Origin of the sequence: Stenotrophomonas sp. TWI819 (genome assembly GCF_039673075.1) — a bacterium.
GTDB classification, from domain to species: Bacteria; Pseudomonadota; Gammaproteobacteria; order Xanthomonadales; family Xanthomonadaceae; genus Stenotrophomonas; species Stenotrophomonas rhizophila_B.
Map to the genome: position 1 here is coordinate 56,557 of NZ_JBDJKY010000002.1, position 114,837 is coordinate 171,393.

Annotated in this window: 99 protein-coding genes (2 of these 99 cut by a window edge); 53 read left to right on the forward strand and 46 right to left on the reverse strand. The window is 64.5% G+C overall.

The features are described 5' to 3' along the window. Window positions 1-390: the start of an acetyl-CoA hydrolase/transferase family protein gene (locus ABE463_RS02930; RefSeq protein WP_346467197.1), read on the reverse strand. The gene continues 1,125 nt to the left of window position 1, outside the view; 390 of the gene's 1,515 nt are visible here — the first part of the coding sequence; it begins with the start codon at window positions 388-390; its stop codon lies off the left edge, out of view. 380 nt (window positions 391-770) lie between these two features. On the opposite strand from ABE463_RS02930, the gene glnE reads away from it, so the two are divergent. Next, complete coding sequence (gene glnE / locus ABE463_RS02935; protein ID WP_346467198.1) at window positions 771-3,611, forward strand: bifunctional [glutamate--ammonia ligase]-adenylyl-L-tyrosine phosphorylase/[glutamate--ammonia-ligase] adenylyltransferase; 2,841 nt, start codon at window positions 771-773, stop codon at window positions 3,609-3,611. 151 nt (window positions 3,612-3,762) lie between these two features. Here the strand turns inward: glnE and ABE463_RS02940 are convergent, their stop codons facing one another. The 5 genes from ABE463_RS02940 to ABE463_RS02960 form a co-directional block, all read right to left on the reverse strand. After that, a complete protein-coding gene (locus ABE463_RS02940) occupies window positions 3,763-4,317 on the reverse strand; it encodes a queuosine precursor transporter (RefSeq protein WP_259261656.1) in 555 nt (184 codons plus the stop codon). Window positions 4,318-4,393: 76 nt separating this feature from the next. Next, on the reverse strand, window positions 4,394-4,921 hold the full coding sequence (locus ABE463_RS02945; RefSeq protein ID WP_121042318.1) for a hypothetical protein: 528 nt from the start codon (window positions 4,919-4,921) through the stop codon (window positions 4,394-4,396). 34 nt (window positions 4,922-4,955) lie between these two features. Then, entirely contained in the window at window positions 4,956-5,477 is a 522-nt protein-coding gene (locus tag ABE463_RS02950) for a hypothetical protein (RefSeq protein ID WP_346467199.1), read from the reverse strand. Between the two features lie 67 nt (window positions 5,478-5,544). Next, the gene (locus tag ABE463_RS02955; protein WP_346467200.1) at window positions 5,545-6,408 is read right to left on the reverse strand and encodes a DUF2145 domain-containing protein; all 864 of its coding nucleotides are present in this window, start codon (window positions 6,406-6,408) and stop codon (window positions 5,545-5,547) included. A gap of 57 nt (window positions 6,409-6,465) precedes the next feature. Further along, window positions 6,466-7,437, reverse strand: coding sequence for a mitochondrial fission ELM1 family protein (locus ABE463_RS02960; RefSeq protein WP_346467201.1), 972 nt, complete (start codon window positions 7,435-7,437; stop codon window positions 6,466-6,468). Window positions 7,438-7,567: 130 nt separating this feature from the next. On the opposite strand from ABE463_RS02960, the gene ABE463_RS02965 reads away from it, so the two are divergent. After that, a complete protein-coding gene (locus tag ABE463_RS02965) occupies window positions 7,568-8,158 on the forward strand; it encodes a malonic semialdehyde reductase (protein WP_319624238.1) in 591 nt (196 codons plus the stop codon). An 85-nt stretch (window positions 8,159-8,243) separates the two neighbouring features. Then, a complete protein-coding gene (locus tag ABE463_RS02970) occupies window positions 8,244-8,945 on the forward strand; it encodes a YceI family protein (protein ID WP_259261660.1) in 702 nt (233 codons plus the stop codon). A 97-nt stretch (window positions 8,946-9,042) separates the two neighbouring features. Here the strand turns inward: ABE463_RS02970 and ABE463_RS02975 are convergent, their stop codons facing one another. The 3 genes from ABE463_RS02975 to ABE463_RS02985 all read right to left on the reverse strand — a co-directional run bounded on the left by ABE463_RS02975 (window position 9,043) and on the right by ABE463_RS02985 (window position 10,929). Beyond that, window positions 9,043-9,480: a hypothetical protein gene (locus ABE463_RS02975; protein WP_282260239.1), complete on the reverse strand. Its 438-nt coding sequence runs from the start codon at window positions 9,478-9,480 to the stop codon at window positions 9,043-9,045. Window positions 9,481-9,537: 57 nt separating this feature from the next. After that, the gene (locus ABE463_RS02980) at window positions 9,538-10,335 is read right to left on the reverse strand and encodes a siderophore-interacting protein (RefSeq protein WP_346464068.1); all 798 of its coding nucleotides are present in this window, start codon (window positions 10,333-10,335) and stop codon (window positions 9,538-9,540) included. Window positions 10,336-10,425: 90 nt separating this feature from the next. Beyond that, complete coding sequence (locus ABE463_RS02985) at window positions 10,426-10,929, reverse strand: PadR family transcriptional regulator (protein WP_346467202.1); 504 nt, start codon at window positions 10,927-10,929, stop codon at window positions 10,426-10,428. Window positions 10,930-11,398: 469 nt separating this feature from the next. On the opposite strand from ABE463_RS02985, the gene aceE reads away from it, so the two are divergent. The 4 genes from aceE to ABE463_RS03005 all read left to right on the forward strand — a co-directional run bounded on the left by aceE (window position 11,399) and on the right by ABE463_RS03005 (window position 18,514). Continuing rightward, window positions 11,399-14,086, forward strand: a complete 2,688-nt coding sequence (gene aceE / locus ABE463_RS02990; RefSeq protein WP_346467203.1) for a pyruvate dehydrogenase (acetyl-transferring), homodimeric type — start codon at window positions 11,399-11,401, stop codon at window positions 14,084-14,086. A 72-nt stretch (window positions 14,087-14,158) separates the two neighbouring features. Next, window positions 14,159-17,035, forward strand: a complete 2,877-nt coding sequence (locus ABE463_RS02995) for an NACHT domain-containing protein (protein WP_346467204.1) — start codon at window positions 14,159-14,161, stop codon at window positions 17,033-17,035. Window positions 17,036-17,380: 345 nt separating this feature from the next. Further along, the gene (locus tag ABE463_RS03000; RefSeq protein ID WP_346467205.1) at window positions 17,381-18,367 is read left to right on the forward strand and encodes an IS3 family transposase; all 987 of its coding nucleotides are present in this window, start codon (window positions 17,381-17,383) and stop codon (window positions 18,365-18,367) included. Between the two features lie 3 nt (window positions 18,368-18,370). Beyond that, the gene (locus ABE463_RS03005; protein WP_346467206.1) at window positions 18,371-18,514 is read left to right on the forward strand and encodes an integrase core domain-containing protein; all 144 of its coding nucleotides are present in this window, start codon (window positions 18,371-18,373) and stop codon (window positions 18,512-18,514) included. A 285-nt stretch (window positions 18,515-18,799) separates the two neighbouring features. On the opposite strand, the gene ABE463_RS03010 is transcribed toward ABE463_RS03005, so the two are convergent. From ABE463_RS03010 to ABE463_RS03060, 11 genes are all read right to left on the reverse strand, one after another. Beyond that, a complete protein-coding gene (locus ABE463_RS03010; RefSeq protein WP_346467207.1) occupies window positions 18,800-20,560 on the reverse strand; it encodes a hypothetical protein in 1,761 nt (586 codons plus the stop codon). A gap of 247 nt (window positions 20,561-20,807) precedes the next feature. Further along, window positions 20,808-22,910 (reverse strand): AIPR family protein, encoded by a 2,103-nt coding sequence (locus ABE463_RS03015; RefSeq protein WP_346467208.1) that lies wholly within the window; start codon window positions 22,908-22,910, stop codon window positions 20,808-20,810. After that, window positions 22,903-23,877 (reverse strand): PD-(D/E)XK motif protein, encoded by a 975-nt coding sequence (locus ABE463_RS03020; protein WP_346467209.1) that lies wholly within the window; start codon window positions 23,875-23,877, stop codon window positions 22,903-22,905. Before ABE463_RS03020 ends, ABE463_RS03015 begins: the two co-directional genes overlap by 8 nt. Further along, complete coding sequence (locus ABE463_RS03025; RefSeq protein ID WP_346467210.1) at window positions 23,870-26,569, reverse strand: Z1 domain-containing protein; 2,700 nt, start codon at window positions 26,567-26,569, stop codon at window positions 23,870-23,872. The genes ABE463_RS03020 and ABE463_RS03025 overlap by 8 nt, the downstream gene beginning before the upstream one ends. Continuing rightward, window positions 26,562-28,016, reverse strand: coding sequence for an ATP-binding protein (locus tag ABE463_RS03030; RefSeq protein ID WP_346467211.1), 1,455 nt, complete (start codon window positions 28,014-28,016; stop codon window positions 26,562-26,564). The genes ABE463_RS03025 and ABE463_RS03030 overlap by 8 nt, the downstream gene beginning before the upstream one ends. Window positions 28,017-28,069: 53 nt before the next feature. Then, a complete protein-coding gene (locus tag ABE463_RS03035; protein WP_346467212.1) occupies window positions 28,070-29,314 on the reverse strand; it encodes a type II restriction endonuclease in 1,245 nt (414 codons plus the stop codon). A 23-nt stretch (window positions 29,315-29,337) separates the two neighbouring features. Continuing rightward, the gene (locus ABE463_RS03040) at window positions 29,338-29,769 is read right to left on the reverse strand and encodes a very short patch repair endonuclease (RefSeq protein ID WP_346467213.1); all 432 of its coding nucleotides are present in this window, start codon (window positions 29,767-29,769) and stop codon (window positions 29,338-29,340) included. 2 nt (window positions 29,770-29,771) lie between these two features. Continuing rightward, window positions 29,772-31,022, reverse strand: coding sequence for a DNA (cytosine-5-)-methyltransferase (gene dcm / locus ABE463_RS03045; RefSeq protein WP_346467214.1), 1,251 nt, complete (start codon window positions 31,020-31,022; stop codon window positions 29,772-29,774). Between the two features lie 829 nt (window positions 31,023-31,851). Continuing rightward, window positions 31,852-32,766, reverse strand: coding sequence for a hypothetical protein (locus ABE463_RS03050; protein ID WP_346467215.1), 915 nt, complete (start codon window positions 32,764-32,766; stop codon window positions 31,852-31,854). A gap of 146 nt (window positions 32,767-32,912) precedes the next feature. Continuing rightward, window positions 32,913-33,047 carry a hypothetical protein gene (locus tag ABE463_RS03055; protein WP_346467216.1) on the reverse strand — a complete coding sequence of 45 codons (135 nt, stop codon included), beginning with the start codon at window positions 33,045-33,047 and terminating at the stop codon, window positions 32,913-32,915. Window positions 33,048-33,218: 171 nt separating this feature from the next. After that, window positions 33,219-33,866 carry a hypothetical protein gene (locus tag ABE463_RS03060; RefSeq protein ID WP_346467217.1) on the reverse strand — a complete coding sequence of 216 codons (648 nt, stop codon included), beginning with the start codon at window positions 33,864-33,866 and terminating at the stop codon, window positions 33,219-33,221. Window positions 33,867-34,675: 809 nt separating this feature from the next. Between ABE463_RS03060 and ABE463_RS03065 the strand changes: the two genes are divergently transcribed. The 11 genes from ABE463_RS03065 to ABE463_RS03115 all read left to right on the forward strand — a co-directional run bounded on the left by ABE463_RS03065 (window position 34,676) and on the right by ABE463_RS03115 (window position 52,040). Beyond that, window positions 34,676-35,680 (forward strand): WYL domain-containing protein, encoded by a 1,005-nt coding sequence (locus ABE463_RS03065; RefSeq protein ID WP_346467218.1) that lies wholly within the window; start codon window positions 34,676-34,678, stop codon window positions 35,678-35,680. Between the two features lie 88 nt (window positions 35,681-35,768). Then, window positions 35,769-37,532, forward strand: coding sequence for a dynamin family protein (locus ABE463_RS03070; protein ID WP_346467219.1), 1,764 nt, complete (start codon window positions 35,769-35,771; stop codon window positions 37,530-37,532). Then, the gene (locus ABE463_RS03075) at window positions 37,529-39,748 is read left to right on the forward strand and encodes a dynamin family protein (RefSeq protein ID WP_346467220.1); all 2,220 of its coding nucleotides are present in this window, start codon (window positions 37,529-37,531) and stop codon (window positions 39,746-39,748) included. Before ABE463_RS03070 ends, ABE463_RS03075 begins: the two co-directional genes overlap by 4 nt. Then, on the forward strand, window positions 39,745-41,610 hold the full coding sequence (locus ABE463_RS03080; protein ID WP_346467221.1) for a dynamin family protein: 1,866 nt from the start codon (window positions 39,745-39,747) through the stop codon (window positions 41,608-41,610). The genes ABE463_RS03075 and ABE463_RS03080 overlap by 4 nt, the downstream gene beginning before the upstream one ends. Window positions 41,611-42,180: 570 nt before the next feature. Next, a complete protein-coding gene (locus ABE463_RS03085; protein WP_346467222.1) occupies window positions 42,181-43,371 on the forward strand; it encodes a DUF6361 family protein in 1,191 nt (396 codons plus the stop codon). Beyond that, complete coding sequence (locus tag ABE463_RS03090) at window positions 43,368-45,206, forward strand: phospholipase D family protein (protein WP_346467223.1); 1,839 nt, start codon at window positions 43,368-43,370, stop codon at window positions 45,204-45,206. The genes ABE463_RS03085 and ABE463_RS03090 overlap by 4 nt, the downstream gene beginning before the upstream one ends. After that, the gene (locus ABE463_RS03095) at window positions 45,206-48,418 is read left to right on the forward strand and encodes a helicase-related protein (RefSeq protein ID WP_346467224.1); all 3,213 of its coding nucleotides are present in this window, start codon (window positions 45,206-45,208) and stop codon (window positions 48,416-48,418) included. The genes ABE463_RS03090 and ABE463_RS03095 overlap by 1 nt, the downstream gene beginning before the upstream one ends. A gap of 369 nt (window positions 48,419-48,787) precedes the next feature. After that, window positions 48,788-49,927 (forward strand): YncE family protein, encoded by a 1,140-nt coding sequence (locus tag ABE463_RS03100; RefSeq protein ID WP_346467225.1) that lies wholly within the window; start codon window positions 48,788-48,790, stop codon window positions 49,925-49,927. 287 nt (window positions 49,928-50,214) lie between these two features. Next, window positions 50,215-50,430: a hypothetical protein gene (locus ABE463_RS03105; protein WP_346467226.1), complete on the forward strand. Its 216-nt coding sequence runs from the start codon at window positions 50,215-50,217 to the stop codon at window positions 50,428-50,430. A 506-nt stretch (window positions 50,431-50,936) separates the two neighbouring features. After that, window positions 50,937-51,749 carry an alpha/beta hydrolase gene (locus ABE463_RS03110; RefSeq protein WP_346467227.1) on the forward strand — a complete coding sequence of 271 codons (813 nt, stop codon included), beginning with the start codon at window positions 50,937-50,939 and terminating at the stop codon, window positions 51,747-51,749. A 114-nt stretch (window positions 51,750-51,863) separates the two neighbouring features. Then, window positions 51,864-52,040 (forward strand): hypothetical protein, encoded by a 177-nt coding sequence (locus ABE463_RS03115; RefSeq protein ID WP_183073794.1) that lies wholly within the window; start codon window positions 51,864-51,866, stop codon window positions 52,038-52,040. Between the two features lie 963 nt (window positions 52,041-53,003). Here ABE463_RS03115 and ABE463_RS03120 read toward each other — a convergent pair. Further along, entirely contained in the window at window positions 53,004-53,846 is an 843-nt protein-coding gene (locus ABE463_RS03120) for an MnmC family methyltransferase (protein ID WP_346467228.1), read from the reverse strand. A 193-nt stretch (window positions 53,847-54,039) separates the two neighbouring features. Here ABE463_RS03120 and ABE463_RS03125 point away from each other — a divergent pair, with 193 nt between their 5' ends. Next, window positions 54,040-54,525 carry a transposase gene (locus ABE463_RS03125; protein ID WP_123731328.1) on the forward strand — a complete coding sequence of 162 codons (486 nt, stop codon included), beginning with the start codon at window positions 54,040-54,042 and terminating at the stop codon, window positions 54,523-54,525. Window positions 54,526-54,671: 146 nt separating this feature from the next. Here ABE463_RS03125 and ABE463_RS03130 read toward each other — a convergent pair whose 3' ends face one another. Beyond that, window positions 54,672-55,103, reverse strand: coding sequence for a hypothetical protein (locus ABE463_RS03130; protein WP_346467229.1), 432 nt, complete (start codon window positions 55,101-55,103; stop codon window positions 54,672-54,674). 113 nt (window positions 55,104-55,216) lie between these two features. Here ABE463_RS03130 and ABE463_RS03135 point away from each other — a divergent pair, with 113 nt between their 5' ends. Then, window positions 55,217-55,549 (forward strand): hypothetical protein, encoded by a 333-nt coding sequence (locus ABE463_RS03135; RefSeq protein WP_346467230.1) that lies wholly within the window; start codon window positions 55,217-55,219, stop codon window positions 55,547-55,549. 15 nt (window positions 55,550-55,564) lie between these two features. Here the strand turns inward: ABE463_RS03135 and ABE463_RS03140 are convergent, their stop codons facing one another. After that, on the reverse strand, window positions 55,565-55,936 hold the full coding sequence (locus tag ABE463_RS03140) for a MerC domain-containing protein (protein ID WP_121042376.1): 372 nt from the start codon (window positions 55,934-55,936) through the stop codon (window positions 55,565-55,567). Between the two features lie 70 nt (window positions 55,937-56,006). On the opposite strand from ABE463_RS03140, the gene ABE463_RS03145 reads away from it, so the two are divergent. Beyond that, complete coding sequence (locus ABE463_RS03145) at window positions 56,007-57,338, forward strand: GTP-binding protein (protein WP_346467231.1); 1,332 nt, start codon at window positions 56,007-56,009, stop codon at window positions 57,336-57,338. 18 nt (window positions 57,339-57,356) lie between these two features. Here ABE463_RS03145 and ABE463_RS03150 read toward each other — a convergent pair whose 3' ends face one another. From ABE463_RS03150 to ABE463_RS03165, 4 genes are all read right to left on the reverse strand, one after another. After that, window positions 57,357-58,727 (reverse strand): HipA domain-containing protein, encoded by a 1,371-nt coding sequence (locus ABE463_RS03150; protein WP_346467232.1) that lies wholly within the window; start codon window positions 58,725-58,727, stop codon window positions 57,357-57,359. Continuing rightward, complete coding sequence (locus ABE463_RS03155; protein ID WP_123731323.1) at window positions 58,724-58,993, reverse strand: helix-turn-helix domain-containing protein; 270 nt, start codon at window positions 58,991-58,993, stop codon at window positions 58,724-58,726. The genes ABE463_RS03150 and ABE463_RS03155 overlap by 4 nt, the downstream gene beginning before the upstream one ends. 115 nt (window positions 58,994-59,108) lie before the next feature. Further along, complete coding sequence (locus ABE463_RS03160; protein ID WP_346467233.1) at window positions 59,109-60,731, reverse strand: ABC-F family ATP-binding cassette domain-containing protein; 1,623 nt, start codon at window positions 60,729-60,731, stop codon at window positions 59,109-59,111. Window positions 60,732-60,906: 175 nt separating this feature from the next. After that, complete coding sequence (locus ABE463_RS03165; RefSeq protein WP_346467234.1) at window positions 60,907-61,809, reverse strand: LysR family transcriptional regulator; 903 nt, start codon at window positions 61,807-61,809, stop codon at window positions 60,907-60,909. Between the two features lie 307 nt (window positions 61,810-62,116). Between ABE463_RS03165 and ABE463_RS03170 the strand changes: the two genes are divergently transcribed. Then, window positions 62,117-63,319, forward strand: a complete 1,203-nt coding sequence (locus ABE463_RS03170) for an MFS transporter (RefSeq protein WP_346467235.1) — start codon at window positions 62,117-62,119, stop codon at window positions 63,317-63,319. A gap of 79 nt (window positions 63,320-63,398) precedes the next feature. Then, window positions 63,399-64,373 (forward strand): polysaccharide deacetylase family protein, encoded by a 975-nt coding sequence (locus ABE463_RS03175; protein WP_346467236.1) that lies wholly within the window; start codon window positions 63,399-63,401, stop codon window positions 64,371-64,373. A 9-nt stretch (window positions 64,374-64,382) separates the two neighbouring features. On the opposite strand, the gene ABE463_RS03180 is transcribed toward ABE463_RS03175, so the two are convergent. After that, window positions 64,383-65,987 (reverse strand): EAL domain-containing protein, encoded by a 1,605-nt coding sequence (locus tag ABE463_RS03180; protein ID WP_346467237.1) that lies wholly within the window; start codon window positions 65,985-65,987, stop codon window positions 64,383-64,385. A 298-nt stretch (window positions 65,988-66,285) separates the two neighbouring features. On the opposite strand from ABE463_RS03180, the gene ABE463_RS03185 reads away from it, so the two are divergent. Then, entirely contained in the window at window positions 66,286-67,059 is a 774-nt protein-coding gene (locus ABE463_RS03185; protein ID WP_259261692.1) for a lytic transglycosylase domain-containing protein, read from the forward strand. Between the two features lie 200 nt (window positions 67,060-67,259). Further along, a complete protein-coding gene (locus ABE463_RS03190; RefSeq protein WP_346467409.1) occupies window positions 67,260-69,299 on the forward strand; it encodes a gluconolaconase in 2,040 nt (679 codons plus the stop codon). Window positions 69,300-69,305: 6 nt separating this feature from the next. Here the strand turns inward: ABE463_RS03190 and ABE463_RS03195 are convergent, their stop codons facing one another. Continuing rightward, window positions 69,306-69,680, reverse strand: a complete 375-nt coding sequence (locus ABE463_RS03195; RefSeq protein WP_346467238.1) for a YciI family protein — start codon at window positions 69,678-69,680, stop codon at window positions 69,306-69,308. Window positions 69,681-69,869: 189 nt separating this feature from the next. Between ABE463_RS03195 and ABE463_RS03200 the strand changes: the two genes are divergently transcribed. The 11 genes from ABE463_RS03200 to ABE463_RS03250 all read left to right on the forward strand — a co-directional run bounded on the left by ABE463_RS03200 (window position 69,870) and on the right by ABE463_RS03250 (window position 81,270). Beyond that, on the forward strand, window positions 69,870-70,289 hold the full coding sequence (locus tag ABE463_RS03200) for a YciI family protein (protein ID WP_346467239.1): 420 nt from the start codon (window positions 69,870-69,872) through the stop codon (window positions 70,287-70,289). Between the two features lie 27 nt (window positions 70,290-70,316). Continuing rightward, window positions 70,317-70,739: a VOC family protein gene (locus ABE463_RS03205; protein ID WP_259261695.1), complete on the forward strand. Its 423-nt coding sequence runs from the start codon at window positions 70,317-70,319 to the stop codon at window positions 70,737-70,739. Window positions 70,740-70,810: 71 nt separating this feature from the next. After that, entirely contained in the window at window positions 70,811-72,073 is a 1,263-nt protein-coding gene (locus ABE463_RS03210) for a sigma-70 family RNA polymerase sigma factor (RefSeq protein ID WP_346467240.1), read from the forward strand. Between the two features lie 133 nt (window positions 72,074-72,206). Then, entirely contained in the window at window positions 72,207-73,364 is a 1,158-nt protein-coding gene (locus tag ABE463_RS03215; RefSeq protein ID WP_346467410.1) for a hypothetical protein, read from the forward strand. Then, complete coding sequence (locus ABE463_RS03220) at window positions 73,355-74,455, forward strand: hypothetical protein (RefSeq protein WP_121042405.1); 1,101 nt, start codon at window positions 73,355-73,357, stop codon at window positions 74,453-74,455. The genes ABE463_RS03215 and ABE463_RS03220 overlap by 10 nt, the downstream gene beginning before the upstream one ends. 103 nt (window positions 74,456-74,558) lie before the next feature. Continuing rightward, window positions 74,559-75,227 (forward strand): hypothetical protein, encoded by a 669-nt coding sequence (locus tag ABE463_RS03225; protein WP_259261699.1) that lies wholly within the window; start codon window positions 74,559-74,561, stop codon window positions 75,225-75,227. 16 nt (window positions 75,228-75,243) lie between these two features. Beyond that, window positions 75,244-76,887, forward strand: coding sequence for a CsgG/HfaB family protein (locus ABE463_RS03230; RefSeq protein WP_346467241.1), 1,644 nt, complete (start codon window positions 75,244-75,246; stop codon window positions 76,885-76,887). Between the two features lie 90 nt (window positions 76,888-76,977). Beyond that, a complete protein-coding gene (locus ABE463_RS03235) occupies window positions 76,978-78,627 on the forward strand; it encodes a M28 family metallopeptidase (RefSeq protein WP_152153011.1) in 1,650 nt (549 codons plus the stop codon). Between the two features lie 246 nt (window positions 78,628-78,873). Beyond that, on the forward strand, window positions 78,874-80,133 hold the full coding sequence (locus ABE463_RS03240; RefSeq protein ID WP_259261701.1) for a histidine kinase: 1,260 nt from the start codon (window positions 78,874-78,876) through the stop codon (window positions 80,131-80,133). After that, window positions 80,123-80,896, forward strand: a complete 774-nt coding sequence (locus ABE463_RS03245) for a LytTR family DNA-binding domain-containing protein (protein WP_121042416.1) — start codon at window positions 80,123-80,125, stop codon at window positions 80,894-80,896. The genes ABE463_RS03240 and ABE463_RS03245 overlap by 11 nt, the downstream gene beginning before the upstream one ends. A gap of 29 nt (window positions 80,897-80,925) precedes the next feature. Next, on the forward strand, window positions 80,926-81,270 hold the full coding sequence (locus ABE463_RS03250) for a hypothetical protein (RefSeq protein ID WP_259261702.1): 345 nt from the start codon (window positions 80,926-80,928) through the stop codon (window positions 81,268-81,270). Window positions 81,271-81,309: 39 nt separating this feature from the next. Here ABE463_RS03250 and ABE463_RS03255 read toward each other — a convergent pair whose 3' ends face one another. Further along, window positions 81,310-81,924, reverse strand: a complete 615-nt coding sequence (locus tag ABE463_RS03255) for a hypothetical protein (protein ID WP_026070179.1) — start codon at window positions 81,922-81,924, stop codon at window positions 81,310-81,312. 318 nt (window positions 81,925-82,242) lie between these two features. On the opposite strand from ABE463_RS03255, the gene ABE463_RS03260 reads away from it, so the two are divergent. Beyond that, window positions 82,243-83,160 (forward strand): oxygenase MpaB family protein, encoded by a 918-nt coding sequence (locus tag ABE463_RS03260; RefSeq protein ID WP_346467242.1) that lies wholly within the window; start codon window positions 82,243-82,245, stop codon window positions 83,158-83,160. Between the two features lie 883 nt (window positions 83,161-84,043). On the opposite strand, the gene ABE463_RS03265 is transcribed toward ABE463_RS03260, so the two are convergent. After that, window positions 84,044-86,161: a M13 family metallopeptidase gene (locus tag ABE463_RS03265; RefSeq protein WP_346467243.1), complete on the reverse strand. Its 2,118-nt coding sequence runs from the start codon at window positions 86,159-86,161 to the stop codon at window positions 84,044-84,046. A 325-nt stretch (window positions 86,162-86,486) separates the two neighbouring features. Here ABE463_RS03265 and ABE463_RS03270 point away from each other — a divergent pair, with 325 nt between their 5' ends. Continuing rightward, window positions 86,487-89,411 (forward strand): EAL domain-containing protein, encoded by a 2,925-nt coding sequence (locus tag ABE463_RS03270; protein ID WP_346467244.1) that lies wholly within the window; start codon window positions 86,487-86,489, stop codon window positions 89,409-89,411. 30 nt (window positions 89,412-89,441) lie between these two features. Here ABE463_RS03270 and ABE463_RS03275 read toward each other — a convergent pair whose 3' ends face one another. Beyond that, window positions 89,442-90,326: a LysR family transcriptional regulator gene (locus tag ABE463_RS03275; protein ID WP_346467245.1), complete on the reverse strand. Its 885-nt coding sequence runs from the start codon at window positions 90,324-90,326 to the stop codon at window positions 89,442-89,444. A gap of 99 nt (window positions 90,327-90,425) precedes the next feature. On the opposite strand from ABE463_RS03275, the gene ABE463_RS03280 reads away from it, so the two are divergent. Further along, complete coding sequence (locus tag ABE463_RS03280) at window positions 90,426-91,235, forward strand: class III extradiol ring-cleavage dioxygenase (protein ID WP_346467246.1); 810 nt, start codon at window positions 90,426-90,428, stop codon at window positions 91,233-91,235. Window positions 91,236-91,366: 131 nt separating this feature from the next. Next, a complete protein-coding gene (locus tag ABE463_RS03285; protein WP_259261708.1) occupies window positions 91,367-93,010 on the forward strand; it encodes a Na+/H+ antiporter in 1,644 nt (547 codons plus the stop codon). A gap of 144 nt (window positions 93,011-93,154) precedes the next feature. On the opposite strand, the gene ABE463_RS03290 is transcribed toward ABE463_RS03285, so the two are convergent. Then, on the reverse strand, window positions 93,155-93,406 hold the full coding sequence (locus ABE463_RS03290) for a DUF3297 family protein (RefSeq protein ID WP_259261709.1): 252 nt from the start codon (window positions 93,404-93,406) through the stop codon (window positions 93,155-93,157). 136 nt (window positions 93,407-93,542) lie between these two features. Here ABE463_RS03290 and ABE463_RS03295 point away from each other — a divergent pair, with 136 nt between their 5' ends. After that, the gene (locus ABE463_RS03295; protein WP_259261710.1) at window positions 93,543-94,085 is read left to right on the forward strand and encodes a hypothetical protein; all 543 of its coding nucleotides are present in this window, start codon (window positions 93,543-93,545) and stop codon (window positions 94,083-94,085) included. A 48-nt stretch (window positions 94,086-94,133) separates the two neighbouring features. On the opposite strand, the gene ABE463_RS03300 is transcribed toward ABE463_RS03295, so the two are convergent. The 5 genes from ABE463_RS03300 to msrB all read right to left on the reverse strand — a co-directional run bounded on the left by ABE463_RS03300 (window position 94,134) and on the right by msrB (window position 97,392). Next, on the reverse strand, window positions 94,134-94,409 hold the full coding sequence (locus ABE463_RS03300; protein ID WP_259261711.1) for a DUF4031 domain-containing protein: 276 nt from the start codon (window positions 94,407-94,409) through the stop codon (window positions 94,134-94,136). Window positions 94,410-94,423: 14 nt separating this feature from the next. Beyond that, a complete protein-coding gene (locus ABE463_RS03305; RefSeq protein WP_259261712.1) occupies window positions 94,424-94,921 on the reverse strand; it encodes a hypothetical protein in 498 nt (165 codons plus the stop codon). 103 nt (window positions 94,922-95,024) lie between these two features. Then, a complete protein-coding gene (motB, locus tag ABE463_RS03310) occupies window positions 95,025-95,969 on the reverse strand; it encodes a flagellar motor protein MotB (RefSeq protein WP_123731296.1) in 945 nt (314 codons plus the stop codon). A 9-nt stretch (window positions 95,970-95,978) separates the two neighbouring features. Beyond that, entirely contained in the window at window positions 95,979-96,833 is an 855-nt protein-coding gene (gene motA, locus ABE463_RS03315; RefSeq protein WP_123731295.1) for a flagellar motor stator protein MotA, read from the reverse strand. Window positions 96,834-96,924: 91 nt separating this feature from the next. Further along, on the reverse strand, window positions 96,925-97,392 hold the full coding sequence (msrB, locus tag ABE463_RS03320) for a peptide-methionine (R)-S-oxide reductase MsrB (RefSeq protein WP_259261713.1): 468 nt from the start codon (window positions 97,390-97,392) through the stop codon (window positions 96,925-96,927). 128 nt (window positions 97,393-97,520) lie between these two features. Here msrB and ABE463_RS03325 point away from each other — a divergent pair, with 128 nt between their 5' ends. Together ABE463_RS03325 and ABE463_RS03330 are read left to right on the forward strand one after the other, a co-directional pair. Next, window positions 97,521-97,940: a classical arabinogalactan protein 4 gene (locus ABE463_RS03325; protein WP_346467247.1), complete on the forward strand. Its 420-nt coding sequence runs from the start codon at window positions 97,521-97,523 to the stop codon at window positions 97,938-97,940. A gap of 171 nt (window positions 97,941-98,111) precedes the next feature. Beyond that, the gene (locus ABE463_RS03330) at window positions 98,112-98,282 is read left to right on the forward strand and encodes a hypothetical protein (RefSeq protein ID WP_346467248.1); all 171 of its coding nucleotides are present in this window, start codon (window positions 98,112-98,114) and stop codon (window positions 98,280-98,282) included. A gap of 87 nt (window positions 98,283-98,369) precedes the next feature. On the opposite strand, the gene ABE463_RS03335 is transcribed toward ABE463_RS03330, so the two are convergent. Continuing rightward, the gene (locus tag ABE463_RS03335) at window positions 98,370-98,849 is read right to left on the reverse strand and encodes an Lrp/AsnC ligand binding domain-containing protein (protein ID WP_346467249.1); all 480 of its coding nucleotides are present in this window, start codon (window positions 98,847-98,849) and stop codon (window positions 98,370-98,372) included. A gap of 148 nt (window positions 98,850-98,997) precedes the next feature. On the opposite strand from ABE463_RS03335, the gene ABE463_RS03340 reads away from it, so the two are divergent. Together ABE463_RS03340 and alr are read left to right on the forward strand one after the other, a co-directional pair. Next, window positions 98,998-100,308: a D-amino acid dehydrogenase gene (locus ABE463_RS03340; protein ID WP_346467250.1), complete on the forward strand. Its 1,311-nt coding sequence runs from the start codon at window positions 98,998-99,000 to the stop codon at window positions 100,306-100,308. Next, window positions 100,287-101,360, forward strand: a complete 1,074-nt coding sequence (gene alr / locus ABE463_RS03345; protein ID WP_346467251.1) for an alanine racemase — start codon at window positions 100,287-100,289, stop codon at window positions 101,358-101,360. Before ABE463_RS03340 ends, alr begins: the two co-directional genes overlap by 22 nt. An 8-nt stretch (window positions 101,361-101,368) precedes the next feature. Here alr and ABE463_RS03350 read toward each other — a convergent pair whose 3' ends face one another. Next, complete coding sequence (locus ABE463_RS03350; protein ID WP_346467252.1) at window positions 101,369-101,935, reverse strand: DUF3016 domain-containing protein; 567 nt, start codon at window positions 101,933-101,935, stop codon at window positions 101,369-101,371. A gap of 237 nt (window positions 101,936-102,172) precedes the next feature. Between ABE463_RS03350 and ABE463_RS03355 the strand changes: the two genes are divergently transcribed. After that, window positions 102,173-104,161: an ATP-binding protein gene (locus ABE463_RS03355; protein WP_259261718.1), complete on the forward strand. Its 1,989-nt coding sequence runs from the start codon at window positions 102,173-102,175 to the stop codon at window positions 104,159-104,161. 66 nt (window positions 104,162-104,227) lie between these two features. Further along, window positions 104,228-104,518 (forward strand): DUF3247 family protein, encoded by a 291-nt coding sequence (locus tag ABE463_RS03360; protein ID WP_346467253.1) that lies wholly within the window; start codon window positions 104,228-104,230, stop codon window positions 104,516-104,518. Window positions 104,519-104,548: 30 nt separating this feature from the next. On the opposite strand, the gene ABE463_RS03365 is transcribed toward ABE463_RS03360, so the two are convergent. Further along, window positions 104,549-104,812 (reverse strand): hypothetical protein, encoded by a 264-nt coding sequence (locus tag ABE463_RS03365; RefSeq protein ID WP_259261720.1) that lies wholly within the window; start codon window positions 104,810-104,812, stop codon window positions 104,549-104,551. 143 nt (window positions 104,813-104,955) lie between these two features. Between ABE463_RS03365 and ABE463_RS03370 the strand changes: the two genes are divergently transcribed. Genes ABE463_RS03370 through ABE463_RS03380 form a run of 3 tightly spaced genes read left to right on the forward strand, consistent with a single transcriptional unit; the run spans window position 104,956 to window position 107,467 of the window. After that, entirely contained in the window at window positions 104,956-106,077 is a 1,122-nt protein-coding gene (locus ABE463_RS03370) for a class I SAM-dependent methyltransferase (protein ID WP_346467254.1), read from the forward strand. Beyond that, the gene (locus tag ABE463_RS03375) at window positions 106,074-106,778 is read left to right on the forward strand and encodes a pseudouridine synthase (protein ID WP_123731283.1); all 705 of its coding nucleotides are present in this window, start codon (window positions 106,074-106,076) and stop codon (window positions 106,776-106,778) included. The genes ABE463_RS03370 and ABE463_RS03375 overlap by 4 nt, the downstream gene beginning before the upstream one ends. Further along, complete coding sequence (locus ABE463_RS03380) at window positions 106,775-107,467, forward strand: HAD family phosphatase (RefSeq protein ID WP_259261722.1); 693 nt, start codon at window positions 106,775-106,777, stop codon at window positions 107,465-107,467. Before ABE463_RS03375 ends, ABE463_RS03380 begins: the two co-directional genes overlap by 4 nt. A gap of 98 nt (window positions 107,468-107,565) precedes the next feature. Here the strand turns inward: ABE463_RS03380 and fabB are convergent, their stop codons facing one another. Next, window positions 107,566-108,774 (reverse strand): beta-ketoacyl-ACP synthase I, encoded by a 1,209-nt coding sequence (fabB, locus tag ABE463_RS03385; protein WP_259261723.1) that lies wholly within the window; start codon window positions 108,772-108,774, stop codon window positions 107,566-107,568. After that, window positions 108,774-109,289 carry a 3-hydroxyacyl-[acyl-carrier-protein] dehydratase FabA gene (fabA, locus tag ABE463_RS03390; RefSeq protein WP_070471641.1) on the reverse strand — a complete coding sequence of 172 codons (516 nt, stop codon included), beginning with the start codon at window positions 109,287-109,289 and terminating at the stop codon, window positions 108,774-108,776. Before fabA ends, fabB begins: the two co-directional genes overlap by 1 nt. A 231-nt stretch (window positions 109,290-109,520) precedes the next feature. On the opposite strand from fabA, the gene dinB reads away from it, so the two are divergent. Continuing rightward, on the forward strand, window positions 109,521-110,603 hold the full coding sequence (gene dinB / locus ABE463_RS03395; protein WP_123731280.1) for a DNA polymerase IV: 1,083 nt from the start codon (window positions 109,521-109,523) through the stop codon (window positions 110,601-110,603). A 301-nt stretch (window positions 110,604-110,904) separates the two neighbouring features. On the opposite strand, the gene ABE463_RS03400 is transcribed toward dinB, so the two are convergent. Further along, window positions 110,905-111,828 (reverse strand): MBL fold metallo-hydrolase, encoded by a 924-nt coding sequence (locus ABE463_RS03400; protein ID WP_346467255.1) that lies wholly within the window; start codon window positions 111,826-111,828, stop codon window positions 110,905-110,907. Window positions 111,829-111,879: 51 nt separating this feature from the next. Next, window positions 111,880-112,518, reverse strand: coding sequence for an NAD(P)H-binding protein (locus tag ABE463_RS03405; protein WP_346467256.1), 639 nt, complete (start codon window positions 112,516-112,518; stop codon window positions 111,880-111,882). A gap of 96 nt (window positions 112,519-112,614) precedes the next feature. Between ABE463_RS03405 and ABE463_RS03410 the strand changes: the two genes are divergently transcribed. Both ABE463_RS03410 and gph read left to right on the forward strand, forming a co-directional pair. Continuing rightward, window positions 112,615-113,517 carry a LysR family transcriptional regulator gene (locus ABE463_RS03410; protein ID WP_121042474.1) on the forward strand — a complete coding sequence of 301 codons (903 nt, stop codon included), beginning with the start codon at window positions 112,615-112,617 and terminating at the stop codon, window positions 113,515-113,517. Between the two features lie 85 nt (window positions 113,518-113,602). Beyond that, window positions 113,603-114,259, forward strand: coding sequence for a phosphoglycolate phosphatase (gph, locus tag ABE463_RS03415; RefSeq protein WP_346467257.1), 657 nt, complete (start codon window positions 113,603-113,605; stop codon window positions 114,257-114,259). Between the two features lie 76 nt (window positions 114,260-114,335). On the opposite strand, the gene btuB is transcribed toward gph, so the two are convergent. Next, window positions 114,336-114,837, reverse strand: partial view of a TonB-dependent vitamin B12 receptor gene (btuB, locus tag ABE463_RS03420; RefSeq protein WP_346467258.1) — the 3' portion only. It continues 1,340 nt past the right edge of the window; 502 of the gene's 1,842 nt are visible here — the last part of the coding sequence; its start codon lies off the right edge, out of view — the gene reads right to left on this strand; the stop codon is at window positions 114,336-114,338.

A 114,837-nucleotide genomic window follows, 5' to 3' on the forward strand; every position in this document is an offset into this window, starting at 1 on the left:
GATATCGCCATAGAAGCCGAACCATACGTGCTGGGCGACATGGCTGAGGTGGATATCGATGTAATCCAGCTTGCCCTCGTTGATGCGGTTGCGCGCATCCGGGTCGCTCTGGAAGGGCATGCGCATCGCGATGCCATCGGCCTTGGCCAGCGCGCCATCCAGCTCCGGCGCGGTCGAGGCGCCGGTCATCAGGCTGATCTGGAAGGGCAGGCCCTGGGCGTGCACCGCTTCGATGCGCTGCGCCAGCGCGACCGGCACCGCCTTGGGGTAGCCTGAACCGGTAAAGCCGCTCATGGCGACGGTTTCACCCGGCTGGATCAGGGCGGCGGCGGCTTCAGCGGAGACAACGCGGTCACGCAGACGCGCGTTTGCAATGCGATCGACAGACATGACGACAACGTTTTTGGGGGGATCGCCATTATCGGCGATCCATGCAGCGGGAGGGGTTCTACCTTGGTGGGATGGCGTTTTCACATCGGCGCCTCCCTGTTCAGGTTTGCCGCCTACTTCTGTACCCGCAAGTATTGTTTTGCAGTGCAGCGTGCAAGTTCGTCGCCGACCCTAGAAGATCGACCTGCATCCCGACGTGGGGGAGGGAGCAGAGCCCGCTGGCAGTTCGCTGCAAGCGGGCTTTTTTATGCTCGCCGTTCGGGCAAAGGCACGCCGCTCCGCTCCGCCCGATGCCTCGCTACGCGTCCGTTGGTTCCCGCGCGTCACCGGCATGGCGCCTGGCCGGGAAACACCACGCCGCGATGCCACATAATCCCCTCATGCCGATTTCCGACCTCGCCGCGCCCGCGCGCGTCCCCGACGCCCTTGTTCCCCTGGTTGATCGCGCCCTGGCGCGTCTGGCCCTGTCGCTGACCGATGGCGGCCACTGGCCGCCTCCGGCACCCGTACTGGCGACCCTGCACGCGCTGGCCGTCACCAGCGATTTCGCCATCGACACCTTGTGCCGCCAGCCGGCGCTGTTGTCCCATCTCACCCAGGAGGGCTGCCCACCGCTGCCCCTGCCGGAACTGGATCCACTCCAGCCCAGCGAATGGCAGCAGCGCCTGCGCCGCTACCGCACCGCCGCCTCCACGCGCCTGATCTGGCGCGACCTGACCGGGCAGGATGACGTGCCTGCCACGCTTGCCGGTGCCACCCGCTTGGCGGAGGAGTGCCTGCAGCTGGCGCTGTCCGCGCTGGAGCAGGAATTCACCGGCCGCCATGGCGTGGTCCGTGCGGCGGACGGCAGCGCGCAGCAGCTGGTCGTGTTCGGGCTGGGCAAGTTGGGTGGTGGTGAACTCAATTTCAGCTCGGACGTGGACCTGGTCTACGCCTACCCGCAGGGCGGCGAATCCGATGGCGCGCGCCCGCTCGCCGCCGAGGAATACTTCGCACGCCTTGGCCAGCGCCTCGCGCGGTTGCTCGATGACACCACCGTGGATGGCTTCAGCCACCGCGTCGATCTGCGCCTGCGCCCCTTCGGCAATGCCGGGCGCGTGGCGCTGTCGTTCGCCGGCATGGACCAGTACTTCCAGCGCGAAGGCCGCGACTGGGAGCGCTATGCCTGGCTGAAGGCGCGTGCCGTCGCCGGTGATATCGCCGCGGGCGAAGCGTGGCTGCAGACCCTGCGCCCGTTCGTCTACCGCCGCTATCTGGATTTCACTGCGCTCGATGGCCTGCGCGAAATGAAGGCCGCGATCACCGCCGAGGTCTCGCGCCGCGAGATGCACGACGACATCAAGCGCGGCCCCGGCGGCATCCGTGAGATCGAGTTCCTCGCGCAGGCCCTGCAGTTGATCCGCGGGGGCCGCGAAGCGCCACTGCGCGAGCGTCGTCTACTGCACGCGCTGCCGGCGCTGGTCGCCTCCGGCCAGATGGCCGAGCAGGACGGCGCCGACCTGCTGCATGCTTACGGGTTCCTGCGTCGCCTGGAAAACCGCCTGCAGATGCTGCGCGATGCACAGACGCATGCGCTGCCCACCGACACCACCGACCGCCTGCGCATCGCCAGCGGACTCGGTTACGACGACTGGGACGCGCTGGTTGCCGCGCTGGATGTGCAGCGCGAGCGCGTCAGCACCGAGTTCGCCGCGCTGCTCGCACCGCGCCGTGGCCAGGCCGCGCCGGATGCACTGGCCAGCTACTGGCGCGGCCTGCCCGACAACGGCAGCGCCGAGGTGCTGGCCGAAGCCGGCTTCTTCGATGCCGGCAGCGCCGATCAATCGCTGCGCGACTTCGCGCAGAGCTCCGGGGTGAAGTCGTTGTCCGATGCCGCGCGTGCGCGCCTGGACCGCGTGCTGCCGGCGCTGCTGCACGCCGCCACGCGCTCACCGCAGCCGGATGCCGCGCTCAAGCGCGTACTCGGCCTGCTGCAGGCGATCCTGCGCCGGACCAGCTATCTCGCCCTGCTCGACGAACAGCCCAGCGCATTGGCACGCCTGGTCGACGTGCTTGCGCGCAGCGCACTGCTGGCTGAGCGTCTGGCGGCGTATCCGCTGCTGCTCGATGAACTGCTGGACGTGCGCGTCTCCGGTCCGATGCCGGACGCCGCGGGCATGCAGGCCGAGTGCGCTGTTGCGCTGACCATCGATGATCCCGAAGCCGCGCTGCGCCTGCTCAACGAGACCCGGCTGGCGCTGAGCTTCCGCATGGCGATGGCCACGCTGGACGGTCGCCAGCGTGCCGTCGACACCACCCGGCAACTGGCCGAACTCGCCCAAGCTGTCGTCGTCACCGTGCTCGCGCTGGTGCAGGCCGACATGCAGCGCCAGCACGGCGGCATTCCCGGCGGGCGTTTCGCGATCATCGGCTACGGCAGCCTGGGCGGACTGGAGCTGGGCTTCGGCTCGGATCTGGATCTGGTCTTCCTGCACGACCACCCGGCCGATCAGGACAGCAGCGACGGCCCGCGTCCACTGGATCCCGGCCGCTGGTACGCGCGCCTGGCACAGAAGGTGATGGCAATGCTCGGCGCGGTCACCGCCGCCGGCCGCCTGTACGACATCGATGTGCGTCTGCGCCCGGACGGTGGCAAGGGCGCCTTGGTTTCCTCACTGGCCAGCTACACCGAATACCAGCGCGAACGCGCCTGGACCTGGGAGCACCAGGCACTGGTGCGTGCCCGCGCCATCGCCGGCGATGACTCGCTATTGGCCGACTTCGAACGGGTGCGCGCGCAGACGCTGGCGCGCCCGCGCGACAACGCCGTGCTCTACACCGACGTGCTGAAGATGCGGGCGCGCATGCGTGCCGAACTGGACCGCAGCGATGCCGCACGGCTCGATCTCAAGCAGGGCGCAGGTGGCATTGTCGATCTCGAATTCCTGCTGCAGACCGGCGTACTCGACAGCGCCGTTACGCACCCCCAGGTGGTGCAACCGCGCGATACCCCCAGCCTGATCGACGTGCTGGCCGACATCGCCTGGCTGCCCGGCGGCACCCGCGATGGCCTGCACGAGGCGCATGCGGCGCTGCTGGATGTGGGCTTGGCCTGCACGCTGGACCGCCGCCCGCGCCTGGCGCCACCGACACCTGCATTGGAAGCGGCACGCGCGATGATCACCGCGGCAAGCGATGCGGCGGGGTTGCCGTTCCAACAACGGATCGATGTCGTCAGCTGACGGCGGTTTGCACCGTCATCGACCTCGCACCGCTCTGGCACCGGTAGTGCCGGCCGCTGGCCGGCTCCCATGAACTCTGCGGAGCCGGCCAGCGGCCGGCACTACCGATTACCCGACCGCCAGCGCTACACCGGGCGATCGGCGCCCGATGTCACACCGCGCGCGGTGCCATCTTCCACAGCAAAGCGCGGAACGGCGCCAGCAGGAACACGCCGATCGTCAGCTTCACCGCCAGATCGCCCAGCGCCCAGCTCACCCACGGCAGGCTGGAACCGGCGAAGGCGATGCTCCAGAAAATCGTCGTATCCAGCGTCGCGCTGCAGGTCGTTGCGACCATCGGCGCGCGCCACCAGTGCCCGCGGCGCAGCCGGTCGAATACGGTGATGTCCAACAGCTGCGCAGCGATGAAGGCCAGGCACGACGCCACCGCGATCCGCGGGGTGGCGATCCAGATCGACAGCAGCACCGCCAACGCGAACCCGGCCCAGGCCACCCGCCGCGCGGCCTCTGGCCCAAAGCGGCGGTTGATCAGGTTGCTGACCAGGAACGCCACCGGGTAGCTGAAGGCACCCCAGGTCAGCCAGTCGTTGATCGGGTACTGCACCAGCACGTTCGAGCCCAGCACCACTGCGCCCATGGCCAGCACCGCCAGCAGCAGCGAGCGCGGGGTCAACGGGGCAAAGGCAATGGCAGGACGCGCGGACATGGCGAGCCGGGGAAGTCGGGGGAAGCGGCGGATTATCCGGGCTTGGCCGGCCCAGGGCCAGCCCGGACCGGTTCAGTCAGAAGCGTTCGCTCATGCTGGTGGCCGCCGCATCCTGGGTCGGCAGGAACGCCAGCGCGGCGCCTTTGGCATCGGCCACCATCCAGCCCGCGCCGGCCGGGGTCGGCGTGAACGCCAGCACATCGCCCACCTTCACCCCTGCCGCCGGGTTGTCGGCACGCGCCGGCCAGGCCACCACGGCCGGGGCATCCGGGGCCTGCGGGTTCTTCAGCGCCACCTGGTAGCTGCCGTCGGGCTGGTGCGCCACGCGCTCCACGGTGAGCGGCGGTAGCGGGCCGGCCTTCTGCCGCTTCGCGGCCCGGGCGGTCAGGTTGTGCGGCATGGAGGCGTCATGCAGCTCGCTGACCCCCAACGCACTGAGCCAGACCGGTGCGGTGATCACCGCCAGGCTCACCACCGAGGTGGTGAGGACGCTGCTGGTGACCGGCGAGGCATTGCTGAGGTTCTGGGCGCTGACCGGCAGGCTGGTCGCGAGCAAGGCCAGCGCCAGCAGTGGCGCAACGGCAGGACGGGATATCCGGTTCATTCAATAGCTCCGCGAGACGGTGGACAGCAAGGGGTTACCAACGTGCACTCGGCTGCGCCGCCGCCGCATCGATGGGCAGGAAGGCCAAGGCCGTGCCCTCGGCCGTGGTCACGGTCCAGCCGGCGCCGCCCTGGGTGGGCGTCAGCGCCAGTACGTCGCCCACCGCCACCGCGGCTGCCGGGTTGTCCTCGCGCGCAGGCCAGGCAATCACGGCCGGCTCGTCCGGTGCCTGCGGGTTCTGCAGGGCCATTTCGATGCCGCCTTCGGGCGTGCGTTCCACCTTCTCCACGGTGAGCGGCGGCAGCGGACCGGCTTTGCCACGTGCGTCCTTGGCCGCGCGGCTGCGTCGGGCCGAAGCATCGCTGGCCTTGCTCAGGCCGGCCGAAACCAGCCACACCGGTGCGGTCACCACCACCACGCTCACCACCGAGGTGACGATGACGCTGCTGGTCACCGGGTGATTGATGCCCACCACCTGCGCGGGCGCGGGCAGGCTGGCCGCGCATACGGCAATGGCCAGCAGCGGTGAAACGACGCTGCGCGAAACTCGTGTCATCGAAGATCCTTCTGATGGCTCAACATAGGTCCGCAGTATGCGCGCTGGCGTGCTGCCCGCCGCTGACTCACGGTTTGGGGGCGGTAATGCCTTTCACCGGTACATGCGGTACGGCCAGCTCCTGCTGCAGGCTGCTGCGCAGTTGCAGGAAATCAAAGATCGACTCCACCGTCACCACCGAGTAATTGCCGGAAATGCGCTCGCTGGCCGGGTGGTCGGTAACGGCGGCATTGGGCACGAAGAAGCGCGCGCCGAGCCGCTTGGCCACGCCGATGTGCAGCGTGCTGGGCGTATACATGTGCCGCTGCAGCCATTGCTGTGCCTGGGTACGGTTGACGATCAGGGTGCGCTCTTCCACCTGCGCCATCGCCGCGCCCAGTACTTCCAGGATCCACTGGTTGGAATTCTGGTACTCGGTGCGGAACGGATACGCCACCACGCTGTAGCGCGCTTCATGCAGCGCCTTTGCCTGGATCGCCGGCTGGGTGAGCATCGCCTTGAGTGCATCGCGCAGCGCAGGTGTCGGCACGCCGATGCGCAGGTCGGTATGGCTGGAGGTCTCGCCGATGAAGGTGGCGACACCTTCGCGGAACAGGTGCGACTCGGCGGTCTTGCACGGATTGAGCAGGTGCACCGCGCGCCACTGCCCATCGTCTTCGCGCAGCAGGAAGGCCAGATGGCTGTGGCGCAGGCCGTACTTGCTCAGGTCCTGGCCACCGCGGGCGATCAGCACCACGTCCACGCCATCGAGTGCGTCCAACGCGTCGGTGGTGGCCAGGGCCACATCGAACATGGAGGCCAACGCAGCCGGCGTGGGATAGCGTTCGGTGCACTGCGGTTCGGCCTGCGCAGTCAGCACGGCGCCCAGCAATACGCCACACAGCAGAACGGGGTGCAGGCGCTTGATCAGTGCAGCGAAGGATACGTCCATGTCACACAGTCTCCGGCGGCACCGGCCGCGGCCGCATCATAACGCTGTGCGATGCCGTCAGGCCTGAATCCCCAACCGCGCACGTACTTCATCAGCAACGCGCGTGGTCTCGCGCAGCGGCTCGATGCGGCCCTGCGTCTGCCAGTCCAGCCAGCGCGCCTGCAAGCGGCCACGTTCGCGCAGCGCGTGCTGGAAGTGCGCGAGTCGCCCTTGCGCCTGGTCGGCCAGGGCCACGGCGACCGGCATGCGCGTGGCACACGCTTCAGAGAGCAGGTTCACCGAATCCGGCGAGACCACCACGCGGTTGGCCCACCCGAGCAGCCCGGCATACGGGTTCACGCCATCGCCGCCATCGCCCCAGATCACATTCGGCACCTCGGCAAACGCACTGCGCAGCGCCCCGACCAGGGCCGGCGGGGTACGCCGCGAGGTCGTGGCGAGCAGGCTGCCGCCTTCCTCGCGCAGCTGGGAAGCGAGCTGCTGGAACACCTGCACCATGTCCGGCTCATGCCACGGCGCGTGCGGGGTCGGCCCGCCGACCAGCAGCGCGGTGCGTGGGCCGGGCAGGGCGCTGAACGCTGCGAACGCGGCACGGCCACAGGCCAGCCAGTCATCGTTGACCGGGTTGAGGCTGCCGAGCAGGGTGAGCACGTTGCTGCCGCGCAGCCGGTCATGCTCAGGCACCACCAGCAGGTCCCAGTGGCGCGGGCTGAGGCGAGGGTCGAGGATCTGGACGACCTTGGTGCCACGGCGGCGCAGTTCGCGCAGCGCGCCGGCGGCCTGGCGGCCACAGCCGACGGCCAGCTCAGGGGCGTCGGCGGCCAGGGCTGCGAAGGCGTCACCGTAGCCCTTGGCGGCACCCGGCAACCAGCGCGGGGCCAGCCAACGCCAGGGCGCGCGCGGGGTGAGCACCAGCGGACGATGCGCCCCCAGCTTCAATGCCGTGGCCAGGGCCACCGCCTGCCGCACATTGCCGGCACGGCCGTCAGTGATCGTCCAGGGCGGACTCCATCGTTTCACGTATGGCATTAATTCGTTTCAGTCAGGCTGGGTGTTGCAACTGTCGCGACACTCTACACTGCCAGCCTTCGCCGATCGCGCTGTCGCCCTGCCACGGTAGCCGATGCGCGAACGATTCCCCCTTATTTCCGGAGGCTTCATGTCCCACGTCCTTGACGATGCTGCGCTCGATCAGTTGTTCCGTACCGCCCGCACCCAGAACGCCTTCCTTGATAAGCCGGTCGAGGACAGCCAGCTGCAGGCGCTGTACGAGCTGCTGAAGTGGGGCCCGACCGCCGCCAACGGCAGCCCGGCGCGCTTCGTGTTCGTGAAATCCCCGGAAGCCAAGGCCAAGCTCGCCCCGGCCCTGTCCGAAGGCAACCACGACAAGACCCTGGCCGCCCCGGTCACGGTGATCGTCGCCTTCGACGAAGACTTCCACGAGAAGCTGCCGTTCCTGTTCCCGCACACCGATGCCAAGGCGTGGTTCGATGGCCCGCGTGAAGGCCGTACCGAGGGCGCGTTCCGCAACGGCAGTCTGCAGGGCGCCTACCTGATCCTGGCCGCACGCGCGCTGGGTCTGGATGCCGGCCCGATGTCCGGCTTCGACAACGCCAAGGTCGACGAAGCCTTCTTCAAGGGCACCGCGATCAAGTCGAATTTCCTCGTCAACCTGGGGTACGGTGACGCCTCGGGCCTGTTCCCGCGGCTGCCTCGCCTGTCCTTCGACGAAGCCGCCCGCATCGCATAAGCGTTACCGCCGGATCGTGGCCCGTCCGTGCGGATGGGCTGCGTGACCTTTGCTTTTTTTTCCTTCGATTCGAGAGAGACCTGCCATGACCATGACCCGCAAACTGCTGCTGCCGCTCGCCCTGACCCTGGCCATCGCCGCCTGCTCCAAGCCGGCCGACGAAGCCGCTGCTCCGGCCGCTGACGCGCCGGCCGCCACCGAAACCGCCGCCCCGGCTGCGGACGCCGCTGCTGCCGCCCCGGCCGCCGAGGCCATCCAGATCGCCTCGGGCACCTACAAGCTCGACCCGACCCACACCGACGTGCTGGTCCAGTGGAGCCACTTCGGCTTCTCGCACCCGACCGCGCATTTCGGCAGCGCCGAAGGCACCCTGGTGTATGACGCCGCTGACGTGAGCAAGTCCACCGTGGAAGTGAAGCTGCCGCTGACCGGCCTGAACAGCTTCACCGCCAAGTTCGACGAGCACCTGAAGAGCGCCGATTTCTTCGACGCCGCCAAGTTCCCGGCCGCCACCTTCAAGAGCACCAAGGTGGAAGCCAACGGCACCAACAAGCTGACCGTGACCGGCGATCTGACCATCAAGGACATCACCAAGCCGGTGACCTTGGATGTCACCATCAACGGCGGCGGCGAGCATCCGATGGCCAAGGTGCCGGCGGCGGGCTTCGATGCCACCACCACCATCAAGCGCAGCGATTTCGGCGTCGGCGCGTATGCCCCGAACGTCAGCGATGAAGTGAACATCCGCATCACCACCGAGGCCACTGGCGAAAAGCCGGCTGCCTGAGTTTCTCCTCACTCGTCGTGAGAAGGCAGAAAGCCCGCCAATTGGCGGGCTTTCTTTATAGGGCGAGCCGGCCAGCGGCAGGCACTACCGTACCTGATCAACCCGCCGCCACCTGCGCGCTCACCTTGCCCAGCCACAGCGTGGTGAAATCGGTCGGCGTGCGCCGTGCCGGCGCGGTCAAGCCGCTCTCACGCAGGAACGCATGGGTGGCCTGCGCGAACGCCTGCCGGGCCAGCAGCGCGGCCTGCTTCACCGAGGCCTGCTGCTTGCGCAACTGCACGATCTGCAGGCTCGGCTTACCGGGCATCGCGTACTTCTGGTAACGGCGCAGCTCATCGGCGACCAGGTCGATATCGATGTTCGCCTGCACCAGCGCCGCCTGCGCACGGGCCAATGGCACCAGGGCGGTGCGCAGCGGGGCGATGTGCTCGCCCACGGAAGGCGCCAGCGCCGCCAGGGCGGCATCCAGCGCGGGATCGGCACGCTCGGCGCGGTCGATCAGATCGGTCAGTGCCGAAAGAGGAGAGGCTTGCATGAAAGGCACCGGCACAAAACGCGATTGTCGCATTCGCGGCCGGTGCCCGTCGCGGGCTCAGTCGTCGTGGTGCTCGCTGCCGTGCGCCTTCCAGTAGCCGGTGGAGCGGATCCAGTCCTTCGGCACACCCAGATGACCCTCGATGTACTTGCGCATCATCCGGGCCCGGCGCGATTCGGCGGCGATCCAGTAGAAGGTATCGCCGTCCGGTTCCTCGAAATCGGTCAGCACGTCTTCCAGCAGGGTGCTGCTGGCCGCGTCGAAGCCGTTGCGCTCCAGCCACGAGATGCGGATGCGGTCGTCCTCCGGCAGCTCCTGGCGGTCGCCGGATTCGGGGATCTCGATGTAGACATCGGCGTTGGCGCCGTCCGGCAGGGTCTCCAGCCAGCGGCCGATCGCCGGCAGCGCGGTCTCATCGCCGATCAGCACGTAGGTATCGAAGTCATCGGCGGTCATGTGCGAGCCACGCGGGCCGCCCACGGCGATCGCATCGCCCGGCTGCGCGTTGGCGGCCCAGGTCGAGGCCAGGCCGTCGCCGTGCATGACGAAGTCGAGCGCCAGCTCGTTGGTCTCCAGATCCCACCAGCGCGGGGTGTAGTCGCGCGAGGGGGAGGGCGTCTGGCCGTCCGGGTAGCGCGGGCCTTCCGGGGTCATCGTCGGGACCACGAACTGGCCCTCGGCGTTGGGGAAGAACAACTTGACGTGGTCATCCGGCGAGGGCGAATCGAAGCCTTCCAGCGCCTCGCCACCAACGATCACCCGGCGCATGCACGGGCTGATCTCTTCGGTGCGCAGCACCTGCAGCGGGCGGAACTTCACGGTATGACGGAGCAGTCGGTTTTCATGCAGAGCCATGGGAATACCTGGATCAGTGCCGCAGCGCGGCGTTGAGAAAGAAGGACCTGGCGGGCGGTGGCTGGCTGGGTCTGAAAGGAAGAAGGGAGGTCAGCGGCCCTGCGCACGGATCCGCGCGGCGGCCTCGCGCAGCGCCTCGGCGACGGCCGCGGCGTTGTCGTCCTGCCAGCGGCCGTGGCACAGGCCCAGCGCGTGCTTGAGCTCGCGCAGCGCATCGCGCACGGACGGCGGCAGGTTGGCCTTGGTGATCGTGCGCGCGCTGTCGCGCACCCGGTGCACCGCTGCATCGACCTCGTCGCGCTGTGCCTCCAATTCGGCCAGGCCCAGTGCGCTGAGTGCGTACCGCTTGCGCCCACCGTCCTCGACCGCGCCAACCCAGCCGGCGGCCTCGAACTGCGCCAGCACCGGGTAGATCGAGCCGGCGCTGGGCGTATAGACCCGCACGAACATGTCGCTGATCAGCTGGATCAGCTCATAGCCGTGGCGCGGCTGGTCGGCGAGCAGGGACAGCACCAGCAGGCGCAGGTCGCCACGGCTGAGCGGCCGGGCGGTCAGCGGGCGGGCAGGGCGGTCGAGGTCGCGCGGAGAGGTCATTTCGATATATCGAATGCAGTGGCGGAACGATATATCGAAAACTCCGTTTCGGCCAGCACTGGCGCACGCACGGCAGGAATGCGTTCAGGTCGATTCCTCCTGTGACGGTGCGTGCTTGTGGTGGAACACTGCAGCCGGTTGCCGCCTCCCAACGGCACCGATGATCCACGCCGAAGCGCGCTCGAACGCCGTCGCTTCGCGCACGTTCCGCGCCAATCGCCTGCGCCGCAGCGGCTGCGCTGTCCATCGGTGTCCTGCTGACGCGCCGGTGTCATCGCCACCGGGCAGGCTGAAATGCAGCGTGGAACCTTCCGGCGCGGCCCTCGCGCTGTCGCCTGCTGTCCTTCCGGACACGCCTGGATGGTTCCATACGCAACCGTAGCGAAGTAAGCAAACCCCTTGGTGCGCTACACTTTGCGGCTAGAAATCTAAAACAGTCGCGCGCGTGCGTGCGGTCATGGGAGCGCAAATGAACTGGTTGAACGAGGTGCTGAACAACGACCCGAATCCTGTGGAAACCCAGGAATGGATCGAGTCGCTGAAGGCCGTAATTGATGTCGAGGGCCCCGAGCGCGCGCATCAGCTGTTGGAAGGCATGGTGGAACTGACCCGTCGTTCGGGTGCTTACCTGCCGTTCTCTCCCACCACCGAGTACGTGAACACCATCGCGCCGACCCTGGAGGCCAAGAGCCCGGGCAACGCCGAACTGGAATGGCGCATTCGTTCCATCATCCGCTGGAACGCGATGGCGACCGTCGTGCGCGCCAACCGCAAGCCGGGCGACCTGGGCGGCCACATCGCCTCCTTCGCCTCCGGCGCCACGCTGTATGACGTGGGCTTCAACCACTTCTGGCGCGCCCCGAGCGAAGACCACCCGGGCGACCTGCTCTTCATCCAGGGCCACAGCGCCCCGGGCATCTATGCGCGTTCCTTCCTGGAAGGCCGCATCGACGAAGCCCAGCTGGACAAGTTCCGCATGGAAGTCGACGGCGGTGGCCTCTCCAGCTACCCGCATCCGTGGCTGATGCCCGATTACTGGCAGACCCCGACCGTGTCGATGGGCCTGGGCCCGCTCGCCGCGATCTACCAGGCGCAGTTCCTGCGTTACCTGGAAAACCGTGGCCTGATCGAGAAGTCCGACCGCAAGGTGTGGTGCTTCATCGGCGACGGCGAGAGCGATGAGCCGGAAACCCTCGGCGCGATCGCGCTGGCCGGCCGCGAAGGCCTGGACAACCTGATCTTCGTGGTCAACTGCAACCTGCAGCGCCTCGACGGCCCGGTGCGTGGCAACGGCAAGATCATCCAGGAACTGGAAGGCGTCTTCCGTGGTGGCGGCTGGAATGTCATCAAGCTGCTGTGGGGCGGTTACTGGGATGCCCTGCTGGCCAAGGACACCAATGGCGTCCTGCGCAAGCTGATGATGGAAACCGTCGACGGCGAATACCAGAACTGCAAGGCCTTCGGCGGCGCGTATACCCGTGAGCATTTCTTCGGCAAGTACCCGGAAACCGCAGCGATGGTCGCCGGCCTGTCCGACGACGATATCTGGCGCCTCAACCGTGGTGGCCACGATCCGCACAAGGTGTACGCCGCCTACCACCAGGCCGTGAACACCAAGGGCATGCCGACCGTGATCCTGGCCAAGACGGTCAAGGGCTACGGCATGGGCAGCGCGGGTGAAGCACTGAACCCGACCCACCAGACCAAGAAGCTGGACGACGACGCCGTCCGCCACTTCCGCGACCGCTTCAACATCCCGGTGACCGATGCGCAGCTGGCCGACGGCCAAGTGCCGTTCTACCACCCGGGCCCGGATTCGCCGGAAGTGAAGTACCTGCAGGAACGCCGTGCCGCCCTGGGTGGTTACCTGCCGCAGCGCCGCCGCAAGGCGACCAAGAGCTTCAACGCACCGAAGCTGGACAGCTACGAGCGTCTGCTCAAGAGCAGCGGCGAGCGCAGCTACTCCACCACCATGGCCTTCGTGCAGAGCCTGAACATCACCCTGCGCGACAAGGAACTGGGCCCGCACATCGTGCCGATCGTGGCCGACGAAGCCCGTACCTTCGGTATGGAAGGCCTGTTCCGCCAGATCGGCATCTACGCCCCGTTCGGCCAGAAGTACAAGCCGGTCGATGCGGACCAGCTGATGTTCTACCGCGAAGACCAGAGCGGCCAGGTGCTGCAGCAGGGTATCAGCGAGCCGGGCGCGATCAGCTCCTGGATGGCTGCCGGTACCAGCTACTCGGTCAGCAACGTGCCGATGCTGCCGTTCTACATCTACTACTCGATGTTCGGCTTCCAGCGCGTGGGCGACATCGCCTGGCAGGCCGCGGACATGCGCACCCGTGGCTTCCTGCTCGGCGGCACCGCCGGCCGCACCACGCTGAACGGTGAAGGCTTGCAGCACGAAGATGGCTTCAGCCACATCGTCGCCGGTGGCATCCCGAACGTGCGCAGCTATGACCCGACCTTCGGCTTCGAAGTGACGGTGATCCTGCAGCACGGCACCAAGGCCATGATGGAAGATCAGATTGATGAGTACTACTACATCACCCTGATGAACGAAAACTACACCCACCCGGAAATGCCGGAAGGCGCGGCCGATGGCATCGTCAAGGGCATGTACCTGCTCACCGACGCCGGCAAGCCGAAGAAGGGCGAGCTGCGCGTGCAGCTGCTGGGTTCGGGCACCATCCTGCGCGAAGCCATTGCTGCTGCCGAGCTGCTGGACAAGGACTTCGGCGTCACCGCCGATATCTGGAGCTGCCCGAGCATCAACGAACTGCGCCGCGATGGTTTCGATGCCGAGCGCTATAACCGCTTCCACCCGGAAGCCGAACCGCGCAAGGCCTACGTGACCGAGCTGCTGGAAGGCCGCCAGGGCCCGGCGATTGCCGCGACCGACTATGTGCGTGCGTACGCGGACCAGATCCGTGCATTCGTGCCGATGTCGTACACGGTGCTGGGTACGGATGGCTTTGGTCGTTCGGATACCCGTGCGAACCTGCGTCGCTTCTTCGAGGTTGACCGGTACTACATCGCGCATGCCGCGATTGCGGCGCTGGCGAAGGAAGGGAAGATGACGGGTAAGGATGTTGCTCGGGCGATCAAGCAGTACAAGATTGATCCTGAGAAGGCTAATCCTGTTGGGGTTTGAATCTAAATAGTACTAAAAGGTGGGCGGCTTAAAGTCGCCCACTTTTTTGTCCGGCAAATCTCAGGGGGAGAGATGGATCTCGAAGGCTCAGTGAAGTTAGTCTCTCAGTTCAGAGAGGCAATCGCAGATGATCCCGTCATCGCGATACTTCTGTTCATGGTGCTTTTGTTTCTGATACTTAATACATTCATTGAGTTCTGCAAACTGCTAGCACGAGCCGTCTCGGCGCTCAAGAATGGGCTGAAGACATCCATCGAAGCAATCCGGGGAGGTGCTCAATATAGGGAGCACATTCAGAGGCGCAGACAGTTCTTGTCGGTGCTGAGCTCTGACCTCGCTGCGATCGGGAAGGCGGAGGCATGGAATGACCAGAACTTCACTGATCTCGAGGCAGAGGTTCAAGTAGATGGCGGATATTTCGCCTCGGTCTTTGATCGATTGCGCAACCATCGATCGTTTGGGCAGCGCCGCGAAAAGTCATTAATTGGCGCGATTGATGGAAGCGCAGAGCGTTGCCTTTTGCTGACGGGAGACCCCGGCGCAGGTAAGAGTGTTGCCCTACGACATCTGGCCATGCAGATGATAGATCGTGCACGGACCTCAAAGACGAAGTATGCGGCAATCCCTCTATATGTGAACTTGCGGGAGCTATCCGTCGAAGGTGAAATTGGATCAGCGCAGATAAAGAACTTTGTCATCGACAACGTTCGCAGAGGCGATGCTGACACGGCGGAATACCTCAATCGAAATTGGGCCGATTTTAACCAGAAAGGTGGTTGGTTCTTCCTGTTTGACTCATTTGATGAAATTCCTCAAGTTCTGCACGCGGCGAATGAGGATGTTAAGATTGAGAGATACGGAAAGGCAATTCAGCAGTTTATGGATGGCCTCGGTGGGTGTAGAGGCGTGCTTGCCTCGAGAGAGTTTAAGAGTCCAAAGGCATTGGCCTGGCCGAGGCTGAAGATTCTCCCTCTAAATGAGCCGCTTCAAGAAGAGCTCGTCGACAATACATTTCTGACTAAGGCGCAAAAGCAAGTTGCGCTTAGGGCCCTATCGACATCAAGAAGCGCGACTTACAGAAATCCTCTGTTTCTTACCTTGCTGTGCCGCTACGTAAGAGAGAAAGAGGTTTCCCCGAAGAACGAGCACGAGCTGCTCTATCAACACGTAAATTCGCTCTGTGAGCGTGACGAGGAATACGTTGGTTCTAGGTGGGGCTTGAACCGCGAAGCAATGAAGCTGGGTGCTGCAGAGCTATCAAAGATATTTGCGCTTGCTCCAGAGGTAGGGCTTGCACCCTCTGTGGAAGAAATCTCCGGTCTTGCTGCTAACTCTGAATTTCTGCGCGACAAGGTTGAGAGGGTTGTCGAGGCTCTCACTTATGTGAAGGTTGGTCGGATGGACGTGGCGACCGCTTCCAAGAGAGAGCGTCGATTCGCTTTCTCACACCGCAGGTATCAAGAAGCAATCTTTGCAAAGTACCTTTCAGAGAACCATGGGTTCATCGAACCGGCCGAACTTCTATGTAACCCCCGGTGGCGCGAGTATGTTGTTGCCATGCTCCAGACCACCTCACTGGACAAAGGTCACGCGCTGGTTGAACACGCCACTAAGTTGATCCGTGCACGGTGTTCTACTGGCCGAGTCTCTGAGGGTAAGGACCGCGCCGGCGCTGTCCGAGCCTTCCCGTGGACGGACGAAGTTCTCACGCACCTCCTCAAGCTCATGGTCGATGTTAAGACCTTTAACCCTTCCCCTGCTTGGGCTGAATCGGAGTTGGACGTGGAGCGATTCTTCGCTCCGCTATGGGTACATGGCGACCTCTTTGACCGAGCGATGATTATCAGGCACGGCGGGGCGGGAAGCGCCATCGCTCACTCTCGGCGGCTGGAGTACGCGAGGGAATCAGGGATCACCTCTTTGCAAGAAGAAGCAGTGTCGTCCTGTCAGTTTGCTACGACACCGAGTGTAGAGGTTGCCAACTGGATCCGGGAGCGAGTGGCGCGGAAGATTGTACTTTCAAGCAAAAACATGGATGCGCTCAAATGGGAGTCACTTGCAGCTCAACTGCCCTCTGCTTACGAGGCGACCTTCTGTGTAACGCGGGCCAAAGCCCTTCGCAACCAACATCGATATGCACGGCTGCTGATTCTGCCCCTCTACTATCTTGAGCGTCTAAGGAGGTCGTCTGTCGGCGGAAGGTCATCCGAGTCTGTCACATACAGGAAGTTTAGATTCGCGATGCTTTTTGTGAACATGGTCCCAATATTTGTCATAGCGGGGGCTGGATTTCCGACAGGTAAGATCGATGCGCCTGAAACTGTCAAAGCCGCTCTTGTTGGCCTGATGCTAGTGTGCTTGCTAAGCTTGGCGATAACTCATGTGAGATTGGAGAATCTTTCCCTTCCACGGAGGTTAAGGCTCTGGGATGCAATCCGATCATTCACTGTTGACTACAAGCTTTTTCTGACAGCTTCTTTCGCATCGGTGATTGCTTCAATCGTAGCCATAATGCCAGGCCTCGCGCTGGTCTGGGCGTCGAGACATTGGAGTTTCCTCTCCAGTTGGAAAGATCCGGAGTTAATATTAATGGGTTCCACTTTACTGTGGGCGGGCGTTGTTGCTGGGATCCTGCTGTTCTCGCGACGATCTGAAGCGAGAGGCAGGCTAGATGCAATTCGTACCCTAGCTACCCGAAAATCGCTGAGATCTGCTGTTGCTGAAGCTGTGGACACCGGGCACGTTGCAGAGGTGTGCAGGGTGGCAATAAACGACCCAGCAACGTCAAATGCGGATGTCAGGCGTACTATTACGCTTATCTCGGGCTGGGTAATTCCTCGACGCGGTGGGGAGCGGAAAGTAGAATTGGGAGATAGGGCGGGTGCCGTAGAGGGTTCTTCGATCTTGCTGGCTGAGTATCTGAGGCGTCATGCCGCAGCTCCGCTCTGATCGTCGATTATCGGCACTTCCCAATCACGGAGGCTTGCAACGTAGTCACCCACTGAAAGCCCGCTTGGATGATTCATTCCCGGACACGAGATCCCATGAATGACGTCATGGAAGAGGGTATTGGACGCTGCACTGCAGTGCCCGGCGGAGCTCAGCGAGGCGTATTGAGCCATCTGGGAAGAGCGAAGGCTGCCCCAGTACACCAGGTCGATGTAGATCGAACGCCCGTCTGCGCTGATTGGCTCATCATGCTAATGACCCTTCCACGCGTCGACTTGAATGCAGTGAGCTGTAATGACCCACTGATTTCCTGCTCAGGTGTTACTTTCCCCGAAGGAGACACCGATGAGCGAAGTGATGGAAGAAGAGATCAAGCGTTGGACGGCCCGTCGCAAGTCGGCACTGGTCCTTGAGATCATCCAGGGCAAGACCACCGTGGCTGCGGCCAGTCGCCAGTTCGACCTGACGCCGGCGGAGATCGAGAGCTGGGTGGACGATGGCAAGCGCGGCATGGAGAACGCGCTGCGGGCCAAGCCGGAGGACGTGCGCGTACGAGCGCCAGCTCAAAGACCTGCAGGAAGCCTACGGCGAGGCCATGCTGGAGATCCGCGCCCGAAAAAAGCTGGCGTCCCTGTTGGGAAAGGACGAGAGCTGATGCTCTCGGTCCAGCAGGGGCTGAAGGACGAAGGTGTAGCGATACCGATGACCAACCTGTGCCAGTGGTTCGGCGTGGCGCGGCGGACGACGTACTACAAGCCGACCCGTTCGCCTGCAAAGGTCAAAGCGGAGCTTGCCGAGCCGATCAAGGAGATGATCGAGGCGGAGCCGTCGTTCGGCTACCGCACGGTGGCTGCATTGCTGGGCATGAACAAGAACACCGTCCAGCGGATCTTCCAGCTCAAGGGCTGGCAGGTGCGCAAGCGCGCACTTGGGCAACGGCCCAGGATCCAGGCAAAGGTCTCTCGTGCCGAACGACCCGACCAGCGATGGGCCACGGACCTGTGCCGTGTATGGGACGGCAAGGACGGCTGGCTGAGTCTGGCGCTGGTGATCGACTGCAGCACGCGGCAGCTGCTGTGCTGGCACCTGTCACGCACCGGCAAGGCGAGCACTGCCTCAGCCGCTCTGGAGCAGGCCTTGATCACCCGCTTTGGCACGCTGGGACGTGTGCCGGAGCCTTTCCTGCTGCGCTCGGATAACGGTCTGGTCTTCACCAGCCGTGACTACACGCGCCTGGTGCGCAGCTACGGCCTGAAACAGGAATTCATCACGCCGCACTGCCCGCAGCAGAACGGGATGGCGGAGCGCGTAATCCGGACACTCAAGGAGTAGTGCGTGCATCGCCACCGCTTTGAGAGCCAAGTCCATGCCCTGCGGATCATTGGCGACTGGATTGGCTTCTACAACCAACAGCGCCCACATCAGGCGCTGAAGATGATGACCCCGGACGCGGCTTATGCCGCTACATTAACCGCATGACCTGAGCAGAAACCGGTGGGTCATTACAAACACGGACTCTCCGCTTCCCCATCCGCCGTTAGCCAAGACGACGAAAGAGTGGAGCGGGTGATTCGGGTGTCGAAGAGGCAAGGCGCGCATCGGCAACGCTTCGAAAGCCACGCGCACGCCACGTTGATAATTGCTGACTGGATCGCCTTCTGCAATTAGAAGCGCGCTCTGAAGATGATGACCTCGGACGCGCCCTATGCAGCTATATTGACCGCATGACCTGAGCGGCAACCGGTGATTCATTGGACTAACTGCCTATCGGATCGTCAGCAAGAAGTTCTGATGACCTTCGAGACGATCAATTCCTAAAGTATCGATAAACCGATACCCAGCCTCAAGTGCCTCTGACTCCCGCCGTTCAAAGTCCCCGTTTGTTAAGTAAGCGTGCTCATCAATCTGGAATGTACTCTCGAAGCGGCGGGCGCTGTAGCGGATCGTGGTTCCACCTACCTCAATTGAATCCCACGACTTTGAGTAACTCGATGCGATCAAGCGTCTCATGCCCCAGAGGTGCGCGAGTATAAAGTTAACGTCTCCGTCGCACCTCTCCACAATCTGATTCAACGAGGCGACGCTGACTATTGCGGTCGAGCGCTCGGGGAAGAATAGACCCGTATTCTGAGACGTCACAACCAAGAAATCCGCTGTAATGCAGTACCCTGTTGGGAATATCTCGTCAAACGGAAGTGTCGGAAACCCAGCCTCGATCTTGCGTACCAAAAGGTCGCGACCTTGCTCGCTGGCCAAGAATGCTTTCAGCTTGTCGACCTGCTTCAGTGCCTTAGTAACCGCCCCGCTCTTTCCTGTTGCCCTTAAATATTCCTTCGCCCATGTCGCCGGAAGAATATTCTTCACCTCACAAGCAAAAACATGAAAGCCTAGCGATGGCTCGTACGAAACTGCAAAGACGTCAATGTCGGGCAGTGAGCTGTCGAACTGTTGAAGAAGTAAATCCGTCTCAACGGTGAAATTGCAGTACCGGGTAAACATTTGTGCAACTTCTGTCACAAGCGCATCGCCCATGTCCCGGGCAAATCCTGCAGAGAACCCGTCGCTGTCGCGGGCTGCATAACTCTTGAGCGCCGCCGCAACGCCATCCTTCAAGGAAAAGCTGAACGGCAGAAGTAGGTACTTCCTTGCATGATCTATGTAATTGAATGTTCCCCTCGAGCTTGCGGCGATGTCACGAAGCACTGAATTGCAAACTGCTCGTGGGACACCTGCTAGATTGCTAAACTCAGGAACAGCTTCATCCTCCGTCAGTGTTATCACGCACCCCAAGCCGCGAGCTGCTGCATATTTACGCTCGTACAGTGAGTATAGGAGCATGCTCTCGTAAACCGCATAGAACTGACGGAATGTGTAGCCTCCCATAGAGGCTTCACTATCCCTTGGGACATACGAAAAAAACACGGTGAGCTTGTGCGCAGTCTCGAGCTCGATATGCTCAATCAGCGTGGCAAATCGCGGGTCGGTTTGATCCCACCTTTCAACCGAACGCATAAGGTCCATCATCTCTTCGTTGGAGATCCTAGAGCTCGCCCCCATAGCTCGCGACCTTAGCTTGAACATGTTGTGTTCAAGCACCAGTTGCTTATCAAAGTCGTTGTTCCTAAGATCAACCTGGATAGATGATCCGTCTTGGGACCAGCTGACCGAGGACGCGTCGTTGAAAGAGAGATATATTAGATCTCTTAATTCGTAATATGCGGCGGCGAACTTAAATGCTCGAATTAGTTCGTTAACTCCGAGCGGCGGCGCAGATGAACCCGCATTCAACTCGGAAATCATGCATCCAACATACACGTCCAAGCTCGTGCGTAGAGCCTCGCCCAAGTCGAAGTTTCCACGGCTGTACTGACCCTCAACTGCCTCTAGAATGGCGACCAGGTTCTCTTCAGTGGGGCCGAGCGTGGAAATTATGGAGGCAAGCTCTGATTCGATAAGCTCGTCGACAATCTTCCTGATCTGGGTGTCTTGATGGGAATCCAGTCTGATTTGTGAAATCTCGGTCATCTTGGAAGGCCTCTGAACTTAGACAGTTGACTGTAGCGCTACTAGAGACATTGGTGCCTGTTCAACCAGGTAGCCGCCCGCCGTTCTCTGCTAGGTCACGCGGAGAGACAGCGGAAATGACGGATCCGGGGTCATGATGTTCTCTGCCGGGTAAGGGCGATGCTGGTAGTAGATGGCGGTCCAGTCAGCCATCCCCATGCGTCGCGGAGAGCTGCAACTCAATTTCGCGCAGGTGTACGTGCAGCTCCTATTCGTGGCGAAAGCCCTCCGCCTCGCAGATGCTTCCAATAGCGCGTAACCGCCTCCAATCCCTGTCAGCACCTATAGAGGTCACAGTCTTAAGCGATCCGGCCCTCGCGAGGAGGGTGAGATCCTGGCCAAACACCAAGTGCTTTATCGGCTCCCACTGATACAGCGCGGCCCAGTATCCACTCTCTGCACGCTGAAACACCTCTTGCTGAAGGGAGATGCCGTCATCCAGAGCCCCGTCGGAACGCTCGCTACTTCTCCGTTGCTTATCCGTCTCACGATCGACTGTCCATTCCGCGACGCCATCGCCTAACGCGAAACGTGAGTTCGAGAGTCGAGTCCAGCAAGCTTCCTTCTTTGCCCACTCGCCCACATTCGAGGAGCCCATCGGAAGATCCTTCAGCGCAGACTGAGCCAGCACTGCAGCTCGCGTGAACACCTGCATCAGCTTAGCGTCCGGCTGCTGCCTCTCCCACAGCTTGGAGAAGTTGATCTCTCTTCCAGACGCTCGCACTGCGTGCAAGACCAAAGACCACGCGTACGAAACAATCTGAAGTCTGTAGTCGCCTTCGTACCAGCTACCCCTCGCGGAAGAGACAGTCGACTCACCCGCTTTCCACATCAGAGCGAGGGCCGATATCCGCTGATAATAGCCGTCTGCAAAGCGTGGGCTGATCTCCTCCCAGTGTTCGCCCTCCGTCCTGTCCCGCTTGGCAGAGAACTTCGCCGCAAACTTCATGAAGTTCTTCTGTGCACCGAGTGAGACCCAGAATGGCTTCTCATCTAAGACACTATCGTACTTGGCGAGGTCGGTCTTGTTGATTACTTGGCTGGAAGGGAACTGCAGATCGAAGGCGGCCTTTCCGGCCTTCGTCAAATACATGCGCTCATTCTGATACTGGCCGCGAGCGCGCTCGTAGAACCATTTGCTCTGAACACGCTCATCGGCGCGGGCGGGGACCATGAGCCGACGGGAGATCCCCTCCATCTTGCGGTGAAATGGATGATTCGCAAAGAAGTCAGCAATCGCAATCTTGTTTTGAGTGTTGGCAAATTCCGCAATCTTTGGAACCAGGTCGCTCGCGTCCGTAACATTGACAATTGTTAGCTTCATTGGAACAGAGACTCCTTGCAATGAGAGCTTGTCCTGCTTTCTTGCTCGAAGAATGCTGGCAGTCGTCTGCCCCCCATTCACGATCTGGAGATCGGAAAGAGAGGTGATGACTGTGCCGGTCGGGCCACTTTCAATTACGGCTGACGCGGCCGTAGCGGCAATCCCGTTGTTGTACGCAAAGAAGAGACCGGGCTTATCCTGGATGGTGGCCTTGATGCCCTTGTTGACGCCACCCTTCATGCCAAGAAACGATCTCACATTACCCTCAAGCAAGCGGCTGCCAAACCTCTCGAAAAGATCCGCCAAGACGTCGCCGTCAACAACGCAAAGATAGGAGCTCAGATTTTGAGCTTGCGAAGCTTTGATGCACGGAATTCCATAGGAACCGAATTCAGAAAGATCAATTTCAATGGATTCTCTCTCTCTGCCTGATTCATACATGGCCCTGATGCGGTCGAGATCCCACAGATGAAGCTCGGTTACAACCCCAGAAACGGTCGAGCGGGACTCGCGTTTATAGGCTTTCGTTACAATGCGATTCGAGATGATGTGAAGCCTGATACAGCTGATGCTGTCCTTGTTCCTGCGAAGTGTGCTTGCCAACTCGTAGGCTGGACTCGATTCGGTGATCTCATCATCCAGAGATCCTTCGAAGGAAGCTTTCGCAAAGTTCTCGAGCCATGTCCTCATCTGATCGATATCGGCCGTGTACAGTGGAGCGGGCTCGGAGTCGTCGTTCCATCTTCCAACCACCATGGAAAGAGAGCCGTCTGCATCGTCCATCGAAGTGAATCCATGCAGCTTTGCTTCCCGCCCTCTGCCGACATCTCGCGTGTCATCTGCGAGAATCATCTCGCCAAACGCAGGATCCTCTTGAAGTCGATCGGCAATCTCGGAGACAAAAGCCAGAGTGTCAACCAGATGCTCTGCGGAACCTCTCCGCATTACGATCTGATGGAGTTCATGGCCGAACTCTGAGTTATCCATGAGTGGACCTCTGAAGCTGGCGAATCCAATGCAATGACAACGTATAAGTTGCGTTGCCTACACCGGGTGGAACGTCAGTCTCTGTTATTCGGGGGAAGTCCCCAGAGACAGAGAATGTTTCCTCGTCAATTGGTTCGAAGGCGATCGTGTCATAGGTCGAGCTATGGACATAGCCTGCGGAAAGAAGACGCTCCCGGAATGCCGCCAGCGCAGAGGGTGCGGCGTGAAGAAATCGCTCAATACGCAGAACTAGCCCATTCAGCGTGCATGCTGCTGACTCAGTTGGTGCTGCCTGTCTTAAGGTCCAGATGCTCAAAGAGAGCGGACGGTCTGATTGAAGCTGTTGGAGAGAACTGATCGAAACCAGCTCGGAACTCGGTCCGACAGCCTTGACTTCGACCGACTCCGCTGAAAAGACGAAATCCTGATCGCACCCACTCGGACCAAGCCAGGCATTCACTATCTCCTCGGCCTCCCGAGACCCCGACTCCAGGTGCCGGAGAATGTAAAGGAGTTCCGCGGTCAGACCCTTGATCTCGTGCGGTGCGAGAATGCCGCCCGGTCTAAGCTCGAAGAGCTGTTGCCACAATCGGATGCGAGAGACGACCGCTGTTGTCACTTCCTGATCATTGGAAGCGTAAGTCAGAGAGTGAATAAGGTCGTGGCACAATCTAGCGAAAACATCTCGCAATTCGCGTCTTTTCAGTCGGAGGAAGAGCAGCCATGAGCCGAGCTCCGCACGTTCTTGGCGGAAGTAGTCAATAGCATCGGACCTAAGGTCAAGATAGGGCGGTGTTTGAGTGGTCTCCACTGCAAAAAGAAGAGAGCCTTCAGGATCGACACCTGCGAAAGTTCCGATCCGCGAAGCCTTGTCAGTTCGGAACACGTAGTGCCCGCCCGCCGAAGCGGGTGCTTGGCTCTGGCGGGATATAGCGGAGTCCCATGCCTCGTGCAGTCCATCACTCATCGGCCTCATCCTCTTCATCGGAAAGCCCAATGTTGTCGAGATAGACCTTGTTCACCCGGTACGTGACTGACGTAGCTTCGGTATCTATGTACGATGGGAACGATAGGCTGATGGCAACTTTGATCTCTGATCCAACATCACTGATGGGGGCCGTCTTCTTCTTAATATCATCACCATCGAACTTTGCTTGGATCAGATGGATCACAAGGAGTGGGCTGACTCTGCGCTCTCTAAAAGCAGCGCCAGAGATAGCCTTGCCGCCATCCTCTCTGTTTTTCCATTCGGCTTCGATGTCTGAGACTATCTCCGGGCCTAAACCGACCCGCTCGTCACCCGCCTCTCCGAGGCGATGCTTGTTGATGCGGGCACTTGTAGCCGCCCTCGATCGAAGCTTCTCAAACGAGCGCTCCCTGGCGGTAGGCTGGCGGATCCTGCCATCGGAGGTAAGAATATCAATGCCATCGACACTACGTCCGTTACCTTGTACCACGCAGACATCCCAGTTTCGGAGCTGCGGAACGCCCCCTTCCTTGATGAACTCGATCAGCGGGATTTCGCCAGTCTTAGCGTCAGGGAGGAAACTCTGATTGATCGGCGATACAGAGAGAGTTGACAGATAGCGAGCGACACTGGTTGCGTGGACGCCTTTCCATATGTAGCGGTTTGCTGCCTCACTCGGCTGACCAAGGAGTCGTACGAATTCCGCGGTTGCTTCGAGATTGCCCTCGTTCAATTTTGGATCACGGAACAGCGCCGTCGTCTCCACAAGCGTGCTGCTGAACGAGACGCTCAGATCAACTTCCGAAGAGTTGCGCATCTTGTTCTTGGCTGTTACCAGAAGAAGCTTCGGATGCGACCGGACGCGAATGCCGAATCGGCTTGGCGGAAGGCGATTCACATACATGTGTCGAAGGTCCGCTCTAAGCTCGGCAACCGCTTCGGCTATGTCTTCAAACCACGACGTCGCTTCTTCGTGCATCCATACGCGGCAGATATCGTCATAGCCTGTCCGATAGCCAAACCATCGCGCCATTTGAAGCAGTGTGTCGTACGCCTTCGAGTGCCTGTAGAAGTAGCTCACGGAAAGACCCTCAAGAGTCAGTCCGCGGGACAACGTCAAGCCGCCAACGGCGATGACTCTCCGCCCCTTCTCGGTATTCTTGTACTTTCTGTAGTTCAGCTTGTTCTCTGCTTCGGTCCTCTGATTGATGGTCAGAACCTTGACAGATGCGACGGAATCATAGAGCTGGCGACGCACGATGTCCCACGGGAACTCGGTCGCTGAGTATTGGGTGTCGAAGACCACCTTAAGCTCGACCAACGCTGGATGGCGGTCCCAGATATCGTCGGATGACAGGTACTGTCTAATCTCTGACATGAGGCCATAGAGATGAGACTCAAGGATTTCCGAGAGTCGGCTCTGAACGTCGGTAAAGCGGGAGACGTTGACAAGCATCGATCTATGTTTGAGCGGCTCCTCTCTAAGGTCGCGTATGGCGCATGACAGAAGAAAGGTTGCAACGGCATTCTTCAGCGATGGGGGAAGCTCATCCACCTGTAGGTCGCGGTTATGACGCGCTGGGAAGAAGTCCTCAGCATCGTCCAGATCAACCAGCTGATGGCCTTGCGACCCTTCGCTCGTGAACATTGCACTGGCACCAACATAATTGGTTGGTGCCTTAAGGCTGTAGATGAAGTTGTTAGGGAAGAGGTCGTTGCGCTGCGAGTCCGGATTTATGAAGACGTTGGCAAATGGCGTTGCGGTATATCCAACATAGGACGAGCGCTTGAACAGGCCAACAAGGTCACGGATCAACAGGTTGATCTTTGCTGGATCCTCATCCTTCTTGGCGTTGACGGAGGCGTTGTCGGCCTCATCGTCGATGAGCAGGAGAGGTTGATCGATCTGCCCGGTGCTTTGCGCTCCGCGCTGAGACTTAATGAACTCTATGAGACGCTTGAGAGGGGTCATGTTCTTCTTCATCACGAGAAGAACAGGCTGAGAGAGGTTTTGTAGCGGAATCCCCTTCAACGATCTCTGGTTGGCGGTGAGGAAATCGGAGCTGACCGACGTAAGTACGTTCGGAATCGTGTTCTCTCGGAACCTGCCCGCGCCGAAGACCTTGGTGCGGATACCGTCCATCAGATCATTGCTGTCCTCGCCGACGAACCCCTCGTCCATGCGCTCCTGGGATTGCGAGCGCAGCTCTTCGATGGTTCCGGTCAGCAAAACGATGACCTTGTAGCCAGCATCCGCCGCTTTGTTGATAAGTCCGCAATAGTTGCCTGTCTTGCCCGATTGGACGTCGCCCATCACCAAGCCTTGAATCCTCCATTGTTCAGGATTGGCGGGGTTACCGCATTCTGTAAGGATGTTGTCTGTGTCCTCGTCGATGGCGCGGATGATCGAGCCGGTAAGCCCTTGAGTATTCAGCTGTTTGACGTACGCTTCCCAGTATGTCCATTTGATTGAGGCCTTCGCGTCGGCAATCCATGGTTCCTGATCGCCACTTGTGAGACCTTCGCCCGGGCTCATTGCCAATCCAATCCTGTTCTCCAAAATCCTTCTGGTTGGTTCAAGATTGTCGTTGGGGAACACCAGCGAAAGCTTGGTCATGATCTCGGCCAGAATCTCGTCAGTGAGATCCCGATCGCCGAGAATACCCATGGCAGTAACAGAGAAATCAGACATTCTCAACTCTCTCCTTGAGAAGATGGTGCAGGTGCGGGTAGCGGGCCAGCGGGTCTATCTGGAGTACCGCATCAATGTCCCTGCCGGTCACGTCGATGAGTGCAAAGGCGACTCGCACGAGTTCTTCGAGCTCTTCGGCAGGCAATGGACTTCTTCTGTCGCTGCACATGTCCGCGTAGATTGCTTCATAGGGAAGTCCGACGGACAGAGATTTCAGCAGCAACAGGACTTCTCGTGAAAGATCCGAGTTCTCTGTGAGTAGCGTTTCCACCAGTGGGTGACTGGCGTTGACCTGATAGGAGTAGTGGCCGTGTGATGGCTCAACCCTCTGCCATAGAGGAGTGATACCCAGGCCCGGCCTCTTCCTTCCAGCGTACTGGATCGCCTTTTTGCTCTTCTCGGCGAAGTGAGGAATCAGCTGCTTGAGCCTGTCCCTGATCACATCCGGCGGATAGGCTGCGGACTTCTTGATATCAAGAGCCCACAGCTCATCGAATGAATTTGGTATGTCAACTTGGACACGGGTCAGCTTATAGAATTCCTGTTTCGGAACCAGTCGAAACCACGTCCCCCAGATGACCAATCGTCGGCCGCGATAAACGTAGAAACCCTGGGTTCCCCTGAGGCCCTCACCTCCACCGGCCATGTCAATCTCCTCCGGCGTCAGGCTGCTGACTGGCGGCAGGATGAAGGGGGAGACAATTACGGTTCCTTTGGGATGCGATATGGTCTGTCCCTCTAGCGCCTGCCTATGTGAGTTAGCCCCAAGAAATGGGTCTCTCGCCGGAAGGCGAAGCCCGTTGAGTGAGATGGCAACAGCTGGGTGCCCACCCTCAGGTTTGGAGAAGCGGTGAAACACCAAGGCAAGATGCTCGTAGAGCGGCGCCATTCGCGTAGTCATCTCCTTTCCCGCATCTGTGGCACCAGCGGTAAGTCGGTCGAGCTCCTGCCAGATGACAAGCGTCCCTGACGCCTGTTCAAGGAGATTCCGGTACATCGGAAGCGTGGACAATTCGCTTTCATTTGGCACCACAACGCGCCACGCTGACAGCTCCCTGACTACGTCCAAGTCCCATCTTCGCGCGCTTAGTACCCCATTCTTCTTGCTGACAACGGTTAGCTTGCGTGCTTGCGACAGTGAGGCAGTCTTTAGCCCGAGGCCGAATCTCCCGAGGTCGCTTGATCTGCGCGCATCGGTGGGATTGGTGCTGCCGTGTCGCATTGCATCAGTAAGCTCGGATGCTTCCATGCCCAGTCCATCGTCAAGAACTGCAACATAAGGGCTGCTAGTAGCGTCGTATTGCACATCAATCCGGCGCGCATCTGCCGACAAGCTGTTGTCGACTATGTCCGCGATCGCCGATTCCACTGAATACCCAACAGCTCTCATCGACTCCATCAAAGAGACAGGGTCTGGGACCACCAGAAGCGTTTCAACGTCCATCATTTCATCATCCATGTAAGTGCGTGCGCCGCGTTTCGTTCTGTGTGGCGTGCGGGCTACATGACTGCTTGGCGTGCCCTCGCCACCGCGATGAATTCGGACAATGACATCAGCTGCGAACGCTGCGCCTCACTGAAGCGAAGCTGCAGCGGTTCGGGTATGACCAACGTCAGCGATTTGACCTTCATCTCATCGGTCTGATGTTTGGAGATAGGGGATTCCAACGTGAGGAGATGCTTATGCTGGATGCGATCCGCTTCAGCAAGTACCTGTCTCCACCTGTCTTTGCAGGTCGATTTGACGCCGAGCATGAGTAGTCGGCTCGCGTCGAAGCCTGGGTCCTGATAGCAGCTCTGGCTTGGGAAGAGGAAGTCCGGTTTGGAGTGATTCTCGGTCCGACCTGTCCTGGAGTATTTGATATCGCTTAACTGGAATATGTGTTCCAGGTGATTCTCGAGCGTTAGGCCGACGCGGCTCTTTCTCCGGTTCTGCACGGAAAGTGAGTAGGACACGAACGCGTCAACATCTGCAGCGCCGGAAGGCGAGGTGAATCCGGCGGTGAGACGCTGGGCAACTATGTGTCTCTCCAGCGTGCGGAAGAGCTGCTCTTCCCTCTCCATCCAGCTGATGAGGGCAACGTCCGGGTCACTGCGAGGGTCGACCCAAGCACACTTTGATCTGCTGAAGGCGGAGAACTGAAGCGTCGTTGGAAAATTGCCCTCGAACTTGGCGAGGATCTCGTCAAGGTGACTGTCGTCCAGCCACCCGATGTCGATGCCAAGACTCTCAAGAATGAATCGGGATGCGAATCCGAGCTGCTGGTTATCGAAGTCCTGCTCAGACTTGATGTCATACTTCCCTGTGCCGGTGCGAACACCAAAGAGCCATTGAATCTGCTCGTCAATGCTTGACCCGCACTTTGCAACAATGACCAGCAGTGACCCGTCCTGACAAAGGGCTATCACCAGAAGATCGCCTGCCGCGTAGTTCGCAGAGACGGTGGTGCTTGGGAAATAGAGGCGGTACTCATCGCGCATGACGCCACGTTCTTCCCTAGCCTTCTGTCGAGCATCGTACCAAGTGAGGATAGCGTCTTCCACGACCGGCTCAACCTGCACGTCGTCGAGGTACATCATCTTTGATGAGTATGGAACTCGAGCGCTCGGCTCTCCGAGCATCGCACGGAGTGCTTTTACTCCATTGAACTCGTGCTGATTGGAGCGGAGAACATTGGCCTCAACTTCGGTCAGTCTCTTGGCTGCAACGCCTTGAAAATACTCCGATAAACGTCCTTGTTTCATGTCGCCCCCCTGTCGGCGTCAATTCACTTATGAGCGCTGAGAATATCACTTGTGAGTTGGTCGAACACCGATTCCTGTGCAGCTCGGGGTTTGCCCCTGATTGAGCATTCCCACACCTCCAGAACGCGCCAGTTCATTGACGCCAGCCGAGCGGATACCAGATTATCGCGGACTTTATTGGAGTCAACCTTGGCCTTCCAGAACTCCGGTCTTGTCTTAGGCAGCCGATAAAGAGGGCAGCTATGACCATGCCAGAAGCAGCCATGGACAAAGACGACTGTACGGTACTTGGGCAGAACAATATCTGGTCGCCCAGGCAACCCAGCCCCACCTAACCGATAGCGGAATCCCCTGGCATGAAGGGCCTTGCGGACGAGGACCTCCAGCTTGGTGTTCGTCCCGCGAATGCGGGACATCTGCGCGGATCGTTGCTCTGGAGTGAGGCTGTCGACCAATGTCAGGCCTTCGCCTTCTTCTTTGCCGGCTTCGCCGGCTCAGCCGCCGCACTGTCAACCAGGTAAGGCGCCATGATGCGGGCCACCTCACTGATGACGGGAACGACAACCGAGTTGCCGAACTGCTTATAAGCGCGGGTGTCGGATACGGGAATCCGGAAGTTGTCATCGAACCCCATCAGGCGCGCACACTCGCGCGGCGTGAGGCGGCGGGGATTCTTCTTGGCACCTTGCGAGATAAGGATTTCCGACCCGTCCTTGTAGTAGCGGGCAGAAAGTGTGCGGCAGGTGCTTTCGCTGTTCACGAGCCCGAAGCCGAAGCCGTTCCCCTTGTCGCGATGCTTCGTAGCGTAGTTCTGCAGGTACTCCCAAAGCTTGTCCGACAGGGTGTACTTCTCAAGAACCTTGCCCTTTGCGCCGTCAATGTAAGGGGAGTCAGTAGCTTCCGTTCCATCTTGGCTGTGTAGAACGGAGCCCATCTTCGGAGCATCCTCGAAGCTCGGTAGCTCAACTTTGTTGATGTCGAAGTCGTTTGGCTCACGGAAGCCCACAATGATGATGCGTTCACGGTGCTGAGGACCGAAGTGCTTGCCGTTGATGACCTTGTGCTTGACCTGGTAGCCCAGCTCGTTCTGCAGCACATCAATGATGGTGGAGAACGTGCGGCCCTTGTCGTGGCTCATCAGGTTCTTCACGTTCTCAAGCAGGAACGCACGCGGCTTCTTCTCGGCGATGATGCGGGCCACGTCAAAGAACAGGGTTCCTTGGGTCTTGTCGGAGAAGCCGTGCGGGCGGCCAAGCGCGTTCTTCTTGGAAACGCCTGCAATGGAGAAGGGCTGACAGGGGAAGCCCGCCAACAGCACATCATGGTCCGGCACATCGGCTTCATGGACCTTGGTGATGTCTTCGGCAAAGGTATGACCCGGGCCATCATGGAAGTTGGCCTTGTAAGTCTTTACTGCATAGGGGTCCCATTCGCTGGTGAACACACAGCGGCCACCCTGCTTCTCAAAGGCCGTGCGGATACCACCGATCCCCGCGAACAGGTCGATGAAGCGGAACTCTCCTTCACCAGTCGGCGGATCGCCGAACGGAAGCAGGCGCTGGCGGATGGCGTCCGCAATGTAGGGCTTGGGCTCGGTCTCGCGGACCTGCCAGCGCTTCACGGTCTTCGGATCAACTCCAAGGGCTTGGGCGACTTCCTTCGTTGAAAAGCGCTGGAGGGAAAGGTCGATAAGCTCGTACGTATTCATGGATGCTCCGGGAATCTTGCGGACAGTATGTCCAATTTCGTCCCGTGGGTGAAGGGGGGGTATCGCTGTAGGGAGCACTGAGGGGTCAGGGAAGCCCGGCTGGGACGTTGACACTGGGCTGTCTCAAAGACTGCGATCGCCACTGGCGCAGTCCACGGAGCTTTGCCGATCAAGAGAAACAAATGATTTCCGACGCTCTTCACTATCTCGAATGATGTTCTCCGAGCGTAGAACCTCGTGTGGCACACGCCGCCCTTGCCATCCTGGCAAGGGCAAGCCCTGCAGGAGGTCCAACATGTTGACGCCGTGGGAAGTCGAACCCGATGACATGCGCCCCACGCGCAAGCCCTACGCCCGCCCGGCACGGAGCTACCGCGTAGGCGTGCGGACGTAACCGGACTGCGGGGAATACGGTCCCACCGAGATTGTTCCCTACCTCAAGCTGCGCGGCCGCTGGCTGGACAAGCTCGGCTTCGACGTAGGCGCCCGCCTGAAGGTGGAGGCCACGCACGGCAGCATCACCCTTGCGGTGGTGGAGCGTCCCGTGCCGGTAGTCAAGAAGATTCCCCGCAAGTTGCAGCGCCGCACCGGCTGAGCGCCCGCGCCCAACGACGTGTATCCGTTGCATGCCGGGTTCTCTCAGGGCCCGCCCGTGTTCGCGTTTGAAGCTAGATTTGGGTTGTGCGTGGTGCCGTTTGATCTGGAGCAGGGGAAACTGGTGACGCCAGAGGGTTGGTAGACACGTGCCTTGGGTCGGGAGGCGTTGCTGGTAACGGCGCAGAGGATGGGGAACGGCAAAGCACGCCGCAGCCTTGCAGCCCAAAGCTGATCAGAAACGAGCCCGAGGCCTGGGCGTAGTCCTTCCCGTGGCAGGCTTCAGCGTCCGTTGCAGCGCGCTCTCGCGCCACCTCGGCCGAATATCGACCTCTCCCTGATATGGCCCGGAGGCATCCATCAGCACGGCGCTACAAGCACCTGTGTATCGGCAGAGCTTCCTCAGCAGTACCGTGCTGCGATGCGCGCCGGGCGAAAATTCGTCGAGATCTTCATCAGGATCCAGCGGCATGGACTCCTCATCCTGCAAACGGGCCACGGAGCCGGCGGCGGACTCCAACAAATGCTTCTCGCTCATTGCAATGCCGGATTCGCAGGCGATGACCATCTCAAGCATTTCCTCCAGGTTGTAGCTCGGCCCGACAGCCAGAAGGGGCAGCAGGTCAGGTGTCTTCCAGTGGTGCGGGGTTCCCCCCACGATGGCCGGGGATGCGGCCAGCAGCGGTGGTTGCTGCATGAACGTTGCACCGTGCTTATCGGTGCCTGCTGGGCCTGCTACGCCCGGACAGATCTCATTGATGAACATTGCGCCCATGGCCCAGCCTTTGCTCGCCAGATAGCTCTGCTTATTGAGCTGGTGGTGAAAGCGCGAAAGTTTCGGCGCAGGAAGCTTGTTGTCCCATCCCCGCGGGGTACCCAAGCCGGGCCGCTTGGCTTCAATACCGACTGCCTTGTAGAGGTCGTCTATTTGAATGACCAGGATGGCATCAATGCCATTGGCGACTTCCTCGCCTTGGTCAGGATGGCGCGCCGCGAAATAGCTGGCGCCACCCTGACTCCGCCACATGTCACGCGCGCGGGCCAGCCACGCGGCAACATACGCGCGCTCGTCAGCGATGGACTGCTCGTACAGATCCACGCGTGTTGCGCAGTCGGCCAGATAGACCACTTTTGGAACCAACGCATGCATGATTACAGCTCCTTTGTAGTAAGCGACGTGGTCCTTTCCTTTAGTGCGCAGTGTTTCATGAGCCGCCTGTCGATAATGTCCGGGCGATCCCTACAGTGAATGTAGGAAAATTCCGAGTCGACCCCGGCAAAGTCGTGTCATCCCGATCACGACGGTCCCATCGCATCTGCCTGGCAGTTGAGCAGGTACTCATCCATGCCGGCATCGCTATGGTCGACGGCAGACAGGCCCGGCAGGGCCTCATCAGAATCGTCCAGCCCTTCGGCGTCGATCTTCGTCATGGTCAGCCTTCTGGGGCAGGGGAGGATGACGTGGAGGAGTCTCAAAGGCTGGGAAGAATGGGGCCTGCAGCAGTTCAACGCGCCACTGCTCCGCGCAGACAAGGCGCAACTACCGTGTCGCACCGATTGGCAGGAATGCCATCGCTGACACTGGCGCCGCTTTGAATGGAGCTAGAGGGAGATCATCGGGTAAGCCACGTCGCCCAGCTCGGGCGCGTCTTCCCGGAGCATCAACTGCAGGATGGCTGGTACCAGCTGTCCCAGGATGGCAGCACCGTCGCGCAGCTGCGCGCGGTTCGCATGGCTGTCCCACGTGGCGCCGCCGTGTACCAGCTGGTTTCGCAGTACATACAGCCGGTCCAGCACGATGGAAAGCACCACTTCCGTGCGCCGCCCGACGACCGCCTGCAGCGCCGAGCGCTGGTCTGTGGCAAAGCGCTCCGCCCAGCGGTTGCTGCTGTCGTGTTCGCGCAGCGCTTTCCAGAACCGTGCGTATACGAAGCGGTTTCCAATGAGCGTGCGGATGGGGCCGGGAAACTGCTTGAACAGGATGTCCTGCAGGTTTCCCTCCTTGTCATGCGCCAGCAATGCATCGAAGAACCTGCGCAACTGTTCGCGCTCGGCATTCTCGAAGCCGAACTCCTGGGCATAAGCAGCGTTGAGCGAAATCCACAGGAAAAGGAAGCGGGCGTCCGTATCCTGGTCTTCCTGTTCGGCGCGGCTTAGCCAACTGATGGCGCGGTGCAGACGCACACGCGTAGAGTCCGGCTGCGCATCGCGAATCTGGCGATGCGCCTCCTTCAGCTTAGTCGAATCCATTTTTCCCCCCCGTTGTCCCGACCATTATGCGTACCGCAGATTGCAGGGGAACTTCTTCGAAGGTGGTGCGATGCGCCAGGCTTCCGGCAAACTATCCCACAGCGCATCCAGTGTGCCGGCGTTGTCGCACTCCAGCGCGGTTGAGCGGCACTCGGGGCAGGTGCGGAATCAGGTTACTCCCTTGATGCGTACATCCCCGGAAGGCGGGGTAGCGCGCTTCCAGCCGCAGTCCCGGCAATGATAGGTCGGCTTCTGGGCATGGCCCCGCATCGTCAGCCGAACCTCAGTCATCTGCGCTGACAAGCTGCTGCTCGGTCAGCCAGCGGCCCAGGCCGTAAAGGGCAAACCCGTAAACCACCGTTGCGCCGATTACCTTGAACATGCATTCCGTCTCCTCATTAGGTTGCTTCGGCGTCCATGCCCGGTTTCGATCCGTCGGCGATCATTCTGCGGAGGGCTGCGACAAGCTGTGTCGCGTCGATCTGATCAATGCGCGATCCCGCAGCGATGCGTCGACGCATCTACCTTAGGGGGGGCGATTCACGGGCTGTCCAGAATGGGGTCCTATCGGCTGACGTACTGACTACTTGAGCGCTCTACCGCCGCACACATCGTTCCACGTCCGCACACGCAGATGTCGCTATTGCCTGCTGGGAAAGTGTGGCCGGATTCCACATAATCACGAGATCAAGGGGAAGGAACCCGTTGTCGACCGGAGCGTCTGCTTGCGTCACCAGATGTCGCAGCCTCCGATTGAATCGGCTCATCCCCGTATTGGGATGCCGTGAAATACACAAAGGATTGGGAACATGGACACCGACAACCGCTCTTCGCTGGCGCGCCAATGGCGCCTGTTGCAGTTGCTGCAGCCCGCGCCGCACTACCGCACGGTAAGAGAGCTGGCGCAGGCCTTGGCAGCAGAAAGCTACAAGGGTGGCACCCGTACGATCGAGCGGGATCTGAACGCGCTTTCGCTGCAGTTCCCCATCGAGAGCAACGATCTGCAGAAGCCCTATGGTTGGGCCTGGATGCGCGGCGCGGCGGCCTTCAGCATGCCGGGTATGTCCGTGTCGCAGGCGGTGGTGCTGCTGACCGCGCAGCGCAATCTGCAGGGGCTGCTGCCCGCCAATCATTGGCCGGCCCTCACGCCGTTCTTCGAACAGGCTGAGAAGACACTCGCGGCGGTCCGCACGGTGCGTTCCACCCGGCGCTGGCACGAAAAGGTTGCAGTCGTGCCGGCAAGCCAGTCCTTGCTGCCGGCAGCAGTAGACACCGAGGTTGCCGTGAACGTGCACCAGGCCCTCTTCAGCGAGAAGCAGTTGCATCTGGATTACGTCGCACGCGGTCGCAGTGACGCGAGCGCGTACGTCTTCCATCCTTACGGAATGATCCAGCGCGGCACATCCAGTTATCTTGCTGGCCGTATCGACGGGCGCTCGGAGACCACCACACTGTCGCTGCATCGCATCCAGCGCGCCCGCATGCTCGACGCTGATACCGAAGGCGCGGAAACATTCGAACTCGGGAACTACGCGAGTCGGGTTGCCGCCGGGTTTGAGAGCAAGGGGCCTCTGTCCGTTGAGCTGGAGCTCGACGAAGCGCTGGCCCAGCACTTGGCGGAAACGCCGCTCTCCCGTGACCAGCAGCTGGACCTGGGCGACGGGCTGGTGCCCCGCCTGCGGGCCACCGTTGATGATTCAGCCCAGCTGCGATGGTGGCTGCTCGGTCTGGGGGCCTCTGTCCGCGTTCTGGCCCCGGCCGCGCTGGCAGACGACATCGCCGCCCGCCACCGCAGCGCTGCGCAGCGCTACTAGTACGGGCATGCGACGCCAGTTGTCGCATGTTTGAAGAACAATCACTCCGCGCTACTTCATCAAATTGCACGCCATACAGGGGAAACCAATGTTCGCCGTAAAGAATCAATGCCTCGGTCTGCTGGACCGGATTACGACCCTGGCTGACAACGCAGGTATCGATCTGCTGGAGAACCTGTCTCTTGCCCAGGAAATGCAGCAGGCCGAGCTGTTGGTACCGATCATCGGTGCTTTCAGTGCAGGCAAGAGCTCGCTGATCAACACCTTCCTGGGCGCGGACATCCTACCGGTCGGTATCACCCCGGAAACGGAGCTGGCCACCGAGTTGCGCTTCAGCCGGGATCCCCACGTTCTGGCGCACCGTGCCGATGGTGGCAGTGATCGGCTCGCCGTGGAGGACTTGCTGTCCATCAAGCCGCGGGCCTCGTCGTATACACATCTGGAACTGCATCTGGACGACCCGCGCCTGGAAGCGCTGTATCCACAGGTTCTCGTGGACATGCCCGGCTTTGGCTCCTCGCTGGACAGCCACAACAAGGCCATCGCCCATTATCTGCCGCGTGGCGCGCACTTCATCGTGACCGTGAGCGTGCCCGACGGCACTCTGGCCGAGTCGACGCTGCGCCAGCTGGAAACCATGCAGACCTATGAGGCTGGATTCTCGATCCTGCTGAGCAAGGCGAACCTGCGTTCGGCCGAAGAAGTGGATGCCGTGGAGATGGCCGTACGGGAGCAGCTTGAACTGCGCCTGGGCGTCGAGCCGGCCATGGCACGCGACGACCGCAAGCAGGGCAATGGCTTGGCCAGCCTGCTGCCTAAGATCAGCGCAAGTGATCTGTGGATCGGCCGCTTTCTGCCGCGCATCTCCAGCCAGCTCGCCCACGCTCGTGCCCAGGTGAAAACGGCACGCAAGGCGTTGGATCAGAGCGATGCGGAGATTGCTCGCAGCGTGCGTCAGCTGAATGATGCCCTCGATGATCTGAACGCCCAGCGTGACGCCCTCGTGGCCAAGCTGGGTCGCAACCGCTTGAGCCAAGTGGTCGAACAGTGCGTGGAGGAAGTAGGTCAAGCCCTTCGCGAGGCGTCCGGTGAGCTGCAGGCGGCGGCTGCGGGTGGCAACAACACCCGGTTTGCGCAGGTCGTCAGCGATATTTCCCGGCAGCGCTTGAGCCGTGTGGTCAAGGAACGCATGGAAGGGCTGAGCCAGCAGGCGATTGGCGATCTGGCCAGATCCCTGTCCCAGCGGGAAGTGGATGAGGTAAGTAGCGTCGGCGGACCGGACTGGACGCAGCAGATGCAGGCGCGTGTGCAGGACACGCTGACCCAGACCGGCCACGCGCTGGAACGCTGGCAGGGCAACCTGCAGAAGGCGCGTGAAGACGAGAAGCTGCTGCGTCCCTACGCCGGTGATGACGAGAATCATCGGGAAAAGGCCCAGAAGGCCAGAGTCGCTTTCCGCAGTGTCACCACCGTTCTGGCAGTCACTACCAGCGTCGTGGCGCCGGCGATCGAGCTGGTCGTGATCTTCCTGCCGGAGATCCTCGGGTTCGTGTCGCGTAAGCTCCGCGAGGAGGAACTGCGCAAGACCATCGACAACCAGGTCATTCCGGCGGTGCAGCGCGAGTTCCGCACCAAGCTGCCCGAGCTGCTGCAGGCGCAGGTCGATGGCCTGATCGAGCAGGCCGTGCATGAGTTCAAGACGGCCATCGAGGAGAAACGGCAGCTGCTGGAGAGTGTTGTGGCCGAGCAGAGCAGTCCTGCTCGTGCGGCACGCGTGAAAGCACTTGACGCGGCTGAAGCAGGTCTGACCTCCATTGCGACCGAAGTCGCCGCACTGGAGACCGCCCGATGAGCGCTGAAGTGATCCTGGAACGTCAGCAGAAGTTGATTGCCTGGCTTGCAGCGCACGCCGACATACTCAACGGCACCGTCGGGGCTTCGTCGCAGTGGGAGATCGACACGGTCGATAGCCTGAAGGAAGCGCTGTTGCGACTGGACGACGAAAATCGCCTGCTGGACATCGGCATCGTCGGCCGGGTGAAGGCCGGCAAATCGACGTTGCTCAACGCGCTGGTTTTCAACGGGGAGTCAGTACTGCCGCAGGCGGCGACGCCGATGACCGCAGCACTGACCACGCTGACCTACGGCGAGCGGTTCAAGGCGACTGCGCGCTTCTATTCCCAGGCGGATCTTGCCAACATCGAGCAGGCAGCCGCTGCGTACAGCGATCTGCTTGAGAAGTCGATGATCGAAGAGCTGCGACGCACGGAAGGGCGAGGGGGCGTGGACCCTGCGCGCCGCAGGGAGCTGGCCGAGCGGGCCGCCCGACGGACACTGGCCACCCAGCAGCCGTCCTTGCAGGCCTCGCACGAGCAGTGGGACAAGATCACCGCGTCCGGCCTTTCGTTGGCCAGCCTGAAGGAAGATGAACCGCTGGAGGCGGCGGACGTACAGGGACTGGCGGCGCTGCTGGCAGACTACGTTGCCGCAGAAGGCTGCTACATGCCTGTAACCAAGAGCGTCGACATCGAGATGCCGGTGGAGACGCTGCGCGGGCTGCGCATCATCGATACCCCGGGACTCAATGATCCGGTCGCTTCGCGCGAGGCGCGCACCCACGATCTGTTGAAATGCTGCGACGTGGTGTTTGTCGTCAGCCCAGCAGCGCAGTTCATGAGCCAGGAAGATCTGGACGTGATGGCGCGGATCACCGCTGCCGAGGGCATCCGTGAACTGGTGCTGGTTGCCAGCCAGGTGGACAACACGCTGCATGGTTCGGAAATGCAGGCACAGCTGCATGCTTCGCTGACCGGTCTGCGGCGGGAGCTCGCGGGCCATGCGGGCAAGGTGCTGGACAATCTGAAGCTCTCCAACCCTGAGGTTGGCGATGTATTCCAAGTCCTGGTGGACAAGGGTGAGGATGCGATCATCCACAGTTCCGGCATGTGCCATTCGATGTCCGTCGAGTTCGACAGCGTGGCGGGTTGGCAAGGTGGCCGCCTGACCGCGTGGCAGAACCTCAAGGAAACCTACCCGGACTACTTCAGGGACGACAATCCAGGACTGTCGCGCACCAATCTCGATCAATTGGCCAACATGGCCGGTCTGCATGAGGTGGTGGCACAGACCCGTGTAGCGAAAGCGCGCGTGCTGGCTGCTCGGCGCCAAGACCTGCTGGATGCCAAGGAACGGAAGCAGGTGGACCTGCTGCGTGAACTGCGCAGGAAGCTGGCGTTGCGCGCGAGTGAAATTGGGGAGGCGGGTCTGACTGATCTGAAGAAAAAGAAGCGCGGACTGGAGCACAAGAGAATAAGCCTTACGAGGGACCTGGACGAACAGCTGAAGAAGATAAAGACCGGCTTCGTAAACGGCTTGAAGAAGAACATGAAGGTGGTCATCACTGAAGCCTACGGTGCGGCAGGCTCGGGAGTCGACGAGACGCTGGACACAGAAACCAAGCGCCATCGGGTTGAAGCCTCTGGCGCCCTCAACTGGGTCGCGAGGAAGCTGTGGGACGGCGGTCATCGGGAATACGAAGAGAAGAAACGCACGATCCTGCCGGCTGCAGTGAAGTCTGCTGTGTCGAGCTTCGCCCATGAACTTCGAGATGAACTTGATAGCACTGCCAGTGACCAGCAGGGAAAGTTTGCGAAGGAGTTGTTTGCAGAGATGCTCCATACCGCACGAAAGTCATTGGGCGATGAGCTGGACATCGAGGCCGTCTATTCGTCATTGACAAGTATCATCAATGGCGTGGACTTTCCCCCGGTCTCGCTCCGTGCCCCGGTCCTGAAGGCGCCCGCCGCGACAGCAAAACTGAGGGGCGATGATGCCGAGAAGTTCCATGAGCAGGCTCTGGAAGCCATAGTGAACCTGCGTGAAGCTGCCGAAACTGCAGTTCATGAGCACGTTGAGACCGTCAAGAAGACCATTCCAAAGTCGGTTGCAAGCGAATTCATCGGCTACATCCAGGCGCAGTTCGATGCATTGCAGGCGCTGATGAAGGACGCTGAGAAGACGCGGGCGACACTGATCATGATGGATTCGGAGCTGGAGGCAATGCAGTGAGTGGTGATAGCGAAAAGCCTCTGTTCGACGGCGCCAGCGCGCAGCACCTTGCCTACCTCGCCGGGTGGAAGCCGTGGGGCCGTCGGCCACACGTGACCGCCATCCAGCAGCAGATGGATACGGCCAGCCAGCGTTGGATCTCCATCGTTGAGGACCATCGACAGCTCAACATCACGGCGGAGCAACGCGCGCGTGCCTTGGCAGAGCGGGAAACGGAACTGGCGCACGCATCCGGGGCCTTGGCGGAGCGGGAGACGGAACTGGAACACGTATCCGAGGCCCTGGCGGAGCGAGCAACTGAGCTGGAGAGCGTGTCCAAGGCCCTGGTGGAGAGTGAGACCACCCGCAGTCGTGAGCGTGACCATGCGCAGACCCGCGAACAGGCGCTGGCCCGCGAGCGCGATGACCAGAGGCAGGTCTCGCAAGGCCTGCAGAAGGAGCTTGCAGATGCGGGCAGGCGCGAGCTGGACCTGAGCCAGCGCTATGGCGCCGAGCAGATGGCCCGCGCGCAGCTGACGACGACCCTGGTGGATGCCCAGGACCGCCTGAAAGTGCAGTCCATGCAGCATGCTGCAACCCAGGCTGCGCTTGAGAACGAGCAGGAGCAGCGCCGTCAGTTGGGGGGCGACCTGGACCTTCTGCAGGCCGAGCACGCGGCAACGCAGATCCGCTTTGCGCTGGTTTCGCGGCTGCTTGCAGTGCCACCGCCGCGGAATGAGGGCATCGAAGCCTTCCAGAAGCTGCTCGATGATGACTACATGCGCTTTGCAAGTGCCGAGGCCTCCCTCGCAGACGAAGCCAAAGCGCTGAGGCTGTTGCAGTCCATCCAGCAGGAGCTTCACCTGATGGCGGCAAATCCGGACATCTTCCGCCGCACGGTCGTGGGGGTGGTGGGTGGCTTCAGCAGCGGAAAGTCGGCCTTCATCAACAGTTTCCTCGGCAAGGATTTCAAGCTGCTGTCCAGCGTCACGCCGGCAACCGTCATCCCCAGCTACGTGTATCCCGCACAGCAGACCCAGATCCAGGCGTACTCGTTCAATGGCGGCTGCATTGACCTGGATGCCGGCTTCTACCGGGAAATGTCCCGTGCATTTGTCGAGAAGTTCAGCTTTGACCTCAAGCGGATCATGCCCTTGGTAAGCGTCGGTACCAGCATGGACACCGAACGCACCGGTAACATCTGTCTGATGGACACCCCCGGTTACAACCCGGGTACCGAGGGCATTTTCAGTCAGAGCGATCGCGCGGTAGCGGTCTCTCACTCACGGAAATCGGATGTGCTTTTCTGGATCATCGGGGTTGAGGCCAATGGCACGATCCCGGCTTCGGACGTCGAATTCCTGAAGGAAATTGGTTTCGAGGGGCGCCCCGTCTACGTGGTTCTGAACAAGGCCGATCTGAGATCAGCGGATGAGATTGAAGCGATCGTGGCGCAGATCGAGGATGAGATCGAGCTGAATGGCATTACGGTTGAGGGCATCAGTGTTTATTCCTCGAAGTACGGCAAGGAACTCGATTCCCGTGGCAAGTCCATGCAGGACTTCCTGCGCGAGCGCCCCAACGGTCGTCTGCCGATGGAGCACGTAGAAGATCGGATCAACGAGGTGTTCGAGCTCTATCGCAGTGCCATCACCGAATCCATCGCGACGGCGAAGGCCTGCCGATCGGCTGCGCGTGCGCTGGCATTGGATCTGATGCAGGGAGATGTCCAGGATGCGGCGACCATGCGTTCGGCAACCCGGAACGTGGAGACGATCAACGCGGCGATGAACCTGGACTCTCTATCGGAGCTTCTTGTCAAAGCGGACCAGATCAATGCCGCTTTCCTCGATGCAGCAAGACGGGTCCTTACGCCCGCTTGAGACGGGCGGGGGCTGGCGTGGCCGGCCTTTTCCTGAGTGCCGCTATGGCTTGGTGCGTGCCTTCCGGCAGGCATCAGGCAGACCGTCCCAAAGATGGTCAAGGGCACGGGTAGGGCGGCCAGAGACAGCGGATGACCTGCACTGCGGGCAATGGGAGAAGTGCGTCAGCCCTGGCAGACGCACATCCCCCGTTGGCGGGGTGATGCGAAGCCAACCGCAGGCTGGGCAGTGATAGGTCAAGCGTTGTGTACGTCCCCACATGGGCGGCTTGCCTCTGTATGAATGGGGGCATCCGTGCCCATGGTGCGTCCTGCCGTTCCATCTTCTTTGAGGGCGCGACAGCCAGTGACGCATCGATCGGAAAAATCGCTCACCGGTGCACGCGAGGGCATGCGCACAGCGCTCGCGCGAAGACGGGTTTCGAAGGAGACCCTGGATGCGCACACAAATTCAAGCGTCACCCACACGAGAAACAGGAACAGGGGAAAGTGATGAACCAGCAGACCCATTGCAAGCTCAATGTATCGCGGCGTGCATCCACGAGCGCATGCGCCAGCGGGAGGATGTGAGATGCCTTCCAGCCTGACATGGCTCGACCATGACGCTGCTGCGCAGGCACGCAGCGCAACCTTGCTGGCCCTTCTGGACCAGCCCGGAACCCGCGACGAGCTCGGCTTTGGCGGTATCCGGGATGCGTTGTCCGACCAGCTCTTCCCTGGCACCTCCGTCATCCAGACGCGGCTGCGGTACATGCTGCTGCTGCCGCGTCTGTTCATGGGGCTGGAGGCTTCCTCGGTGCGCGCCAAGGACTTGGCAGAGCGTGCACGGCAGGACGAGCTGAAGCTCAACGATCACCTTGCGGCGGAGGAAGGCGCGTTTGGTCGTGATTCCGGCCACAAGCTCCAGCGCCTTGCCAGCTCCGTGTATTGGGCGGGCATGCGCTCCTGGGGCATCTTCACGCGCTCGGGCTCACAGCAGGACTATTTCTCGGCCATCGAGCAGATTCGTAGAGAACGTGGCAGCAAGCAGCAACGCGACGATGGCATGGAAGACGCTGAGCTGATTGCGCAGAGCTGGCATCACTCACTGGACAAGCTGGTGCCAGCGGCAGCATTGGAGGATAAATCGCTTTCCCTGACAGCGGAGGAAGCCCAGTTCATCCGCGAGCAGTGGAAAGTTCATCACCCGCAGACGCTGCTGGTGTGGCTGGCACAGGATGAAGGCCGGTTGAGCGACTGTGCTCATGCTGGTTTCCCGTGGCTGCACCCACAGATCGCCAAGGCACCGCAACCGCTGCGTGAGCTGGTGGAACACGCGCGTCAATTCTCGCGGCTCGCCAACGGTGCGTCGCTGGTCTACAACCTGGCGCTGGCGGAAGCGTCCTCCAATCAGGAGCGCCGTGAGGAATACAGCCAGGATCTGAAGACATGGATTGACGGAGTCCCGGCCTCCCAGATTGGCGACTGGGACATCGTGCGGTTCTGGGAGCAGGTGGAACGAGTGGGACGGCCGATTCCCACACGCACCCGCGAGTTCGTGAACCGCTGGCTCGTGCTGGTCAAGGCCGGCCAGGCCGACAGCCCGCAGTCGCGCAGCCTTGTGCGCGACCGGGAGCGCGCGTTGAAAGGCAATCTGTCGCGCTTCAAGCCTGAGAACCTTGATCGCTGGAGCGGTGCGTCCGGTCTGGGAATCCTCAATTTCCGGTGGGGCATCACCCGCCGCCACCTTGCCGATCTTCTGCACGGCTTGGAGGCCGCATGATCCAGCCATCTGAACGCAGCACGCTGACCGAGGCACTGCAGCCCCCCAGTGGCTACCGGTTTGATGCCGGTGTCGCAACGACGTACAGCCTGTCGCTGGGCGCGCTGCTGGGTTTGCCGGCACATATCGCCTTGCTGGCAAACCAGGACAACAGCGCCGAAGAAGACCCTCTGCGACTCGTGGAGGGGCTGCGCCGGGCCAGCCGCAGGCTTGCGGTGTTCTGCGAACGGGGTCGCATGGAGGCACCGTCGGCGGGCAACGCATTGGCGGTGCTGGCTGAGGGCATGGTGCACGAGGTGAGCGCCCCGCATGGCGGCGCCTTCCACCCAAAGATCTGGGCGCTGCGCTTTGCCGCCAACGATGCGGCTGCTGGGCCTGAGCATGTCGTACGTCTGCTGGTGTTGACCCGGAACCTGACCTGGGACCGGTGCTGGGATGTGAGCCTGCGCCTGGACGGTGTGCCAGGGAAGGCCAAGGAGGCCAACAACAAGCCGCTGGCAGACTTCCTGCGCTGGCTGCCTCTGAATACCCAAGGGACGCCGCCAGACGTGGAGCGGCAGGCGATGATCGTGTCGTTGGCGAAGGATATCGAGCGCGCTGATTGGGAAAAGCCCACGGGCTTCACCCAGTTGGCGTTCCACGTGCTGGGTACTGCAAAGCGGCCAGCGCCATGGACGCCGTTCAAGGGGGGGGGCAAAGTCCAGGATGTGTTGATCGTTTCCCCCTTCGTACGCGCCAGCGCACTGCAGACGCTGCGCGAGCACTGCAACGGAGACTTCATGCTGGTAAGCCGGGCCGATGAGCTGGACAGACTTCCTGCCAGTGCCGGCCTTGCCGATGGTGATACCTACGTGTTGAAGCCGGACACGCTGCTCTCCGAAGGTGAAGAGGCTGGGCAACCGGACACGCTGCAGGGGCTGCACGCCAAGATGGCCGTATTCCAGCGCGGTCAGCGGGTACACATTGCGGTCGGTTCGGCCAACTACACCAACGCGGTTGTGCAGAAAGGCAACAACGTTGAGGTGGTTGTGGAACTAAGCGGTCCGGTGAGCAGAATCCCCGCACCGCGCCAGTGGCTTGACGAGCATCTGCAGCCGCTGCTGGACACTTACGCGCCGGGTGAGGGCGAGGATGCGGAGGTGGCTGAACGCCGCCAGCTGCAGGATCAGCTGGATGCGATCCGGCGCCGGGTGGCAGCTGCCGTCTGGACGCTGCGCTGTGAAGCCCATCCCGTCTCGGGGTGGGGCTTGATGCTTTCGTGCCCGGGCCTGGTGATTGAAGGTGCAACGTTGCACGCGTGGCCGTTGGCAGTGCCTTCCGAGCGGACCCGTGCTGTACAGGCGGGTCAGGCGGATCTGGGGATCTTTGCCGGCCATGAGGTGAGTTCGCTGGTCGGCTTCCGGGTCACGCTCGACGGTACCCGTGCCGGAGAGTTGGCCATCGCACCGTTGCGCTTCGCCCTGGAAGTGTCACTGGAAAGCGCGCCGGACGACCGCGCAGACGCGCTGATGGCACAACTGCTGGGTAGCCGCGCGGCGTTTCTGCGCTATCTCGGACTGCTGCTGGATGATCCCGAGGTCGCTGGCGGCGGAGGTCGCAATCGACCAGCGGGCGGAAGCGGCGGCAGCAGGGACGCATGTGGTCTGATGGCTAACTATCCGCTGTTTGAACAGCTGTTGCGGATCTATTCCCGCGAGCCTGAACGACTTGAAACGATCGATCGCATGGTGAAGCGCCTGAAGGGCAAGGAGTTCGACGGGCAGCCTTGTCTGCCGGATGATTTCCTGGCCCTTTGGGAAGTCGTAGGAAGCGCCATTGGCAAGGAGGCTGCGTAGTGAACAGTACCCACGATCTCTCCGATCCCACCCCCGTTCTTGAGCGACTGAAGGGTTTCCAGCGCAGAACAGTGGACTACGCGTTCCGACGCATGTACGAAGATCCCGATCCGGCACGACGTTTCCTCGTGGCCGATGAGGTGGGCCTGGGCAAAACGCAGGTTGCCAGGGGCCTGATCGCGCGCGTTGTCGCCCACAAGGCTGCCAGCAACAAGCGCATGGACATCATCTACATCTGCTCGAATGCCTCCATCGCATCGCAGAATCTGGAACGCCTGCGGCTTCGTTCGACCAAAGCGGTGCGCGCTACCCGGTTGACCCTGCTGCCGCTGGCGCTGGCCGATGGTGGTCTGGAAGGCGACGGTGTGAACTTCATCAGTTTTACGCCAGGCACGTCGTTTGAAACCACCAGCCGTGGCGGTCTGGCTCGCGAGCGCATCCTCATCCATCGCATGCTGCAGGGGGTTTCCAAGCTCAATGCCAAGGGCTTGGCCTGGGTGCTGCGTGGCGGTCTGGGGGATGGCTGGCGGGACCAGTTCGAGCACGAGGACGGTGTGAATGAGCCGGATGAGGTCATCACCCGTGCCTTTGTGAGATCGTTGGAGAAGAAGCGGCTGAGACAGCTTGTCGAGGTCTGCGAGCGGCATGCCGGACGGCGGACCCGTCCGCTGGACAGCGATGAGCGGGCCGAAGCCCTGAAGCTGACGTCCTGGTTGCGCACGACGTTGGCGCACTGTTGCCTGAGGTCACTGAAGCCGGACCTGGTGGTGCTGGACGAATTCCAGCGCTTCCGCGAGCTTCTCGCCGTGCAGGACCCGGACTCGGATGAAGAGGCTGCCCCGGCGTCTTCTGCCGCAAAGCTTGCGCAGGAGCTGTTCAACCACGAAAACAAGCCGCGCGTGCTGTTGCTTTCGGCAACGCCCTACAAGATGTTCGTCGCCCAGCAGGAGCAGGAGGATCACTACCGTGACTTCCTGGCGACGGCGTCATTCCTGTTCAACGATCCAGGCGAGGTGGCCGCATTGCGCACTGACCTGGCGGCATTCCGGGCGGCACTGGTAGGTGTGGGTGCGGCCCAGTGTGATGCCACGACGCTCAAGCGTGCGATCGAGGCGCGGTTAAAAAAAGTGATGTGCAGGACCGAGCGCGTCGGTGTGACCCAGGGCCGCGATGCCATGGTGAAGGACGTTCCACTGCCGCTGTCGCTGACATCGGCAGATCTGGCCGACTACGCGTGCGTGGATGCGCTTGCGAGGAAGGCGGAGGCGAATGATGTCATGGAGTTCTGGCGGTCAAGCCCCTATCTGCTCAACTTCATGCGCGAGGACGGCTATAGCTTCAAGCGCCGCATGATGGACAGGCAAGGAAAAGCGGCCTTGGGAAGCACGCTGTCCCAGCACCCGCAGTACCGGATGCTGAGCCAGGATGCACTGCAGCGCTACAGCCCCATGGTTGCGGCGAACCCGAGAATGGAAGTGCTGGCCAAGGAAATGGAGGAGCAGGGCAGCTGGCGCCTGCTGTGGGTTCCCCCGTCCCTGCCTTACTGGGCTGGCGAGGGCGCATACGCTCACACCGCCCACTTCAGCAAGACGCTGGTGTTCTCAAGCTGGAACATGGTGCCTGATGCGATCGCCGGGCTTCTTTCCTATCATGCCGAGCAGTTGGCCATGGCTGGCCACGTGCTTCAGCCCGGATACGATGCGCCCGGCAAGAGCTTGAGCGCACGACTGCGCTTCAGCAGTGGCAAGAACGGCCACGAGGACATGAACGCGCTTACGCTGTTGTTCCCCTCACTCGCGCTCGCCACGCTGGTCGATCCCTTGGCGATGTCAGTCACGGCCGGTGGCACGCTGCGTTTGGCCGACGCCCGGCAAGAAGCTGTTGATCGGATCAAACACAGGATGGATCAGCTCGATCTGCGCGCGCCGAGGCACTCGGGTCCGCCGGATGTGCGTTGGTACTGGCTGACGCTGCTCCTGCTGGAGCGCGCGCACGTTGAACTGGACGGCGACCAGTGCTGGGGTGCCGAGGACCTGACGATCGGCGCGGGTGAGGATGACGAAGAGAGCGGGGCCAGCGTGTCAGGCCAAGGCTTCGCTCGCCATGTGGCGTACTGGCGTCAGGTGTGGGAGCAGGGCTTTGATGAGCCTTCGCTGCGGACGCTGGGGCCGCGCCCCGACGACATTGCCGAGGTGCTGGCTGATCTGGCACTGGGAGCACCTGGTGTATGCGCTCTGCGTGCACTGCAGCGCTTGCTGCCTGCCGACAATGAGGTTGACCTGCGCCTGGCTGCCGTCAAGATTGCTGATGTGTTCCGCCGACAGCTGAACATGCCCGAGGCGATTGCCGTCATCACGCATGAGGAAAGCGGCGTGTACTGGCGGCGGGCGGTGTCCTACTGCGCGGAAGGCAACCTGCAGGCTTTGCTGGATGAGTATCTGCATTTGCTGCATGAGCAGAAGTCGGCAGAAGAGAATTCGACGCACGCACAGGCCATGGCGAAGGGCGTGAGCGATGCGGGCCACGTGCGTGCAAGCCAGCTGCATCCGGAGGGTGTGAAGCTGGTGGAGGGCAAGATCGTGCGCGGTGACGCCCTGTCGTTGCGCTGCCGCTATGCCATGCGGTACGGAAATTCCACCGAGGATGACAAGGTGGTTGCCCGCAAGGATGCGTTGCAGAATGCGTTCAACTCTCCCTTCAGGCCCTTCGTTCTCGCTTCCACTTCGGTCGGACAGGAGGGATTGGATTTCCATTCCTGGTGTCACTCGATTGTTCACTGGAACCTGCCGGGCAATCCGGTTGACCTTGAGCAACGGGAGGGACGCGTCCATCGCTACAAGGGACTGGCGGTTCGTCGCAACGTGGCCCGGTTGGCCGGATATGTGCCGGATCACGCCACCGGCGATCCGTGGACGGGATTGTTCAGAAGTGCCGAGGTGCCGCATCAGGAGACACCATTGGCAGGCCTGATTCCCTACTGGATCTGCGAAGCGCCCGGCGGCGTGGCGGTCGAACGTAAGGTATTCCGCTTCCCTCTGAGCCAGGATCAGCATCGTTTTGATCGGCTGAAGAGCAGCTTGGCACTGTATCGCATGGTCTTCGCTCAGCCGCGCCAGCAGGACCTTCTGGGGCACCTGCAAGCGCGAGCGGACGGTGGTGAGGATATCCAGGCGTTGCTGGATACCTGGCGGATAGAGTTGTTGCCGGACTGAGTGAAGCGTCGGCCATGCTGCGCAGACCCGCTCCCGGGGGTAGACCTGGCGGGCGGGACTCTACTCCTGTACTGGGGACGAGCGCTCTGTTGATCCCCGTTGGTGGACCTGGCCCGCGCGTGTATGTAACGCGCGGGGTCTTCATTGAGCAGATTGGCGGTGGTTCGCCGCTCCGGCCCGTCCGCTGCAGCTGGCTGAGCAGCAATCAGGGCAGCGGACACGCACACATGGGCGCATGCCACGCCCCCACCTGCTACCATTCCCCCGCTACCCAGCCAGCCCAGCCCGCGCCAACAGTTGCAGGGGGGGCCGTCGTAGAACGGCCCAGCGAGCCAGGACACCCTCCCGTGCCCTTTCAAGGATGCTCGCATGACCCACCATTCCCTTTTCCGCTCCGCCGCTCTGGCCGTTGCCATCTCGCTCAGCGTGGGCGCTCCGGCCGCATTTGCCGATAACGCGGCCGCTGCCACCGCTGCCAGCACCGCCGTGCAGCGCCAGGCCGTCGCCCAAGGCCTTTATGAGCTGGCCTTCAGCCCCAAGCAGAACGCCGTGTTCGTCGCCTCCTCGGGCGGCTTCGGTGATGCCGCTGGTCCGTCCCAGGTCCTGCGTCTGAACCCGGAAACCCTGGCCGTCGAGACCGCCATCCCGCTGGAACGCAAGGCGTTCGGTGTGGTGCTGGACGACGCCAACAACCGCCTGTACGTCGGTAACACGGTCGATACCTCGGTCACCGTGGTCGACACTGCTACCAACAAGTCGGTCGGCATCGTGCAACTGATGGAAAAGAAGGTCGGCAAGGATGGCAAGGCCGCCTATACCCACGATCTGCGCGAGCTGGTCGTTGACGGCGCCAACAACCGCCTGTACGTCACCGGTCATTCGGGCGAGGGCAGCGTGCTGTTCGTGGTGGATACGCAGTCACTGAAGGTCATCAGCACCATTCCGGGCCTCGGCAACGCCAAGGCACCGGGTCTGGCGTTGGATGCCAAGACCAAGCGCGTGTACACCTCCAACCTGCTGGCCGAGGTCGTTACCGTCGGCACCGACAGCGGCAAGGTCGAGCAACGTTTCAAGGTAAGTGCCGAGCAGCCGATGAACATCGCGCTGGATCCCGCCGGCAAGCGCCTGTTCGTGACCGACCAGGGCTCTGAGATGATCCGCAAGTACCAGGCCAGCAGCTCGGGCTTCGAATCGAAGCATCCGGGCCAGCGTGTGCTGGTGCTGGACCGCAGCACCGGCAAGGAACTGGCCAGCATCCCGACCGACGCCGGTCCGCTGGGCATCCTGCTCGATGCACCGCGCAAGCGTCTGTACGTGACCAACCGCGATGGCGGCACCGTGACCGCGTACAACAGCGACACCTACAAGCAGGTGGCCACGTACGCGGTGCCGACGCACCCGAACAGCTTGGCACTGGATGCCAAGAAGAACGTGCTGTACGTGACCGTCAAGAACGGTGACAGCGAGCCGAAGGGCAGCGAAGAGTCTGTTGCCCGCATTGCGCTGTAACGCACCGCCGCTGGAATAAGGGCCGGCCGCCTGGGGCGGCCGGTTTCGTACGCGGTGCATTGGATGGACTGTTCCCGCGTAGGCCATGATGCGAGACTGGTGAAACGCCCTCGGCACCCGTACGCATGAACAGATCAAGGATGGCAGTTAGACGTATCTCGACACCCGAGATGGACGTGGTCAGGCACGCTGTGCAGTCCGCGCCGGTAGAAGGCATACAGCTCCCTTCACTGGAGAACCTGGCATCCCTCACCGTAATCAGTCGTTGTGGCTGCGGCTGCGCATCCGTGGACTTCAAGCTCCTTGGGGCGGGAGAGATCGCCGAGGTGGTTGCCGACGCAATTGGCGAAACATCCAGCGGGGAGGAGGTGGGCGTGCTTGTCTTTGGCGTCAACGGCCGGATTACCGGCCTGGAGATCGTGGGGTACTCGGATTCTCCGGCGGACCTGCCCATTGCGTCGACGGTGCGTCGTTCGATTGAATCTACCGACCAGCGTCTCTGAATCGTGGCATCAGCACTGTCTGAGACGCATCGCTGTGCGACGCCCTTTCTACGGAACCGCCCGCCCACGCAGCAACGCATAGCTGGTGCAGCTCGCACAACGCTCAGTCCAAGGTGTTTGTCGCAGTGCAGCGCTCAATGCCGCGCGGGATGCAGGGTGCCCACCCAAGCCATGCAGCAGCAGGGTAACGGCCAGCCCGCAGCAAGCGCCGTCTGGAGGGCCGGGCAGCCCGGCTTGCGTGGCAGTAGCAGCCCCCGGCTTTATCTCATGACAATCCATGTACCGGCTCCAACCCTCGACGATGCCCCATCGCAACTATCGTCCTGAGGTGTCGCAAATCCTGAGATCGTGGCCTCTGATTCCTCCCTCTCACCGCTGAACACCCCGGCCCGTACCAGTCAGCCCCGTGCACGTCACGTCAGCAACTTCGCGCTTTCTTTCACAGCTCACCCAACCGCCTCTCCCTAGGATCGAACCTTCCTTCCCCATCGCTCCAAGGAGTTCCCATGGCTGCTTCCCGCGTTCGCCTGCATGTTGAAGATTCCGGTGGTACCGGTCGCCCGGTGGTCCTGATCCATGGCTGGCCGCTGTCGGCCGAATCGTGGAAGGCCCAGGTTCCCGCGCTGCGCGAGGCCGGCTACCGCGTGGTGGCCTACGACCGCCGTGGTTTCGGCCGCTCGGACAAGCCGGCCGATGGCTACGAGTACGACACGCTCGCCGATGATCTGGCCGGTGTGCTTGAGGATCTGGACCTGAAGGACGCCACCTTGGTTGGCTTCTCCATGGGCGGTGGCGAAGTGGCGCGCTATGTCGCCAAGCACGGCGAATCGCGCCTTCACAGCGTGGTGTTCGCCTCGGCGGTGCCGCCGTACATGCTCAATACCAGCGACAACCCCGAGGGCCCGCTGACGCAGGAAAAGGCCGATGAAATGCGCGAAGGCCTGGAAAAGGACCGCGACTCCTTCTTCGATGGCTTTACCAAGGATTTCTTCAGTGCCAACGGCGAGCTCAAGGTCAGCGAAGAAGAACGCCAGGCCGCGATCAAGCTGTGCCAGCAGTCCGACCAGACCGCCGCGCTGGGCTGCATGAAGGCGTTCGGCACGACCGACTTCCGCGGCGACCTCAAGAAGGTCACGGTGCCGACCCTGGTGCTGCACGGCGACAGCGATGGCACGGTCCCGTTCGAGGGCTCGGGCAAGCGCACCCATGCGGCCATCGCGGGCAGTGAAGTGGTGGTCCTGAAGGACGCGCCGCACGGCTGCAATGCCAGCCATGCCGATGCGTTCAACAAGGCACTGTTGGACTTCCTGAAGAAGTAAGTCGCAGGTCGCTCTCCGCCATGCGCGCCCGGCACGTTGAGATCACGTGTCGGGCGTTCTTGTACGCTGTACCCGCTGAGCTGGAATCCAGCGCCCGCCCATACGAGATCGTCCATGCGCCAGTCCCAGACACCGCCCTGGAAGAAGCCCAGTCCCAATGGGAAGAAGAAGTCGCAGCCGCTCTCCGAGGCGCAGAAGAGCGCGGCCCGTCAGCGCGCCGAGGAAAACGGGCGGCGCTATCCTAATCTGGTCGACAACATGTGGGCGGCTAAACTGCCGCGCGGCAGTTGATCGCTCGCGCTTCTATGCTTTCTCGTTGTGGCACAGCTGACTAATAGGCGACAACCCGTCCACGGTCGGTGGCGCATCCCCAAGGTATACATCCGACTGTCTCTGTGGGGACAGTAGTGGGTACATGTACGATGCAATTCACCCAAGGTGCGAAGCTTCCGGTTGTACCTGCCGAGTAGTATCGAGATACTCTGTAGACACAACGCCTGTTGTCGACGCCAATCAGGGCCTCCGCGTTGCCGGCGCGGGTTGTGCGAAAACGAACGCTACCGTGAGCGCGGAAGTTCTCACTCACTCCCACGTTGCCAGACGGCGCGTAGGCGAACACGTAGTCCGCTGAGCGGTCGTCATGCAAAAGCGTTCCTTCTGACGATGATGTCGACTCTGGATCTTGCTCCAGTCGGGGCACGGGGAGATCTTCGTCGTCGTCTTGTTCGCATGACCAACCTCCGATTGCATCGGGGCCGCTTAAAATGCCTTCGCCTTGGCCCGCTGTCATTCCATCCTGCTCACATAGTGCGTGGTGGTACAACTGGGTCGCGATTGATTGCTCTGAGAAAAAATAGGAAAAGGAGCCATCTGGATTGGGTCGAAGCTTCTGCTCCACAGGGAGTAAACCGCCGTCCAGATCAGACCATTGTGCGGTGCGCACGATGCGCTTGGTGCCGTCGCGCTCTTGGGTGTGTTCATCACGATAGGCGGCGGGCGGGGGCGTGACCGGCATCGTGGCTGCTGCGGAGAGTAGAAGCACAAACATGGGCATCGGCGTTCTCTGGTGAACGAGCTAAGCTCGGTCAGGTCATGCTGCCCACTATCATCTTCTTGAACTGTGCGTTGCTCTACGCATCAGCCAGACGCAACGCACTAAGACCTATCTATTGTTTCTGTTGTGCAGAGAATCCCAATCTGGTCGACAACATGTGGGCGGCCAAACTGCCACGCGGCAGTTGACCAGCCCCTTGCTCAGCGCTTGACCGCGAGCACGCCATCCATCGCCAGCTCGGCCTTGAAGCCCGCCTTTTCCAGACGCTTGGCGACCTCGCGCGGCACATCGCGGCCGCTGGTCAGTTTGTTTGGAGCACCGGTGTAGTGGAACATCCGGCCGCCCTTGCGGATGACGCGTGCGAGCTGATCGTAGAACACCTGTGAGTACAGCTCGCCGGCGATGCCAAAGCGCGGCGGATCGTGCAGGATCGCATCGACCGAGGCAGTCTCCAGCCCTTCAATCTCCTGCGACACGTCACCTTGGCTCAGCGCCAGCCGACCCCCGCTGCTTTCCGCGTCCGGATCCGGCGACCACGGATTGAGCGTGCGCAGCCACAGCACATCCGGATTCTTCTCGAACGAACGGATACGGGTGACGCCGCCTTCCAGGCAGCACGCGGCGAAGTAGCCCAGGCCGCCGCAGGTATCCAGCACGGTTTTGCCGGCCGGCGCGATCAACGCGACCTTGCGGCGGGCATCCTCGAACGGGGATAGCTGCGCGCTGGGCAGCATCTTGATGCCGTCAATCTCGAAGGTTGGCGCGTCCCAGTCGGTCGGCACCAGCTTGATCAACGCCGAGCCGAAGCGCGAGATCGCCAGGAACTCCTCGCCGTCCCAGTAGTACAGGGTGCGGTCCTTGGTCTTGCCGGGATAGGCATAGGTCTCGCCCTTCCACTGCCAGTGGTCGGACGCCAGCGTGGCGGTGCCGGTGGAGCGGCCGAGGTCGAGCGAACCGGTCCATTCCCCGGTGCCGGCATCGCGGGCGCGGGTCAGGCTCTCGGCGAGCGGGCGGGTCAGCAGGGGGCCGGTGTAATGGGGCACGGGATCTCAGGCCGCGGCGCGAGCGCCAGACGGTAGGGCAGTCAGGGGTGGGCATCGTACCTGAGAAGCCGCTGGCCGGCCGTCATGCGGCCCCGAGCTGCGGGGATTCCGACCCACGTGTGCGCGGGTATCCGAGGCGCCGGCGGGGAGTGCGCTGATCGAACTGCGCAGGGACGCTTCGGATACTTGGGTCATGTCCTACGACCACATCCTCTGGCCGACCGGTACCACCTACTTCTTCAGCGCGCACCTGCGCGATCGCAGCAGCAGCCTGCTGGTGGAACAGGCGCAGATCCTGCGGCTGGCGTTCCGGGTGGCGCAGCAGGCGCGGCCGTTCCGGATCAACGCGATCGTGGTGCTGCCAGACCATCTGCACGGCGTGTGGACGCTGCCGGAGGGCGACGAGGAGGGCCATCGCCGCTGGGCGCAGGTCCAGGCGATCTTCGACCGCCAATTGCCGATGGCCGATCCACGGCTGCAACTCCGGCGTGATCGCAGCCTGCGGCCACTGTGGCACAACGGCTTTCGCGAGCATCGGATCGTCGATGCCGAGGACCTGCAGCGGCATGTGGCCTACGTGCACCACAACCCGGTCAAGCACGGGCATGTGCGTGACGCGACGCAATGGCCGTACAGCTCGATCCACCGCGGCCGTCGCGAACCGGGGGAGGGCAGCTGACGTATGAGGATGGGGGCTTGCCCGCGGAGGCGTGCGGCAGGCGGTATCGGGGGATGGGTGTTGCGGACCGGGCTACTGGTGCGGGCGTGCGGTGGGCCGCAGCCAGCACCAGTGGCCCGGGAGGCGGGCACGACGCACCTTGCCGATCAGGGGCACTTCACCGGGAACACCGGCCCGGCGCCGATCAGGACCAGCGCCATGTAGTCGCTGTCCTTTGCTTTGCCCTTGAGTGTGGCATCGGGGTTGAACTTGAAGATGCCGAAGCCGCCACCGGGGCGCACCAGGGCCTTGTTGATCTGATCGGCATCGTCGCGGAAGAACTGGGCGATCTCGGCGCGGCTGGATGCCTGCAGCGGCGTGGCATCGCGCTGCCATTGCTCATCGCGGTTGAAGGACACGTAGTACTGGCCCTGCCGCTGCTCGATGCGGAATTCCGCCGGCTTGCGCGCATGGGTGGCATAGCAGCCGAGCATCGGATCGGAGGAGAACACGCCGACGCTGTTGTCCTTGCCGCAACCGGTCAGCAGGAGCAGGGACAGGAGGAGCAGGCTGGAGAACAAGCTGGGCAACAAGCGCATGGCGGTTCCTGTCGGCGGATGTTGAGGGCATTGTCCAACACGGCATGAAAAGATCCCGTCTGTGTGCACCGCGGGCGATGGTGTACGGTGACGCGATCCTCAGGAGACACCCCGTGCCGTCAGACTCTCCGCAAGCGCCGCGCTCACCATCGACGGCGCCGATTTCGGCTCAGCGATTTCCGCTGCTCGGCCTGGCCAGCTTCCTGGGCCTCCCCGTCGGGGCCGCCGCCGCCCACATCGCCACCGCTGCCAACCACGGGGTCACCGCGGGGGCCAGCACCACAGGCGTCTCCATCGGCGTCCTCGCTTCAGCGGCCGTGGGTCTGATTGCCACGGTCGGCTCGCGCGTGCGTCAGGAACGCTGGCCGTGGCTGGGCATCATCGGCGCGGTACTCAGTGCCGCGCCGATGGTGCTGTTCCTGGTCGGGATGATGTTCAAGCACTGAGCCGGAGCCGCACGCTCAGTGCCGGTGCCGCCGCCAGGCGTTCCACACATGCGTGCTGGCCAACAGCAGGCTGCCGACCACGGTCATCGGGGTTTCGGCCTCGTGGCTCGGCCAGCCCATGGCGCCGGCCAGCAGCAACAGCAGCCCGACCAACGCGGCGGCCATCGCCAGCACGGGCAGACGGTGCTGGCGGTGCGCGCGCCACAGCGCGAAGCCGGTCACCGGCGCGGCAATCGCCACAAACAGCGCATGCACCCACTCGGCTTCGGCCCACACCCCCATCAGGGGGAGCATCGCCGCGAGCAGCGGCAGGGCCAGGCAGTGCAGCAGGCATAGGCCGGACAGCGCGATGGCGCCGGCATCCAACAGGGCAGAGGATCGCTTCATGGGGCGTGGGGGTCTTGGTCTGTGAATGTTATATAGTAACATTTCACTTCCCCTCCAGACCTGCTCCGCCATGACTGCCTCTGCTGCCCTTCATGATTCCCGTCTTCCGGTGACGGTGCTGTCCGGCTTCCTCGGTGCCGGCAAGACCACCCTGCTCAATCAGCTGCTGCGCAACCGCGAGGGCCGCCGGGTGGCGGTGATCGTCAATGACATGAGCGAGATCAACGTCGATGCGCAGCTGGTCCGCGAGGGCGGCGCGGCGCTGAGCCGCACCGACGAGACGCTGGTGGAGTTCAGCAACGGCTGCATCTGCTGCACGCTGCGCGATGACCTGCTGCACGAGGTGCGCCGTCTCGCGGCGGAAGGGCGCTATGACTATCTGTTGATCGAATCGACCGGGATCGCCGAGCCGATGCCGGTCGCGGCGACCTTCTCGGTGCGCGATGAGGCCGGCTTCAGCCTCAGCGACATCGCACGGCTGGATACGCTGGTGACGGTGGTGGATGGCGCGCAGTTCCTGCACGACTTCGGCTCCAGCGATCGGCTGATCGACCGCGGCCAGCAGGCCGGTGAGGACGACGACCGTGGCGTGGTCAATCTCCTCGCCGAGCAGATCGAGTTCGCCAACGTGATCGTGGTGAGCAAGTGCGATCTGATCGATGACGACACGCTGCAGTCCACGCTGGCCGTGCTGCGCGCGATGAACCGCGATGCGCGGCTGGTGCTGTCCGAACACGGCAACGTGCCGCTGCACGAGGTGCTCGATACCGGCCGTTACGACTTCGTCAAAGCCCAGCTGGCACCAGGCTGGATGCAGGCGCTGCGCGGGCAGCACACGCCGGAGACCGAGGAGTACGGCATCACCAGTTTCGTCTACCGCTCGCGCCGGCCGTTCCATCCGCAGCGCTTCGCGCGCTTGCTCGAAACCGGGTTGGGCAGCGTGATCCGCAGCAAAGGCTTCTTTTGGCTGGCCAACCGCATGGACTCGGTGGGCGAGCTCTCCAGCGTCGGTGCGGCCACGCAGACCTCGGTCGCGGGCGTCTGGTACGCCTCGCGCGAGCGCATGGAGGCGGGCCTGGAGAACGCCGTGCCCGAGCTGCCGCCCACGCGCGTGCCCTACACGGATATCGGCTGGGCACGCCAGCAGGCGTCGTGCTGGACCGCGCCGCTGCCCACCGTGGACCAGGTCGGCGATGCCGGTGAGTACCAGGCGATGCGCAGGCTGTGGCATCCCTGGTGGGGCGACCGCCGCCAGGAGCTGGCGGTGATCGGCGTGGCGATGGACGAGCACGCGGTGCGTGCCGAGCTGGATGCCTGCCTGCTCAACGATGAGGAACTGCGCGCCGGACCACTGTTGTGGCAGCTGCTGCCGGATGCGTTCCCGGCGTGGGCGCGCGCATGAGCAAACGGATGCAGGGGTTCAGGTAGCCAGTTGCCTTGCCATCTCCTTGATGACCACTTCGATGATCGTTCGCACCATGCGCATCTCGCCGTACAGGGTCACTCCGGCGACATCAGCCCAGTACGAATTTTCTGTTTCGATCGCCGCCTTTACCGACTCAGCCAACGGAACGACACTGGATGTCATCTCGGCAAGGCGCCGCTGCGCCAAGCGCGACGGCAGGCCCAGCTGTATCCCGGCATCGACCAGCAAGGCTGGCGTGATATCGGCGAAACGCTGTACGCCGAGCAGATCCCAAGCAAGCGTAGATGCTTGCGGCCAGCTCGGACTGTCCTCTTTGTAGGCGCGGCTGCGGCCCGCGACGGTGCTGAGCAGATCGTAGTGTGGGGCAAGGTCGGTGCCACCTCTGCCGACGAGAAAGCTCAGGTTCTTCAGATGGGCATCGTCGTTGCCAGTCAGCACATTGAACACCAACCAGTCAAACAGTCGCCTGCGCGTGTTAAGTCTCTCGCGGCAGTAGTGGATCGCCGCATCCAACGTCTGAAGGCTTCCCGCACTGTATTTGTCTCCGCGCTGGAGGTTCAACAGTTGGCAGGCGTCGATGGCATGCATGCGGCGTGTGCTGCCGCCGTCCGTTACACGGTCAAACCGTTCGATCAGAAAGACCGGCTCGGGCACATAGCGTCGCTGCACCTCGGGCACCATCAGCCCCATCGCGCGGGCCAGGCGCATGACAAAATACTCGTTGATCACCGTGTGCGGATAATCAGGGTCGGTACTGTCCGGCTTCAGAACATGGGTGGACGTTTCCGTGCCGACAGGCTGGTACAGCAAGCCTTGGTCTTCGATGACGGCCAATTTGTGTTGTGCGCCGGCCAGCGACATTCGCTTTTCCGCGCCGCCGGCCAGTGAGTGGCGCGGCAGGTTCTGGATGCGCTGGGAGAGTTCGGCATCCGGCAATCGCGCCCGGCTCCCTGGCGCCAGTGTTACATGCGGGGGCAGCAGGGTCAGCGAACCCGCGGATTCAGCACCGTAGTGGGTCAGCAGGGCGAAGTCATCGCTGCCGCGGAGTCCAGCGTCCTGCGCCATGCGTGTGCGCTGCTGATCTTCTGGGAGCAGATTGTCGAAGTACCATTGCACGGGGCGCGAAGTACTGCCGTCCAGAAGGGGGCTGTGGCTGCGCGGCAGCCAAGGCGAGAGGTCGAAGCTTTCTGGATGATCACGCCAGGTGGGCGCGTACTCGAACCGCCATAGGTTTCGATGCTCGTGCAAGGTACCGACGGGCTGGCCATCCAGGGTGGCCAGCAACGAGCGCTCTGGATAGTGCAGCCCTTCCAGGAACACGTCACCCAACGCAGGTTGGGCAGCGTTGATGGATGACGGATTCATCGTTTCGCTCCGCGCATTCTGTCCTGCTCCTGCAGCAGTGCTACGGCCGCGTCGGGCACATCGATCTCCACGCGCAGGCCGAGTTCCGTTAGAACCTGGAACAGCTTCTGCCACTGCACAGTGCCGCCGCCGCGCTCGACCTTGGCAAGGAAGTTCTCGCTGACCCCGATGCCTTCGGCGGTGTCGTCCTGACGCATTCCCTGGCACTTGCGCGTGGCTCGGACCAAGGGACCGAGTTCTTCATGGTGCTTGAGCGTGACCTTCATGCATTATCCTTACGAACGTGTGGATTCTGCGGTAGTGGTGCGAGAATACGCCAAAATCCTTTTTAACGTAAGGATTTCTATTGAACGCGTGTCGACACGAGAATAATCCTCTCGATCATGAGGATTCAAGCCGGCCCGTCAGTTGCCACCCGACGCTCGTCGCGGTCAGAACGTCAGTCAAGCCGACCGCCTCCAGCAGCGCGTCATCGTGCGACACGATCATCAACGTGCCGCTGTATTGGCTGAGCATCTGCTCCAGCGCGGTCAACGAGGGCAGATCGAGGTGATTGCCAGGTTCGTCGAGCAGCAGCAGTTGCGGCGGCGTCCGCGCGTACAGCACGGACGCCAGTGCCGCCTTCAAGCGTTCGCCACCGCTGAGCGTGGCCAACGGCCGCAGGCTTCGCTCGGCATCCAGGCCGAGCAGGGCCAACTGGGTACGCAGGGTGCCTTCGCTGGCCAACGGATGCGCGCGCTGCAGCAATGACAGGGCCGAGGCCTCATCGGGCAGCATCGTGAGCGACTGATCGAGCAGGGCCACGCTCGCCGCCATCTCGACGTGCCCCGACACCGGCGGCAATGTGCCCGCCAACACCTTCAGGAGCGTGGATTTGCCACTGCCATTGCGGCCCTGCACGCCGATCCGCTGGCCGCGCTGTACGGTGAGATCCAGCGTGTTCCAGGGCGCCTGCACCCACGGCAGTTCAGCGGCGATGAGCTCGGCCACGCGCTGGGGCCCCGGCTGATGGATCACCGGGGCGAGCAGGGCGATCTCGATGTCCTGGTCCACCTCGCCGGCAGCCTCGCGCACGCGCGCATCCAGTTCGGTACGTCGCTCGCTCTGCTGTGTTTGCCAGCGGCCGGCGCTGTGCTCGCTGCGGTTCTTCATGCCACCGAGCAGGATCGGTGCCTGGTTGGCGGTGCGTGCCTGGCGTGTAGCACGCGCCTGCCGATGCTCCATGCGCTCACGCTGATCGCGCAGCTCGGTCTGCTGCTGGCGACGCTCGCGCTTGCGCAGCGCCAGCTGGGCCTCGGCACTGCGCCGCTCGTCCTGCTTCTGTTCGGCGTAGAGATCGTAGTTGCCGCCGTACTGGCGCAGCCCGCTCGGCGACAGTTCGACGATGCGCGTCATGTGCCGCAGCAGTGTGCGGTCGTGGCTGATCACGATCAGGCCGCCGTGCCAGCACTGCAGCGCCTCGATCAGGCGTGCGCGATGGGCGGCGTCGAGGTGGTTGCTGGGTTCATCCAGGATCAGCCCCTCGGCACCGCACAGGAACGCACCGGCCAGCGCGACCTGCATCGCCTGGCCACCACTGAGCGTGGCCGCCGGCCGTAGCGGATCCAGCGCGGGCAGCCCTAGCAGCTGCCATTGGGCCTGCAGCTGCTCGCGGAGGTCCCAGCGCTCACCCACGCGGGTGAAGTCGTCCGGATCCACGCTGCCGGCTTCGATACGGTGCAGGGCGTCGAGCACCGCGCCGACGCCGGCCAGATCGGCGATACGGCCGGCGGGCACGCCGCTGTGCTGCGTGAGCAGGTGCACCGGCCCGCTGCGCACGATGCGGCCGGCGGTGGGCGTGAGATCGCCACTGAGCAGGTGCGCGAGCAGGCTTTTGCCCACGCCGTTGCGCCCGACCAGGCCGGTCGGGGTGCCGTCGAACGCGGCGGACAGTTCGGAAAACAGGACCCGGCCGTCGGGCAGGGTATGCGTCACGCGATCGAGCGTGAGAGCGAATGCGGTCATGCGACCTCCATTGGATGCCAAAGACTCCCCTCCTGCGGAACAGGTGGGTGGAGACGGGCCGTCAGACGACGGCGGCATCAATGGCGCATGTAGGCCTACCTCGGCAACAAAGGCGGCTGGCTGCCGCGCGGCCAGTATAAAACCGCCCGGCGGCAGGGCGATGAACGCCGCCTGCTCAGCAGCTGACCCCGGTCAGCCGGGCGCTGATGAAATCGATGAAGACCCGCAGCTTGGGCAGCACATGGCGGCCGGAGGGCCACAGCAGGTAGAAGGTGCCGCAGGCATGGATGCGGTCGGCCATCACCCGCTGCAGGCGGCCGTCGGTCAGCGCCTCGCGCACCGAGTGCTCGGGGATATAGGCGATGCCGCGCCCGGCGAGCGCGAAGGCCAGCCGCGCTTCGATCGTATTGCTGACCATCGAGACCGGCAGTGCCAGCGGCGCGGCGCCCGGCGTCTGCGGCAGCGGCCAGGGTTCCAGCTTGCCGCTGCTGGGGAAGCGGTAGTGCAGGCAGTCGTGCTGCAGCAGGTCCTCGGGCACGCGAGGCGTACCGCGGCGGGCCAGGTAGTCCGGGGACGCGACCAGATAGCGCGGAAACACGCCGAGCTGCCGCGCGCTCAGGCGTGAGTCCGTTGGCGCGCTGACCCGCAGCACGGCATCGAAGCCTTCCTCGATCACATCCACCAGGCGGTCATCGAAATCCAGCTCCAGGCGGATGCCGGGATACGCGGCCATGAACTCGGTGAGCAGCGGCAGCGAGATGTCGCCGACCAGCGGCAGGCTGACCCGCAGCACCCCCGTGGGCGCCTCGGTCTGCTGGACCAGCTCGTCGCGGGCGGCGTCACGCTCATCGAGGATGCGCCGGCATCGGACCAGGAAGCGCTCGCCTTCGGCGGTGAGGGTGACGCTGCGGGTGCTGCGATGGAACAACCGCACGCCGAGTGCCTGCTCCAGACGCGACACCGTCTTGCCGGCTGCCGAGGCGGAGATGCCGAGCACGCGGCCGGTCTCGACGAAGCTGCGGGTGTCGGCGACCTGCACGAAGGTCTGCAGGTTGCCAAGGTTGTCCAGGGCTGACATGGGCGGTTGCACGGGGGGGAAGGGGGGAACTGTAGCGGTCGGCAGCGCTGGCGGGGCAGGAGGCGGCGGCATCGGCCCGCAACAGTGTGGTGCGCGGGGGCGGTGGGGGCCGAAGACCTTGCAGGGAGCGCGCCTTGCCGATTGCGGCCTCGCGGCTCCGGAATGTGCGGAGCGCCAACCGGCTGTTTCGCTGAACGCTCACGGCCTACCGTGGCGCTCCCTCACTTCTCGGCGCCGCCATGTCCTCCTTCCCTTACCTCCGCGACCCCACGCGCCCGCTGGATGTGGCCCCCACCCAGGCGCGCCCATGAGCGGGCACGCGGTCGATTCCAACGCCGTCCCCCTGCCCAACGCCGCCAGCCGGTTGCCCTTCGGCGGGCTGCTCGCCCTGGCCTGCGCAGGCTTCATCACCATCCTCACCGAGGCGCTTCCGGCCGGCCTGCTGTCCCCGATGAGCGCCGATCTCGGCGTCAGCCGCGCGCTGGTCGGGCAGTTGGTGACGATCTACGCGCTGGGCTCGCTGGTCGCCGCATTGCCGATGACCGCGCTGACCCGGCGCTGGCCGCGCCGCCCGTTGATGCTCACTGCCATCGCCGGCTTCGTGGTGGTCAACACCATCACCGCGATGACGCACCACTATGGGCTGATGCTGGTCGCGCGCTTCTGCGCGGGCATCAGCGCTGGCCTGCTGTGGTCGCTGGTGGCCGGGTATGCCAGCCGCATGGTGGTGCCGCAGCTGCAGGGCCGCGCGATCGCCGTGGCGATGGTGGGTACGCCGCTGGCACTGTCGTTGGGCATTCCGGCCGGTACGCTGCTGGGCCAGACCATCGGTTGGCGCTGGGCGTTCGGGTTGATGTCGCTGCTCAGTGTTGGCCTGCTGGTGTGGGCGCGGCTGGTGCTGCCGCCCTTGCCAGCCCCGGGCGCGGCGGCCCAGCAGCCGCTGGGCAACGTACTGCGGCTGCGCGGCATGCGCACCGCGTTGCTGACGATGTTCCTGTACGTGCTGGCGCACAACGTGCTCTACACCTACATCGAACCGTTTGCGGCGCTGTCCGGCGCGGCGGTGTGGCTGGATCGTCTGCTGCTGGTGTTCGGCGTGGCCGCGCTGGTCGGCATCTGGATCACCGGCCTGCTGGTGGACCGCTGGCTGCGCGCGCTGGTGATCGCCAGCACGGTGGCCTTCGCACTCTCGGCGGTGGCGTTCGGGCTGTGGCCGGGCTCGCCGTGGGTGCTGGTGATCGGCACGGTGGTCTGGGGAATCTCCTTCGGTGGCGTTCCCACGCTGTTCCAGACCGCCGTGGCGCGCCGGGCGGACGAGGCCGGGGACATCGCGCAGTCCTTCGTGGTGACCGGCTGGAATCTGGCCATCGCACTGGCGGGCATCGTCGGCGGCGTGATGCTGGAAACCGTCGGTGAACGCTGGCTGCCCGTGGTCCTGCTGGTGCTGCTGCTGGCCACGTTGGTGGTGGTGCTGCGCCAGCCGCGCGCCTGGGCGCCGATCACGCACTGAGCCCAGCCGCCGCACCCGACAAGGTGGGCTGCGATACCCGGCGCTATGCTGGGGCCGGGTATCGCGATGGGAGCAGCGGGTGCGCAAGGGATTCTTTCGATGGGGTGTGCTGGCACTGCTGTGCCTGGCCGGTATCGCACACGCGGCGGAGCCGGAGCGGCGCATCGCGCTGACCATCGACGATCTGCCCTGGCAGCGTCTGGACGAACGCGCAGAGCCCGCGCTTGCCGCACGCCATGCGCAGTTGATCGCGGCCCTGAAGCAGGCCGACGTGCCGGTGGTGGGGTTCGTCAACGAGGTCAAACTCGAGGTGGATGGACGGGTGCAACCTGCGCGCGTGCAGATGCTGCGCGACTGGCGCGATGCCGGGTTCGAGCTGGGCAACCACACGTTCGGCCATGTCGATCTGCATGCGATCGGGCTGGCCGCGTATGAGCAGGACATCCTGCGCGGTGAGGTGACGCTGCGCCCGTTGCTGGCCGAGACCGGGCAGGCACCGCGCTGGTTCCGGCACCCGTATCTGCGTGCCGGGCAGTCCCCGGAAGAACGTGCTGCGCTGGGCGTATTCCTGCAGCAGCATGGCTACCGGATCGCTCCGGTAACGGTCGACAACAGCGAGTGGATCTGGGCGTTCGCCTACGACCGGGTGCGTGATACCGAGACCGATCCGGTCGCGCGTGAGGCCCGCCTGCGCCAGCTGCGCCGTGGCTACGTGCCGTACATGCTCAACAAGCTGGACTACTACGAGCAGCAGGGACAGCAGCTGCTGGGCCGGCTGCCTGCACAGGTGTGGTTGATCCACGCCAATGCGCTCAGCGCGGACTGCGTGGAAGAGCTGGTCGCAGCCACGCGCCGGCGCGGCTATCGCTTCATCTCGCTGGAGGACGCACTGCAGGATCCGGCCTACCAGCATGCCGATGGCTACAACGGCGCCGGGGGCATCAGCTGGATCCAGCGCTGGGCCATGGCCGAGGGCAAGCCGAAGGCGTTCTACGCTGGCGAGCCGCAGGTACCGGCGTGGGTGATGACGCTGGCGGGGCTGGAGGCCGAATAGACAGTCGGCTCAGCCGGGTTCGTCGTTGCCGGGCTTCTGCATGTCTTCCGGCGCCTGTCCGTACTGCTGCTTGCGCTGCTGGTGGAACGCCATGAACTCGGCCGGCGGCAGTGCCTTGGAGAACAGCCAGCCCTGCCCGAACTCGACCTGGCGCGCCTGCAGGTAGGCGAGCTGCGCGGGCGTTTCCACGCCTTCGGCCACGGTGAACAGCCCCAGCGTCTTGGCCATGTCGATGATGTGCGAGGTGACCGGGCTGGTGGCGCTGTCGGTCCCGATCGCATCGATGAACGACTTGTCGATCTTCAGCGCATCCAGTGGCAGTTGCTGCAGGTACTGCAGGCTGGAATAGCCGACACCGAAATCATCGATTGCCACGCAATGACCGATGCGGCGCGCGTTGGCCAGGCTGGTACGCGCGCGGCGGATGTCAATGAAACCGCGCTCGGTCGCCTCCAGCCAGATCTGCTGGGGATGGATGCCGGTGCCCTGCAGTTTGGCGCTCAGTACCTTCAGCGCCCGTCCGCTGCTGACATCCTCGGCGGCCAGATTGATCGCGATGTGTGCGGTGCGGTCCTGTGTCAACAGCTCGCGCATGTCGGCGATCACGTGATCGATCACCTGGTCGGTCAATGCCTCGATCAATCCTGCCTCTTCGGCCAGAGGAATGAACAGGTCCGGCCGCACCAGGCTGCCGTCGGGACGGCGCCAGCGCACCAGCGATTCAGCGCCCACGCAGATGCCGGTATCCAGCTCGATGATCGGCTGGTAGTGCATGAAGAACTCGCGCCTGCGCACGGCGGTGGCCAGCTCACCGCGCAGCGAGAGCCGCCGCCGCGACAGCCAGATCACGCCGCCGATCACCGCCAGCGCACCGAGCACACCCAGCGGAATGAACTGCCAGATCTGGTGGCGGAAGGCCGCCACCAGGTCGGTGCGCGGCGCCGTCGCGACGGCCAGCCATTCCTGGTCCTGCGCGGTGGCATACAGCGTCTGCCCTTCGATACCGCTGGCCGGGTCGCGCAGCAGCCGCTGCAGCAGCGCCTGGTCCTGGATGTCCTGCTGCGCGATCAGGCGCCCGTCGGGGCTGGCGACGGCCAACCGCACATTGGGGTCGGCGATCACGTCGACCAGCCGCGCCGGGTCGATCAGGATGTCGTAGCGCCCGTAGCTCAGGGCCATCAGCGGCTGCTGGTTGCTGCCGGCCAGCGGCTGCACGCCCAGTGTGATGCCGGCACCTTCGGCGGTCACGTACGTCGGCGTGGGCTGCACGATCTCGGCGTCCATCGGTCCCCAGGAGGTGCAGATCAGCCGGCCGTTCTCGAAGTAGCTCACCTGCTCGGCCGAATGGGTGCTCATCACCAGGCGGCGCATCAGCCGCAGGTGCTCGGGTGAGCAGGCCTGCAGCGGGCTCTGCTCAAGCTCGCGCAGAGTGTCCAGCGCACCTTCGTATGACCGGTGCGCCCGCTGCAGCGTGCGCTCGGCAGTGGTCTGCAGGCGCACCTGCTCGGACTCGCTGACCCGGCTCCAGGTGAAGTACAGCACGGTGGCGATCGGCACCAGGGCACCGAGCAGGGCCAGCAGGATGGTGACGGCGATGATCCGGGCGCGGTTCAAGCAGATCTCGATGCCTCGTCGAAAGGGGGTTCCATGGCAGCCCGGCGGGCCAGGGCAGTCGCGGCCCCGAGCCGCTATATGACCATCAGTGCGCGGGGATTGAAACCAGGGCCGTGGGATGTCGCCCGGCGAGGTGGCTTGGCCGACGACGGAGCGCGGACGAAACCGGCCGTTTCCGTCACCCTTCCCTGCCGCCGGACACTCTGGTCGCGCGGGTGATCAGCCCGGTATTCACCTTCGGTTCGCGCCCCCGGCCGGATGATCGCGCCGCACCCTTCCGTGCCCCGCTCCGAGCCTGATGAATCCGACCCTGCCTGCCGCGTTGGCCCTGGTGTCGTTGCTGCTGCCTGGCCTGGCATCGGCGCGCACGGTCTATCGCTGCGTGCAGAGCAACACGGTCAGCCTGGCCACCGCCCCCGAGCCGGGCTCCAAGTGCACCCCGCAGCAGATCGACGACAACGCGGTGCAGACCCCCAACCTGTGGGGCAACATGGGCATCTTCAGCGGCACCCTGTACGAACGTGAGCAGGACGGTGCACTGGTCTACTCCACCCGCAACCTGCCGGGCTCGCGGGTGTTCCTGAAGTTCACCGTCGCCACGCCACCCGGCGAGCCGGCGCACGAAGGCCTCGGCAAGGTCGGCGCGCCGCAGTTGAACCGGCACGCCAAGCAGTTCAAGGCGGCAGCCAAAGCCACCGGGGTGGATGATGCCTGGCTGCGCGCGATCGCCCATGCCGAGAGCAATTTCGATGCCGGTGCGATCTCGCCCAAGGGCGCCCAGGGCGTGATGCAGCTGATGCCCGATACCGCCACCGAATACGGCGTGGCCGATCCGCTCTCGGCCGAGCAGTCGATCAGTGGCGGCGCGCGTTATATGAAGGCGCTGCTGCGTCGCTACAAGGGCGACCGTGTGCTGGCCGCCGCCGCCTACAACGCCGGCATCGGTGCGGTAACGCGCTACAAGGGCGTGCCCCCGTATGCCGAGACGCTGGCCTATGTGGAAAAGGTCAGCGCGTTGTACGTGCGCTACCGCGAAGCGATGGGGTTCAAGGTGGAGACGCCGGCGAAGTAGGGGCGGTGCTTCAGGGCGGTACGTCCTTCCTTGGCGACAGCCCCGATTGAAACCGGAACGTGGCATCCACACACATCGCTGTCGCCGTGCAGGGTTTGCAGGCACGCTGCGAGCGGCTAAGGTCGTGTCCCGAACAGCAGCAGGCAAGGACAGCGATGACGCGCGGACGATGGACGATGGTGGTGCTGATCGCCGCCCTGATGGCGGCAGCGTTGGCCTGGACCTTCCTGCGCGAACCGGCGCCGCCGGCACCGCCACCGGGACCGGTGGCGACGGCTCTGGGCTGGACGCCGCAGATCAGCGTGCTGGCCGGCGACGGCGTCAGCGGCACTGCGGACGGCCCCGCCCTCCAGGCGCGCTTCGCCGATCCGTACGGCCTGGCCGTGGACGCGCACGGCGTGGTGTACATCGCCGATGCCGGCGACAACAACCGCATCCGCCGCCTGCATCCCGATGGCCGCGTGGACACCCTGGCCGGGCAGGGCGAAGGCTGGCGCGATGGCGCTGCCCTGCAGGCGCAGTTCAACACGCCCTCCGCGATCGCGCTGGATGCGGCCGGCAACGTCTTCGTCGCCGATACCGGTAATCACGTGATCCGCCGCATCGCGGTGGACGGCACCGTGAGCACGCTGGCCGGTGATGGCCAGCGGGGCTTCGTCGATGGGCCGGCCGCGCAGGCGCGTTTCGATGGGCCGATGGGCGTGGCGGTGGACGCCGGCGGCCGCGTGTATGTGGCCGATACCTACAACGACCGCATCCGCGTCATCGAACCCGATGGACGGGTGCATACCGTCGCCGGTGGTGAGCGCCCGGGGCTGGTGGAGGGCATCGGCGCGGCCACCCGCCTGGATACGCCGGTGGCGCTGGCATTGGATCCGCAGGGCAATCTGCTGATCGCCGACCTGTTCAACAACGCGATCCGCCAGCTCGCGCCGGACGGCACGCTGAGCACCCGCGTGGCCGATGGCGGCCTGCTCAGTGGTCCGCTGTCGTTGGCGGTGACCCACGACGGGGTGATCTACGCCAGCGACATCAACGGCAAGGTGGTGCAGATCTCGGCGCAGGGTCATCAGCTGGCCTTGGCCGGCGTACCGCCGCAGCCGCGCTTCGCCCGGCCGACCGCGCTCGCGCTGGATGCCGACGGTGGGTTGTACCTGGCCGATGCCGCGTCCTACCGTGTGCACCGGCTGCATGCGCTGGCGGCAGGAGCGACCGCACCGCCTGCGCTGATCGGCCCGGCGCCGGACGCACCGTTGCCCAACACCGCTGGCCGCTGGCCGTTGGCTCCGCAGGATGGCTGGCATGAGGTGGCCGGCACGCTGGGTGAAGTGCGTGGCGACTTCAAGGGCGAGAGCCGCCACCACCTGCATGGCGGCTTCGATATCCGCGGTGATGTCGGCCAGCCGGTGCTGGCGATTGCCGATGGCAAGGTGGATACGCCGTTCGCGGCGTGGTCGGTCGGTGGCCAGGCCGAGGGGCTGTCACTGGGCCGGCTCAAGTACATCCACATGAAGGTCGGCCGCGATCCGCGCGACCAGCCGTTCGATGCGCGCTGGCAGCAGCTGTTCGGTGAGGACGGCAAGCTCGAGCGCGTCCGCGTGCGTCGCGGCACCCGTTTCGCTGCCGGTGAGGCGCTGGGCAGCATCAACCGGATGGCGCATGTGCACCTGAGCGTGGGCGCCAGCGGCTTCGAACGCAATGCGGTGGCGCTGGGCTTCACCGGCTATGCCGACACCTTCGCGCCGCGCATCACCGACGTGGCAGTGCTGGACGATCTGGATCAGCCGATCAAGACCGGTGCCGATGGCCGCGTTGCGATCCCCCGCCAGGGTCCTGGCGTGCAGATCGTGGTGGAGGCGTGGGACCAGGTGGACCGCAATCTGCCACGGCGCCGGCTGGGGCTGTACCAGGTCGGCTATCAGGTGCTGGATGCCCAAGGCCAGCCGTTGGCCGGCTACGAGCAGCCGCGCTTCAACATCGTGTTCAACCGGATGCCGCGCGAGGACAGCGCCACCCGGGTGGCCTACGCGCCGGACAGCGGCATCACCGTGCATGGCAGTGCGGTCACGCGGTTCCGCTATCTGGTCACCAACACCGTGCGCGATGGGCTGGTCGAGACCGGGCGCTGGCAGCCCGATGCATTGCCCGCCGGCGACTACATCCTGCGTGGCAGTGCGCGTGACTACAGCGGCAATGAGGCGATCGGGCCGCGTGATCTGAAGGTCACGCTGCTGCCCTGAGCGGGATCAGGCGCCGACGCGCACGCGCTCGGCGTCCATGTCGGCCAGCGGCCGCACCTCGATGCTGCCGAAACGCGACCACGGGAACTGCTGGGCGATGCGCATCGCCTCGGCGTGGTCCGGCGCGTTGATGAGATTGAAGCCGGCCAGCAGCTCGTGGGTCTCGGCGAACGGGCCATCGGTGATCCGGGTCTGGCCCTGGCGCACGCGCACCGTGCGCGCGCTGTCCACCGGTTCCAGCTTCTGCGCCAGCACGAGGGTGCCCTCGGCCTGCAGCCGGTCGGCGTGCTGCAGGCAGTCGTGCATCAGGTGGTCGTATTCGTCGCTTGGCAGGGCCTGCAGCAGACCCTCGTCGATATAGATCAGCAACAGGAATTGCATGGCCGGACCAGGAGGAGCGGGGGATACCGCATGATGCCTCAGCCCACGCCCGTGACGTGTTGCAGCGCCGCAGCGGCGCCCCGTCCAGGGGCGGAAAAATAAATTCCTGCGGCGTGTCGATTTGCGCCCTCCTGGCACGTTGTATCCAGTGAACGGCCCGGGTTACGGGCTGGCACACCGGAGAACCCCGTGAAAGTCATGGTACTGGTCAAGGCAACTGCGGCTACCGAGGCCGGTCAACTGCCCACCGAGCAGGAGATCCGCGCCATGGGCGCCTACAACGAGCAGCTGGTCCAGGCCGGGATCATGCTGGCCGGCGAGGGCCTGCACCCGACCTCGCGTGCCCGCCGGGTGGCGTTCGGCAGCGAATCGCCGCGGGTCATCGACGGCCCGTTCGCTGACACCGGCGAGCTGGTCTGCGGGTTCTGGCTCTGGCAGGTGCGCTCGCTGGACGAGGCCACTGAATGGCTCAAACGCGCCCCGTTCGCGCCGGGCGATGTGGTCGAGCTCCGCCCGATTCTCAGTGCCGAGGATTTCGGCGCGGCCTTCACCCCCGAGCTACAAGCGCAGGAAAAGCGTCTGCGCGACCAGATCGGCACCGACGATTGACCCATCCCACATCCCTGGAGCATTCCCATGAAACTGATTCCGTTCCTTGGCTTCAACGGCAAGACCCATGAGGCGATGGCCTTTTATGCGCAGGTGCTGGGCGGCAAGGTCACCTCGGAAATGAAGTACCGCGATATGCCACCGATGGAAAGCCAGGAGGGCTGTGGCGAGATGCCGCCGGAAACGCTGGACCACGTCGCGCACAGCCAGCTGGAGGTGGGGTCGGCGATCCTGATGGCGGCCGATGGGCCATCTTCCGAGGGGCAGGGCGGCACCACGATCAACATCGAGGTCGACTCGATCGAGGACGCCGAGCGCGTGTTCAACGCGCTGGCCGACGGAGGTGAGATCAAGATGCCGATCACCGAAACCTTCTGGGCCCATCGCTGGGGCTTTCTGATCGACCGCTACGGCAAGCCGTGGATGGTCAACTGCATGAAGCAGCCCTGAGCCCGGACGGGCGCGATGGCACCCCGCCGCGCAGCTTGTACCCGCCTCGCACCGGTGGTCTGATCAGCCGCATGGACACGGCACTGACGCAACGACTGGAGACGATCTGGCGCATGGAGTCGCCAGTGCTGACCGCCCGCCTGACCCGCCTGCTTGGCGGCGATGTCGGCCGTGCCGAAGAGCTGGTCCAGGACACCTGGCTGGCCGCGCTGGAGCGCTGGCCCAGCCAGGGCGTGCCGGACAATCCCGGAGCGTGGCTGATGACCACCGCGCGCAACCGCGCCATCGATGTGCTGCGCCAGCACCAGCGGGTCGCCGGCCAGCATGCGCAGTACGGCAGTGCGCTGGAGCCGCTGCCGTTGCCGGCGCCCGACGACAGCGGTGCGCTGGAAGACGATATCGGCGATGACCTGCTGCGGTTGATGTTCGTGGCCTGCCATCCAGTGCTGGCCGCCGATGCGCGCGTGGCATTGACGCTGCGGCTGCTCGGCGGGCTGACCACCGAAGAGATCGCGCGCGCCTTCCTGGCCCCGGAGCCGACCATCGCCCAGCGCATCGTGCGCGCCAAACGCATGCTGGCGCAGAAGCAGGTGCCGTTCGACGTGCCACGCCAGGCGGCGCTGCCGGAGCGGTTGGCCTCGGTGCTGGAGGTGGTCTACCTGATCTTCAACGAAGGCTATGCTGCCAGTGCCGGCGATGACTGGATGCGCCCGGCGTTGTGCGACGAAGCGCTTCGGCTGGGCCGCGTGCTGGCCAGCCGCCTGCCGGCCTGGCCGCAGGTGCAGGGTCTGCTCGCGTTGATGGAGCTGCAGGCATCGCGCACCGCTGCCCGCACCGATGCGACGGGTCACCCGATCCTGCTGCCCGAGCAGGACCGCACGCGCTGGGACTGGCTGCAGATCGCCCGTGGCCAGGCGGCCCTGCAGCAGGCGGTGGCGCTGGGCGGCAGCGAGGATCCCTATGTGCTGCAGGCCGCCATCGCCGAGTGCCACGCGCGGGCGCGCCGCGCCGAAGACACCGATTGGGCAAGGATGGCGGCGCTTTACGCGCGGCTTGCGCAGGTGCAGCCTTCGCCGGTGGTGGACCTCAATCGGGCCGTTGCCGTGTCGCGTGCGCAGGGAGCGGCGGCGGCCTGGCCGCTGGTCGAGCAGCTCAGCGCTGATGCGCGCCTTCGCGACTATGCGCCGCTGGCCGTAGTGCAGGGCGACCTGCTGGCGCAGCTGGGCCGTGCGGCCGACGCACGGGCGGCGTTCGAGCGGGCAGCAGCGCTGACCGCCAACGGCCGCGAACGCGCGCTGTTGCAGGCGCGCGCGGAGGCTCTGGCACAAGGCTGACGCAATCTCATCTTGTCGGTCTGCATGGTTGCGGCTATCGTTGCGCCCTTCACAAGCATGACTGGGGCTGACCCCCGGTCAGCAACCACAGGGACAAAGGCTGATGCCGTCAGGGAAGAAACCGCTACGCGCGATGCGCGCGTGGATGCTGCTGTGCGTGTTCCTCATCACCCCGTTCGCGCATGCGGCCGACAAGGTACAGCAGGCGTACTGGGCTGGCTTCGCCTATACCGGCGAGCAGGCTGCCCGCAGCGAGGTTGCGCCGCATAGCAGCCGGGTCATCGACCGGCGCGGTGCGGAGGCATTGAACCACCAGCTCGCCAGTGCCCTGCGCCGCCAGCCGCCCGCCCACCTGCAGCTGATCAGCGACCAGCTTGCCAAGCTGGATGGCACCACCAGCGCCACCGTGCTCGCCGCGGCGCTGGACCGTGAACTGGTCTCGGTCGAGCCGATCGGCGACCAGTACAAGGTGCTGGTGGAGGTGGCACTGCAGGCGCTGTTCTTCGATTTCCGCGAGCGCCAGGTCATCGCCTCCTACCCGATGACGCTGCAGCGTATCGACCTGCAGGACGACCGCCCGTCCGAAGGGGATATCGACGCGATCATCGCCGATCTGCTCTATGGCACTGCCGCCACCGCACTGCCGCAGGTACTCGCACAGACCCTGGCCAACGCGCAGCTTCCCAACGCCTCGATGCGGCGGCTGCAGGTGGGTGGGGTGACGTTGTCCGATGCGGCCCGGGTCAAGCTGCCCGACCCTGCGATGGAAGGCACGCTGCGCGCCACGCTGGCCCATGAGCTGTCCAAGACGCTGTCGTCCAACACCGGCATCGGCCTGTTGCCACCGGCCACCGGGGAAGCGATCGGCGGTGCGATGGCCGCGCGCTTTGCCGACGGCAAGGTGTATCAGCTCAAGATTCCCGAACCCGATTACGTGGTCACGCTGACGCTCGACGCAATGAAGAGCGGCGTCGTCAATGAAACCGCGGCCATGAAGACGATGCTGTTCGGCGCGTTCTTCCAGGTAAAGGTGACCGAGCCCTTCTCCGGCAAGGTGTATTTCGACCAGCCCCTGCGCAAGGGTGCCACCAAGGTGGTGCCGGTCACGCAGTGGCGGGTGGACCAGTGGTCGGCCAACTACGAAACCGTGTTGGCCGGCTTTGATGCGTTCGCTGGCGCTGCTGCCAAACGGGCGGATTCGCGCGCCTGGCTGGATGAGCAGAAGCCGGGCGGACGCCCCCTGCAACAACAGATCCAGGCCCTCCAGGAGTTGATCAAGTCATGTCGTTGATTCGTGCTGTACTGCTGATTCTCATTGCATTGATGGTCACCGCGCCGGTCGCGGCGCAGACCGCCAGTTCCCGCGGCATGGGCTCGGCCAGCTATGGTCTGCGCCTGAGCGCCGATACCCGTGCCCAGGCCCTGAACAAAGCCAAGGTCAACGCACTGGAAGCCTATATCGCCGAATCGGGCGCGGCCAAGCTGCGCCTGTTCGAGTCGCGCCGTCCGGAGTTCATCGGCGAGATCGACCGCTTCGTGCTCTCCACCGTGACCCTGTCGGAGAACGAGGACAAGAAGGCCAAGACCTACACGATCAGCGTTCGCGCCGAGATCAACACCACGCTGCTGCAGACCAAGCTGGATGCTGGCTCGGCCGTGGCCGGCGCACGCAGCAACGAACGCTCGCTGCTGACCTTCCTGTTCATGGCGCGCTCGCAGGACACCGTGCAGTCGTTCCAGGACAAGGAATACCGCCGCGTTGACGCCAGCCGCAGCTATGACGAAAACACCCGCGAAGGCGACTCCTTCCGTGGCAACTCGGTCAGCACCAACGGCAGCGTCAACCAGAACGCCTCGGTGTCGGTGACCAGCGGCGGCAGCACCACTGCGCGCAGCGACACCATCAGCTGGAAGGTGGCCAACGCCGCCGAGGTCAACACCGCGATGACCGGTGCCTTCAGCAGCGCCGGCTACGAAGTGGTTGAAGCGGAGTACGTCGAAGGCGAAAGCGGCGGCCTGCTCAGCATCGATCGCATCCGCAAGGATTTCAGCACCGGCAACGACCTGTCTGCCGCCACCCTGCGTGATACCGCCAACGGCATCCGCGCCGCGAACATTCCGTACATCGCGGTCGGCACCCTGGATATCGGCATGCGTGACCGCGATCCGGCCTCGGGCAATACCCGCGTGTACGTCACGGTGACCGGCAAAGTGCTGGACGTGACCGGCCGCTTCCCGCGCACCGTTTCTTCGGTCGGCCCGGTGCAGTACGCCGGCCTGGGCCCGAACGAAACCGTCGCCCGTACCAATGCGTTGCGCGAGGCTGCCGAACAGGCCGCCCAGCAGATGATCAACGAGCTGAACGTCAAAGCCGTTCGTTGACGCCGTGCGGCGAACATCGGTGCGCCGCCCGCCCCATTGCCTCCAGATCGTTTTTTTCGCCCGTGCCTGCACGGGCGTTCTTCCCTCACACAGGACCCATCCCATGATCCGTACTACCGTCATCGCACTCGCCATCGCTGCCTCCTTCGCCGCGCCCGCGCATGCTCAGTTGAGCAAGCTCAAGGGTCTGGTCGGCGGCGCGACCGCCACCGAAGCCAGCGCCGCCGGCGCCCCGGACGAAGCCGCGCAGGATGCACTGGTGCGCCGTTTTGTCGCGTCGCAGTCGCATTCGCTGGCCGCGCAGACCTCCTTCGCCAAGGCCTTCGGTCTGGCCGAGCAGGTGCAGCTGCTGGAAGCCGAGCGTCAGGCGCTGTCGTCCGGTGCGGTGGACGTGAGCAAAATGAAGAAGTCCGTGTCGGTCAGCGAAGCCGCCCAAGCGGCGATCGATGAGCGCGTTGCCGCGCAGCCGGAACTCAGCGCCGAATCCAAGCAGTACTACACCGAAGGCCTGGTCTCGCTGATCGCCTCGGCGGCTGAAGGCCAGAAGCTGAGTGGCGAAGCCAGCAACTTCGCCGGTGGCATGAAGAACCTCGGCGCGGCGCAGATGGCCACGCTGGGCCGCAAGCTGGTCGCCGGTGCGTGGGTCGCCAAGGAATCCCCGGGCTACCTCAAGGGCCTGTACGACACCTCCAAGTCGGCGATGACGTTCGCCCGCGCCAGCAAGATCAAGGTGCCGGGCAATGCAGATGCGATGCTCGACGGCCTGAACTGATCCGGGACGGCCACGCATGCAGATTTCTACCCGACTGCTGAGCCTGGCCATCGCCGCTACCCTGCTTGCCGCGTGCGGCAAGCAGGAGGCGCCGGTGGACGAGGTTGCCAGCAAGACTGAATCCAAGGTGCTTTCGGCTGCGAATGCCGACACCGGGCCGTTGCGCGGTACGCCTGATTTCGGCGGCACCACCCAGGTCGCGCGGGAAGCCGACGGTATTGGCAGCACGCCGGAACTGGCTGTACTGGCTGCGCTGCAGTCGGCCGTGGCGCAGGTCAACGGCGTCCGTGTCGCCAGCCAGATGCAGACGCTCCGCGCCGGTCTGGATGTCGATGTCGACGGTCACCACGTCGGCAGCCTCCAGGCCAATGCCTTCGCCCAGCAGGCGATCGCGGCGTCGCAGGGAGCCGTGCTGGGCTACGAGATCCTCTCGCAGGAGGAAATCCGTCAGATTGATGAGGAAGTGATTGAACGCGTGCGGGCCAGCGATGCCGGCTTCACGTACGCCGCCTCGGCGTCGGCCAGTGGCTCGGCACAGGCGCAGGCCGACGCGAGCGGACAAGGCGGTTCGGCTTCGGCCAGCGTCAAGCAAAGCTACAAGGAAAGCGCGAAGGTCGATGCCAAGCGGGGGGCGAGTTCGTACGAGTCCGACGTTAGCCATCGCACCATGCGCAGTTACTGGAAGGTCCGCATCCGTGCCGACATCGCCAAGTACCGCGCACCGGACGAGCAGGGCCGGCCGAAGATCGTCGTCGCCCTGCCGCACGTCCGGTCGGGTAGCTATGCCGTCGGCGATGGCCGGGTAAGCAGCGAAGAGGTGGCGCGTGCCATCCGTGCACGCCTGTCCGACACGCTGACCCAGACCAAGCGTTTCATCGTGCTCGATCGTGAGTTCGGCGATGAAATGCAGGCCGAGATCGATCACATCAACAGCGGCAACGTGCGCCTGCAGGACACCGCACGCCTGGGCCAGCAGCTGGCGACGGATCTGATCCTGATTCCGAGCATCGAGCGTTTCGAGTACCCGCGCAGCGTGCGTCAGCTGCGCATGTCCGATCGCCAGGTGAGCTCGTACTCCGGCGGCGGTCGCATCACGTTGCGGCTGATAAACGCGGCCACCGGTGAAGTGGTGATGTCCGACAGTTTCGACCACCAGTTGGCCTCGACCGGGCCGAGCACGCTGCCGCGTGTGGTGGACGGCAAAGGCATGGCCGCGACGATGATGGATTCGCTGTCCGGCCAGATCGGGACCGCGATCATCACCGAGATCTTCCCGGTCTCGGTCGTATCGTTGAGCGGTGACCAGGTGGTGCTGAGCCAGGGCGGCGACGCGCTGCAGGTCGGCCAGCGCTGGCAGGCGGTGATGCTGGGCGAGGCCCTGAAGGACCCGCAGACCGGCCGCTCGCTGGGGCGCAATGAGACCCCGTGCTGCACAATCCGCATTGATCGCGTTGCCGCGCAGACCTCGTACGGGACGCTGGAAGAAGGTGCGGATCTCGGCGGCGCAGGCTTCCGCCCGGGTGCCATTGAACTGCGCAAGCAATTGGGTGCGGTGAAGCCAGCCACGACCGCTGCGGCGCCGTCGGGTAGCGGCAAGGCACCGGTCCGTGCCGCCAAGCCTGCCGCGGCGGCCAAGCCGGCAGAAGATCCGAACTGGTAAACGATGGCGCCGGGCCTTGGCCCGGCGCCTGTCCAGCTGCGGCATCGCCTACACTCGGGGTCCAGGTTTGGTCCCGTTGTGGAGAGAGCGATGAAGCGAGTAGTACTGAGCGTGCTGGCCCTGTCGGTGTCTGGCGCCCTGATGGCGGCGACGCCCAAATTCGACGGCGCGCGGATCTCCGCCGACGTCAAGGAGCTGGCCTCCGATGCCTACGAAGGCCGCTCGCCGGCCACGGCCGGTGAAGAAAAAACCATCGCCTTCCTGAGCAAGCAGTTCGCCGCGGCCGGCCTGCAGCCGGGCGGCGACCTCAAGGACGGCAAGCGCCTGTGGACACAGGCCGTGCCGCTGCTCAAAGGCGATATCGTCGGCACCCCGAGCCTGTCGCTGAGCAGCAAGGGCACGCCGCAGACGCTGAGCCAGGGCAAGGAAATCGCCGTGCGTGCCGCCATGAACGGTGCCAGCGAGGTGGACATCAAGAACGCGCCGCTGGTGTTCCTGGGCTACGGCGTCAAAGCCGGCGAGCGCAACTGGGACGACTTCAAGGGCGTGGACCTGAAGGGCAAGATCGCGGTCGTGCTGATCAACGACCCGGACTTCGAAACCGGCCAGGGCGATTTCGACGGCAAGGGCATGACCTACTACGGCCGTTGGACCTACAAGTACGAAGAAGGCGCGCGCCAGGGCGCCCTGGGTGTGCTGATCGTGCACGAGACCGCACCGGCCTCGTATGGCTGGGCCACCGTGGCCGGCTCCAACACCAACACCATGTTCGACGTGGTCCGCGACAACCCGGCCGAAGCGCATCCGCTGCTGGAAGGCTGGATCCAGCGCGATCTGGCGGTGGAACTCTTCAAGCGCTCGGGCCTGGATTTCGAGGCGCTGAAGAAGCAGGCGCAGACCCGCGACTTCAAGCCGGTCGAGCTGAAGGGCGAGACCTTCTCGGCCAAGTACGCGGTCAAGACCGAGGTGATCACCTCGCACAACGTGGCCGCGCGCCTGGAAGGCAGCAAGCATCCCGACGAGACCGTGATCTACAGCGCGCACTGGGATCACATCGGCGTGGGCAAGCCCGACGCCAACGGCGACACCATCTTCAACGGTGCGCTGGACAACGCCAGCGGCACCGCCTCGCTGGTCGAGCTGGCGCGCGGCTTCGCCAAGGCCAAGCGTCCGGAGCGTTCGGTGCTGTTCCTGGCCGTCACCGCCGAGGAAAAGGGCCTGCTCGGCTCGGAGTACTACGCCAGCCACCCGCTGTATCCGCTCGGCAAGACCGTGGCGCTGATCAACATGGATGGCATGGCGCCCTTCAGCCCGTCGCGCGATTTCGGCATCTACGGCTCGGCCAAGCTGGAACTGCTGGACCAGCTCAAGGACGTCGCCAAGGGCTGGGACATCCGCTACACCCCCGATCCGAAGCCGGAAGCCGGCCTGTTCTTCCGCTCCGATCACTTCCCGTTCGCCAAGCGCGGCGTGCCGGCGGTGTCGTACTCGGCGGGCCAGGATTGGGTGGAAGGCGGCGTCGCCGCTGGCAAGGCGGCGTCGGATGACTACACCGCCAAGCGCTATCACCAGCAGGGTGACGAGTGGCAGCCGGACTGGACCTTCGCCGGTGCCTCGCGCGATCTGGAAGTGCTGTACACGCTGGGCAATCAGCTGGCCAACTCGCGCGCTTGGCCGAACTGGAGCGAAGACTCCCAGTTCCGCGCCCCGCGTGACGCCAGCGCCGCCGAGCGGAAGTAAGACCGCGTCCGGCCGGTATCGCCGGCCGGACCCCCAACCCGGCGCCATGCCAAGCGTGGCTGGCAGTCCCGGATCCCGATGTAGAACCACGCCATGCGTGGCTTCGCGATCCCGGAACGATCGCCAGCCACCCATGGGGTGGCGCTACGCGGCTTCGTCCCCCCAAACGCCGCCTTCGTCGCATGCCGCTTGTTCCCCGTGGCGGCAGGGCTATGCTCGCCTCACTCCCTATGTGATGACGCCGCCGTGTTCGCCAGCCTCTCCCTGATCTTCCGCATTCTGTTGGCCTGGGCCGCCGCCATCGTGGTGGCGGGGTTCGTCTGGAGTGGCTTCTTCCATGGCATGGACGAAGGCCCCGGCTGGGTGTTCGGCTTGCTGGCGCTGTTCGTGATGGTGACGGCCCTGGGCAGCTGCATCGCCCATATTCGCCGGGTCCAGCATGCGGCCGGGCGCCTGGACGCGGCCACCCTGTCCAGCCGCCAGCGGCGCCAGATCGAGGTCCCAATGGATGCGGGCCCCGCCTTCGCCTTGGTCGAAGCCGCCATCGCCGAGCTGCCGCGGGTGGAAGACATCGAAAGCGCTCCGGGCAGCCTGCAGGTCCGTGCCTACGTACGCCGCGTGGATCCCTACAACGGCCGCCCACCGTCCCGCTGGAACCTGCCTGCGCGGCTGGCGATCAAGCGCAACAGCGTGCTCGCCACGGTCACGCCGGGGCAGGGCACCTGCAGCGTGACGCTGCTGTTCGAGCCCGATGCCGGCGTATGGGCCGATCTGCTCGCCGTCGACGAAGGCAGCAACCATGAGAACGCCGAAGCCGTCGGCCGTGCGATCACCCGCCGCGTGGCCGAGCAGCGCCGCGACGAGCAGGCCGCCGCCGAGCAGACCGCGACCGAGAAGGAACTGTCGGTGGCCAAGCTCAACCTGCTGCATGCCCAGGTCGAGCCGCACTTCCTCTACAACACCCTGGCCAACGCGCAGGTGCTGACCCGCACCGACCCGCCGCGCGCCGACCAGATGCTGGGACACCTGATCCAGTACCTGCGCAGCTCGCTGCCCAGCGTGGACGAATCGATGTCCACCCTGGGGGTGGAGCTGGAGCGCACCCAGGCCTACCTGGAAATCCTCAAGATCCGCATGGGCGCGCGCCTGGCCCTGCAGGTGGATGTGCCGCCGGCACTGACCAGCGTGCCGCTGCCCTCGATGGCCCTGCAGACCCTGGTCGAGAATGCGATCAAGCACGGGCTGGAACCCAAGCCGGGCGGTGGCACGGTATGGATCATCGCGCGCGCTTTCGAGGACCATGTCACCCTCACTGTGGCCGACGATGGCCTCGGCTTCGGGCAGGGCACCAGCGGTACCGGGATCGGCCTGAAGAACCTGCGCGAGCGCCTGCGCTTGACCTGCGGTGAGCGCGCCGGCGTGGCCATCGTGTCCAATTTCCCCAGCGGCGTGGCAGCGACCATTACCCTGCCGCGCGATGCCCGAGAGGCGATCCATGCAGCTTGATGCCCTTATTGCCGAAGACGAAGACCTGCTGCGCCAGTCGCTGGTAGCCCAGCTGCAGCGGTTGTGGCCCGAGCTGCGGCTGGTGGCCGAATGCGAAGACGGCGCGAGCGCGCTGGAGCGCCTGGCCGAGCTGAAGCCGGACCTGGCCCTGCTCGACATCCGCATGCCGGGCATCACCGGCATCGAGGTGGCCCGCGCCCTGCCCGAGATCAGCCCGCGCACCCAGGTGGTGTTCGTCACCGCCTACGACCAGTACGCGATCGATGCCTTCGAACAGGGCGCGATCGACTACCTGCTCAAGCCGGTCAGCGATGAGCGTCTGCTCGCCACGCGCGAGCGGATCCTGGCCCGCATGCAGCTGGGCCGACCGGACAGCGGGATGCTCGAGCAGCTGCTGCAGCGCCTCGGCAATCAGCCCGCCGCCGCCTCAAGCGCGCCGCCACTGGCCTGGATCACGGCCAGCAACGGACGCGACACGCAGCTGATCATGCTCGAAGACGTGATCTACTTCCGTGCCGACAGCAAATACACCACGGTGGTCACCGAGCAGGGTGAAAGCCTGCTGCGCACCTCGCTGCGCGAACTGCTCGACGCACTCGATCCACAACGGTTCCGCCAGATCCACCGTTCCACCATCGTGAACATGAAGGCGGTCGCCGCGGTCACCCGCGATGACACCGGCCGCGGCCAGCTGCGATTGAAGCATCGCGCCGAAGTGCTCAACGTCAGCCAGCCCTTCATGAGTCTGTTCCGCGGGATGTAACGCGCCTTCTCTTTCGTCTGGAGCCTGCCATGCGTATCGCCGTTGTCGCCAGTCTCTGCGTGTTGATGCTGGCTGCCTGCCAGCAATCGAGCAACACCTCCGTCACCCGCATCCGCGCCAACGGCGTGGATACGCTGTACAGCAAAACCACGGTCGACAACGGCGTGGCCAACTTCGACTGCATCGCCAGCAGCAGCGGCCGCTGCCATTACCTGGTGCTGGATGCGCGCTGCGCAAAGGACACCGACTGCCCCTATCCGCCGTTGCACCGGTTGGCGGTGGCGGTGGGCAAGACCGAGCAGATGGCCGGGCTGCCGGCGGGGTTCCAGCACTGCGTCAGCGCCGTCCAGAAAGAACAATGCCACCGTGAGTGATCACGGTGGCATCGTGGCTCCCCCCTCATTTCGATAGGGTCAGAACGCGGGCTGCAGATGCAGGTTGGTGCCGTTGGGCTGCTCGCCGACATGGTTGAGCTGACCCACCAGTTCGGTGTGCTGCTTCATCCGGCCGATCTCGCGCATGATGCGGATGTCCTCGTGGCGCAGCTCGCGCTTGGCGCTCACGGCCTGCTTGTAGTCCAGCACTTCCGGGTAATGCTGGGCCATGTCCAGCGCCTCGGCTACACACTCCACGGTGTCCGCATCGGACGTGATCCGGGCGCGGCTGTTGAAGGCCTTCATCCAGCGCTCGAAGCCGGCGGTGTGATCGAACATGTTGGCCATGAACCAGATCACGAACAGGATCGACACCCATGAGCCGAACACGATCACCACGCGGGTGAAGGTGATATGGAAGTCATCCTTCCACAGGTAATTGCTGATCAGGCCGAGGATGAGCAGCGATGACGCCTGCCAGCCAACGATGGAGGCCATCAACCACTGGCCCTTGGCCTTGGCGAGCACCGCGACTTCCTCGCGGATCTGCTGTTCACTCTTGTTACGCCAATGCGCGACCTGTTTTTCAAACGGGCTGCTGTACAGCTCGTTGTCCTGCAACAGCAGACCCAAACCTTTGAACAAAGCGATCATGACGAGCTCCTTCTGGAACGTGCGGCAGCGCATTGGACGACGTTGTGGCACGTCCAGTTCTAGCACTTTCACCGCGCTTGGCAATGGGCAAAGCGCAAAGATCCGGCGTCATTCCTGCCTGAATGGGCAACCTCGCAGCGGATTTGCGCACTGCGACACGTAAATCGCCGGGTAAATAGGCGTCGGACGTGTGTTCCCATGCTGCATCTGCACAATGTACAGCGCGGCGGCGACAGCGTCCTCGCCAGCCCCGGCGGTATCACGCAGAATTGACGCATCCGCGCGAAATGCCGGTCCGCACCGCCTTTGGTACTGCTGATGTCCTCCCTGTTGCGTTCGCTTGCCCGCCCCGCCACCGCCCCGATCCGCCGCTGGGTGCTGGGTGCCTTCCCCCGCGGCCAGAGCGGGATCGACTACGACCACCCGCTGGGCGACCCCGGCTGGTTCGGCCCGGACAGCATCACCTGGCGCGTGCACGCTGAATTTCCAGGGATGCTTGCCGGTGGCCTGTGCGCGTTGATGCTGCAGACCCTGCACCCGCTGGCCCTGGCCGGCGTGTACGACCACTCCAACTTCCGCGATGACCTGGTCGGCCGCCTGCGCCGCACCACCGCATTTGTCGCGGGCACCACCTACGCACCGACGGCGGAAGTCGAGGCGTTGATCGACAAGGTGACCCGCATCCACGCGCAGGTGCGCGGGCACACGGCGGACGGTCGCGCCTATTCCGCCGACGATCCGGCGCTGCTGACCTGGGTGCACGTCACCGAGGCCTACGGCTTCCTGCAAGGCTGCCGGCGGTATTGCCGCGATGTGCCCACGGCGATCGCCGATCGGTATTACCGCGAGTACAAGCGTGTGGCCGAGGCGCTCGGCGCCACCGATGTGCCCGCCTCGGAAGCGGAGGTCGACGCGTACTTCGCGCGCCAGCAAGGCGAGCTGGTGTTCGATGCCCGTTCGCAAGAGGTACTGGCGGTGTTGTCCGGCATCCGCTTGCCGGTACCGATGGCGGGGTTGTCGCGCGAGCTGTTCCTGGGTGCGGGCGCGGCGCTGTTGCCGGACTGGGCGACGACGATGCTGGCGCGCACGCCGATGCAGCGTGCGCAGTCGCGGGCGTCTGCCGTGATGCTGAGGGGCATGGCGCCGCTGTTCCGGCGTGCACTGCAGGATGGCCTGGCGACGCGCGCATGCACCCGGATGGGTCTTCCTGCCAGCGTGCTTGCTGACTGGCCCTGAAGCGGTAGGTACCGACCGTTGGTCGGTAATCGCGAGTGCCTGTGTCTGATGGTTGGGTCGGGCACGTGCAGGCTTCCGGGACCCGCTGCAAGTACGTCCCTGTAAGCTCGTATGCCGCCATCCATGGCGGCAGACGGTCCCTCCAGCCTGCACGTGCCCGCCCCCCGACACTTGGCTGGTGGCCATGCTGAGATCAAAAGCCGGCAAGCGGAGCTGAGCGGCATCGCGGAATAGCAGCGCTGCAGAAGCGCGGAGCAGTAGGGCTAAGCAGCAGACTGAGTAGCAGTGCCAACCAGTGGATCAGAGTGGCGATGCTAGGCAGCTAAAGAGCTAAAGAGCTGAACGGCGAAGCAGCACAGAACTGCAAAAGTGCGGTGCAACAAAGCGCGAGCAGCAGAGCGGGAGCAGCAAAGCTGAGCGGCGCAGCAGCAGAGCAAAGCAGCAGAGCAAAGCAGCAGAGCAAAGCAGCAGAGCAAAGCAGCAGAGTGGCACTGTGTTGCTCCACGAAGCCGAGTAGCAAAGCTACAGAACGAAGCGGGCCAGCGAAACAAACCCAATCACTGCCACAGCCGCGGAGCCGGGGACCGCTTTTCCCTTGCGCACCAGCCCTGTGCCAACGGGGGGGCTGGGGGGGGGTGGGGGGACCGTAGGCCGCCCTGGAGGGCGCCTTACGAGCTTACAGGCACGTACTGGCAGGGGGCCCCGACACCCCACCCTTGCCCGCCCAGTTCAGAGAAGCCGCAAACCCCAGCCGTTGCTCTGCTCCAGCTCTGCATCTCTGCAGCTCTGTAGCTCCGCAGCTCTGCAGCTCTGCAGCTCTGCAGCAAAAAAAACGGGCGCCGAAGCGCCCGTTCTTTCATCTCAGCAAATGCGATGAAAAGCCTCACCACACCTTGACCCGCTTCTCCGGCGCCAGATACAGCTTCTGGCCCTCCTTCACCTCGAAGGCCGGATACCACGCATCCAGATTGCGCACCGTCAACGCACGGAACTGCCCCGGCGCATGCACATTCGTCAACAGCGAATTACGCAACGCCTGCTCACGCGCCTTGCTCCGCCACGCCTGCGCAAAGCCCAGGAAGAACCGCTGATCCGGCGTAAAGCCCTCCAGCGTCTGCCCCGGCTTGCCCTGCAACGACAACTGATATGCATCGTACGCCGTCGACAGACCCGCCACGTCCGCAATGTTCTCGCCCAGCGTCAAACGACCATTCACCGACACCCCCGGGAACGGACTGTAGCTGCTGAACTGCGCCGCCAGCGCATCACCGGCCGCATCGAACTTCTTCAGATCTTCCGCCGTCCACCAGTTCTGCAGCTTGCCCGTCTCATCGAACAACGCACCGGCGTTGTCGAAACCGTGGCTGATCTCATGGCCGATCACCGCACCGATCGCACCGTAGTTCACCGCATCATCGGCCGCACCGTCGAAGAACGGCGGCTGCAGGATCGCGGCCGGGAACACCAGACGGTTTTCCAGCGGCACGTTCATCGCATTGATGGTCTGCGGCAGCATCGCCCACTCGCTGTGGTCCACCGGCTTGCCCAGCTTGGCGATGTTGCGGCGGTACTCGAACAGCTCCGCTCGCTCGGCATTGCCCAGCGCGTCATCGCGCTTGATCTCAAGGCCCGTGTAGTCACGCCATTTGTCCGGGTAACCCATGCCCACGGTCAGGCCATCGACCTTGGCCTTGGCGCGCGCCTTGGTCTGCGGCGACATCCACTCGAGTGCATCGATGCGCTTGGCGAAGGCCGCGATGATGTTCTTGGCCATCTCGTCGGCACGGGCCTTGGTGGCCGGGTCGAAATGACGCTCGACGTACACCTTGCCGATGGCTTCGCCGACGGCATGGTTGCTGTCATCCACCGCACGCTTCCACCGCTCGCTCTGCTGCGGCGTGCCGTTGAGGGTGGTGCCGTGGAAAGCGAAGCGCGCATCGGCGAACGACTTGGGCAGGTACGGGGCGGCGCGGTCCAGGGCATGGAAGGCGAGGTAGTCCTTCCAGACTTCCAGCGGCTCGGTCGCGACCAGGCGCGAAATGCCGGCCACGGCCTTGGGCTGCCACACGATGAAGTCCTGCTGGGCATCCAGGCCGGCCGAGGCCAGGAAGGCGCTCCAGTCCATACCCGGCGCCTTGGCGCTCAGGTCGGCCTGCTTCCAGGCGTTGGCGCCCTTGGCGACGTCGTTGGTGTCTTCCTGGGTGGCGTGCGCCTGGGCGATCTTGGTCTCCAGCGCGAGGATGCGCTGGGCCTTGGCCGCCGGATCGGCGACGCCGGCCAGCTGCAGCACCTGGGCGATATACGCCTGGTACTGCTTGCGGATCTCGGCCATGCGGCCGCCCTGCAGGTAGAAGTCGCGGTCCGGCAGGCCCAGGCCACCCTGCACCAGGTACGGCGCGGTGCGGTCCGGCTGCAGCAGATCCACCGAGACCCACACGCCGAACAGGCGGTCGGTGTAGAAGTTGGTGGCGTTGAGCAGGTCCACATCGGCGCGCAGGGTGCCGCCCAGGGCGGTGGCCAGCGCGGCCTTGTCGCCGATGCCCGCGATGGCGTCCAGTGCCGGCTTGACCGGGGCGGCGCCGCGCGATTCGATGCCGGTCTCATCCATGAAGGCAGCGTAGTAGTCGCCGATCAGCTTGGTCTCGCCCTCGGCCTTGGTATCGGCTGCGGCGCCTTCGAGGATCGCGCGGGTGTCGGCCAGGGTCTTTTCGGAAATGACGTTGAAGCTGCCGTAGCTGGAGCGGTCGGCCGGAATCTCGGTGTTCTTGACCCAGGTGCCGTTGGCGAAGCCGAAGAAGTCATCGCCTGCGGCAACGCTGCGGTCCATGCCGGCGGCATCGAAGCCGAAGCTGCCCAGCTGCGGCATGGGCGCGGCCGGTTCAGCCGGCGCGGTCTCGGGGGTAGCGGCCGGTGCGGTGGGTTCGCGATCGCAGGCCGCCAGGCCCAGCGACAGGCTGGCGGCAATGGCGAGCATCAGGGTGGGGCGACGCAGCTTGGACATGGACCTTCTCGGCAACGGAAACGTCCAAGTCTAATCCCGTCCCGGGCGCGTGGTTATGCCGGCTCCGGCGGTATCGGGGGCCGGTTGTGGCGGCCCTAGGGTTTGTCAACGCGGCCGGGCGCCGCGTGCTCTTCCCGTGCCGCGCGCGCTGGTGCATGCTGGGCCGGCCGGGGTTCGCACGGGGGTCACTGGCACCCGTGTGAAGATACAAGCGTCAAGAATCCCGGGTGTCGGCCGCTCAGGTTTGGGGAAGCCAGGAAGCGCTACAGATGAAATCAGCCCGTCGGTGTACGAGAGCGTTGCGGTGCCCGCGTTGAGCCGTGCCATGGCACGGCCATTGCGGACGATCGTGTGGCTGGGGGTTTCCCTGGGCGTGCTGCTGGCGATCGGGCTGGTGGCGATGCTGACCAACGACTATCAGCGTCGGCAGGAGGCTGCGCAGCGGCAGAGCTCGGCGCTGGCGACCGGGGCCCAGCGCCTGCTGCGGCTGGAGCTGCGCAATCTGGAGCGGGCCATGCAGGGCATTGCCGAGGACGGCGCGCTGCTGTTCCGGCGGGTACCGTCGCAGGCGCCGGATCTGCTCGACGACGCCATCAGTGGCGTGCTGCAGCGGCATGCCGAGCTGCACAGCATCGTGGTGGCCGACCAGCACGGGCGCGCGCTGACCAGTGGCAGCGGCGATCTGCAGCTGCCGTTGTGGGCGGTGGAGGACAATCGTGGCAGCATCCGCCAGTTGTACATCGGCCCGCCACAGGCACAGGACGCTTCACGCTGGGTGCTCCCGCTGGCGCTGCGCATGGGCGAGGACCGCTGGCTGCTGGCGCGCCTGCGCACCGATGAGCTGCACTCGATCATCAGCGGCATGGACACCGGCGAGAGCGGGGTGGTCTCGATCACCGACCGCTACGGGTATGTCCTGGCGCGCAGTCCCGATCCCGCTGGCGTGGTGGGGCATCGCTTCGGCCTGAGCAAGCGCGAGCTGCTGCGCCGTGACGCGCTGACGCCGCTGGGCACGGAGATCAGCGGGGTCGATGGTATCGAGCGGATTTCCAGCCTGAGCACGCTGGCGCAGTACCCGCTTGCGGTCTATACGGGGTTGGGGCGCCGCGATGTGCTGGCAGCCTGGTGGCCCTATGTACAGGCCTCGATCGGGGTGTACCTGCTGTACTGGATGCTGTTCGGGGCGGTCTATGTCAGCCTGCGCCGGGCCACCCGCGATCAGGACAGCCTGACCGAGGAACTGCGCACCGGCCATGCCGAGCTGCGCATGGCCCACCAGGTGGGCAAGGTCTGCACCTGGTACGTGGACGAGGATGCCTGCCTGCTGCGCTGGTCGCCGCTGGCGCGGGAGATCTTCGATGTGGAGATCGACAGCCTGCCGGTCGCCGACTTCTTCGCCCGCATCCACCACGAAGACACCGCCCGCATGCAGGTGGCCTTCGATGCTGCGTTTGCCGGCAACGGCGTGCTGGATGAAATGTTCCGTCTGGTGCTGGCGGGCGGTGCGATCCGCTGGGTCTCCGCGCGTGGCCAGCGCGTGGCCGTGGTCGATCGCGAGCGGCGCATGATGGGGGCACTGACCGACGTCAGCGAACGGGTGGACGCGCTGGCCCGTGCGCAGCAGGCCGAGCGCCAGTTCCGCCTGCTGTTCGACCGCAACCCGGCACCGTTCTGGGTGTTCGATCCTGACACGCTGCGCTTCCTGGAGGTCAACGAAGCGGCGGTGCGTCAGTACGGCTACAGCCGTGATGAGTTCCTGTCGATGAGCATCCTGGACATCCGCCCGCGCGAAGGCTGGGAGGAAATCCGCGGCGCCATCGCGCTGGCACGGATCGGCGATGTGGATGCGCAGGTGCGCCTGCACCAGCGTAAGGACGGCACGATCTTCGAGGTCCGCGCGCATCTGGCGCGGCTGGATTTCGACGGCCGCCAGGCGTGCCTGGTGCTGGCCGAGGACGTCAGCGAGCGGCTGGCCTACGAGCGCGATCTGGCGTACCACGCCACCCACAACCCGGCCACCGGCCTGCTCAATACGCGTGCACTGGCCGAGCAGCTGGACGAAGAGGGCGGCGCGTACACCATTGCCTACGTGCAGTTCCGTGGCCTGCAGCTGGTCTCCGATACGCTCGGTCGCGAGGTGGGCGATGTGGTGCTGCAGGCGATGGCCAAGCGTTTGGGCGGACTCGGTGTGCGCTATGGGCTGCTGGCGTTCCAGCCGGCCGAAGATTTCATCTTCGCCATCCGCGACGACCATCAGCGCCAGACCGCGCTGGATACGCTGGTGCAGACCGTGTCCGAGCCGGTCCGCGGGCAGGATTGGCTGCATCAGTTCGAGCCCCGTATCGGCGTGGCCGTGAAGTTCGACGGCGATGCCAACACGGCCGAACAGGTGATCGGCATGGCCGCGCAGGCCGCCCACGCCGCGCGCGACGAGGGCAACGTGATCGCGTGGTACGACAACACGGTAAGTTCGCGTCTTGCCGAACGGCTGCGCCTGGCCGGGCGCATCCACAGTGCCATCGACACCGAATTCGAGCTGTACTACCAGCCGATCTGCCATGCGGCCGACAGCACCCCGGCGGCGCTGGAGGCCTTGCTGCGCTGGCCGCAGGCCGATGGCAGCTTCATTCCGCCGGGCGAGTTCATCCAGCTGTGCGAAGACACCGGTCTGATCCTCGCGCTGGGCCGCTGGGTGATCCGCTCCGCGGCGCAGGCACAGCGCCAGCTGGTCGATGCGGGTTGGGACCTGCCGATCGCGGTGAATGTCTCGGCGGTGCAGTTCTTCAACAGCGACCTGGTGGCCGAGTTCACCCGCGCCAGCCAGGAGTTCGGATTGGCCCGAGGTGCGCTGCAGGTCGAGCTGACCGAGAGCAGCCTGATGCGTAAGCCCGGTCAGGCCAAGCAGACCATGCAGCGCCTGCATGAGCAGGGCATCTGCATCTCGCTGGACGATTTCGGTACCGGCTATTCGAACATGTCCTACCTGCAGCATCTGCCGCTGGACATCCTGAAGATCGACCGCAGCTTCGTGGCGGATGTGGAAACCAATCCGCGCAACGCCTCGATCTGCCGCGCGCTGCTGTCGCTGGGTCACAGCATGGGGCTGACCATCATCGCCGAAGGCGTGGAGACCCCCGGCCAGCATCAGTGGCTGGCCGCGCATGGCTGTGACCAGGTGCAGGGCTATCTGCTGGGCCGGCCGATGCCGTTGGCCAAGGTGATCGCGCAGTTGGAGTCGGTGGAGGCGTAGCGCCGGGCGCTGCCCGGGCGCCGCCACGCGTCATCCGCCCAGCGCGACCACCAGGTAATCGATGAAGCTGCGCACCTTCGGCGCCAGATGGCTGCGGCTGGTGTACACCGCATGGATGCCGATGCCCGGCACCGCCCACTCGGGCAGTACCCGCTCCAATCGACCATCGGCGATGGCCTGGGCCACCAGGAAGTCCGGCTGCACGATGATGCCCATGCCGGCAATCGCGGCCTCGCGCAGCACGTCGCCGTTGTTGGCGCGTACGCCGCCACTGATCGGCACTGATACCTCCCCGCGTGGCCCCTGCAGCTGCCACGCGTCCCCGCCGCCCCAGTAGCTGTACTGCAGGCATTCGTGCGCGGCGAGATCTTCGGGCTGCTGCGGGCGACCATGCGCATCCAGATACGCCGGCGCGGCGCACAGGCTGATCTGGGCGTCGGCCAGCTTGCGCGCGATCAGTGCCGGGCTGGGCTGGCGGGTGATGCGGATCGCCAGGTCGTAGCCTTCTTCGACCATGTCCACCAGGCGGTCGGACAGCGACAGGTCCAGTTCCACCTGCGGATACCGCGCGCGATAGCCGGCCAGCAGTGGGCCCAGCCGGGCGATGCCATAGCTGACCGGCGCGTTGATGCGCAGCCGCCCCGAAGGCTCCAGGGCCTGCGCGTTGATGCCGGCCTCCAGCGCATCGAACTCGGCCAGCAACCGCACGCACTCGGCGTAATAGGCCGCGCCCGTGCTGGTCGGGCTCACGCGGCGGGTCGTACGGTTGAGCAGCCGGGCCGAGAGGCGCTTCTCCAGTGCCGCGATCTGCCGGGTCACCCCTGCGGTGGACAGGTCCAGGGCCTGCGCGGCGGCACTGAAGCCGTTGCGCTCGACCACGGCGACAAACACACGCATGGCGTCCAGAGTGTCCATTGTTTCTCTTTCCGAAATAAACAGCGTCGATGCATCGTATTTATTGGCAAGGCTGCGCGCAATAAGCTCAGGGCCGTCGTAGCGCTACTGGAGTCCGTGATGTCCCGCTTGCCCTCCCTGTACATCTCCCACGGCTCGCCGATGACCGCGCTCAACCCCGGTCTGGTCGGTGAGCGCCTGGCGGCCCTGGCGGCGCGGTTGCCGCGACCGCGCGCGATCGTCATGGCCTCGGCGCACTGGCTGACCCATCAACCTGTGGTCGGCGGGCATGCCCAGCCGCCGACCATCCACGATTTCGGCGGTTTTCCGCAGGCGCTGTTCGACCTGCAGTACCCGGCGCCGGGCGACCCCGCGCTGGCGCAGGAGATCGCGCAGCGGCTGACCGCGGCCGGCCTGCCGACCGCGATCGACCCGCAGCGCGGTCTCGACCACGGTGCCTGGGTGCCGCTGCGCTTTCTGTACCCGCAGGCGGAGATCCCGGTCGTGCCGCTGGCGATCCAGCCGCTGCTTGGGCCGGCCCATCAGTTCGCGCTGGGGCGCGCGCTGGCGCCGCTGCGCGAGCAGGGCGTGCTCTTGATCGGCTCGGGCAGCATCACCCACAACCTGCACGACTGGCGCAGCTACCAGGACGGCAAGGAAGCGCCGTACGTGCGGCCCTTCATCGAGTGGGTGGAGCAGCGCCTGCAGGCCGATGACAGCGCCGCCTTGCTGGACTACCGCCGTCAGGCCCCGCACGCCGCGCAGGCACACCCCAGCGACGAGCACCTGCAGCCGCTGCACGTCGCGATGGGCGCAGCCGGTGGCGATGCGCTCGGCGCGCAGCGTATCGATGCCGGCATCGATGCCGGTTTCCTGGCGATGGACATCTATCGCTTCGACGGCGCCGACGCGCAGCAGCGCGCCGCGTGAGCGCAGTGCTGTCCGCGGACTGAGCCTGGTGTGCGCGGTGCGTTCGCGTGGTGGCGCACGTGTGGTACGTTTTTTCCTGTTTCCGGCGCCGGCTGCCTGCAGCCTCCCCCGCGCTGCTTACTGGAAAATGCATGCATACCATTGAAGTCGTCCTGGCGATGCTGGTGGCGGTGGTCGCCAGCGGCTACCTGGTCCGCGTTCTGCCGTTGTCGCTGCCGCTGCCGTTGGTGCAGATCGGGCTGGGCGCGGTCATTGCCGGGGTGTTCAACCGCGGCCACGCGCTCGAGCCGGAGATGTTCTTCCTGCTGTTCCTGCCGCCGCTGCTGTTCCTGGATGGGTGGCGCATCCCCAAGCAGGGCCTGTTCCGCGATAAAGGCGTGATCCTGGAGCTGGCCTTCGGGCTGGTGGTGTTCACCGTGATCGGGGCCGGGTTCCTGATCCACTGGATGATCCCGGTAATGCCGCTGGCGGTGGCCTTCGCCCTGGCCGCGATCATCTCGCCGACGGACCCGGTGGCAGTCAGTTCGATCGCTTCGCGTGCGCCGATTCCCAAGCGGCTGATGCACATCCTGGAAGGCGAGTCACTGCTCAACGATGCCTCCGGCCTGGTCTGCTTCCGCTTTGCGGTGGCGGCGGTGATGACCGGCTCGTTCTCGCTGGCGACCGCCTCGCTGACGTTCCTGTGGGTGGCGGTGGCCGGGCTGGCGATCGGTGTCGCGGTGACGCTGGGCGTCTCCACCTTCCAGCGCTGGCTGTGGCGGCGCTTCGGCGAGGAGCCGGGCGCGGCGCTGCTGGTCAACCTGCTGATTCCGTTCGCGGCCTACCTGCTGGCCGAAGAGTTCAACGCCTCGGGCATCCTCTCGGCGGTCGCTGCGGGCATCACGATGAGCTATGTGGAACTGAGCGGCCGCGTGTCCGGCAGCATGCGCGTGCAGCGCACCGCCGTGTGGAACATGCTGCAGTTCAGCTTCAACGGCATCATGTTCGTGCTGCTCGGCGAGCAGCTGCCGGGCATCGTGGAGCGCGCGATCAAAACGGTCAGCGAGAGCGGGCACCACAGCGCGTGGTGGCTGCTGGTGTACGTGGTGGTGATCAATCTGGCGCTGGTGCTGCTGCGCCTGGCCTGGGTGTGGCTGTCGCTGCGCTGGAGCCTGCTGCGCGCACGTCATCGTGGCGAGGCCCGGCAGGGCACCTCCTGGCGGATCGTGGTGGCAACCTCGGTGGCGGGGGTGCGCGGGGCGATCACCCTGGCCGGCGTGCTGACCCTGCCGCTGTTCCTGCCCGACGGCAGCGCCTTCCCGGCGCGTGATCTGGTGATCTTCCTGGCCGCGGCGGTGATCCTGTTCTCGCTGGTCGGCGCCAGCATCGCGTTGCCGCGCCTGCTCAAGGGCCTGGAACTGCCGGCCGATTCGGGCGAGCGCAAAGAGGAGGACCTGGCCCGCAAGCTGGCCGCCAAGGCCGCGCTGGCCGGCGTGGAGCGCACGCGCCAGCAGCTGGTGCAGAACCAGACCACCGAGAACGTGCAGCTCTACAACGACGCCGCCTCCCGGGTGAGCCTGCTGTACCAGCGCAATCTGGAGAAGGACGCCGGGCCGGATGCCGATCCGGACAAGGTCAAGCGGATGGAGCAGGGCTATCGCCAACTGCGCACCGCCGGGCTCACCGCCGAGCGCGAAGAGCTGTTCCGCCTGACCCGGCGCGGCAAGATCTCCGATGAGATCTCACGCAGGTTGATCCGCAATCTGGACCTGCTGGAGACGCGGCAACGCGATTGAGGCCGCACCGTGTCACGGGTAGAGCCACCCCATGGGTGGCTGCGCGGACCCACTGGAACCCACGCGTCCGGGACGAAGGGCAGCCACCCATGGGGTGGCTCTACCCCGGCACACGTGGATCAGGCGTCGCCGGCAACCGTGGGATCAGGCGTCCGGCTTCTGATCCAGGAAGTAGGCCACCACGGTGCCCTTGATCTTGATCGTCATCGGGTTGCCGCGGCGGTCGCGGGCCTTGCCGGCCTGCACGCGGATCCAGCCTTCGCTGACCGAATACTCTTCAACGTTGTCGCGTTCGACATCGTTGAAACGGATGCCCACGCCGCGCTCCAGCGCAGCGGCATCGTGGAAGGGACTGGTCGGGTTGATCGCCAGGTGATCGGGAGGGGTATCGCTCATGGTCACAGGATGCTGACGACCACCAAGGCCGCCTTCTGCCGTACAGGATAAACCGCAGCGGGCCCCGCGCCGAATTTCGCTTCCTGCCAACGCCCTTGCACGGCAGAATGCGCCCCTGTCTCCAGGAATACCGGCCATGCCCGACAACAGCGATTATTTCGACTTCGAAGAAGAGGAACGCGATTTCGACGAAGACGATTTCGAGGCACGGATCTGGAATCTGTTCGTGCTGATCAACCCGGGCGATGAGGAACTGGCCCTGCAGCAGTTCAATCGCTGGCGCGAGGCGCTGCTGGAGAGCGGCGAAGGCATTGATGAGGACGCCGACTGGCTGCCGCCGATGATGGCGGCGATCGCCTGGCAATCCGGGTTCGAGGTGGAGCGCAGCGATGCCGATGCGCTGATGTCGGCGGTGAACGAGCTGTCCGCGCGCTGGAACCTGCAGATCGACTGGGGCGGCGACCTGGACGATGAGGATTTCGCCGCCGAGGTGGATGCCCCGATGCTGATGGCCACCGCCCATGACCGCCTGCGCGAGCACAACTACGCGCTGTGGAGCGTGGATACGGGCAATGAGACCCTGGCCGGGTGGATGGCGCTCAACCGCGATGACGATGCGATGCTGGCGCTGTGCTCGCTGCTGGGCGTGGAAGTGCGGCCGGGCAGCGATCCGTTCTGAGGGCGTGACCGCGGTCTGCGTGTGCCGACCAACGGTCGGTACCTGCGCCTAGGGCAGGTACTGACCACGCGCGTTGGCGATGACCGCTTTGACCAGCGCGCGGTCGGTATGCCGTGAGATGGCCTGTGCGCCCAGGGCGATCGCCTGCAGGCGCAGCGGGGCGGGCACGTCGTAATGCGCGCCGCTGCGGCGGTTCTGGAACGCCCGCCGCGGAATCCCGAGCTGCGCCGCCATGGCGTGCAGCTCGGGCAGGGTGTCGGCCATCAGATGCGCCCAGCGTTCACCACGCCAGGGATGTACCGCATCGTCGATATAGACCGTCACCGGGTGGCCGTGGCTCAGGCCTGCGGCTTGTCGTCGCTGGCGGCCGGGGCCGGCTCGGCATCGGCTGCGACTTCGACGGCAGCATCGGTCACGATCTCGGCGTCTTCGGCCTCGTCGTCACCTTCGCCTTCCACGCCTTCGAATTCGGAGACCAGCTGCGACAGGTACTCGTCGGCGGTCTTGCCTTCGTCAGCGGCCAGGTCGTCGATCAGCTGCTGCAGCTGGGTCGAGTACTCCAGGTTGACCTTGCGGCCTTCCTTTTCCTGGACGTTGGACAGGTGCTTGAGCATGGCCAGCATCGGGACCGGGTTGTCGGCGTTGCCCATGGTCTGGCCGCCGATGGCCAGCAGCCACTCGGTGCCCTGCAGGCCGATCGCCGCGACGACCTGGCCTTCTTCGTTGGTCAGCACGGCATGGTTCTGCACCGGCTGCTGGGCGTTGAGGCGGTTGATCGGACGCTTGGGCTGCTGCTTCTTGCGCTTGTCGCGCTTGGCCTTGGACTGCTTGGACATGAGTGCCGTCTATCTACAAAAGGGAAGACCCATTGTAGTGCCGGCCGCCGGCCGGCTCCACGGATTCCCTGAATTCCCCCTGCAGCCCCCGCCGCCGCGCCCCTTAAGGCGCGACAGCCGGCGCCAGGGCCGCCTGGATATCGGCGTCGGCGGCGGTGGGCGAGAGCGCCACTTCCTGGCCTGCCCCCGCCAGCGCGGCGATCTCGGCGGCCTTGGTCATCACCACGATGCTGATCCGCCGGTTGATCGGGTTGTCCGGCTGCGCCTTGTCGAACAGCACCGAGGACGACAGGCCGACCACGCGGGTCACCTTGTCTTCGGTCATGCCACCGTCGAGCAGGGCGCGGCGGGCGGCGTTCGCGCGGTCGGCGCTGAGCTCCCAGTTGCTGTAGCCATGCACGGCGTTGTACGCGGTGGTATCGGTGTGGCCGGTGATGCTGATCCGGTTCGGCACGTGGTTGATGAACTGCGACAGCTCGCGCAGGATCTCGCGGGTGTAGGGCTTGAGCGTGGCACTGCCCATGTCGAACATCGGGCGGTTCTGCTTGTCCACGATCTGGATGCGCAGGCCTTCCGGGGTCAGATCGAGCAGCAGCTGGTCCTTGAACGGCTCCAGTGCCTGGCTCTTGCTGATGGCTTCTTCCAGTTCCTGCTTGAGGGCTTCGAGCTGCTGTTTCTCACGCTCGCGGTCGGTCTGCGGCACCGGCTTGGCGGCCTGCTGGTTCTGGAACGGGTCGTTGCTGTTGCCGCGTGAGATATCGGTGGCGCCGCCCAGCTTGATCATCGAGGTGCTGGCACCGCCCGGGCCGGCCATGCCCGGGGCCGGGGTCGAGCTCTGTCCGACCAGCGGGCTGGGGTTGCGGAAGTACTCGGAAATGGCCGCCCGCTCGGGCTTGGTGGTGGCGGCCATCAGCCACAACACCAGGAAGAAGGCCATCATCGCGGTGACGAAGTCGGCGTAGGCGACCTTCCAGGCACCGCCATGGTGGGCGGCATGGCCGCCTTTCTTGACCCGGCGGACGATGACGGTGGGTTTGTTCTCGGCCATGGCGGTGCCTTACTTGACCGTCTTGAGGTGCGCTTCGAATTCGCTGAAGCCCGGGCGCACGTTCGACGGCAGGGTCTTGCGGGCGAATTCCAGCGCGATCTTCGGGTTGTAGCCCCGCAGGCAGGCCAGCAAGGCGGTCTTGACCGACTCGTAAATGCGGCTGTCCTGCTCGGCGCGGGCTTCCACCGCGGCCGCCAGCGGGCTGACGAAGCCATAGGCCAGCAGGATGCCGAGGAAGGTACCGACCAGTGCGCCGGCAACGTGCGCGCCGACTTCTTCAATGGCGCCGCCGATGGAGCCCATGGTGATCACGATGCCCAGCACCGCGGCCACGATGCCGAAGCCGGGCAGGCCGTCGGAGACCTTGTTGAGCACCGCCGAGGGCTGCATGGCTTCGGCGTGGTGCTTCTCCAGCTCCATCTCCAGCAGCGGTTCCAGCTCGTGCGGCTCGATGTTGCTGCCGATCATCAGGCGCAGGCAGTCGGTGATGAAGTCGACCAGATGGTGGTCGGCCTGCACCTTGGGGTAATTGGCGAAGATGCTGCTTTCGGCCGGGCGCTCGACGTGGTCTTCCAGCGCCATGAAGCCTTCGCGGCGGGCCTTGTTGAGCAGTTCGTACAGCAGACTCAGGACATCGATGTAGTCCTGCTGCTTGTAGGCCGGGCCTTTGAATACACCCACCGTGGCCTGCAGGGTCTGCTTCACGGTTTTGATCGGGGTGCCCACCAGGAAGGCGCCCAGCGCCGCGCCGCCGATGATGACCAGCTCATACGGCTGCCACAGCGCGCCGAGTTTGCCGTGCGCGCCCACGTAACCACCGAGCACGCTGAGGATGACGACGAGGAATCCAACGATGATGAGCATGGGGCCGACGCGGGGAGGGGATACCTCCATGTCGGCCCGTTCACCCTTTTTCTGAAGGGGGGCGTTCGCTCAATGTCACACTTTTGCGAATTCAGGCAGCGGGCTCAGCCTCGGCGCCCCCGCGCTGCAGCGGGTCCGGGTAGGGCTGGCCGTTCGGCGTGAACGCGAGCGAGACCGAGTTCAGGCAGTGGCGTTCATGGGTCGGCGGCGGGCCGTCCGGGAACACATGGCCGAGATGGCTGTCACAGCGGGCGCAGACGATCTCGGTGCGGATCATGCCGTGGCTGGCGTCCCGGATCTCGCGCACATGGGCCGGATCGAACGGGGCGAAGAAGCTCGGCCAGCCAGTGCCGGAGTCGAATTTGGTGCTGGAACGGAACAGCGGCAGGCCGCACAGCCGACAGCCGTAGACCCCGTCCTGCTTGTTGTCCAGGAACACCCCGCAGAACGGCGCTTCGGTGCCGTGGTGCAGCAGCACGCGCTGCTCATCGGCGTTGAGGCCGGCAATCAAGGTCTGGCGCTGGGCGTCACTGGGCGGGGAGAGGTCGAAAGCAGTCATGGGCAGTCCTCACGTGGAGACCCTCTACATAGGGCCGGGCGGAGCGTGTTCCAACCCGGCGTCGTTCATCGTGCTGATACCCGTGCCGGTGCATGGTGAAGGTCTGAACCGCTGCCCGGGAGATCGCCATGTACCGCTCACGCTGCCTCGCCGCCCTGCTGGTGGTGCTGCCCTTGGCGGCAGGTGCGCAGATCGGTCCGCCGCCCAAGCCCACCGCGACGCGTCCGGTCGTCACCCCGCAGCCGACGCCCGTGCCGCTGCCTACGCCGGTGCAGCCGGCACCGGCCGACAGCCTCTCTGGCCAGATGGCCCCGGTGAAGTCGTCCGCGCAGACCCAGCAGCAGCTCCGCACGCACCCCATCCAGAGCAAGGGGCCTTCGCAGCCTGCGCCGATGCAGGGGCCCGCAGTGCAGAGCAAGGTGTATGACCGCCATGGCCGGATCATTCCGGGGGCCAGGCAGGTCGGGCCGAACCGGGTGCTCGATACCCGCACGGGCCGTTACTACGACTCGCTTCCCAGCGGCGATGGACAGCAGATCAAGCCGTGATCGCCGCCACGGCGGCGTCGGTCATCTGAACGGTTTACATCGAGGACCCGCAGTCATCCCCGTCAACGTTTCGCCTCACCGTTTTTTCGCCTGTGATTAACCGGATCAGCGGGACCCTGTGCGTGCGCCGAAACACAGCGCATCCCCGAGGTTTTCAAGAAGAGTGCAATCATGGCTAACCAGCAGAACCGCAGTCCCGGCAAGATGCCGCAGGAGCAGCAGGGCGGTCAGCAGCAGAACCAGAAGCCCGGCCAGCAGAACCAGCAGCAGTGGGACCAGCAGAATCAAAAGGGCGGCAAGCAGCAGGACCAGAAGCATCAGGACCAGAAACAGCAGCGCTGATGCGCTTGACGCAATGAACGAAGGCGGTGCGCACAGGCGCGCCGCCTTTTTTGCGTTTCAGCCCTGCAGCTCAGCCAAGCAACGGGATCAATCCGGAATCGGCAGGGTCAGGGTCTCCTTGACCTCTTCCATCACGATGTAACTCTTGGATTCGCGCACGTGCGGCAAGGTCAGCAGGGTGCTGCCGAGCAGCTTGCGGTACGAGGCCATCTCGCTGATGCGCGCCTTGAGCAGGTAATCGAAATCGCCCGAGACCAGATGACACTCCAGCACGTTGGGCAGCTTCAGCGCCGCACGCCGGAACTCCTCGAAGATGTCGCCGGATTTGTAGGCCAGGCTGATCTCCACGAACACCAGCAGGCTGGCCTTGAGGTAATGCGGATCGAGCTTGGCGTAGTACCCGGTGATGGCCCCGTCGCGCTCCAGCCGGCGCACGCGCTCGGTACAGGGGGTGGTCGACAGCCCGACCCGCTCGCCCAGTTCGGTGAAGGAAATCCGACCCTCCACCTGCAGGACGCGCAGGATTTTCCGGTCGATCTTGTCCAGTTCGCGGGCACGCACGGCCATCGGCGTCAGCCTCTCAAGGGGGTTTGCAGGACAATACCCTGCCTGTAGGCCAAAAAACAGGCGAATTGATTGGTTTAGGCTGACTATACTTCCTCAATTATGGTCCCGGCCGCTCCTGCGCAGGGAATGATCGGGTTGGAGAGGTGTCATGCGCGTTCTAGTCCTTGGCAGCGGTGTGATCGGCACGACCAGTGCCTGGTACCTGCGGCAGGCCGGGTTTGAAGTCACGGTCGTCGACCGTCAGCCCGGTCCGGCGCTGGAAACCAGTTTCGCCAACGCTGGCCAGCTGTCGTTCGGCTACACCTCCCCGTGGGCCGCCCCGGGCGTGCCGCTCAAAGCGGTCAAGTGGCTGTTCTCCGAACACGCGCCGTTGGCAATCCGCCCGGGCCTGGATTGGCACCAGTACCGCTGGCTGGCGCAGATGCTGCGCAACTGCACCCATGAGCGTTATGCGATCAACAAGGCGCGCATGGTGCGCATGTCCGAGTACAGCCGCGACTGCCTCAACGAGCTGCGCCGCGAGACCGGCATCGAATTCGAAGGCCGCGACCTGGGTACTACCCAGCTGTTCCGTACCCAGCAGCAGCTGGATGCCTCCGCGCAGGACATCGAAGTGCTGGCCCAGTACGGCGTGCCGTATGAGGTGCTAGACCGCGACGGCATCATCGCCCACGAACCGGCGCTGGCCGGCGTGGCGGACACGCTGGTCGGTGCGCTGCGCCTGCCGCGTGACCAGACCGGTGACTGCCAGTTGTTCACCCGTCGCCTGGCGCAGATGTGCGTCGATGCCGGGGTCGAATTCCGTTTCGATCAGGACATCGCCGGCCTGCAGAGCGAGGGCGACCGCATCACCGGCGTGCGCATCGACGGCAAGCTGGAAACCGCCGATCACTACGTGGTCGCGCTGGGCAGCTACTCGCCGTCGCTGGTCGCCCCGCTGGGCATGCAGCTGCCGGTGTACCCGCTCAAGGGCTACTCGCTGACGCTGCCGATCACCAACCCGGCGATGGCCCCGACGTCGACCATCCTGGATGAAAGCTACAAGGTGGCCGTGACCCGTTTCGACGACCGCATCCGCGTGGGTGGCATGGCCGAAGTGGGCGGGTTCGACCTGTCCCTCTCACCGCGCCGCCGTGCCACGCTGGAGAAGGTGGTGCGCGATCTGTACCCGGAGGGCGGCGATTTGTCGCGCGCCGAGTTCTGGACCGGCCTGCGCCCGGCCACGCCGGACGGCACCCCGGTGGTCGGCGCCACGCCGTACCGCAACCTGTACCTCAATACCGGCCACGGCACCCTGGGCTGGACCATGGCCTGCGGCTCCGGCCGCTACCTGGCCGACCTGATGGATGCCCGCCAGCCGCAGATCAGCACCGAAGGCCTGGATATCTTCCGCTACAGCCACCACGCCGCATCCGTCCGTCACCGTGAGCCGAGTTCATGCGCCCAGCCCGTGCGTTGATTGATCTGGACGCGCTGCGCAGCAACTACCGGCTGGCACGCGAACTGGGGGGCGGCAAGGCCGTTGCAGTGATCAAGGCCGATGCCTACGGCCACGGTGCGGTGCGCTGCGCGCGCGCGCTGCAGGCCGAGGCCGATGCCTTCGGCGTGGCCTGCATCGAGGAAGCGCTGGAACTGCGCCAGGCCGGCATCACCGGCCCGATCCTGCTGCTGGAAGGCTTCTTCGATGCCGACGAACTGCCGCTGATCGTCGAGCACGACCTGTGGTTCGCCGTTGGCGCACCGTGGCAGGTCGAAGCGGTGGCCGCGTTCCAGACCACCGCCACGCTCACCGTGTGGTTGAAGCTGGACAGCGGCATGCATCGCCTGGGCCTGTGGCCGGACGAGTTCCGCACCGCGCATGCCACGCTGAGTGCGCTGACGCATGTCGGGCCGATGGTGCTGATGACCCACATGGCGCGTGCCGATGAACTGGACAGCCCGCGTACCCGCGAGCAGGCCGATGTGTTCGCCGCGGCCATCGAGGGCCTGGCCGGGCAGACCAGCCTGTGCAATTCACCGGCACTGCTGGGCTGGCCGGACGTACGCAGCGACTGGGTGCGCCCGGGCCTGATGCTGTACGGGATCAACCCGATGCCGGCGCACACGGCGCTGACCGAGCGCCTGCGCCCGGTCATGACGATGCGCTCGAAGATCTTCGCCGTCCGCGATATCGCCGTGGGCGAACCGGTCGGCTATGGTGCGCGCTTCGTTGCGCAGCGGCCGACCCGGGTCGGGGTGGTCGCGCTCGGCTATGCCGATGGCTACCCGCAGTTCGCGCCGAATGGCGCCCCGGTCCGCATTGATGATCAGCCGGGCATCGTGATCGGTCGGGTTTCGATGGACATGCTCACCGTGGACCTGACCCACCTGCCGCAGGCCGGCATCGGCAGCACGGTGACGCTGTGGGGCGATGCGCCCCGCATCGAGGCCCTGGCGCCGCTGTGCGGGGTCAGCGCGTATCAGCTGCCGTGTGGCGTGAAGCGGGTCGTGCGCGAGTACGCCGGCGGCTGAGGCATGCCTCAGTTGCTGGCCGTGGCCTGGTTGCGCAGGTCGCGGCGGATCCAGTCTTCCAGCAGGCGCTTCTCATAGCGCAGCGGATCGGTGTCGCTCTGCCGTCCGATGCTGTGCAGGTAGCCGGTGTCCTGCAGCTTGCGCTCGCCCTCACCGAGCACCTGGCCCTGGGCATTCTTGAGTGTGTAAGTAAGCGTCACGCGCGGCGGGTAGATATCGCGCATGACCCGGATGTCGTCGGCTCGTGGGCCATGCCACGGCTCGTAGTCGCCGGCGCGCTTGATGTCGGTGAAGGTCACCTCCAGCGTCTGGCCCGGCTGCAACTCCTTGCTGGCCGTGGTCCGCACATATTTGGCGAGCTGCTGCACCCAGTCACCACGCTCGGCCTCGAAACGGTTGCTGCTCTGGCGGATCTCGGTGAACTGGGCCGGGTCGGTCCAGGCGACCTGCACCGGGCCGTCAGTCTCGAGCGCCCGGGGCGCTTGGGGATCGGTCACGGTCCGCGGGGCTGCCGCCGCACTGCCCATCAGCAGCAGCCCGGCCAATGCCCCGGCCCACAGAGAAGTACGGTTCATGACAACTCCTGCATCGCGATCACGGGTGGGATCAGGCCCTCAGTGTGATCCCGATCCGGGTGGCCGACAATCCACGCGTGTATGCTCCGCTGCTGCGGTTGGCGCCAATTCATCCAGGCCGCACCGTCCGGGGCTGGCCGCGCTTGACACTGCGAATACGCGCATTGGCCGATCCTGTGTCCCTCTGTCTCGCCAGTTGCCCCATTGACGCCCTTGTCCAGCCTGCCCACTTCGACGTTGGAACGCTCCTCTTTCCTGGCCGCATCGCCGGATCCGGCCCTCTATCGCACGGTCCTTGAGCGGCTGAATGCGGGCTTCTGCATCATCGAGGTGATTTTCGATGAGGCGCAGGTCGGGGTCGATTACCGCTTTGTCGAGGTCAACGAGGCGTTTTCGCGCAATACGGGACTGAGCGATGCCTGCGGGCAGCGGATGAGCAGCCTGCAGCCGGGGCATGAGTCGGACTGGTACCGCATCTACGGCGAGGTGGCGCTCAGCGGGCAGGCAAGACAGTTCGAGATGGAAGCGCGCGCGCTGGGTCGCTGGTATTCGGTGGAAGCGGTCAGCGTGGGCGAGCCGGACGAGCATCTGGTGGCGGTGGTGTTCTTCGACATTACCCACCGCAAGCACATCGAAGTGGAGCTGGCCGAAAGCGAAGCGCGTTTCAGTGCGCTGGCCGATGGCCTGCCGATGCCGGTCTGGGTGCTGGACGAGCGCGGCCATTCGCGCTTCGTGAACAGTGCTTTCAGTGAGTTCTTCGGCGGTGATGAGCAGCGCGTGCCCGACGATGTCTGGCGCGGCCTGGTGCACCCGGATGACGCCTCCGTGTTCGATTACGAGTTGCAGGAATCCTTGAAATCGCAGCGCTCCATGCACGCCCTGGTCCGCGGCCGTCGTGCCGATGGCCAGTGGCGCTGGCTGGAAATGAACGCCCGCCCGCGGTTCTCGCGGATGGGGCGGTTCATTGGTCTGGCCGGCAGCAGCCCGGATGTCACCGAGCGCCGCGAGATCGAAATGGCGCGCGAAGAGCTGCTGCAGTCCGAACGCGCCGCGCGCAGTGCCGCCGAGAACATGGCGCGCCTGAAAGACGAATTCCTGGCCACGCTCTCGCATGAGCTGCGCACGCCATTGACCACCATCCTGGGCTGGAGCGAACTGCTGCTCCAGCGCATCGACAACACCAGCCCGATGTACAAGGGCCTGGGCGTGATCGCCAGCAGTGCGATGGCGCAGAAGCGGCTGATCTCGGACATGCTGGACCTGAGCAGCATGCTGCTCGGCAAGGTGCAGCTGGAAGTGGAAATGCTGGACCTGCGCACGCAGCTGGACGAAGCGATGCGCGCGCAGGAGCTGGTCGCCGAGGGCAAGGCGTTGTCGATGGAGCTGGTGATGCCCGACGAGCCGTGTCTGGTGCTCGGCGATGCCACGCGCCTGCAGCAGGTGCTGTGGAACCTGCTCTCCAACGCCATCAAGTTCACCCCGGCCGAGGGCCGGGTGGTGCTGACCCTGGCCGAAGACGGTGGGCACTGGTCGATCAACGTCAGCGATTCCGGCGACGGCATCGCGCCGGAGTTCCTGCGGCATCTGTTCAGTCGCTTCCGCCAGGCCGATGGAACCACCACCCGCCGACATGGTGGGCTGGGGCTGGGCCTGGCGATCGTGCAGCAGCTGGTGGAGCTGCATGGCGGCGCGGTGGCGGCCAGCAGCGAGGGCCACGGCCACGGCTCCACGTTCACCGTGCGCTTGCCACGCTACCAGCCGCAGGCCGATGGTCGGCCGCTGCGCGAAGTGTTCAGTGGTCCGATTCCCGAGCAGATCATTGAGCCGTATCCGCTCAAGGGCCTGCACCTGCTGGCCGTCGAAGATCAGCCCGAAGTGCTGGAATACCTGCGCCGCCTGCTGGAAGAGCAGGGTGCCTCGGTCACCACCGCCGCCTCGGCCGGTGAAGCACTGGCCCTGCTCAACGAACAAGGGCATGACGGCATCGATGCGCTGCTGACGGATATCGGCATGCCGGGCATGGATGGCTATGGCCTGGTCCGCACCCTGCGCGACAACATGGGGGTCGAGCCAGCGGCGCTCCCGGCCGTGGCGGTGACCGCGCTGGCGCGGGCGGATGATCGCAAGCGCGCGCTGGCCTCCGGCTTCCAGGAGCATGTCGCCAAGCCGTATTCCGTCGCCCAGCTGGTGGCGGCCGTGCGCGGTGTGTTGAGCGGTACGCGCTGAGTCCTGCGTTGGCGGCGTGTTGACGTCGCCGCGGGCACACTGGCGGCGTACGCCACAGGAGTTGCCATGTCCCGTTACGCCCCCCGCATCCATACCGACCCGACCGCCATCGCGGCGCTGGAGGCGTTGCTGCCTCAGCTGCATGGCCAGACCCCGGTCGAACTCACGCTTGAGGATGGCAGCCGCCTGCTCGGCACCGTGGCGGTGCAGCCGACGCTTCAGCAATACCGCGACGCCGACGAAAACGAAGGCAGCAATGGCCAGCTGCGGCTGGACGATCTGGATACGCCGGTCCAGCAGCACGTGGTGTGGCTGGATCAGATCACGGCCATCCGGCAACTGCCCTACCGCGAGTGATCGCGGCGGGCAGGCGCGGTGGGGTTGGGCTCAGTGGGTGAATTCGCTGGGTTCGGCCTCGAAACGGCGCGCGTAGGCCCGTTCATCGGCAATCCGGGCCACCTCTTCATCGGCGAGGTCCGGGGCGCCATACACGGCATACGCCACGTTGCCATCCGAGGTTTTGCCGATCTGATGCAGGCGGTAGCGCGAATGGCCGCCGCCGGTATCTTCGGGGTAGTGCACCGGTGGCTGGCTGCCCTCCATGTCCATCTCGCTGTTGTCGACTACGCCACCGACAAACAATGCACGCATGTGCCATCTCCACGGGAAGTGAGGCTCCACCCTGCCGGTTGGGATGTTGTCAGGGCATCAACAGGACGTTGAATAAACGCAAATCCGGGGCTGGCGGGGCGAACCGGTAGAATGGCGGCCTCTTTTCAAGATGTGCCCTCCGCATGGCTGCCCAGCACGACGCTCCCCTGGAAACCCTGTTCCTGCCGTTCGCCAGTGGCGTGCTGTCCTGGCCGGCCGGCCCCGTGCTGTTCCTGCGCGCCCGCGATGGCGCGCCGCTGCGCGAGCACGCCCAGCCGGCGCAGCTGGTCTGCGAGCAGAGCTTCCGCCCGTTTGCCGATGCCCTGGAAGCCAGCGGCTGGACCGTCCGTGACGAGCAGCAGCTGGCCGGTGATGCCACCCGCTACGCCGTGGTGCTGGTGCTGCCGCCGCGCCAGCGCGAGGAAGCCAAGGCCCTGTTCGCCCGTGCGCTGGCCCTGACCGCCCCGGGCGGGATCGTGGTGGCCTGCCAGCACAACAACGAAGGCGCCCGCTCCGGCGAAGGCGACCTGCAGCAGCTGGCCGGCCTCGGCGGCAAGCTGACCAAGAACCACTGCCGTGCCTACTGGACTGCGCCGCTCAACGGCCAGCACGACGCCGCGCTCGCGCAGCGCTGGGCAACCCTGGACGCGCCGCGCGCGATCCTTGGCGGCCGCTTCCAGAGCCGCCCGGGCATCTTCGCCTGGGACCGCATCGATCCCGCCTCGGCGCTGCTGGTCGAACAGCTGCCGGCCGATCTGGCCGGGCGTGGTGCCGATCTCGGCGCCGGCTTTGGCTATCTGTCCGCCGAAGTGCTGGCGCGCTGCCCGAACGTGAGCGCGCTGGACCTGTACGAGGCCGAAGGCCGCGCGCTGACGCTGGCCCGCGAGAACCTCGCCGCGCTCGGCAAGCCCGCCGCGCTGGCCTATCACTGGCAGGACGTCACCGCCGGGATCGAGGGCGAGTACGACTTCATTGTGACCAACCCGCCGTTCCACACCCCGTCGCGCGCGGATCGCCCCGATATCGGCCAGCGCTTCATCGCCGTGGCCGCGCAGGCGCTGCGCCCGGGCGGTCGCATGTGGCTGGTGGCCAACCGTCACCTGCCGTACGAGCAGATTCTCAACGAGAGCTTCGGCCAGGTGCGTGTGGCGGCCGAGCGCGATGGCTTCAAGCTGATCGAAGCGACCAAGGCCAGCAAGAGCGCCACGCCGGTCCGCACGCCGCGCAGCACCGAGCCGAAGTGGGGCCGCGGAGGCCGCGCATGAAGCTGGTCAAGCTGTTGGCCAACCTGGGCTATGGCAGCCGCAAGCAGGTGCAGGGGATGTTCCGCGCCGGCCTGATCACCGATGCCGAGGGCGAGGTGCTGTACGCCGATGACGCGGTCGCGCACGAGGCGATCCGGGTCGAGGGCGAGCCGCTGGACCCGCCGCAGGGGCTGACCCTGCTGCTGCACAAGCCGCGTGGCTACACCTGTTCGACCAAGGACAAAGGCCGGCTGATCTACGATCTGCTGCCGCCGCGTTACCGCGACCGTGCGCCGGTGTTGTCCTCGGTGGGCCGCCTGGACCGTGACACCAGCGGCATGCTGCTGATGACCGACGACGGTGCGCTGCTGCACCGGATCGTGTCGCCGAAGTCGCGCTTGGACAAGGCGTACGAGGTCACCCTGGCCGAAGACCTGCGCGGCGATGAAACCGCGCGTTTCGCCAGCGGCGGCCTGCTGCTGGAATCGGACGACAAGCCTTTGCTGCCGGCCGAGCTGCACGTGAACGGCCCGCGCCAGGCGCAGCTGGTCCTGCACGAAGGCCGCTACCACCAGGCCCGCCGGATGTTCGCGGCCGTCGGCAACCACGTCGAGGCGCTGCACCGCAGCCGTATCGGCGGGCTGTCGCTGGGCGAGCTGCCTGAAGGTGAGTGGCGCATGCTCGATGCGGCCGATCTCGAGACGCTGTTCAACGTTCCATGACGGCCTTCGCCGCGCTGCCGTTCCTGCCCGACGCCGTCATCTTCGACATGGACGGCCTGATGATCGACAGCGAGCGCGTCTCGATCGCGTGCTGGTCGCAGGCGGCGCAGGAGCTGGCGCTGCCGTTCCCGGCAGGGTTCTGGCTGCGCATGGTGGGCCTGGGCGACCGCGACTGCGAGCGCCTGCTGCTGCAGACGGTCACTGCCGAGCAGGTCGCCGCGCTGTTCGCGCGTTGCCACGATCTGTACGAAGCGCGCACGCAGCAGGGTCTGCCGCTGCGCCCCGGCATCCTGGAGATCCTGCAGCTGCTGCACGAGCATGGCGTTCCACGTGCGGTGGCGACCTCCACCCGCCAGCCGCGTGCCTCGCGCAAGCTGGCGGCGGCCGGGCTGCTGCCGTTCTTCGAGGTGGTGGTGACCAGCAGCGATGTCGCGCATCCCAAGCCCGCCCCGGACATCTACCTGCTGGCGGCGCAGAAGCTGGGCAAGGACCCGGCGCGCTGCCTGGCGCTGGAAGATTCCCCAGCCGGTATCCGCGCGGCCGTGGGTGCGGGCATGACCGCCATCCAGGTGCCGGACCTGGTGCATCCGGATGAAGAACTGCGCGCGCTGGGGCATCGCATCGTGGATTCGCTGCTGGATGCACGGGCGTTGTTGATGCCGCTGCTGCCGGTGACCGGCGCGCGGTGATATCCCGCCCGGCTCGCCGATACACCGGGCATTGATCGCGTGCACCACGAAAAAGCCCGGCACATGGCCGGGCTTTTTCGTATATACCGCAGCTGCACTCAGAGGCGGCTGAACACCAACGCCGCATTCGTGCCGCCAAAGCCGAAGCTGTTGGACATCACGGTGTTCAGCTGTGCCGGCTGGGTCTGCTGCACGATCGGGAAGCCTTCCACCAGCGGGTCCAGCTCGCCGATGTTGGCCGAGCCGGCGATGAAGCCATCGCGCATCATCAGCAGGCAGTAGATCGCTTCGTGCACGCTTGCCGCACCCAGCGAGTGGCCGGACAGCGCCTTGGTCGAGGACAGCGGCGGAATGCTCTCGCCGAACACTTCACGCACCGCCTTCAGCTCGGTGACGTCGCCCAGCGGGGTCGAGGTGCCGTGCGTGTTGAGGTAGTCGATCGGGGCGGTGATGTGCTCCATCGCCATGTTCATGCAGCGCACCGCGCCTTCACCGGACGGGGCGACCATGTCGGCGCCATCGGAGGTGACGCCGTAACCGACCAGCTCGGCATAGATGCGCGCGCCACGGGCCACGGCGTGGTCGTAGTCTTCCAGCACCAGCATGCCGCCGCCACCGGCGATGACGAAGCCGTCGCGGTCCTTGTCGTACGGGCGCGAGGCCGAGGCGGGCGTGTCGTTGAAGCGGGTCGACAGGGCGCCCATCGCATCGAACATCACGCTCATCGACCAATGCAGGTCTTCACCGCCACCGGCGAACATCACGTCCTGCGCGCCATGACGGATCAGATCCGCGGCGGCACCAATGCAATGCGCGGAGGTGGCGCAGGCGGCCGACAGCGAGTAGCTCAGGCCCTTGATCTGGAACGCCGTGGCCAGGCACGCCGACACGGTGGAGCACATCGTGCGCGGCACCATGTAGGGGCCGACCTTGCGCACGCCACGGGCGCGCAGGATGTCGGCCGATTCCACCTGCCACTGGCTGGAGCCGCCACCGGAGCCGGCGATCAGGCCGGTCCGCGGGTTGGCGACCTGCGCCTCGTCCAGGCCGGCATCGGCGATCGCATCGCGCATGGCGATGTACGCATACGCCGAGGCATCGCTCATGAAGCGCTTCACCTTGCGGTCGATCTGCGCATCCAGGTCCAGCTCGATGTTGCCGCCGACATGGCTGCGCAGGCCGGCTTCGGCATGATCGGGCAGGTGGCGGATGCCGGCGCGGCCTTCACGCAGTGCAGTGGACACGGTGTCCAGATCGTTGCCCAGGCACGAGGTGATGCCCATTCCGGTAATGACGACGCGACGCATCAGAAGTTCTCAGTGGAAGTGAACAGACCTACACGCAGGTCTTTGGCAGAGTAGATTTCGCGACCGTCCACCAGCATGCGGGCGTCGGACTGTGCCATCACCAGCTTGCGGTTGATGACGCGCGAGATGTCGATTTCGTAGGTGACGCGCTTGGCGCTCGGCAGCACCTGGCCGGTGAATTTCACTTCACCGCAGCCCAGGGCGCGGCCACGGCCGGGCGCACCGATCCAGGTCAGGAAGAAGCCGGTCAGCTGCCACATGGCATCCAGGCCGAGGCAGCCGGGCATGACCGGGTCGCCGAGGAAGTGGCAGTCGAAGAACCACAGGTCAGGGCGGATATCCAGTTCCGCGCGTACCATGCCTTTGCCGTGTGGGCCGCCGTCCTCGCGGATATCGGTGATGCGATCGAACATCAGCATCGGATCATTGGGCAGGCGGCCGCTGCCCGGGCCGAACAGTTCACCGCGGGCGCTGGCCAGCAGCTGGTCGCGCGAGAACGCGTTGAGACGAGTCATGGAAAACGCAATCCTGAGGAAGTTGTCATCGGGGTGAGCCGACCACAGGTCGACTGCTCTTGCATGAAGCAAGTACTCAAGAGTGCATGAGAAAAAGTGATTCAATCAAACGTTTTAACCGTACGCCGCCGTAGTGTTTTCAGGTTCAAAAACGCATGTTGTTGTTATCCAACAACCATACTGCGGCGTGTGGCTGTAATCTTGTTCATCTGAATTCGAGTGCCAACGCCCGTGTCCCGCCCCCGCAAGATCATTCACGTCGACATGGATGCGTTTTACGCGTCCGTGGAGCAGCGTGACGACCCTTCGCTGCGGGGCAAACCGGTGGTGGTGGCGTGGCGGGGCATGCGCTCGGTGGTGTGCGCGGCCTCGTACGAAGCGCGGGTGTTCGGGGTGCGTTCGGCGATGCCGGCGCTGCGCGCGGAGCGGTTGTGTCCGGATGCGGTGTTCGTGCCGCCGGATTTCGCCCGCTACAAGGCGGTGTCACGGCAGGTGCGCGAGATTTTCCTGCGGCATACGGATCTGGTGGAACCGTTGTCGTTGGACGAGGCGTATCTGGATGTGACCGAGCACAAGGGCGGGATGACGGTGGCGACGGAGATCGCGCAGATCATCCGCGCGCAGATCCGCGAAGAGACGCAGTTGACCGCCTCGGCCGGGATCGCACCGAACAAATTCCTGGCCAAGATCGCCTCGGATTGGCGCAAGCCGGATGGGCAGTTCGTGGTGCCGCCGCATCGCATCGAGCAGTTCCTGACGCCACTGCCGGTGAACCGTGTGCCGGGCGTGGGCAAGGTGATGGCGGCGAAGCTGGCCGAGCTGGGCGTGGCGACGGTGGGTGATCTGCGTGCGCTGCCGCTGGAGGAACTGGAGGCGCGGTTCGGGACGTTTGGTGGACGCTTGTTCAATCGTGCGCGCGGTGTGGATGAGCGGCCGGTGGAGCCGGATCAGCCGGTGCAGTCGATTTCGTCGGAGGATACGTTCGCCGAGGATCTGTTGTTGGAGGATCTGGCGCCGGCGATCGTGCAGTTGGCGGAGAAGACGTGGCTGGCGACGCGCAAGACGGACCGGGTGGGGCATACGGTGGTGTTGAAGTTGAAGACGTCGCAGTTCCGGATCATTACGCGCAGTTTTACGCCGGAGTCGCCGCCGGATTCGGTGGAGGAACTGCGCGATATTGCGTTGGGGTTGCGGGCGCGGGTGGAGTTGCCGTTGGAGACGCGGTATCGGTTGGTGGGGGTGGGGTTGGGGGGATTCCGGGAGCGGGAGGTGGTTCGCCAGCCGGGGTTGTTTGATCATCTTGGTGATGTGTAGCTGGGCGGTATTCGTCCGCGTTTCTTGCCGTTTTCTTGATCTGTTCAAGTGTTGACGGCAACGGCAACGGCAACGGCGGATGCGCTGGTGTTCGGGTGATGAGGGTTTGGGACGACGCGGGTGGGGTACCGGGACCCGCTGCAAGTACGTCCCTGTAAGCTCGTGTGTTGCCATCCATGGCAACACACGGTCCCGATACCCCACCCGCGCCGTCCCTCCGACACTGGGTCGGTGCGCAGAGGGGAAACGCGTCGTGCGTTTCGAGATTCGCGAATGACGTTTGGTTTCTACGGATGCGTCATTACGGCCACTGCATTTCACCCTTGGCGACCTTCGCGCTCAGTTCCAGTGAACTCTCGCCCGCCAGATTCGGATAGCGTTTTTTCATCGCGGCGATGAGTGCGTTGGCATCTTTTCTGCGTGCGGTTTCTTCGTCGAACGCGCGGATGTAGTCGGCGGTGAAATCCACGGCGCTGATGTCCAGGGCGGCATCGGCTGCGTAGTGGCCGGGGATGACGCGGGTGGGGTTCAGGGCTTTGATCGTGGCCAGTGTCTGTAGCCAGTGCGCGTGCGATTGGGCGCTTTGGGTGTCGGCCATCCAGACGTGTTCGCCGGCGACGATGGGGATGCCGCCGAGGAGGGTGCGCAGGGCGGGGATCCACAGGACGGTGCGGTCCGGGGTGGGGCCGGTGAGGCCGATGATCTTGATCGGTTGGCCTTCCAGGGTGAGGGTATCGCCGTCCAGTGGGGCGGGGATGACGATGCGGTTCGGCTTGCCTGCGCCCATCTGGGGGCCCCAGTAGGCGAGTTTGGCGGCCTGGGTGGCGTTGATGTGGGCGACGGTGGCGGGGGTGGCGAGGATGCGGGCGTCGGGGAAGGCGTCCTGCAGGGTGGCCAGGCCGAAGTAGTAGTCGGGGTCGCCGTGGCTGATGTAGATCGTGGTCAGGCGTTTGCCCGAGTCACGGATGCGCTGGACCAGCTGCGCGGCATCGGTGGCGGCGAACTGGGCATCCACGAGGATGGCGTCGTGGCGGCCGGTGATCAGGGTGGAGGAGACCGCGAACAGGGCGTCGTCGCCGGGGTGGTACGGCTGCACCGCGAGGGGAGCGGACTGCGCGGGTGCGTTCGCGGCGGGGCGGGCGTGGCTGGTGGCCGGGGTGAGGGCGGTGAGGCCGGTGATCAGGGCGAGGCTGAGGGCCAGGGTGGTGCGGGAGAGCGTGGGCATGGGGGCGGTTCCATCCAGGGCCCCGGCGGGGATCGCCGGGGCGGGCAGGGCTCAGTACGCGACGGTGGCGATCTGGCGCAGGTATTGCGGGGTTTCGATTTCGCTGACGAAGGCGTCGGCGTAGTCGGCGTAGCTGATCCGGCTGTGGCCGTCATCGCCGACCAGGAAGTTCTTCGCCTGGGTGCGGAAGCCGCCGCGCTGTGGGCCGGGGCCGATTTCTGCGGCCGGGGAGTAGAAGGTCCAGTCGAGGTCGTCGACGGCGCGCAGCTGCTTCAGCGTCTCGCGGGCGGCCAGGGCGACCGGCTTGTAGGCGTCGGGGAAGCCCTCGGTGTCCACCAGTTGCACACCCGGGGCAACTTCCAGGCTGCCGGCGCCACCGACCATGATGAAGCGGGGCACGCCGGCTTGGCGCGCCGCGGCGACCAGGGCGGCACTGGTGGTGGTCACCGTGGTCGGGTCATCGCCCGGGCGCGGGCCGAAGGCGCTGGCCAGGACGTCATGGCCGGCGATCACGGCGGCCAGCGCGTCGGTGTCATCCAGCGCGGCCACGGCCAGCTGGGCGCCGTCCAGTTCCGCCGGGAGGTCGGTCTCACGGCGCACGATGGCGGTGACCTGGTGGCCGCGGGAGAGGGCCTGACGGGTGATTTCACGGCCGATGTTGCCGGTGGCACCAACGAGAGCAATTTTCATGGGGGAGGTCCGTTGAGGAAGGAAGCCCAGCGTATGCCTCTGGAATCGAACGAAAAACCGCGTATAACGGCCTAATTTGTTGCACGGATCGATCAAATGGACCGGATGACGGCCATGAACGTGTTCGTCGAGGTGGCCGAGCGTGGCAGCCTGACCGCTGCGGCCGAGGCGCTGGAGATGTCGCGGGCGATGGTGACGCGCTATCTGGCCGAGGTGGAGCGGTGGCTGGGCGCGCGTCTGCTGCACCGGACCACGCGCCGGATCAGCCTGACGGGGCCGGGAGAAGCGGCGCTGCTTCGCTTCCGGCAGATGCTGGCGATCGGCGATGAACTGCACGCTGAGCTGGCCACTGACAACCCCGAGCCACACGGGCTGATCCGGGTGACCGCGAGTGTTTCTTTCGGGCAGCTCCACCTGGCCGCGGCGGTGGCCGAGTTCGTCAAACGCCATCCGCTGACGCGGGTGGAACTGCTACTCGTCGATCGGGTGGTGAATCTGGTGGAAGAGCGGGTGGACATCGCCGTACGCATCTCGCGCGCGATCGACCCGAGTCTGATCGCGCGCCATCTTGGGCCGTGCCGGTCGGTGTTGTGTGCGGCGCCGTCGTACGTGGCCGAGCGCGGTGCGCCGGGTACGGCCGATGCACTGGCCGCGCATAACTGCCTGACCCACCACTACGTCGGCAAGAGTGTGTGGCACCTGCAGCGCGACGGACGGCAGATCGCGGTGGCGGTGGGTGGCAACATCAGCGCCAACGAAGCATCGTTGCTGCTGGAAGCCGTACGCGCCGGGGCGGGTATCGCCATGTTGCCGATGTACCAGATCGCGCCGCTGCTGCGTTCGGGCGAGCTGGTGGCCGTGCTGCCCGACTACACGGTGGAGACGCTGGGGCTGCACGCCGTGTACGCCTCGCGCCGGCAGCTGCCGACAATCATGCGCAGCTTCCTGGATTTCCTGGTGGAGCGTTTCAGTAGCCCGCAGTTCCTGGCGCTGCTCTGAGTGCCTGGGGTCAACGGCGCATGAGCAGAGCCGTGGCGGTGCCGCCGTACAATGGGGCTCCCACGTCGTTGAAGTGAGTGTCGTCTTGTCGTATCCGTATCCGTATCCGTTGGTGGTGTTCGATCTGGATGGCACGCTGGTGGACAGCGCGGCCGATATCGCCGAAGCGCTGAACCGCACGCTGCAGGACTGGCAGTTGCCGCGCGTGCCGGAGGCGACGGTGTTGACGTGGATCGGTGATGGCGTGCGGCGGCTCGTCGAGCAGGCGTTTACCGCGGCTGGCAGCGATATCGATCTGGACGAGGTGATGCCCGGTTTCATGCGGCACTATGAAGCGTGCCTGTTGCGCAGCCCGCGCTTGTTCGATGGCGTGAGCGAGACGTTGGCCGCCTTGCACGAACGTTCGGTGACGCTGGCGATCTGCACCAACAAGCCGTCCGCGCTGGTGGCGCCGTTGCTGCAGCATTTTGGTCTGCAGGACGTGTTCGCACTGGTGCTGGGTGGGGATTCCCTGCCGGAGCGCAAGCCGAGTGGTGCGCCGTTGCGGCACATCGCGGCGCACTTCGACGTGGCCGTCGAGGCCGCATTGATGGTGGGCGATTCGATCACCGATTACCGCGCTGCGGTGGACGCAGGCATGCCGGTGGCGCTGGTACGCTATGGGTATCCGCGTGGGCTGGATCTGGACCACGTCGAGGCGGTTGCCGTGGTGGATGATCTGCGGGAATTGCTGGTGTTGTAAGGCGTTCGAGCGTGTGCCGACCAACGGTCGGCACCTGCCGAGGGTGGGACGGCGGCAGTGCCGCCGTCCAGATCCCTTATTTCGGCTGGTAACGCACGCTCAGGCGGTACTCGCGGCCGGGCTGGTTGTACCAGGCGACGGTTTCGTAGTCGCGGTCGAACACGTTGCTGACCCGGCCCAGTACGGACCAATCACGGGTCAGCGCGTATTCCAGGCGCAGATCCACGGTGCCATAGCCGCCCAGGCGCACGGTGTTGGCCGCATTGTCGTACCGCTTGCCGGCGCCGTTGGCGGTGAGGCCGGCGCGGAAGTCGCCGAAGCGGCGATCGACGTCCAGACGCGCGGTGTTCTGTGCGCGGCGCGCCAGCCAGTTGTCGAACTGTGCGCTGCCGTCGGTGCGGTTGCGCGGGTCGGTGTGGCTGAGCTGTGCGTTGAGGTCGAACCCGGCGACGGTGATCGCACCGGTCAGCTCGGCGCCGCGGATGCGGGCTTTCTCGACCTGCGACATCATGAAGGTGGTTGCGTCGTAGGTGATCAGGTCATCGATGCGCGTTTCGTATACGTCCAGGCCCCAGCGC

Excerpts from the sequence above, each read along its gene's own strand:
- ABE463_RS03025 (WP_346467210.1), bottom strand. The coding sequence starts at position 26,569 with ATGTCTGATTTCTCTGTTACTGCCATGGGTATTCTCGGCGATCGGGAT.
- ABE463_RS03290 (WP_259261709.1), bottom strand. The coding sequence starts at position 93,406 with ATGAGCGATACCCCTCCCGATCACCTGGCGATCAACCCGACCAGTCCC.
- ABE463_RS03110 (WP_346467227.1), top strand. The coding sequence starts at position 50,937 with ATGGCTGCTTCCCGCGTTCGCCTGCATGTTGAAGATTCCGGTGGTACC.
- ABE463_RS03140 (WP_121042376.1), bottom strand. The coding sequence starts at position 55,936 with ATGAAGCGATCCTCTGCCCTGTTGGATGCCGGCGCCATCGCGCTGTCC.
- ABE463_RS03380 (WP_259261722.1), top strand. The coding sequence starts at position 106,775 with ATGACGGCCTTCGCCGCGCTGCCGTTCCTGCCCGACGCCGTCATCTTC.
- ABE463_RS03340 (WP_346467250.1), top strand. The coding sequence starts at position 98,998 with ATGCGCGTTCTAGTCCTTGGCAGCGGTGTGATCGGCACGACCAGTGCC.
- ABE463_RS03225 (WP_259261699.1), top strand. The coding sequence starts at position 74,559 with ATGATCCGTACTACCGTCATCGCACTCGCCATCGCTGCCTCCTTCGCC.
- ABE463_RS03070 (WP_346467219.1), top strand. The coding sequence starts at position 35,769 with ATGTTCGCCGTAAAGAATCAATGCCTCGGTCTGCTGGACCGGATTACG.
- ABE463_RS03085 (WP_346467222.1), top strand. The coding sequence starts at position 42,181 with ATGCCTTCCAGCCTGACATGGCTCGACCATGACGCTGCTGCGCAGGCA.
- ABE463_RS03190 (WP_346467409.1), top strand. The coding sequence starts at position 67,260 with ATGGCGGCAGCGTTGGCCTGGACCTTCCTGCGCGAACCGGCGCCGCCG.
- ABE463_RS03210 (WP_346467240.1), top strand. The coding sequence starts at position 70,811 with ATGGACACGGCACTGACGCAACGACTGGAGACGATCTGGCGCATGGAG.
- ABE463_RS03055 (WP_346467216.1), bottom strand. The coding sequence starts at position 33,047 with ATGACGAAGATCGACGCCGAAGGGCTGGACGATTCTGATGAGGCCCTG.
- ABE463_RS03330 (WP_346467248.1), top strand. The coding sequence starts at position 98,112 with ATGGCTAACCAGCAGAACCGCAGTCCCGGCAAGATGCCGCAGGAGCAG.
- ABE463_RS03165 (WP_346467234.1), bottom strand. The coding sequence starts at position 61,809 with ATGTCAGCCCTGGACAACCTTGGCAACCTGCAGACCTTCGTGCAGGTC.
- ABE463_RS03195 (WP_346467238.1), bottom strand. The coding sequence starts at position 69,680 with ATGCAATTCCTGTTGCTGATCTATATCGACGAGGGTCTGCTGCAGGCC.
- ABE463_RS03410 (WP_121042474.1), top strand. The coding sequence starts at position 112,615 with ATGGACCGGATGACGGCCATGAACGTGTTCGTCGAGGTGGCCGAGCGT.
- ABE463_RS03150 (WP_346467232.1), bottom strand. The coding sequence starts at position 58,727 with ATGAATCCGTCATCCATCAACGCTGCCCAACCTGCGTTGGGTGACGTG.
- ABE463_RS03035 (WP_346467212.1), bottom strand. The coding sequence starts at position 29,314 with ATGAAACAAGGACGTTTATCGGAGTATTTTCAAGGCGTTGCAGCCAAG.
- fabA (WP_070471641.1), bottom strand. The coding sequence starts at position 109,289 with ATGACTCGTCTCAACGCGTTCTCGCGCGACCAGCTGCTGGCCAGCGCC.
- ABE463_RS03280 (WP_346467246.1), top strand. The coding sequence starts at position 90,426 with ATGTCCCGCTTGCCCTCCCTGTACATCTCCCACGGCTCGCCGATGACC.
- ABE463_RS02945 (WP_121042318.1), bottom strand. The coding sequence starts at position 4,921 with ATGAACCGGATATCCCGTCCTGCCGTTGCGCCACTGCTGGCGCTGGCC.
- ABE463_RS03010 (WP_346467207.1), bottom strand. The coding sequence starts at position 20,560 with ATGACCGAGATTTCACAAATCAGACTGGATTCCCATCAAGACACCCAG.
- ABE463_RS03350 (WP_346467252.1), bottom strand. The coding sequence starts at position 101,935 with ATGAACCGTACTTCTCTGTGGGCCGGGGCATTGGCCGGGCTGCTGCTG.
- msrB (WP_259261713.1), bottom strand. The coding sequence starts at position 97,392 with ATGACTGCTTTCGACCTCTCCCCGCCCAGTGACGCCCAGCGCCAGACC.
- ABE463_RS03295 (WP_259261710.1), top strand. The coding sequence starts at position 93,543 with ATGCCCGACAACAGCGATTATTTCGACTTCGAAGAAGAGGAACGCGAT.
- ABE463_RS03145 (WP_346467231.1), top strand. The coding sequence starts at position 56,007 with ATGACTGCCTCTGCTGCCCTTCATGATTCCCGTCTTCCGGTGACGGTG.
- ABE463_RS03130 (WP_346467229.1), bottom strand. The coding sequence starts at position 55,103 with ATGCGCTTGTTGCCCAGCTTGTTCTCCAGCCTGCTCCTCCTGTCCCTG.
- ABE463_RS03155 (WP_123731323.1), bottom strand. The coding sequence starts at position 58,993 with ATGAAGGTCACGCTCAAGCACCATGAAGAACTCGGTCCCTTGGTCCGA.
- dcm (WP_346467214.1), bottom strand. The coding sequence starts at position 31,022 with ATGAATACGTACGAGCTTATCGACCTTTCCCTCCAGCGCTTTTCAACG.
- ABE463_RS03020 (WP_346467209.1), bottom strand. The coding sequence starts at position 23,877 with ATGAGTGATGGACTGCACGAGGCATGGGACTCCGCTATATCCCGCCAG.
- ABE463_RS03050 (WP_346467215.1), bottom strand. The coding sequence starts at position 32,766 with ATGCATGCGTTGGTTCCAAAAGTGGTCTATCTGGCCGACTGCGCAACA.
- ABE463_RS03170 (WP_346467235.1), top strand. The coding sequence starts at position 62,117 with ATGAGCGGGCACGCGGTCGATTCCAACGCCGTCCCCCTGCCCAACGCC.
- ABE463_RS03220 (WP_121042405.1), top strand. The coding sequence starts at position 73,355 with ATGTCGTTGATTCGTGCTGTACTGCTGATTCTCATTGCATTGATGGTC.
- ABE463_RS03060 (WP_346467217.1), bottom strand. The coding sequence starts at position 33,866 with ATGGATTCGACTAAGCTGAAGGAGGCGCATCGCCAGATTCGCGATGCG.
- ABE463_RS03400 (WP_346467255.1), bottom strand. The coding sequence starts at position 111,828 with ATGCCCACGCTCTCCCGCACCACCCTGGCCCTCAGCCTCGCCCTGATC.
- ABE463_RS03115 (WP_183073794.1), top strand. The coding sequence starts at position 51,864 with ATGCGCCAGTCCCAGACACCGCCCTGGAAGAAGCCCAGTCCCAATGGG.
- ABE463_RS02940 (WP_259261656.1), bottom strand. The coding sequence starts at position 4,317 with ATGTCCGCGCGTCCTGCCATTGCCTTTGCCCCGTTGACCCCGCGCTCG.
- ABE463_RS02970 (WP_259261660.1), top strand. The coding sequence starts at position 8,244 with ATGACCATGACCCGCAAACTGCTGCTGCCGCTCGCCCTGACCCTGGCC.
- ABE463_RS03100 (WP_346467225.1), top strand. The coding sequence starts at position 48,788 with ATGACCCACCATTCCCTTTTCCGCTCCGCCGCTCTGGCCGTTGCCATC.
- ABE463_RS03000 (WP_346467205.1), top strand. The coding sequence starts at position 17,381 with ATGAGCGAAGTGATGGAAGAAGAGATCAAGCGTTGGACGGCCCGTCGC.
- aceE (WP_346467203.1), top strand. The coding sequence starts at position 11,399 with ATGAACTGGTTGAACGAGGTGCTGAACAACGACCCGAATCCTGTGGAA.
- fabB (WP_259261723.1), bottom strand. The coding sequence starts at position 108,774 with ATGCGTCGCGTCGTCATTACCGGAATGGGCATCACCTCGTGCCTGGGC.
- ABE463_RS03405 (WP_346467256.1), bottom strand. The coding sequence starts at position 112,518 with ATGAAAATTGCTCTCGTTGGTGCCACCGGCAACATCGGCCGTGAAATC.
- ABE463_RS03075 (WP_346467220.1), top strand. The coding sequence starts at position 37,529 with ATGAGCGCTGAAGTGATCCTGGAACGTCAGCAGAAGTTGATTGCCTGG.
- ABE463_RS03370 (WP_346467254.1), top strand. The coding sequence starts at position 104,956 with ATGGCTGCCCAGCACGACGCTCCCCTGGAAACCCTGTTCCTGCCGTTC.
- motA (WP_123731295.1), bottom strand. The coding sequence starts at position 96,833 with ATGCTCATCATCGTTGGATTCCTCGTCGTCATCCTCAGCGTGCTCGGT.
- ABE463_RS03230 (WP_346467241.1), top strand. The coding sequence starts at position 75,244 with ATGCAGATTTCTACCCGACTGCTGAGCCTGGCCATCGCCGCTACCCTG.
- ABE463_RS02965 (WP_319624238.1), top strand. The coding sequence starts at position 7,568 with ATGTCCCACGTCCTTGACGATGCTGCGCTCGATCAGTTGTTCCGTACC.
- ABE463_RS03250 (WP_259261702.1), top strand. The coding sequence starts at position 80,926 with ATGCGTATCGCCGTTGTCGCCAGTCTCTGCGTGTTGATGCTGGCTGCC.
- ABE463_RS02995 (WP_346467204.1), top strand. The coding sequence starts at position 14,159 with ATGGATCTCGAAGGCTCAGTGAAGTTAGTCTCTCAGTTCAGAGAGGCA.
- ABE463_RS03260 (WP_346467242.1), top strand. The coding sequence starts at position 82,243 with ATGTCCTCCCTGTTGCGTTCGCTTGCCCGCCCCGCCACCGCCCCGATC.
- alr (WP_346467251.1), top strand. The coding sequence starts at position 100,287 with ATGCGCCCAGCCCGTGCGTTGATTGATCTGGACGCGCTGCGCAGCAAC.
- ABE463_RS03125 (WP_123731328.1), top strand. The coding sequence starts at position 54,040 with ATGTCCTACGACCACATCCTCTGGCCGACCGGTACCACCTACTTCTTC.
- glnE (WP_346467198.1), top strand. The coding sequence starts at position 771 with ATGCCGATTTCCGACCTCGCCGCGCCCGCGCGCGTCCCCGACGCCCTT.
- ABE463_RS03090 (WP_346467223.1), top strand. The coding sequence starts at position 43,368 with ATGATCCAGCCATCTGAACGCAGCACGCTGACCGAGGCACTGCAGCCC.
- ABE463_RS03255 (WP_026070179.1), bottom strand. The coding sequence starts at position 81,924 with ATGATCGCTTTGTTCAAAGGTTTGGGTCTGCTGTTGCAGGACAACGAG.
- ABE463_RS03160 (WP_346467233.1), bottom strand. The coding sequence starts at position 60,731 with ATGACCGCATTCGCTCTCACGCTCGATCGCGTGACGCATACCCTGCCC.
- ABE463_RS03205 (WP_259261695.1), top strand. The coding sequence starts at position 70,317 with ATGAAACTGATTCCGTTCCTTGGCTTCAACGGCAAGACCCATGAGGCG.
- ABE463_RS03185 (WP_259261692.1), top strand. The coding sequence starts at position 66,286 with ATGAATCCGACCCTGCCTGCCGCGTTGGCCCTGGTGTCGTTGCTGCTG.
- ABE463_RS03065 (WP_346467218.1), top strand. The coding sequence starts at position 34,676 with ATGGACACCGACAACCGCTCTTCGCTGGCGCGCCAATGGCGCCTGTTG.
- ABE463_RS03360 (WP_346467253.1), top strand. The coding sequence starts at position 104,228 with ATGTCCCGTTACGCCCCCCGCATCCATACCGACCCGACCGCCATCGCG.
- ABE463_RS02980 (WP_346464068.1), bottom strand. The coding sequence starts at position 10,335 with ATGGCTCTGCATGAAAACCGACTGCTCCGTCATACCGTGAAGTTCCGC.
- ABE463_RS03030 (WP_346467211.1), bottom strand. The coding sequence starts at position 28,016 with ATGATGGACGTTGAAACGCTTCTGGTGGTCCCAGACCCTGTCTCTTTG.
- ABE463_RS03285 (WP_259261708.1), top strand. The coding sequence starts at position 91,367 with ATGCATACCATTGAAGTCGTCCTGGCGATGCTGGTGGCGGTGGTCGCC.
- ABE463_RS03245 (WP_121042416.1), top strand. The coding sequence starts at position 80,123 with ATGCAGCTTGATGCCCTTATTGCCGAAGACGAAGACCTGCTGCGCCAG.
- ABE463_RS02960 (WP_346467201.1), bottom strand. The coding sequence starts at position 7,437 with ATGCCATACGTGAAACGATGGAGTCCGCCCTGGACGATCACTGACGGC.
- ABE463_RS03270 (WP_346467244.1), top strand. The coding sequence starts at position 86,487 with ATGGCACGGCCATTGCGGACGATCGTGTGGCTGGGGGTTTCCCTGGGC.
- ABE463_RS03375 (WP_123731283.1), top strand. The coding sequence starts at position 106,074 with ATGAAGCTGGTCAAGCTGTTGGCCAACCTGGGCTATGGCAGCCGCAAG.
- ABE463_RS03265 (WP_346467243.1), bottom strand. The coding sequence starts at position 86,161 with ATGTCCAAGCTGCGTCGCCCCACCCTGATGCTCGCCATTGCCGCCAGC.
- ABE463_RS03235 (WP_152153011.1), top strand. The coding sequence starts at position 76,978 with ATGAAGCGAGTAGTACTGAGCGTGCTGGCCCTGTCGGTGTCTGGCGCC.
- ABE463_RS02955 (WP_346467200.1), bottom strand. The coding sequence starts at position 6,408 with ATGGACGTATCCTTCGCTGCACTGATCAAGCGCCTGCACCCCGTTCTG.
- ABE463_RS02975 (WP_282260239.1), bottom strand. The coding sequence starts at position 9,480 with ATGCAAGCCTCTCCTCTTTCGGCACTGACCGATCTGATCGACCGCGCC.
- ABE463_RS03215 (WP_346467410.1), top strand. The coding sequence starts at position 72,207 with ATGCGCGCGTGGATGCTGCTGTGCGTGTTCCTCATCACCCCGTTCGCG.
- ABE463_RS03275 (WP_346467245.1), bottom strand. The coding sequence starts at position 90,326 with ATGGACACTCTGGACGCCATGCGTGTGTTTGTCGCCGTGGTCGAGCGC.
- ABE463_RS02950 (WP_346467199.1), bottom strand. The coding sequence starts at position 5,477 with ATGACACGAGTTTCGCGCAGCGTCGTTTCACCGCTGCTGGCCATTGCC.
- ABE463_RS02985 (WP_346467202.1), bottom strand. The coding sequence starts at position 10,929 with ATGACCTCTCCGCGCGACCTCGACCGCCCTGCCCGCCCGCTGACCGCC.
- ABE463_RS03335 (WP_346467249.1), bottom strand. The coding sequence starts at position 98,849 with ATGGCCGTGCGTGCCCGCGAACTGGACAAGATCGACCGGAAAATCCTG.
- ABE463_RS03015 (WP_346467208.1), bottom strand. The coding sequence starts at position 22,910 with ATGGATAACTCAGAGTTCGGCCATGAACTCCATCAGATCGTAATGCGG.
- ABE463_RS03365 (WP_259261720.1), bottom strand. The coding sequence starts at position 104,812 with ATGCGTGCATTGTTTGTCGGTGGCGTAGTCGACAACAGCGAGATGGAC.
- ABE463_RS03305 (WP_259261712.1), bottom strand. The coding sequence starts at position 94,921 with ATGTCCAAGCAGTCCAAGGCCAAGCGCGACAAGCGCAAGAAGCAGCAG.
- ABE463_RS03325 (WP_346467247.1), top strand. The coding sequence starts at position 97,521 with ATGTACCGCTCACGCTGCCTCGCCGCCCTGCTGGTGGTGCTGCCCTTG.
- motB (WP_123731296.1), bottom strand. The coding sequence starts at position 95,969 with ATGGCCGAGAACAAACCCACCGTCATCGTCCGCCGGGTCAAGAAAGGC.